Below are 115,343 nucleotides of genomic sequence, written 5' to 3'. Positions count from 1 at the left end.
TTTCACGCCAGCGAACGTCTTCAGCTTCGTTATCAATAAATGAAGATAGGCGCTGTATAAGGCATTGGCGGGCCCGGTCACCTTATATTCTTCATACAGGTCAGACAGCAGGCGGAATAAGGAAGGCTGGTCGCCGAGAGGAATATGTGAAGGCAAACCGAATAGAATATCGATATCCTCCTTCAGCAGCAGGTCTTCCCTGAACAACAGCACATATCCCTTGGGCAGCGCTGAAAAGTTCCAGCAATGGGTCTGGCCCGGCCTGATGTAAAAAGCCGCCGATGGAACGACCTCGAAGCTCATATCGTCAATATCATGAAAACCCGAACCTGCATGCAGGAAAATAAATTCATGATAATCCGCATGACGATGGGGACTTGTGGGTTTGATGACCGTCTTCATCATGCTGATCTTGAACAAGTCTTCCGTGGTAATTTTAGATTTAACCGGGATTTCCTTCATCTCCTTTATAATTGTTGTCAAGATAAACATATTGCATGACAAATGCTTTCCCGGCATCGTCAGGAAATATCACGTCATGTATTAACTTTAAAGGCAGAATCCAGCAAACATGACAAGGCTACACAGGCGGAAATTCATTACCATGACGGCCGGAGCAGGCATTGCCACAGCCCTCTGGGGACCATTGCTGAAAAAAGCACTGGCCGTACAGGCGCACAACGCCACCCGTTCCATCAAAGATGTGGAGCATATCGTTATCCTGATGCAGGAAAACCGTTCGTTTGATCATTACTTTGGTACGATGAAAGGCGTACGGGGGTTTGGCGACAGGTTCCCTGTTCCGTTAAAAAGCGGCCAGCGGGCCTTTCATCAGTCCGATGGACAGCAGATCGTTCCCCCCTACCGGGCGCATGGTAAAACCTCCAACGCAGCGCTGGTCACCGGCACGCCCCATAATTTTTCCGACATGCAGGCCGCCTGGAACCAGGGGAAATACGGCTTCTGGCCCTTGTTCAAAACCCCTTACTCCATGGCTTACTACACCCGCGAAGAAATCCCTTTTCAGTATGCCATGGCGGAATCGTTTACGATATGTGATGCCTACCACTGCTCCATCGCCACAGGCACCGACCCCAACAGGATCATGTTCTGGTCCGGCGCCAATTTTGATCCGGAAAAACGTGCCGCCGGCATTAATTGTACGGACGAGGACTCGGAGCCTGTTAACCTCCGTTGCTGGATCACCGGCGCGTTACCCGAACCGGGGTATAAGTATAAAGGCAATGCCTTCAAATGGCCCACCATTCCTGATGTGCTGGACAAAGCAGGCATCAGCTGGCGCATTTATCAGAACCCGAATGACAACTGGACGGGCGCCATGCACGGCTGCCTGGCATTCGAAAGCTTCCGGGAAGCAAAACCCGGCTCATCAATTTATGAGAACGGCATGCGTCACTGGACGCTTGAAAATCTGAAAAATGATGTGATGAAGGGCACGCTGCCGCAGGTAAGCTGGGTACTCCCCTCGCAAAAGGATTCCGAACATCCCGGTGCGCCGTCCAGCCCATACCGGGGAGCGGATTTCACGCATGCGGTGCTGGAAGCCATTACATCAAACCCGGAGGTCTGGAGCAAAACCGTTTTCTTTCTGACGTTCGATGAGAATGACGGGTTCTTTGATCACCTCCCCGCGCCCGCAGTGCCTTCTTTCAACCTGGATAACACACTGGCCGGTAAATCTACCGTGAATTTGGCGGGCATGTATTTTGACAACAGCAAGGGCGATCATAATTATATCGACAAACGCGATGTGATATCCGGTAACCTCCGTCCCTGGGGCCTGGGGCCGCGCGTGCCGATGTATATTCTCTCTCCCTGGAGCAAAGGCGGCTGGGTCAACTCGGAAGTCGCCGATCATACGTCCGTAGGACAATTTATCGAAAAACGTTTCGGCGTGGAAATACCGGCTATCAGCCCCTGGCACCGCGCCGTGTGCAGCGATCTTACATCCGCATTCGATTTTATCACACCGAACGATCCGAAATTCCCCCGGCTGCCGGATACGTCAGACCATGCCGCGCGGGATGAAGCATCAAAGCGCCTGCCGAAAGCCGTTGCGCCAACAACACCTTCATCGCTCTACCAGGAGAAAGGCACAAGATTTTCACGCGCATTGCCCTACCGCCTGCATTGCCATTTCCAGGCGTTGAAAAACGAAAACAAGGTCAGGCTGACTTTTGACAATAAAGGCACGGCCGGAGCGGTATATCATGTGTATGACCTTCATCATCTGGATGATATTCCCAAACGATACACCGTAGAATCCGGCAAATCCCTGGACGATGAATGGATGCTGGCCGCCGGAGGGGAATACGATCTGGAAGTCTACGGCCCGAATGGATATTTTCAGCGATTCGCCGGCAACATCCATCTGGATGCGCCTGTGGCTCAGATAGATTACGATCATGAAAAAGGCCGCATATCCGTATCGCTGGAAAATGCCGGCAGCAGTGCGTTACGCCTGAAAATATCCTCCAATGCATATGATCACGCAGAGGAAGCTTCCATCGAAATAGCACCCGGAAACAAAACAAAAAAGAGCTGGGACCTGGCCGGCAGCGGAAACTGGTACGACTTCACCATTACCACCACAAACGGATACCTGCACCGCTTTGCGGGCAGAGTGGAAACCGGCAGGCACAGCATCAGCGATCCCGCCATGGCTGCCGACATCTAGCCAAACAGACCAGCCATCCCAAAATCCGGAATTTTTTGCTTCAGCATACGTTTTTATATTTATCTTTGCAACTAAGATATTTATCAAATAAGATAATATAGATGAAAGACAAGGAAAGGATCAACCGCTTTCGCGCCGCCAGCCGCCAATATTCAGACACATCAATATTGATGCATGAAGCTATTGCAAGGCGGGCGGGGCTATCAGGAACAGATCACAAATTCCTGGGATTCATTATCCGGCATGGCGAAATGACCGCCGGTGAGATCAGCCAGGTGACAGGGCTCACCACAGGAGCGGTGACAGGGCTGATCGACCGGCTTGAAAAGAAAAAGCTGGTAAAACGAACATTTGCGAAAGACGACAGACGCAAGGTGATCATCGTCCCCAATCTTCAAAACAGCATGAAGCTGCTGGAACCGCTGTTTTCAGAACTGCAAAAAAGAACGGAGCAGCTGATCTCTACCTTTAGCGACAGCGAGGTAGACACCATTGAACGGTACTTCACCGCAGCCGTGGGTGTAATGAAGGAGATAACAGAACAATTAAATAACGATAATCATGAACATGGAAAATATTACAAGAGAGTACCTCGCAAAAGCCGAGATATGGCTTTTTATAACCACCCTGATATACTTCCTGATGAATGGCGCGCAAATTTTTGAAACGGCCGTATTGGTGCCCAAATGGACCGTATCGCCCCCCGAATCCTTCAGCCTGTTAGCCGACAAGAACGGCACAAGCCTGAAAACCTTCTGGATCGTACTTCATTCCATACACGAACTTACATTTATCCTTGCCATCGTTTTCTGCTGGAAACTGGCGCCCATCAGGAACGGACTGTTAATTTTATTTGCCATACATTTTGCGGTAAGGGCGTGGACGCTTGCTTACTTCGCACCCAATATCATCGACTTTCAGAAAGCAGCGGAAACGCCGGGTGCGGGGGAGAACCTGCTGAGCAGGGCATCACTGTGGCAGACGTTAAATTATGTAAGAGTGGGAATATACATTGCTATCTCAATAGGGCTGATACCGCTATGCATTAAGCTTTTCAATTTGAGATATAAATAAACATGAACAGCCGCTTTTAATGGCAACAGATTGATTTCCAGCAGCAATTCGGAAATACAATAAATAATCGGTAAATTTTGTCCAGATACATGTTTTCGATTGTTATATCGTATCTGCCACCTCAATCTGTCAAGCAACCATGAAAACAACGAAAAGCCGCACCCCCTCGCTGGAAACCGAACGCAGGATCCTCCTGGAGCTGGGCAACGAGCTTACCAAAGTGAGAGAAAAAACAGACCTCATTACCTTATTTTCATTAAAGATCAGGGAGATGTTTCCCTTTTCGCACGCCATTGTTACGCTCATCAATGACGACGCACAAAGCTACACTCCCTTCCTGCTCGACCCCGACTCCTCTCCCATTCAGGGCCACGAGCTATACCCCTCGCTGGTAACCGCACGGTTTCCGCTGCATGAACCTTTCATTCAGCAGGTGTTGACCAACGGCGAACCTACCACTTTCAATATGACGGACATCATGGACGCTCCCGGCAGCCCGGTGTTCCTGAAAGTCAACTACGAAGCGGGCATCCGCGTCATCCTGATGACGCCTTTAAAAGACAAGGACCAGATCATCGGCTTCCTGCATACCTACACGAAAGATCCCGCCGGCTTCACGGATGAATTTATGCGCATCATCACCGGCATCGCGCCGCAGGTTTCAAGCGCCGTCGCCAACATCCGGAAGAACGAAGCGATGCGCCACGGTGAATGGATCAACGCAGTGCTCCTGTCGCTAAGCAACGACATCGTAAAGGTGAGAAACCGGCAGGACCTGCTGAAGGTCATCAACTCCGGCCTGAAAGACGTGGTGCCGTTTTCAGGCAGCATGATCACGGTGATGGATGAACGGGAAGAATATTATAAAGCATACCTGATCGATGCGGAAGCACAGCTGAAAGAACTAACGGATTCGGGGGATGTGCTGCGCATGTCCACTCCGGCGGAAGACGGCATTTACGACATCGCATCACTGTATTACAAGCCGCTGGTGTTTGACATGACCACTTTCGAGCTGGAAAATACCCCGCTCTGGTTCAGGCTGCATTATGAAGCGGGCGCGCGGGAAATGATCGTGAAGATACTCGGCGGTAACGGCTCCTCGAAATACAGCCTGATGCTGTTCTCCGCCGCCAAAGGCAGTTTCGGAACAGAGGCGGTCAACATCGTCAACCGCATTTCCAGCCAGTTGTTCGCCGCTGTCAGCAATATTTCCGCGAACGAGGAGATCATCAAACGGGAAAATGAAAAGTCTTTCCTGCTCGATTTCAGCAGCGACATCGCGGCGGTAAGAAGCAAAGCCGATCTGGCGGAGGCCGTACGCAAAAGTTTAAAAAAGCTAAGCTCGCTCAACGGTTATGTGATCCGCAAGCTCAACGAAGACCAGCTTACATCCACCACCTATATTTATGACGAAAGTATTTCAACAGGCGATGAAGAACTGGTACAGGAAATGATCACGGCCAGGCTGCCGGTTGACGACGGGTTGCAGAACCGGGTGCTGAACAGCGAAATTCCCCTGTTCTTCAGCGTGAACACGGAGATCAGCCGCGGCAACAAGGCACGCTACCTGCAACTCTGGAAAAAGGCGGGATTCAAAACCGTTATAGGCACCGCTCTCCGCACCGGCGACGTAACGCTGGGCATCCTCTGGCTGAACCTCGAAGAGATCAACATGCCCCTGCTGCAAGGCATCTGCGCCCAGATCTCCATTGCCATGTACAACATCATTGCCAACGAGGAAATACTGCGCCGCGAAAGGGAACAGTCCTTCCTGCTTGACTTCAGCCGCGATATCGCCGCCCTGCGGTCAAAAGACGATCTGCAACGGGCCATCTCCAACGTTCTCCAGAACGTCCTGAACATCAAACTCGTGATGATCCGCATCATAGAGGATGACGGCGTTACGCTCAGCCCATATATGTACGACGAAAGCGTGTGGGGAAAAGAAAAAGATATGTTCCGGGCGCTGGCTGCCCGGAATATAGATACGAACGAAGAACTGACGGCAAGAGTACTGAAAAGTGATGGACTGGTGATCTTCCATATCGCGGAAGAAATAGCACGCGGCAGCGACAGCCCGGTGGTGCAGTTCTGGAAGAATGTAGGAATGAAGAATGCCTTCGGGGCTCCGCTGCGCGTGGGCAACAGCAATATCGGAACACTCTGGCTGCTGACGGACGAGGTGAACCTCACTATCCTGAAAGGCATCTGCGCGCAGATATCCATCGCCATTTCCAATATACAGGCAAATGAAAAGATACTGGCATATAAACAGAAGCTGGAGCATGAAAACGATTATCTGCGCGAGCAGATCAAAACGATCTATAATTTTTCAGAGATCGTGGGCAACGGCATGCAAATGCAGAAGGTCTACCGCCTGATGACGCAGGTAGCGGAATCCGCCTCCACCGTACTGCTGCTGGGTGAAACAGGCACCGGAAAGGAGCTGATCGCGCGCGCCATACACAATGCTTCACGCCGCAGGAACAAGCTGATGGTAAAAGTGAACTGCGCCGCTTTACCCACGCACCTGATCGAAAGCGAATTGTTCGGCCACGAAAAAGGCGCTTTCACCGGCGCAATAGACCGGCGGATCGGGAAATTCGAGCTGGCCAATCACAGCACGCTGTTCCTGGACGAGATCGGCGAAATGCCGCCGGAGCTGCAGGTGAAACTATTGCGCGTACTGCAGGAACGGGAACTGGAAAGGATCGGCGGAAAAAATACCATCAGGATAGACGTGCGCATCATTGCAGCCACCAACCGTAACCTGGAAGCGGAAGTGCAGGCAGGGCGCTTCCGGTCTGATCTCTATTACCGCCTGAACGTGTTCCCCATTCAGCTGCCGCCGCTACGGGAACGCCTGGAAGACATCGAGCCCCTCGCCAATGCGTTCATCGCCAAATTCAACAAGAACATCGGCAAAAAGGTCACCGGCATTTCCGCGAAAGTATTGAAACAGTTAAAGGGTTACGACTGGCCGGGGAATGTGCGGGAGCTGGAACACCAGATCGAAAGAGGCATCCTGCTCAGCGACGGCGATATACTGCAAGAAGTGCATCTGCCCGGACGCCGGCAGGAAGAAAACGGGCAGCCGCAGCCGCCTTCCGCCAGAGCGCTGGAACAAATCGAGCGGACTTATATCATCGACGTACTGAAGCGGTGCGGCGGCAAGATCTCCGGCACCGGAGGGGCCGCGGAAATACTCGAGATACCCGGTACTACCCTGCATTCCAAAATGAGGAAACTGAAGATCGCAAAAGCGGATTACTATATAAAATGACCGCAGGAAAGGCCGGAGTTTCCGGCCTTTTTTTATGCCCCGCCATGAACAACCCGCTATATTTCGTGAAATGCGGCGCAATGCGCTTAATACCGTGAAATAAAAAACCGCATCATCAGTATAAATAATTGACCCCCAAACCATTACCCCAATGGCACTGCGCTTGCAAAGCTATACGCGAAAACAATTTTACCATCATCATTAAATGATCAAACCATGAAAATCGTAGTCATTGGCGGCACCGGCCTTATCGGCTCCAAAACAGTAGAAAAGCTCCGCCTGCAGGGGCATGAAGTGATAGCGGCCTCTCCCGCATCCGGCGTGAACACCATTACCGGCGAAGGGCTGGCCGAAGTACTGACCGGCGCTGACGTAGTGATAGACGTGGCGAACTCCCCTTCTTTTGAGGACAAGGCCGTGCTGGAATTTTTCCAGACCTCCGGCCGCAACCTGCTGGCCGCGGAAGCCAGGGCCGGCGTTAAACATCATGTGGCCTTGTCTGTAGTAGGCACCTACCGCTTGCAGGAAAGCGGATACTTCCGCGCGAAAGCCGCACAGGAAGCCCTGATCAAGCAATCAGGCATCCCTTACACGATCGTTCACTCCACGCAGTTCTTCGAGTTCCTGGGCGGCATCGTAGCGTCAGCGGCCAAAGAAGAAACCATTCATCTGTCGCCAGCGCCGATCCAGCCGATTGCATCAGACGATGTTGCTGCTGCCGTGGCGGATGTTGCGACAGCTGCGCCGGTCAATAGCACTGTAGAGATCGCGGGACCGGAGAAAGCAAGTCTTTCCGCCCTGGCGGCGCGTTACTTAACTGAAATGAACGACCCGCGCAAAGTGGTTTCCGATGCTTCCGCCCGGTATTTCGGCGCGCAGCTCAACGACCAGTCCCTCGTTCCCGGCCCCAATGCCCGCATCGGCCAGATCGGCTTTGAAACATGGTTCGCCAGCCGGCCTGTGAAAGCATAGCATTTCAGTATTCATTTTAAAAACAGCAACATGCAGGAATTCCTTTTAGTGATCCACCGGGACCTGACCAGCGACAATCCCGCGCCCACGCCCGAACAGATGAAAGAAGCGCTGAAGCCGTACCAGGACTGGGTAGCGGGGATCGCCGCGCAAAACAGGCTGGTGGCGCCGCCCAAACGCTGGGACGTTGACGGCCGGGTCATCAGATCTGAAAAGAAGAAAGAGCAGGTGTACAACGGTCCTTATGCGGAAGGCAAAACGTCTATCGGCGGGCTTTTCCTGATCAGGGCAAAGGATTATGACGATGCGGTGGAGATAGCGAAAGGCTGCCCCATCATTCAGTACGGCGCTATTGTTGAAGTGCGTATGGCCGTACCCGTGGCATGAACGGGCGCAACAGAAAAAAGCCGCTGCAGTATATGGCAGCGGCTTTTCTTTATAAAAGACTTTTGATATAAAAAACAATCGGCATCGATGCAAACGTTAGCGGGATCAGCACCGCGAAAAACCAGACGCCGATGAATTGTATGGCAGGCGTGTACTTCCGGTGGGTCAGTCCCGCTGTCTGGAAAGCGCTTTGAAAACCGTGGTACAGGTGATAGGAAACCGCCACCATCGCAAACAGGTAAAGCAATACATACCAAAGCATGCTGAAGCTCTCCGTAACGATCGCATACAGGTCTTTTACCCGCACAACTTCAATATGCTGCTCCATCGTTACGGCGTATTCAAAGTCCGGCGAAGCCGGTACGTACACGGAAGAGGTCAGCTCCCCCGTCAGCAGGTCTTTCCGGTATTCGCGGTACGTTCCTTCGGTAAACTTGTAGCGGCCCCAGAAGTTGCTCATATGGATCACCAGGAACAGGAAAATAATGCTGCCCAGCAACCCCATATTCAGGGAAGCCCAGCGGGCGGGGCTTTGGGGCGGCGCCGCATATTTCACCGGGCGGGCGCGGCGGTTTTTCAGCGTGAGCACCAGCGCGTACACAGCATGCACCAGGATGGAAATGTAAAGCACATAACCGATGATCTCCACCGGCGGAAAGTTCGTCATGAAATGTGCGTAAATATTAAACGTGTACCCTTCATCGCCCGCGAACAGCGTGAGATTGCCGCCCAGGTGCACGATCAGGAAGAGGCAAAGGAAGAGCCCGGTGGCGGACATTATCAGCTTTCTGCCCAGGGATGAACGGAAGAATTGTTTGAAACTTTGCATGATGAAAATAATTTTTAGGCAACAGAATGACATGCCGGTCCGTTGGGATCAGCGAAAATTTTGCCTGATAATGTCAATGCTTAATGGCGCATTTTGTGCTTTATCTGTTCTATGTTCTTTTCCAGCAAGGCGATATCCGCCGGGGTGCTTGCCTGCTTCAACGCCGTTTCATAATGCTGTACGGCTTTTTGATCGTCTATATCCGTATAAAGATTACCCAGCAGGGAGTAATAGAAGTAATTATCAGTCAGCTGCAGCTTTTCGGCTTCCATGATCGCCTCCTGTTTGCTTCTTGCTTTGGCAAGCGCGAAAGTACGGTTCAGCGCGGCGATCGGTGAATATTCCAGCACCAGCAGCTGGTTATACAGGTCCAGTATATTATTCCATTTCTCGCCGGAATCTTCTTTATGCGTATGCCAGTACGCAATGGCGGCTTCGAGGTGATACCGCGTTAGCACGGGACTGGCGGCGGCCTGGTTGAGGTAATACTCGCCTCTTTCTATCAGCTCCCGGTTCCAGCGCGTTTCATCCTGCTCATGGTACAGCACCATTTCGCCGGTATCGTTCACACGCGCGTCGAAGCGGGAAGAATGGAAGCACATTAAAGCCAGCAATGCATTGACGGCCGGCTGATTGGTATGCGGTTGCTCCACCAGCAGATAGCTGAGCCGCATCGCTTCCACGCACAGTTCCTTCCGCAGCACGGTATTATGAGAGATGGAGTAATAGCCTTCGGAAAACAGGAGGTACAATGTTTTCAGCACTGTTTCGAGCCGGTCGTTTATTTCGGAAAATGTCGGCTGCCGGATCTTTATCTCCGCTTCCTTCAGCTTTTCCTTTGCCCTGCTCAGCCGTTTATAGATCACCGTTTTGTTGGTCAGGTAAGCGTCCGCGATCTCCTGCACGCCAAATCCGCAAAGCAGGTTCAGGGCAAGCGCCACCTGTGATTCAGCGGGAATGGAAGGATGGCATACCGTAAACATCATCGCCAGCTGGCTGTCCGTAATATTCCGGTCGGAAAGATCGATTGCTATCTCTTCACCTTCCGGGATATTGCGCCGGAGGTCCGTCAGCAATTTCTGTTGAAAAAAAGTATCTCTTTTCAGCCAGTTCTTTGTTTTGTTCTTTGCCACTACATATAACCATGCAACCGGGTTCTCCGGCACACCTTTCGCGCTCCACGATTCGGTAGCCGTCAGAAAAGTATCGCTCACGATATCTTCGGCCAGTTCTATATGTTCGATGCCAAAAAGCGAGCTTAGCACCGACACCATCTTCTGATATTCCGTTCTGAATAAATGCGGTAATAGTTCATTTCCCTCCATGCGGCAACAAAAATGCTTGCTGCAAAAATAAGAAAGGCATTCCTATTTGCCGCCGCAACCGTGTTATCCGAGCGCCATCCGCACTTCCACCGTTCCGCCCAGCTCAAAGACGGGCGAACCCTTCGCAATTTCCACCGCTTCGTCATAGCTCCCGGCTCTGACCACAATAAAGCCTCCGATGGACTCCTTGATCTCCGCATAGGGACCGTCTGTTACCGTCTTGTCGTTCTTCAGTACCTTTCCCGTGCTCTCCCAGGGCTGCAATGGCCTTGCCAGCACGTCCCGCGCCTTCAGATCGTCAAACCATTCCCGCCACCGGCTCAAATGCGCCTGCAGTTGCTCCGGTGACGGTTGAATCTCCTTCGTTTTGTAATCTCTCCGAAATACTAATAAGAAATCATTCATATATCATGGTTTTTCTAACATGCTTCCGGCTATGCTCAGCCAAACTGGCCGGGCTGGTAGGTGCCTACAACCGCAGGATTCGAAAACGCGATGTTGAAACGGTTCCAAGTGTTGATGTTGGAAACGGCCAGCGTCAGGTCTACCAGTTCCTCATCGGTGAAATGTTCTTTCACCCGTTTGTAGGTTTCATCCGGTACGTGACAGGCGGTCACCGCTTCGGCCCATGCCAGCGCGGCCCTTTCCCGGTCGGTATAAAACGGCGTTTCCCGCCAGGCGCTCAGACCGTACAGCCGCTGCTCGGTTTCGCCATGCAGGCGGGCGTCTTTCGAATGCATATCCAGGCAATAAGCGCAGCCGTTGATCTGCGATACCCGGAACTCTACCAGCGTACGTAGTGACTCCTCTATCGGGGATTTCCTGAGATAGGCGCCGATTTGAAAAAGCCCTTTGAGGGCGCCGGGCCCTTTTTCCTGAAAGTTAAGTCTTTGTTCCATTTTTATTCTTTTTTGATTTGTTGTATACAGTAATGACAATCGTTTTTCCCGGATTGGACAAATTCCCGGATTTTTTTTTCAGACGAGGATATCGTTCTGCGGCGCGATGGGTGGCGGCAGTTCTTTTTCGCCGATCATTTCACGGAGATCGATCTCTATCGCCCGGCAGATCTGCGAGATGGGCACATCGTTGGCGCTTCCTTCAAACGGGTTCTCCGTGCTTTCCCCCACCTGCACCAAAGACGAGTACATCCAGGATATGATCGCGCTGAAGGGAATGACCAGCCAGATCATATGCCCGCTCATCCACCCCGTTACCCCTTCATTCAGTTTGTCGAACTCCCGCAGCATGCCAAACGGCAGCAGCAGGCAGAACATGCGCATAAAAATGGTATTGATGATGGAATATTGCCGGGGATAAGGGGTGTCTTTGAGCGATTCGCACTGGCCCTGCAGGCTGAAGAAGGTATTGAGTGTCCGCTGCATATCTACAAACTGGGTGGCTACGATCGTTTCGCTGTCATAAATGGCTTTGGCCGTCCGGCTTTGCAGCGCCAGCAGCTGCCCTGCTTTGTTGCGGGCGCCTGCGATATGGTCGAGTTCCTCTTTCGGGATGTATTGGAGCATCTCGTCTTCAAAGGCGTTTTGCCGCTCGGGGATGTTGAAATACCGCCGGTATTCGGCATTATAGCGCGCATCCGCTGTTTCCCATACACGATGCTCCCGCATCTGGTAACGCAGGGCCGTCAGCCATGCCAGGTGGCGGTAGATCAGCGTGCGGGTCAGCTCCGCATCCCTGAAGTAATCGCGGCATACAATGCCCCAGGCCCTGCTGCTGTTGCTGATGCTGGTCCATACGATCTGCGCATCACGGGTGCGGTTGTACGTTTGTGTGTTCTTGAACCCCACGATAAAAGCGGTGGCCGTACCTAACAGCGACACGAACGTCCACGGCACCACCAGCCATTTGATATCGAAAAGCTGGTAGAGCACTACGGGCACGGTGCCCAGTATGATCAACGTGTAGATCTTCCTTCTCGTCCAGAAGAGAAAATCAGAAAGCCTGTATGATTTTCCTATGTGCATGCGTTATGTTTTCATTTTGCGCAGTAGGATTTGCAACCCTTATGCCACAGGAGTAGTCAATTGAAGATCAATCAATTAATCATTACCGGATGGAGGACATTTCACGATATATCGTGAGTAAGCGGATATTACGCTGTATATGGTGAGTCTTTTAGCGAAGTTGGGTACATTTGCCTATATGCATCCTGAAAATAAAAAACACTGGGAGAACGTCTACCAGCAAAAGAGTCCCGCTGAAGTAAGCTGGACGCAGGAGAAGCCGCAAACTTCCCTCGACCTGATCCATAGCTTTGGCATGGACAAATCCGCGCGCATCATCGACATCGGGGGCGGGGACAGTAAACTGGTGGATTTCCTGCTGGATGAGGGGTATGAAAACATTACCGTGCTGGATATATCGGCTGCCGCGCTCGATAAAGCCAAAACGCGGTTAGGGGAAAGAGCAACCCGCGTTACATGGATAGAAAGCGATATCACACAATTCGATGCGCCGGGGGAATACGACATCTGGCACGACAGAGCCACTTTTCACTTTCTGACCACGCCGGAACAAATAAATAAGTACATCGATATAGCGGCTTCGAAAGTCAAAGGTTATATGTCGATCGGCACCTTTTCACATAGCGGCCCGGAAAAATGCAGCGGATTGACTATCAGACGGTATTCTGAAGAAGAGCTTGCTTCCAGCCTGAGCGGCGCTTTCAGCAAACTGAAATGCATCACGGAAGATCATACAACACCTTTTGGCACTATGCAGAATTTCCTGTTTTGCAGTTTTCGCAGAAAATAGCAAGTACGTATATCCCTACACGTACTTGCCGTTTACAACATTATCATTTATTCACAACCGGAAACTGTGATATCCGCAGGTTCGTGCAACCATACGGCACGAGCGTGATCTCTTCTTCTTCCTGAGCCGATTCAAACCGGTAAGTGATGCTGAATGGCAGCGGCCCCGCCATTTCATTATACAATTGCCATGACGGGATGCGCCGGGCTTTTGTTTTGATCTCCACCGGCGCATTTTGCAGGTTCCAGGGGAATTTGTTCAGCGTGTCTTTCTTCTGCACGATGTACTGCTCCGCCAGCTTGTCCCTCTCAGTGCGGATCAAACCATAGTTCCAGGGCGTGGTGGGCCTTACTTCGTAATAGCTCTTGCCGTAATCTATCGGGTCTTTATCATTCTTCACCAGCTTTCTTTCCTCCCCGATCTTCAACGCATACGTGATCGGACCGCGTTCTACCGATGTGGAGTTTTCATGCCACCTGTTCGTATAGATGTGCATGGGCAAGGACAGTTCCACAATATCGCCGGACTTCCATGCGCGCGCGATCTTTACGATCTCACCGCCTTCCGCGTTGTTCCAGTGCTGGCCGTTGATACGGATCGAAGCGCCATTGCACCATTCGGGTATTCTCAAATGGAAAGGGAAGGTCACTTCTTTTGCGGAGGTCGTTAGCGTGAATCTGATCTGCTCTCCGAACGGATAAGTGGTTTCTTCTTTGAAAGCTACATCAACACCATCGGCCACTTTGGTTTTCACGTCGCAGGGGGAATACACCAGCGCGGCCAGTCCTTTGTCTGCCGTAGCATACCAGAGGTTTTGCGTGAACTTGGGCCAGCCCTGGTGCATGTTGGCTGTGCAGCAGGGATAACCGGAAAGCAGGCCGAAGCATAGGTCCGTGCCATCGTGGTTGACTTCAAAATTGCGCATCTTGCGGGTAGCCATCACCTGGTTGGCCTGCTGAAAATACTGCCGGGTCATGAAATCATCCGACACCTGCGCGGGCAGCGCGTTGAAGGCGATCTTCTCCAAATGGTCCGCAAAGCCCACATTGCCGGTGATCTCCAGCATGCTTTCCAGCGAGAACATCATTTCCACCGCCGAGCACAACTCCGATCCCTGTGTGGGATTGTTGCCATGCAGCGCTTCATCACCGCCGTAAAGGCCGTGCGCCATGCCGTTGAATTTGCGGATGTCCGCAAAGCCGGTCTTCACTGCGTCCAGGTATTGCTGCTCGGGATGGCGCTGGTAATAAATCAGCGGTTCCTTGATGCCCTGCGCCAGGTTCACGCAGTGAATGCTTGCCTTGGTGGACAGCATCTCCCTGTCAAGAAATGCATTGGTATAATCAAAGGTTTGCCGATGAATGAGCTCGCCCAGTTCCAGGAGGAATTTGTCGCCGGTGATGTTGTACAGCCAGTACACCACCATCAGGTTATCGCCGCCGCGGTATCTCGCCCAGAAGCTCCAGTGATCGAGCGGTTTATCGGGCAGTTCTTTCAGCTGATAGCGGAAATAGTTGGTCATCAGCTTGATCACCCGCTGATCGTTCGTCGCCGAATAGTATTGCTTCAATACTTTCAGCATCACCATCTTCGGCCACCAGTCATGGCTATGATCCCGCTGCACACCGGGTTCCGGCCCATAATCTTTCGATGGACCGAAGTAGCCGTCCGGCTGCTGGCTGTTGATCGCCCATTCTACCCAGGGTTTGGTTTTGGCGATCAGCTCCTTGTCGTCCAGGATATAAGCCAGCGGCAGCAATCCGTCGATCCAGTATGGACCGCGCTCCCACTGGTCCCCATCCCCGCCGAGCCATCCGTTCCTTTCGTTCATCACCAGCGGGTAGAGCTTGTCCAGGTTACCGGTCGCCCCACTTTTCTGTCTCAGCAACATTTCCTTTAACCATCCCTGCGGCCTGATGGCGCCGAGCGGCAGCTCCTGGTAAGGATTCTGGCGTAAGGGCGCGCGGCTGTAAACTGTTTCCTGCGCTGATGTTTGCAATGCCATTCCCAACCAGAGGACCGGCAACATGAATAATCTTCTCATAATCTGCTTTGTTCGCTATTGAAGTTTAGGATTTGAATTGACGGCTGACTGCGGGATCATGAACACCGTTCTGTCCGTGCCCTGCGGCTTGTGGGACAGCCAGCTTTTGGTGGTGAATACGCCGAAGCGGATGTTATCCCTGCGCCGCTGCGCTTCCCATGCGAATTCCCATCCCAGCTCGTCCATGAACCGGCCGTACTGCACGGCGCCGGTATGGCCGGGGTCCACGATGTTGTAGTTCTGCACGAAGCCGTACTGGTAGCCGCTGTTTTGCAGCAGCATGGCGCCCGTCACGGTAGCTTTGGCGGGGTCGGTGAAACTACGGTCACGCACCTCCGATACCAGCAGCGCGGCGCCGTCTTCATCGCCGCTGCGCAGCAGGCATTCCGCTTTCATCATCAGCACCTGCGCATACCGGAAGAAGGGGAAGTCGTTCCCCAGGTCAAAACGGGCGCCCACTCTTACATCGAATTTGTTCATGCGGTAGCCTTCCGCTTCGCCGGTAAACAGGCCGTCGGGCAGGTCTTTGGTGAATACCAGGTTCTGGCCGGCGTCGTCATAAGAGCCTTTCAGCGGCGTCACGCCGTCCAGCGCGAACTGCGGGCCCATCAGCCAGGTATCTTCCAGCCGTTTGTCCGCCGGATCATAAGTATCAATGAACTGTGAAACGCCCATCGCGGAGCCGGAGCCCCAGGGAGTGACCTGCATGTTGCGTTTGTCTTTCAGCGCGCCATGCCAGGAGAACATGTCTACGAAGAAACCGCCGCCCTGGTTCTCGTCAAAGGGAATGGCGAAAACGATCTCCGGGGAATTTTCATTCTGCGTTTTGAACACGTCGCGGAATACCGCTTCCAGGTCATATTTATCCGCAATGATGATGTCGTTGCATTCTTTCAGGCACTCCTGCCATTTTGCTTCGCCGGTGTACACCTGTGCGTTGAGGTAGATGTTGGCCAGCAGCGCTTTGGCGGCCCACTTGTTAAACCGTCCGTACATCGGCCTTCCCGCTTCTTCGTTGAGGGATGGGATGGCCGCTGTCAGCTCCGTCACAATGAAATCATATATCTGGCGGCGGCTGGCCTTTTCAGGAAGATCGGTAGCGGTAGTGGTCACCAGTGGCGCGTCACCAAAGTTATCGCAAATCAGCCAGTAAAAGAACGCTCTGGCGGTGCGCATTTCAGCGACCAGGGCTTCCTTGCTTACGCCGGAAGGTGCGGGCACCTTGTCGGTTTCCAGTTGCTCGATCACCCTGTTGGCGTTGATCACGCCGCGGTAAAAGGCGTTCCACATGTTCAGCAGCTGCGGGTTCTCCGAATTCCAGGTATGCAGGTGCATCCGTTTGTAGATGCCGCCGTCGTCCCAGCCGGAGGGGTTGGCGGGCATCACCAGTTCATCGGATGTGGTTTCCTGCACCATGTAAAAATTGGTATGACCGAAAAGGTTTCGCATGTTGGCATATACGATGCCCATGGCCTGGTAAGCGTCTTTATAATTATAGGTCTGCTCCGTTACGTCGGAGAACACGGTTTCGTCCAGGTCGTTATTGCAGGCGCTGAATACCGCGGGAGTGAGCAGCAGCGCCAGGGTATATCTGATGATGGATTTCATGGAAAAACTGTTTTAAAAGGTGAAGGAAGCGCCGAGGGTGTAAGTGGTGGTGGAAGGATAACGGTTCTTGTCGTCCAGCCCGGGCGTGAGGCCCACCACGCGCACTTCAGGGTCTATCCCTTTGTAGCCGGTGAAGGTGATCAGGTTGGAGCCGGAAGCGTACACTCTCAGGGCTTTTATCGCCATTTTCCCCAACGTGAAATTGTATCCGAGGGTAATGTTGTCGATCTTCCAGTAGTCGCCGTCCTCGATGTAGTAGCTGACGTAGTTGAGGGACTGGTCATCCGCCAGCGGCCGTTTGCCGTATACGTTATCATATGCGGTGGACAGCAGGTTCCCGCGGGTGAGCATCACCGGCGCATCGTAGAACATGCGGGCCGTGTTCAGAATCTGGAAGCCGAAAGCGCCGCGCATGGTGATGTTCAGATCGAAATTCTTATAGTTGAGGGTGTTGTTCCAGCTCAGGTAATGTTTGGGAAGCCCGTTGCCGATGATCTGCTTGTCGTCCGCCTGTTGATCGGCGATGGGTTTTGGATTCCCGTCTTTTCCTTCGATGATCCAGTGACCATCATCATCAATATCCACCGACCTGAATCCCCAGAAATTACCGATCGGCTGCCCGATCTGCACGCGGCTGATGGCCTGCTGGATGGGCTCCCCGGTAGTACCGGCGTCAAAGTAGCCACTCGCCAGCTGGAAGTTTTTGTCCGACAGCGAGAGCAGCTTGTTCTTGTTGGTGGAAAAGTTCAGCGAGGTGTTCCATTGAAAATCTTTCTGATCGATGGCCGCTACGTTCACCTGGAACTCAATGCCCTTGTTCTCCATGGAAGCCGCGTTCGCACGGATGGTGTTGTAGAGGTAGGGAGGCGTGGGCACGGTATAGTCCAGCAGCAGGTCCCTGGTCGTGCGTTTATAAAGATCAATGGAACCGGTGATGCGGTTGTCCAGGAAGCCGTAATCCAGCCCGATGTTCGTTTCTTCCTTCTTTTCCCAACGCAGGTCGGGATTCGCATTGGTAGAGGGATTAATGGTTTGTATCCATTGCCCGTCGATCAGCGTATAAGTATCGAAGTTCAGGCGGTTGAGCGACATGTAGGGATCGATCGGTTCGGTGCCGGTGATGCCGAAGCCGCCGCGCAGCTTCAGCGCGGAGACGAAGGTTGCATTTTCCATGAACGCTTCGTTCGCGATGTTCCAGCCGAGAGAGATCGCCGGGAAATTACCGTACTTGTTGTTGGCCCCGAACTTTGAAGATCCTTCCCTGCGGATGCTCGCCATCAGCAGGTACCTGTTCTTGTAGCTGTAGTTCAACCTGAAAAAGAAACCGATCAGCTTGTTCTCGCTCTGGTAGGAGTTCTGTGGCGCTTCGCCGCGTTTCAGCGCAAGGCCCGCGCCCATGTTGTTGTAGGAAAAATCATCCGTCGGGAAGTCCCAGTTCTGCATCCAGTAATCCTGGTAATTGGTCTGCCGCCAGCTGTATCCTCCGAGCACGGTGAAGTCGTGGTCACCGATCCGCTTGTCGTAATTGGCGGTCAGCTCCAGCAGGTTTTCTTCGGTGCGGGTGGTGCCGCGGGAGGCGTATCCGTTCCTGCCGTCGTGCAGCGTGGAGTAATGGCGTTTGGTTTCATAATATCCCCTGACGCTGTTGTACAGGTCACGGGAGCCGAGCAGCATGATGTCCAGATTCTTCACCGGCGTATAGGTGATGGTGCCGATGGTCCGCAGGTTGCTGTTCTGGTTCAGGCCCTGCGTTTCTTCCAGCAGCGATACCGGGTTGGCATAATCCGTTTTATCGGTATGCTCGGTCCAGTTGCCGTCCGCATCCCTGACAGGATCGGTGGGATTATAAGTGAGGCCGTTGCGGTACACATCGCCACGGTAGCTGCCGCCATCGGAACCGGAAAAGAACTGCTGCTGGTAACCGCCGAGGTTCGCGCTCAGCTTGAGCTTGCCGTCAAACATCTTATGATTGACCTCGATGCGGGGGTAGAGGATGTTGTTGTTGGATTTCCTGATCAGCCCTTCGGTTTTGCGGTAGTTGAGGTTCACGATGTAGCTCGTGTTCTGCGAACCGCCTTTCAGGCTGACGTTGTAGACCTGTGAAAATGGCCGCTGCGTTACTTCGTCCAGCCAGTTGGTGTTGGCGCCGTAGTCGTATGCGCCGGGCTTGCCCTGCGCTACCAGCTGGCGGTATTGACCGGCATCCATGAAGTCCAGCCGCCGGGTGATATGCTGCGTGGTGAAGTAAGTATTCACATCGATCGTTGGCGCGGATGCAACGCGGCCTTTTTTCGTGGTGATCAGGATCACGCCATTGGTGCCCCGCGTGCCGTAGATCGCCGCGGCGGAGCCGTCTTTCAGCACATCGATCGATTCAATATCTTCCGGCGCCACCGTGGTGAGCGTGCCGGGCACGCCATCGATCAGCACCAGCGGCGAAGTGCCGGAAAGTATCGTGGTGATGCCTCTCAGGTTGATCTGCGCCGTGCTGGTGGGGTTGGCGTCTGTAGTCACCACATTCAGCCCGGCCACCTTGCCGCGGATCAGTTGCGCCGCATCGGTAACGGCGCCTTTCACGAAGTTCTCCGACTTCACGCTGGCAATAGCAGTGGTCACCCGCTCGCGCTTTTGCGTGCCGTAACCTACCACCACAACGGCATTGAGGGATGTTTCCTGCGCGGTCATCGTTACGTTCACCGTGGTGCCGTTGCCGAGCGCCACCTCCTGCGAAGCATACCCTATGAAGCTGAAAACCAGTGTACCGGCATTTTCCGGCAGGCGGATGCTGTATTTACCGTCCGCGCCGGTGACGGTGGCGATCTGCCCGCCTTTCTGCCGCACGCCCACGCCGGGCAGCGGCGTACCGGATTCATCGGTGACAGTGCCGGAAATGGTTACGTCCCGGAAAATGATACGGCTTCCATGCCCTGAAGCGGGCGGAAAGATCCTGGTTGCGCCGGAAGTAAGCGGCATTGCCCCCGGCATTTTTGCGTAACTGTTGGAACATGGAACTGCCGCAATCAGCAATTGCAGCGCAACGCAGGTTGAGATAGGTAAGCGTTTTTTCATGATGAGGAATTTGTTTAATAATATTGGTCTGGCCGGTGACATATGTATGCAGGCATTGTAGTTAATTTCCGGGCGGATGGTTGACATATCCGCCGCATTCACATCAGCAGGTCAAAGTAAATCCAATAAAAAATCACCGGCTTAACCCTCCGTATCAAAATTCACCCAATTTGTATCACCGCTTTTTTACCGGGCCTTTTTGCGGGCGTTTTTTCTATTTTTGGAATAATCACATGGGGATGAAATATTGTTTGCAGCTGATTGCTTTGCTGGCCGCTTCCGGCATCGTATACGGCCAGCCGTTCTACTTCCGGCACTACCAGGTGGAAGACGGACTGGCCAACAACACCGTGTTCACTGTTTTCCAGGATACGCGGGGCTTCATGTGGTTCGGCACCAAAGAGGGCCTCAACCGGTTCGACGGCATCACGTTCAAAGCGTTCAATATGCCGCAGGACAACCGGCGCGAGGCCAGGGAATTTGTATACAGCATCGATGAAGGAATGAACGGCAGACTGTGGGTAGGCACGCGGAAAGGACTGTACCGGTTCGATCAGCAAAAGGAAACGCTTTCACTGCTCCGGCCAACGCGGAACACCGAGATACTGGAAGTGCTCTCCAACGGCGAGGGGAAGATATGGTTCACCTCAAACCTGCAACTGTATTGCTTTGACGAGCGAACACAGCGTACCCGGCTATACGATTTCAGGAACGGTAAACGGCGGATGATATCGGCCATCTGCATCGCACCGGATAATACGGTGTGGGCATGCTCCTCAGACGGCTGTCTGTTTAAATACAATGCCGCAAAAGACAACTTTGACACGGCATGCACACCTTCAGAAGCCGGCGATAACCTGAAGGAGATCAGCACCATATCCTGCAGCCCCGATGGAGGCATCCTGATCGGGACCATCCGCGGGCTCACGCATTTCGATCCCGTCAGTAAAACGTTCCGGCCGCTGCTCGGTCAACCGCTGGGGGACAAACCGGTCTACGTCCGCGATATTCTTTTCATCTCAGAGGATGAATACTGGATCGCTTCGGAATCGGGCATTTACAGCTGCAACCTGAAAAGCAACCACCCCATCCATCTCGTCAAAGAAGCATCCAACCCCTACTCCATTTCAGACAATGCGGTCTACAAGCTGTACAAGGATAACGAAGGCGGTATCTGGTGCGGAACGTACTTCGGCGGTATCAACTACTTCCACAACCGGCACAGCACCTTCAAAAAATATTTCCCCGGCAGCAGCGCCCGCAGCCTGAGCGGGAACGCCGTCCGCGAGCTGTGCGCAGATGGTGAAGGGCATTTGTGGATCGGCACCGAAGACGCGGGACTGAACAAGCTCGACCTGCTTTCGGGAAACATAACGCGGGTACAGATGCCCGCAACGAACATCCACGGCCTGCTGACCGACGGCGGCGAGCTTTGGGTGGGTACTTTCCAGCAGGGTCTGGACGTGCTGGATATCCGGACCGGCAAACGGCTGCGCCATTACAATGCCGATCCCGCGGGCAACGGGCTCAAGTCCAACTTCATCATCACCTTCTGTAAAACCAGGACCGGCGACATCCTGTTGGGCACCAGCTATGGCCTGTACCGCTACCTGCGGCAGACCGGGCGGTTTGCGCATGTACAGGAAGTGCCGGAACACAGCTATGTGCTGTCGGTTTTTGAGGAAGAAGACGGAACGGTATGGGTCGGCACCGTTGGCAACGGCCTGTATTATTTCAACACCACCACCGGCGAAAAAGGGAACTTCCGGAATGACCCGCGTAACAGCAGCAGCCTCAGTAGCAACAGCGTCTGCGGTATTTTCGGGGACAGCCGCCGGCAGCTCTGGATATCCACTGAAGGCGGCGGCGTATGCCTGCTTGCGAAAGGCGCCCGCAGCTTTACCCGGTTCAATACCGATTCCGGATTGCCGGGCAATATGGTGTACAAAGTGCTGGAAGATAAAAACAACAACATCTGGATCAGCACCTCGCGCGGACTGGCACAATACGATCCCGCGGCAAAGCGCTGGAAAATATTCACCAAAGCACACGGCCTGCTTACGGACCAGTTCAACTACAACTCCGGCTACCGCGATCCGGAAGGCCAGCTGTACTTCGGAAGCGTGAAGGGCCTGATCAGCTTCGATCCGCAAAGCATAGCGCCCGATGCTTCCGGCATGCCGGTGTACATCACCAGCTTCCAGGTCAACAACCAGGAGCTGCCCATCGGCAGCGCCGCGCTGCCACATTCCATCACCTGCACCGATACCATTACGCTGGCATATGACCAGTCATCCTTCACACTCGGCTTTGCCGCGTTAACCTATATCGCGCCGGAAATGACGCAATACGTTTACCGGCTGGACGGACTGGAAAAAAAGTGGACGCATCTTACCACCAACCGTAAAGTCTATTTTACAGACCTCTCGCCCGGCGAATATATTTTCAGGATCAGGCAGGCCGGCGACCGGCAACATGCGGAGAGCAGGCTGGTGATCATCATCGCCCCGCCCTTCTGGCAAAGCCCCGCCGCGTACTTCGTGTATGCGCTGCTGGTGGTATTGCTCGTGTATATGATCGTAAGAACGTATCACCGCCGGCAGAAAGAAAGGCACCGGCGAAAGCTCGCGCTGTTCGAACAGGAAAAAGAAAAAGAGATCTACCGCGCGAAGATCGAGTTCTTCACCAACGTAGCCCATGAGATCCGCACGCCGCTGACTTTGATCAAAGGGCCGCTGGAAATGGTGATGGACAACGTCGGGGAGCAACCGGGCATACAAAAGAACCTGAAAAACATCGAAAAAAATACCGAACGGCTCATCAGCCTCACCGATCAGCTGCTGGACTTCCGCAGCACGGAAAACAAAGGGTTTTCCCTCAGCTTCGTGCAGGCCAATATTCCGAAGCTCGCGAGAGAGTACTTCCTGACTTTCGCGCCCGCCGCGGAAAAGCAATCGCTGTCTTTCAGGATCGAGCTGCCGGAAAAGGGCTTTCAGGCATTCATTGACGTGGAGGCATTTTACAAGATCATGGGCAACCTGATCGGCAATGCGATCAAATATGCGTCGCGACAGGTGATGGTGCAGGTATTTCCTCCGGGGCCGGAAGACACGTTCAGCATTACGGTCAGCAACGATGGCGAGATCATTCCCTGGCAGTTCCGGGAAAAGATCTTCGAGCCGTTCTTCCGGCTTACAGCCACGGGGCAACCCGGTTCCGGCATCGGCCTGTCGCTCGCCCGCGCGCTTACCCAGCTGCATAACGGAACACTGGCGCTACAGCAGCCAAACGATATTTTCAACGTTTTTGTACTGACGCTGCCGGTACATCAGGCAATAGAATTTAAATTGTATGCAACCAACGCTCCTGATCGTAGACGATAATAAAGAGATACTGGAATTCGTGGAAGAAATTCTCGGCGAAGAATACCAGGTCATCAAAATGACCGATGCCACCGCGGCGCTGGAAACGCTGCGTACCAGCTCCGTTCAGCTGGTGATCAGCGATGTGATGATGCCGGTGATGGATGGTTTTGAATTTTGCAAAAGGATCAAGTCGGATATTGAATGCTGTCACATTCCGGTCATCCTGCTAACGGCGAAAAACACCATGATGTCCCGCATAGAGGGACTGGAGCTGGGCGCGGACGCCTACATCGAAAAACCATTCTCCCCCCGTCACCTCAAAGCGCAGATCGCCAACCTGATCGCCAACAGGAACATGATCAGGGAATACTTCGCGAAATCCCCGCTGGTGCACATGAAATCCATGGCCAGCGGCAAAGCGGACGAAGCATTCCTCGAACGGCTGAACGATGTGATCGTGCAGCATATGGACAAAACGGAACTCGACGGCGAATACCTCGCGGAATTGCTCAATCTCAGCCGCCCCACCCTCTACCGGAAAATAAAAGCGATCTCCAACCTCACGCTCAACGAGCTGATCAACCTGGCAAGACTGAAGAAAGCGGCGGAACTGCTGGCGGAAGGGCACTACCGCATCTTCGAGGTATCCAACATCACCGGCTTCAGTTCACCGAACCACTTCAACCGCATCTTCTATAAACAGTTCAGCATGTCCCCTTCCAGCTTCATCAAAAGCAAAAGAGGCGGCCCGGATCAATGATATCCCTGGTTCTGCGTCAGCTGGTCATTTACCAGCCGTTCCTGTGTGGGGATCGGGTACAGCGCTTCGAAAGATGAAAAAATATAATCGCTGTTGGAGTAAGGTATGCCTTGCCTGCCTACCGTCGGATCTGCTTTTTCCCTGGCGGCATAAGCGTTGAGGAACAGCGCCAGCTCTTCAGGTGTTTTGGTGCGTTTGAGATCGAACCAGCGATGGTTCTCGAATGCCAGCTCCACCCTTCTTTCTTTCAACACGGCAGCCCTGAAGGTTACCTGGTTCAGTCCGCTCAGCGGCAGCAAGCCCGCCCGCTCCCGTACTTCGTTCAGATAGCCGTAAGCGTTAGCCGGGCCTGATTGCTCGTTGATCGCTTCCGCGAGCATCAGCAGCACGTCCGCATATCTTAATACCGGCCAGTTATCATCGGTGCGGGTGTAAATGGTATGCGGATGATTGTACTTGTTGATATACGGCACCGGCACCCACGCTCCTGCTCCATTCGTATACCCTTCTTTCAGCGATACGTCCTTGCGTTTGTCGTTCGGCTCATAAGCGGCGATCATGTCTTTTGTAGGCGTGTTCCATCCGCCGGGCCGGCTTTGCGCGAAGCCGGTCACCGCGCCGGCGGAGAGCCTTGGCGCGAAGGTGTAGATAAAGCTGCTCCATTCGCCCAGGTCGTTGCCGCCCTGGTACTGCACCTCGAAGAGCGATTCCAGGCCGTTCTTTTTCTGCGGATCAAAAACATCCGCGTAAGACGGCAGCAGCGCGTAGCCCAGCGGTAATATCTGCTGCAGGGTGGTGACCGCCTCCGGATAATTTTTCCGGGTGAGATACACCTTGCCCAGCAGGCCCAGCGCGGCCCCTTTGGTGGCGCGGCCCGTGCCGGCGGCGTCGTACTTTTCCGGCAGCGAAGCCGCCGCGGCCTTCAGGTCGCTTTCGATCTGCGCATAGACTTTTTCCTGCGGCTCGCGCAGGTATTCCCATGCTTCTGACAGTTGTTTGATGGGCTTGGTAATGAGGATCACATCCCCGAAATATTGCGTCAGGTTAAAGTAATAGTACGCACGCAGAAATTGCAGCTGGCCCTGGTATTCCTGTTTCACGGAATCCGGGATGGAAGCCGGCTCCATTCTTTCGAGCGTGGTATTGATGTTGTAGAGCGCGTTGTAATACGCGGTATACATGTCCCGGATATTGACGCTGCCCGCTGTCACCGTATAAAATTCAAATGCTTCTATTTTATCCGCCTGCCCCCTGTCATCCGGATTAAAATCAATGGTGGTGTTGTCCGTAGGCAGTTCGTTGAACATCCACTGGTTGTTCATAATACCCTGCAACTGCCCATAGACGCCGTTCAGCGCCTGCTCCGCCTCTTTCTGGTCTTTATAAAAATTATCCGCATTCACTTTTGTAGGGTCCGTTTTATCGAGGTACTTGTTACAGGAGAGCAGCCAGCAACACGTTATCAAGCCTGTTATGATGATGATCGGTTTCATATCCATGCAGTTTTAAAAAGAAAGATTTGCGCCAATAGAAAATGTTCTGGGTACCGGGTAAGCCTCATCGTCCAGACCCGGATTGGTGCCGCCGTTATTGTCCACATCCGGGTTGTTGCCGGGATAGTTTGTGATGAGGAAAAGGTTATCCGTGCTCAGGTACAGCCGTACCTGGCTGAAACCAAGGGTTGATTTGGGAATCGTGTAGCCGAGGCTCACGTTCTTTATCCACATGTGACTGGCATCGTAGATGTAGCGCGAATTGCTTTCCCTTGACCACTTCCAGGTATTGGTAGTGCCGATCTTTCCCGCGCCGGGGTTCGATTCGGACCGCCACCGTTCCTTGCTTTCCACACCTACGTTGAATACGCCGTCCAGGTTCATGGTAGAGGATTCTATCTGCCGGAACAGGTCGTATTTCTGCGCGCCCAGCAACAGTACGCTCAGGTCAAAATTCTTATAGTCGGCGCCCAGCGTCAGTCCCCAGTTGAACTTGGGATAAGGGTTCCCTATTTCCACCATGTCCGTCTGATCATAAGACACCACGCCATCGCCATTGACATCCTCGTATTTGTATACGCCGGGAATGGCGCCGTCCTGCGTGGGCGATGCATCGATCTCCGCCTGGTTCTGGAAGATGCCGAGCACTTTGTAGCCGTAGATCATTCCAATGGGGCGGCCGGGTTTGGAAACGTTGTAATCGCCGTACATCGTGCCGTTCCATATTTCGTCGTTTGCACCCTGGATCTCCAGCACCTTGTTGCGGTTGAAGGAAATATTGAAGTTGCCGTTGAAGCCCACTTCACCGATCCGCGTGCGGTAGTCGATTCCCAGCTCCACACCGCGGTTCCGCACCTTCCCTACATTGGACCAGGTGGTGGTAAAACCGGCGATGGCGGGCAGCTGAATGGGCAGCAGCATATCGCTGGTGATCCTGTTATAATATTCGGCGGTGAAGTTCAGCTTGCCGTCAAAGGCGGATAAATCCAGCCCCACGTCCAATTGCTTCGACCGCTCCCACCGCAATTCCGGGTTGGCAAATGCGCTGATCACCTTTCCACCCACGAAGTTGTTGTTCAGAATATAATTGTTCAGCGCCATCAGCGGCAGGCTGGTGTAGTTGCCGATGTCATTGTTGCCCGTTACGCCCCAGCTGGCGCGCAGCTTGAGGTCGTTCAGCCAGGGCATCTCCGGCATGAAAGGCTCGTCTGAAAGACGCCATCCTACGGACACGGCGGGGAAGCTGCCATACCTGTTGGCGGAGCCGAAGCGGGAGCTGCCTTCCCGCCTGAAGGTGGCGGAGAACAGGTACCTGTCCCGGAAGGAATAGTTCAGCCGCCCGAAGAAAGCGATCATGCTCCAGCTGTATTCCGTGGTGCTGACGGTCTTCAGGGTGGCGTTGCTCAGGTAGGGCGTGAGGTCGTCAGGGAACTGGCTGCCGCCGCCGTCGATGCCTTTTACCGTTTCTTCCTGCGCCGTAAAGCCGGCCAGCACATCCACATGATGTTGCCCGAAATTATTGTCGTACGTCAGCAGCTGATCGGAGGCGAGATTGATCGTGCGGTAGGAATTATCCGCTTCGGAAGCATCCCTCGGCGGCGGCGCATTGATGCCCGCAATGGTGGACGGCACGAACTGTTTGTAGGAATCATATTTGAGCCTTGCGTTCAGCGCTGTTTTAAATTTGAAGTGCCGCAAAAAAGAAAATTCCACGAAACCGCTGGACAGAATATCGCCGCTTTCATCGCCGCGTTCTACTTCGTTGAGGAACTGTACCGGGTTGAAAAATCCGAAAACACCGTCGTGCCCGCCGATGTAGCTGTTATAGGAGCCGTCTTCATTATACACCGGTTCGCGCGGGTCCAGCAGCAGGGCAGCGCCTACCAGGTTGTCCCGGCCTTCGGTGATGTATGCATTTTCTTTTGAGTAGGAAATGTTCGTGTTCAGCCCCATGTTGATGAAGCTGTTAATTTTCCCGCCGATGTTGGCGCGGACGGAATAGTTTTTAAATGACGTGTTGATGAGCGCGCCCTCCTGGCTGATATACCCCAGCGACACGAGGGAGCGGATATCGCCTTTGCCGCCGGAGAAGGTAACGTTGTAATCCTGGAAGGAGGCGTTTTGCTGGAGGATCTCTTCGTACCAGTTGGTGGAATACTTTGTTTGTTCCGGGTAGCGGAAATCCAGCGGCACTTCATCCAGCGAGGGTTCGCGGTGTTCAAAATAGCGGATCTTGTCCATGAAGATGTCCTTTTTGAACTGTGCGAAATCCGGTCCGTTCAGCACTTTTGTTTTCCTGGATTCGGGAATGTTCTGAATGCCGTAGTTGGCGGATATCATCATGCTGTTCTTGCCTTCCTGGGCGTTCTTTGTAGTGATGAGCACCACGCCGTTTGATCCTCTTGCGCCGTAGATGGCGGTAGAAACAGCGTCTTTCAGGATGGTCACGGTAGCGATGTCGTTCGGGTTGAGGTTTTGCCCTACGGAGGTGCCTACCGGGAAGCCGTCGATGATATACAGCGGTCTGCTGCCCGCGCCCAGCGAGCCGAGGCCCCGCACGACCACGGAGAATTCCCGGCCGGGGGCGCCGGAGTTCTGCTTCACGGTGACGCCGGGCGCCTGTCCCTGCAGCAGGCGGCTGACATTGGCCGCGGGCACATCCCGCAGTTTCGAAACGTCGATGGTGGAGATGGCCGCGGTCACATCGCGCTTCCGCTGGGAGCCATAGCCCAGCACCACCACTTCGTTGAGGCCCTGGTTGCTGAGCGACAGCTGCACATTGATGAGGGGCGAAGTGCCCACCGTCACTTTCTCCGTTTCAAAACCGATGAACTGAAAGACGAGCGTATCGCCGGCCTTTGCCTGGATCGCATACTGGCCGTTCGCCATGGTGGTGGTGCCGGTGCGGGTGCCGCTGACCAGCACGGTAACGCCGGGCACGGGGGCTTTATCCGGACCGGTCACCGTGCCTTTTACGGAAACCTGTTGCGAGAATACATGCGTTCCCGTTAGCATCAAAATGAACAATAGGTAATAATAGCGCATAAGATGATCACTTTTAACGTTCTTTAAATTTTACCACTGCCACGGGGAAAGGTTCGAGGCGGAGGCTATTGCCGTTCGCGCAATTCCCTTCCCTGGTTGTAAGTCCAGCATACCTCCTCCACCACCTGCAAGGCAGGCGTGGTTTTGGAAACAACCGTAGTGTCATTCCAGTGGATAGTAACAGCAGGGTCCTGCGCACGAAGCGAACAGCTGAAGAAACAGGACAGCATGCAGATCAGCAGTAGAAGCCCCGGACGTGGAAACAGGATGGCGTTTTCATGTCAGTAATACTACTCACAGCAGGGATATTTTTATTCCAAAATCTGATTCATTAACTTCAATTTTTGACTTATTTTTGGATAGTATAGCCCGGGATCAGGATATTCAATAAATCGAGAAACTCTCCCGTATGAAAAACACGCTTTTCGCCAATGTAAAGTATCCTGCCTTCAGTGAAGAAGATGAAAACTGGGGATTGACCGTCGCCTCCGTGGGCTACCAGTGTATCGCGCCCTTTTCGGCGTACCCGCCTAAAGGACATCCTTCTCCTTACTGGTTCAATCCATCTACCGGCAGAACATTGCAGGAATACCAGCTGATCTACATCACCAAGGGGAAGGGATATTTCAGCTCCGCGCATCTCGGCCAGCGCATGCCGCTGGAAGCCGGGGAACTGCTCATGCTTTTTCCGAATGAATGGCATACCTATTACCCGGAAAGGAAGGACGGCTGGAGCACTTACTGGGTGGGATTTAAAGGGGGCTTTGCGGACAACCTCGTGAACCGCAATTTCTTTCAGAAAACGCATCCGATCTATCACATCGGCTTTAACGAACTGATCGTTGATCTATTTAATGATATCATCGAGATCACCAAACAGGAAAAAACCGGGTTTCAGCAGATCACTTCCGGGATGACCATGCATCTGCTGGGATTGTTGTATTACATCATCCGCAACAACCAGTTCGAGCATAACAACGTGATCCATAAAATTGAACAGGCGCGTTTGCTGATGCGCGAGCACCCCGGCGGTGATATCAGCCTGGAAGAAATTGCGTCGTCATTGAACATGAGCTATTCCTGGTTCCGCAAAATGTTCCGGCAATACACCGGCCTCTCGCCCACGCAGTACCAGTTGCAGATAAAGCTGCGGAAAGCCAAGGCATTGCTGCTCGGCTCTTCCATGACCATCAAGGAAATTGCGTTCCTGCTGAATTTTGAATCCGCCAATTACTTCACACTTTTTTTCAAGCAGAAAACGGGGATCACGCCCGGCACTTTCAGGACCACCTGCCGCGGGAAGCTGGACGGTCCGCTGGAATTTCCGCTGTCATACTAACCCGGATACGAAGTAAAAATTTGCAGCAAAACCCTGGCATATTTTATACTTTTGCCCGGCATGTTTTCAACCATCGTATCCATCATACTCATCAGCTTTCTGGCCACACTGGTCCGTTCCACTTTCGGGTTCGGGGAATCGCTGATCGCGGTCCCGCTCATGGTGCTCTTTATCCCGCTGGACGTAGCCGTTCCGTTATCCGTGCTGATGTCCATTTTTGTTGCATTGGTAGTGGTGATACAGGACCATAAGGAAATTCATTTCAGCAGCGCGCGCTGGCTGATCCTGTTCGCGCTTTTGGGCATTCCTGTCGGATTGCTGATCCTCACCTGCGGAAACGAATACTGGGTAAAAATTGTACTCGGCATATTGATTGTATTATACAGCGGCTATTCCCTGCTGGCGAAGAACGCTCCCCTGCTGGAACAGGACAGCCGCGGCTGGCTTTTCGTCTGCGGATTTTTGTCCGGCGTGCTTGGCGGGGCTTATGGCCTCAACGGGCCGCCGCTGATCGTGTATGGCAATATGCGGAGATGGAGCGCGAAACATTTCCGCGCCACGCTGCAGGCTTACTTTTTACCCGCCAGCTTTATCGGCGTGGTCGGTTATGCCGTACAGGGATTATTGGGGTGGACCGTGATAAAATACTTTCTGTTCTGCCTGCCTGCTATGATACCCGCCATCTTCCTCGGCCGGTATTTTAACCACCAGCTGCATGGGCGGCCGTTCTTCCGGTATGTTTACGGAGGGCTGATCGTCATTGGGCTGCTGCTGATCGTTTTCACCGTATCCGGTTTGAAAAGCTGATTTCTCACCACTGATCAATAATTCAGTATTTTATTCCACAGGATAAGTTATATTGACATCTGTTTTCAATATTAGTTAATCGATTTAGCACCACACGAATGATGCATGTTAGATGCCTGCCAGGTTTTGTCCTGCTACTGCTGCTCACTGTCACGGGCAAAAGCCAGTCCACTTACACAAAGTATGTGAACACCTTCATCGGCACCGCGCCGCTGACCGATCCGAAAATACTCGGCTATGAGCTGCCCGAAGGATGGCGGTCATGGGCGGGGCTTACCTTTCCCGGCAGCTCGCTGCCAAACGCCATGGTGCAGCTGAGCCCTATGACGGAGTATGGCTCCGGCGCGGGTTATGAGTATGAGGATTCCGTTATTTATGGCTTCACGCATACCAACAAGGGCCACTGGAACCTTTGCAACATTCCCATATTGCCGCTTTCCAATCCCGGTGAAACTTACGGATCAAGATTCTCGCACAAAAGAGAAAGCGCTTCACCCGGCTTCTACCAGGTATACCTCGATGATTACAAGGTGAACGTAAGCCTCACCTCTACCCTGCGCTGCGGGTTTCACCGGTACGAATACACGAACAACACCGGCAGGCAGATACTCTTCGATCTGGCAAGGGCCAATAACCGGGTGTCTGACTGGAACATTGAACAAGTGGGCAGCAACGTGCTGCAAGGCTATCAGCGCACCGGCGAACGCATCTATTTCTACGCGGTGCTGAATACGGATATCGAAAAGCTGGAAAAGAAAGAAGAGGGCAAACGCAGCGGCAACGCCATCGTTCATCTCAAGAATGGCGCGGGACCGGTTGAGCTGAAAATAGGCATATCGTTCGTCAGCATGGAAAATGCAAAGCAGAACCTTGAGCAGGAGATCGGGAAGCAATCTTTCTCCGATATCCGTAAAGCAGCAAACCGCACCTGGGAAAAACTCCTCTCCAACATACAGGTAAAAGGCGGAACGGACAAACAAAAGGAAATGCTGTATTCCTGCCTCTACCGTTCCTTCCTCTGGCCGGCCCTGCGCAGCGATGTGAACGGCGAATACAGGGATGCCAAACGCAACGTGGTAAAAGCGGACTTTAATTATTACACCGAACCTTCCCTGTGGGACACCTACCGGAACAAGGACGTACTGCTGGGCCTGATCTCGCCGAAGGTGACGCTCGATGTGATCAAATCCATGAAAGACGTGGGCGATAAAAGGGGTTTCATTCCAACTTTCTTTCATGGCGACCATGGCGCTTCGTCCATTGCCGGCGCTTACCTGAGAGGAATTGATGATTTTGATATAAAAGGCACGTATGAAATATTGCTGAAGAATGCGAACGTAGAAGGCGGCGCGCGCCCGCATATCCGCGAATACATCGAAAAAGGATACATTTCCGATCCTGATATTCCCAATCCACATGTAGAAACAAAAGCAAAAGCCGGTGTTTCAAAAACGCTGGAATATGCGTATGACGATTATTCGGTGGCGCAGATAGCAAAAAAAATCGGTGATACGGCCAACTACCGCATCATGATGGCCCGTTCAAAGAACTACAAAAATGTTTTTGATCCGTCTACACGGTTCATGAGAGGCAGGCTGGAGAATGGCGACTGGATAACACCCTTCAATCCCCAATACCCTTACTACGAATACATGTACCGGGAAGCCAATGCCTGGCAGGTATCGTTTTTCGCGCCGCATGACATGCCGGGGCTGATAGCGCTGTATGGCGGGAAAGAAGGATTTGAATCAAAGCTGGATTCTCTTTTCACGGTGCCCTGGAACCCGAAGCACATTGCCCGGAACGTGGAAACGATGATCGGCCAGTACTGCCACGGCAACCAGCCGGACCATGAAGCGCCTTTTGCTTATTATTTCATCGGCAAGCCGGAAAAATCCCAAAAAATGATCGACACGATCCTGAACAGCCTGTACGGCATCGGTGATGAAGGGCTGGCGCTCTGCGGCATGGATGATGCGGGGGAAATGTCCGCCTGGTATGTGTTCAGCGCATTGGGACTGTACACTTTCTCCGCAACAGATCCGGAATATCTCGTGACTGTTCCGTTATTTGATGAAGTAAAATGGAAAACTTCCACCGGCAAAACGCTCACACTGGTGAAAACCGGCAAAAGCAGGCACCTGCATACGATAAAAGTAAACGGTAAAAAACAGGATGGATATTTTGTGCCGCATGACCTGTTCAGGAACGGTGGCAAAATAGAGATCGGAACGAAATAAAAGCTAGTATGATTCCCTTACAACACCACGAGATCCGGGGAAACTGGGCTACGCTGCTGCTGCCGGTGAACGCGGACGAAAGCATTGGCTACGACCGCCTGGCCCACGAAATAGACCAGCTCATCGCCATGAAAGTGGACGGCATTTATTCCAATGGAACGGCGGGCGAATTTTATAACCAGACGGAAGCGGAGTTTGATGCGGTGAGCAGCCTGCTGGCGGAAAAATGCAACAGCGCCGGTATGCCCTTCCAGCTCGGCTGCAGCCACATGAGCCCGCAAATATCGCTGGAGCGGCTGAAGCGGGCGGTATTACTGCAACCATCCGCTATACAGGTGATCCTGCCGGACTGGTTCCCGCCGGGCATGGACGAAATCATCGCATTCCTGCACAAGATGCAGGATGCCGCCGGCGATATCCGGCTTATTTTATATAATCCTCCACATTCCAAAAAAAGATTGAGCCCGGCGGATTTCAAAACCATCCGCGAAGCGGGCATTGCACTGGCCGGTTGCAAGCTGCCAGGCGGAGATGCGGCTTGGTACCGGGAAATACTTGGACTGAACCCGGAGCTGTCCGTTTTCATCCCCGGCCATCACCTCGCCACCGGCGTACGCGCGGGTGCGCACGGCGCTTACTCCAATGTTGCATGCCTGCATCCACAGGTGGCGCAGCAATGGTACAACAGCATGCAAAACGATATGGAAGCGGCGCTGGAACTGGAATCCCGCATCCAGCGGTTCATGAATGAGCAGATCGTTCCTTACATCACGCAGCGCGGATATTCCAACCAGGCCGTAGATAAATTCCTGGCTGCCATCGGTGGCTGGGCGGATGTGGGTACGCGGTTGAGATGGCCTTATAAATGGATTGCGGAAGATGAGGTGAGTGGCGTGAGGAAGATATGCAGGGATATGCTGCCGGAGTTTTTTGCAGGATAGATCAGGCTGTAAACTAAAAGGGGCTGCATCGGTTTTTTATTGATGCAGCCCCTTTTATATGTTAGAATTTGAAGCTCACAGAACCTACCACTCTTCGCGGCATCTGCGGCGTACCATAGAAATTAAAGTAGCGCTCGTTACCGATGTTGTCCACGCTGATCGCCAGCCGGTATTTCGGCTTGTTGTAAAACAGGTTCGCGTTAAATACCGTAAAGCCGGGCATGATCAGATCGTTATCGTCCGTCGCGAAATATTCATCGCTGTGCACCGCTCCGGCTCCTATGCCGAGGCCCTGATGCAGCGTATAGCTTACCCAGAGATTGCCGGTATGCTCCGGTGTGGCGAAAGGACGTTTGCCTTCCTTGCCGGCAGCATCTTTTGTGAATTTGCTGTCGTTATACCCATAACCGGCCACGATCTGCAACCCGTCCACCGGGCTTGCCATGATGTCCACATCCACGCCCGCGCTCTTCTGCGTGCCGTCCTGCACGGAAATGTTGGGGTTGGCGGGACTGGGCCGCACTTTGTCCTGCACCTCTATATTATAATAGCTGATGGTGGAAGACAGCTTTCCGTTTGCCAGGTCGATCTTTACGCCGCCTTCCATCTGACTGGCCCTTTCCGGTTTGAAGGTATTGCCGGCCATGTCCGGCGCAATATACCTGATGCCCTGCATGTAGTTGGCGAAGACGGTCATCTTGTCTTTCAGCACCTGGTAGGTGATGCCCAGCTTGGGCGCGAATGCGCCGGCATCGGGACCTACAGGCTTCTCCGTGGCGTTGCGGTAGTGGTAGCCGCCATCATCATAATGATCGTAACGCAGGCTCAATAACACGTTCAGGCGGTCGGTGAAGCTGATCACATCGGAAACATATGCGGCATAGGTGCGTTGCCTGAAATCCGCTTCGTAATATGCATCGCTGTAAGCCTGCGAAGCGCGCACCGGTTTTACGGGGAATATCCTGAAATCGGTGGTGTAGTTGATGGTATCTACCGGCCCGATCCAGTAACCTGTGGCGAGGGTTTTGATGTGCTGGTAATCCACGCCCGCCAGCACCCTGTTACGTACGTTGCCGATATTGAATTCACCGGTGACGTTGGGTTGTATTTCGATGCTGTTGTAGTCCCAGTAGAAATCATAGATGTCGCGCATGAGGGAATCCGGGGCGCCGAGGGTCAGGCCGATGGTGCCGCCGTTGTAATGGAAATCAGCATAGGCGATGTTGGCGCTGAGCTTCCAGGTGCCGCCGAGCTTATGGTTCAGCTGTACGAAGAAATTATTGGTAAGGCTCGGCGGATAGTCCGCGCGGTTGGTGCCGTAAGTTTTGAAATAATCCAGCGGTACTTCGTCGTAACGCTTGTATCCCGCGGCGGCGGCGCTGTATACGGGATAAGACGTGAGGGCCGGGCGGTTCACGCTGTTCAGCTCGGCGTCCACCAGTATTTCAAAGCGTTCATTGACCTGCAGGGAGAGGCTGGGCGCCAGCATGTAGGAACGGGCATATCCGTTGTCTTGGAAGCTGCCCTGCCAGCCTGCCGCGGCGTTGACGCGCAGCAGCGCGGTATGATCCTCATTCAGCGGCGTGTTGAGGTCAGCCGTCAGGCGGCTGAAGCTGTAGGAACCGATGCTGAGCCCTACTTCGCCGGCGCGGCGCTGGAAGGGTTTCTTGGTCACTTTGTTGATCAGCCCGCCGTAAGCAACGCCCTGTGAGCCGTACAAAGTGCCTGCGGGGCCTTTGATGGCCTCGAGGCGTTCGATGTTCTGGGGATCGCCCGCCACAAGGTTTATAAAATAAATACCGTTCCGGATATAAGGAAGCGCGGAAAACCCGCGCATCATCACTTCTGAAGTGCCCTGATAGTTTTCAGTGCTCAGCGCGATGCCGGGAATGGAGCGCACCGCGGTCTGGTAGTCCTGCACATTCTTCTCCAGCAGCAGCTCCTTCGTGGCTACGCTGTAGGATTGCGGGTTGTTCAGGTTCTCCAGCTCCATGCGCGCTACCTGGTCCGATTTTTTGTCGGTAAGCCTGTTCCGTCTATCCATTACCGTTACTTCCTTCAGCTGTGTCTGCGATATCTGCAACTGTATGGCCACATCGGTGGTGCGGCCTTCTTCCACGGTCACTTCGCGGATCACGGTTTCGTAGCCTACGAGGGAAATACGCACCCTGCGGGGGCCGGACGGCACATTCTTTATCAGGAAAGCTCCTTTATCATTGGAGATCGCAATCTTGCGGAAGCCTTCCACCTCCACCGTCACGGCCGATGCCGGCTGCCCGTCTGAAGTGGTGATCCGCCCCGCGATGTTCCCCGTGCCGCCGGGATCGTCGGATGCCGATGCCGGCAAACAAATGTAACAGAGCAGGGAAACGAGTAAGATTAAATTCATTTTCATCAGCGATAAATTTTTGGTCTGGCGGGCACAAAATTTTATCGCTAAGGGAGAAGCGGTTTACGCAAGCGGGAAAAAGATTTACGCAATGCGAAATTTTTTAACGTATTGTTTCCTTCAATATCTTCAACACCGCGGGCGTCAACGTTCCAAAAACAGACACCCCCGCCGCCCCGTTCGCCAGCGCCAGCCGCACTCCTTCCCGTATCTGCGCCTCATCGCCTTTAAAATCCGGCAGGAACAACCCCGCATATAACGGAAAGCTGCCTCGCAGCGCCTTCACGCCTTCGGCCACCGCATCGCCGATCCATTGCACGCTTTCCTTGTAGAATCCGTGGTAGATCATGGGACAAATGCCGTCCAGCGGCCAGTTCACCCAATCCTGCCGCACGATGCGCTTCGCTATTTCCGGTGTGGGAAATACGGCGGCGGTAATGGGTTTGCGGTGTTTGCGCGCTACGGAGGCCATGCCGCTTACCACGCGGGTAATGCTGTCGTAGCGGAACTTCCGCCAGGACGGGCTTTGATCGGGGTGTTCCATTTCCAGCGGGTCTGTACCATAAGTAGATTGATATTTTGTTCGGCAGGTATCGCAGTAGCAGAAATCATATTCGGGCAGTTCTTTGGACTGATCGATGCCATATTGCTGCCACAGGTTCACGGGCAGTATCACGTCCACAAAACGGATATAATCAAGATGAAGGCCGTCTACATAGTCTTTCGACAATATCTGCTCCGCCTGCTGCTGCAAATGTTCCTGCACGCCAGGCTGGTTCGGGCAGAGGAAACGGTAATAATTCACATAGGGCGGGTTGGTGGCGCAGGATTCGCCTTTCCGGTTTTTGGAATAATATTCAGGATGCGCGGCCAGTAGCTCCTTATCGCCACGGTTCATCGTCCAGAACCAGCGGTGGGCGGATATGCCGGCTTCCTTCGCTGTTTTGAAATGCAGCGGGCTGTCTTCTTCAAAATAGATAACGCCGATGCCGGCCTCCCGGTATTCGCGGTAGCGCTGTTGCAGGTCAGCGGCGGTATCGCGGTGATCGGGGTTGATCCAGACGCGGTGCTGCACTTTTCCGGGAAGCTTTATCGCTTCCATGGCACGGACAGGCTGCACGAATGCCAGGCTGCCCAGCCCTACCGATTTTATGAAGTCACGCTTATTCATGGTAAGATGTGATTTTTCCTTCCTCGTTGATAATGGATACGATGCCTTCTTCCCGGATGGTGGCGGTGAATTGGGAGGAAGTGGCTTCTATCGTTGCGTTGCCGCTCCATCCCAAAGATCCGGTATCTTTTGCATATTGGCGGTGCTGGCGGCGGTATTGCTGCTGGCGGTAATAAATTTCCCACAATTGTTTTTGCGCGGCTGCGGCGGGCGGTTCGCGGAAAGCGATTTTCTCACCACCTGCCGGTTGCTTCGAAAACTGAAGGTAGCCCCATTTTTCGGGAGCGTGCATGTTGATGATGCCTTGCAGGGACCAGACCCAGTTGTATTCCGGGGTGCGCGGCCGCTTGATGTACCGGCCGCCGCGAACGTCCGCTTCCCATTGCACGCGGGAGAAGTTGATCCGCCAGGTGGCGCCGTCTTCCGGCACGATGCGGGCGTTGTAAAAGCCGAGTGAGCGGAAGGGGATGGCTATCTCCACGGTCCAGGAGCTGTCCCGGTCGCGGGGATCGTTCAGGGTGCCGTTGATGCGCACCGCGGTGCGAAGCCCTTTCGTGTCCCAGTTGATCATGGCCCGGCCGCCGTTGCGGTAGGGTTTGGACATGAACAGGTCCATCACGGTGTTGAGGGCGTTCACCTCTATTTCAAAATACTGATGGGTATCTCCATCCGGGTCGATGAATACTTCAAAATCGTTATCCTGGTAGATGATGGTGTCGTGGCGGCGAAGAGTGCCCCAGACATGCGGCTCCTCCATTTCCGCCAGGATGTACAGGTACGTTGTGTCCCAGAGCATCTTCATGCGGGTGCGGTACAGCGGCGCGGGGCGGGAAGCGCCTTCTATATCGGTGAAATCTTCGGACCAGGGCGCCTTTTGCCAGGCCGCTGCATCCGGAAAACCTTTTGTCTGATAACAGATATAATGACGGGGAGGGGCCTCCTGCGCGCAAAGCACCGCAGCATCCGCCAGCAGCCCCGGCAGGAACAGGTATATAAAGCACCGCAAACATCTTCGCATGATCTAAAAATAGTCATTTTGGGCTATTCTTACACGGCATGCTGCGGACCTGCCTGCGCTGGGGCATGGCCTGCTGTCCTTTGCGCTGAATACTTTTATCGTGGCGCTGACGATCCACCTCGTAGCGGGACTGAAAACCGTATCATTGCAGCTTTGCCCGGAACGCCAGGTGGTCTGACCCGTAGTTGTCCGCCGTCAGCACTTCTTCTTCACGTACTTCAAAATCACCTTTGTATAAAATATAGTCGATCCTTCGTCTTGGATTGATTACAGGAATGGTCGGCGCTTTCAGCCGGCTGGCGTCTGTCAGGCAGCCCAGCAGCTCCTTCATCGGCGCTTTGTCATCCGTTGAATTGAAATCGCCCCCGATGATCACCGGCGCCTGCAGCTGGCAGGCAATGGCGGCTATTTCCTTCGCCTGCAATACCCTGTTCCCCTCCAGCTTCACATCCAGGTGGGTGCTGCCGAAATATACCGTCCGGTTGTCCGGCAACGTAACTTTCACCAGCGCCAGTACCCGGTCTTCCCCTTCAAAGCCTTCCACGTTCGGCAGCTTCACCGTTCTCATGTCGCTGACGGGGTACCTGGACAGAATGCCTACCCCATACCCGCCTCCCTGGTAAGGGATGGCCTTGCCGTAGTAATAATGCATCCCCAGCTTTTCCGCCAGCACCTTGAGCTGGAACTGCTTGCCGGAGCGGACCGTCACACTGTCAAGCTCCTGCAGCGCCACCAGCTCTGCCCCCGTTTTGCGGATCGTTTGTGCGATCGTATCCAGGTCTATAAACCCTTCCTGCTGTGTTGGGGGGTTAGCGTGATGAATGTTGTAGGTCATCACGCTAACGGGCATACGTTCTTTCGTTGATGCAAGCTGCTTCGTTCCGCCGCAGGCGGTGAGCAGCAATGCTGCTGATATTAGTCTGATCATAATCAAGGATAATCAAAAATGGAAACAGGATTGTATTTCGTCCTGTTATCTTCCTCCGGCACCTTGATCTCCAAAGTAGCCGTTGCAACGCCATCCGTTACCGCGTATTCTTTCACTATCACGATGCCGAAAGCTTTGTTCTCGATCGGGTCCCACTGTCCCCATCCGATGATAAAGCCCTGGCCCGCTTTCAGATCGCTGTTGGTACGGCGGTTCGTACCATAAAAATTGTAGTTCTCACCACCTGCGGCCACCGGGGCTCTCACTTTGGTATCGAGGAACTCCATCATCTGGCCGTCCCATTCCAGGCTTTCAAAAGCTTCTGGCGTGATGCTTGGCCGGTTCGCGGTCACCAGGGAATATGGCGCTTTGGTGAAGCCCACCATATAGGGCGCCATCGCTGTGGCATAAGCGGCGCCGGCATCAAATACAGCTGCCGGCATTATGCGGTAGCTGGTACCGCTGTATTTCACCAGCGCGATGTCTACCATCAGCTGATTGGCCGCGGCATTGGTGATATCGAACACATGCGGCGCCTGGTAGGCGGCAAACCAGTTGTTCTTACCGGGGCCTATTTCCGTGGTCAGCCTGATATCCGTAAAGTGTACCAGTTTTGTATATACTTTCGCCACGGCATACTCCGCTACTTTCGTTTTGCTGCCTTCATTGCTGCCCGTGATCCGCACCGCTTCAATTCCTTTCGCGGCAGAGAATGAAATGGAGAAAGGAAACTCGTCTTTCGGATCGCCGATCGTGATGGGCGTTTCCGCGCCGTAAACGCCATTCATTTTCACCGCGTAGCTCAGGCTGGACACCCCGGAGCCGGAAGACACCGTACCCGCGAGGGTATTCTCCACACCAATGTACGCGATCGGGATATTCGTGTTACCGCCTTCCAGCGTGATCGCCACATCGTCATCCGCCACCGAACCAATTTTGAACGTATCAATAGCTGTACCGTTGTAGGTGTTCTTTGCTTTGATCACAATAGCGGTCATATTCCTGACCACCACCACGCTGGCCGCAAAAGGCATGCTTTTCGGATCGGTGATGGCGATGGTATGCTCTTCTGACGCCGTGCCGCCCACAATGGTCTGGTAAGTTACGGCGGTCAGGTCAAATTCGGAAGTGATCGTCCCCTCCACCTTCAATTGCTTGTTCTCGAAAACGGTCTCCCGGTATTTGATGTCGTCTTTAAACGCCATTACCGGAATAGCGCGGATATTTTTGGGTGCGATGTGGATCTCCGAGTTGCGGTGCATCCTGTCAAAAGAAATGATCACCAGCTCCACCATGTTCTCCTGCACCTTGAACACGATCTCCTCATTTATTTCCTGCGGGAAATCCGTTTTATCGATATACACAGGCGTGCCGGATTCGGTGCCGTTCGCTGTTCTGGTGATAAAGTAATATGCCAGCCTTTTCACGCCTGCGGCGGATTTAACATTCACATCTATCCTGACCTCTTCCCCGACGTTGAAGTTATCCACGTTCGCGAACTCGTCGCTGATCGTGATCACCGGCGCCTGTATCTCTTCTTCGGTCTTTTTACATCCTGCTATTGTTGTAAACAATGCCAGGAAGGTGATGATAAGCAGAGAATATTTCATAAGTAATGATTATCGGTTAAATTTCAGTTCTGCCAATACCGGCAAATGATCGGATGCGGCGCGCTCGTTGATCACCTGGTGTGTGCTGATCGTGAATGCCTGCGCCGGCCTGAAGGCCAGGTAATCGATGATGGACGAAGGCACTTGTGCGCTGAAGGTATTTGGACAATTAACGCCCATGCAGGTGCGCGTGAAAGCCCCGTCAAATACGGAAAAGAAATCAGCGGCGTCCGGCTTTTCGTTCATATCGCCGCCGAGCAGCAAAGGCTGCCGGATCGCGCCCAGGATCTCCGCCACTTTATTGATCTGCAGTACCCTGGCGGCGGCGCTGTTGTGCTGCAAGTGCGTTACCGCCACGGCAATGGAATCCACGCCCGGCAAATCCACCATCGCTACGCCGAGCACTCTTTGCTCATGTTCCGGCAGCTCCTTGGGCAGCAGGTATTTTTTGATCCCTTTCAAGGGGTATTTACTTAATACCGCCACGCCGTAGAATCCGCGCTGGTAAGGGATGGCAGAGAAAAACGTAAAGTTCATCTGCGTCATTGCCGCCAGCTCCGCGGCCTGATCGCCGGAATACCCGTTCCTGCCGGTATTCTTGTCTACTTCCTGCAGGAAAACGATATCGGGATTCGCCTGTTTGATCACATCGGCGATGGCATTCAGGTCCGTAGTGCCGGGCAGCGCGGGAGGCGCAGCAGCGTGGATGTTATACGTCATGTAACGGATAGCACCCAAAGGCTGCTGCTGATCATTTCCTCCGCCATAAGTAGCATCTCCATTCCCCAGTTCCACATACACGGGATCTGTGTTCGGGATATAGGGATCTTTGTTGCAGGATAACACTGCGCACAAAGACAGTATAAAACTTAGCTTGCGTATCATAATTACTTCCAGTTAGGATTCTGTTCAAGTTTCTTGTTCAGGGTGAGATCTTCGATCGGCAGCGGCCACAGGTAATCTTTCGTTTCATCGAAGACCTTCACGATGTTACGGTTGGTAACGATGTTGCCTTTCGTGCCGCCGGAGAGGTCGCTGGCGGGGATCTGGTAGGGACCGGTGGCCGGGGGCTTGCTGCCGGTATATATCTCCACGTCCATCACACCATTCCTGTCGAGATCATAAAAGCCCGGCCGCGGGAAATACATGCCCTGGAACGGCGCGGTGAGAATCTGGCCTTCTTTCCAGCGCATGATGTCTTCCCAGCGCAGATGGCTTTCCATGATCAGCTCAATGCGGCGTTCCCTTCTTATTTCAAGGATCACTCCTTTGTTGGCGCCGTTGACGTTTTTATACAATGCGGCGAGATACGGATCGGGGGATGCGTTGGCGGCGGCCATGTTGAGGTTGGGCATGCTTACCCGGTCGCGAAGCAGCCAGATGGACTTGTCGATGTCCGCCTGGTTGAGGGTGCCAAGTTCGGCCTTTGCTTCCGCGTAGTTCAACAGCACTTCACCCAGCCGGAAGAGCACGAGGTCTTGTATGGACTGCCCGTTACCATCGAAGGAAGGATTGTTCATCCATTTGATGGGCTGATAGCCGGTCATGGTGGATTCGAAATCCACGGCTACCGGCGTTGTCTGCCCGATGCGGGTGTAGCCCGGCGTGCGGATGGTCTGCGCCAGGCGCGGATCGCGGTTCTGTACTTCCTCGTAGTATTGCAGCGTGTCATAACCGGGAATGTCCGTAAAACGGGAACCGTCCGCCATCAGGTAGCTGTTGACCAGTCTTTTTTCCAGTCCGGGTTTACCCTGCGTTCTGGCCGTGATGTAAAACTGGAGGCCATGCTTTAAGGAGAGTTCGTTCGAATAGCGGCGGCCGAGGATCACCTCATCCGCAACAGGTTCCAGCGTGAGCGTGGCGAACAGGTCCTGGTAAGGCTTTCCGGTAGGGCCATCCGTTTTGGTATATACCATGTAAGGCCCTTCCTCCATCAATGTCTGCGAAGCGGCCACACATTCGTTCAGCAATTCCTCCGCACCGGGAAGATTAAATTCGGTATGATATTTCCGCCAGGTACCCTCGTACAGGCATATCCTTGATTTCAATGCGAGGGCGGTCCATTTGGTAACGCGCTCCACCTTTTTCCCGGCATCGAGGTGATCGATGGCGAAATTGATATCGGAGAGGATGGAATCCACGATGAGCACACGGGAATCGCGGGGCTTCATGAGATTGGCCTCGTCGTTCGTTGCGATCACTACGCCGTACCAGGGTACGTCGCCAAATATCCTGATCTTCTCAAAGTAAAAATATGCGCGAAAGAACTTTGCCAGTCCTACATAATGGTCGCGAACGGCGGCATCATGATAGTTCTTTACGTTCTCGCTGGTGAGCATGAAATTGATGGTCCGCAATTCGCTCCAGCCCCATTTGCTGTCTGTGGTGGGGATCAGGCGGGTACCGCTGACCTGCTGGTCTACGGATGATTTTACGATATTGTCCGCGGACTCTCCGTAGATCTCCGCATCGCCGGGAAGGTAGCCGTAGAACTGGTTCGTGTAGGTAATAAAATCACTCTCCGACTGGAAGAAAGTAGGCGGCGTAACGGAGGCCGTAGGATACCTTTCCAGGAAATCCTTGCTGCAGGCCGAAAGCAACAGGACGGACGCCAATATGAATAACTTGTTGTGAATATTCTTCTTCATACAAATAAGTTCTTAGAATGAAACATCAAAGCCGAAAGCATACGTTTTGCTGAACGGGTAAACGCGCCCGTCTATCTGCGACATCGCCTGTTCAGGATCGATGTACTTTGTCCGCAACTTGGTCCATGTTACGAGGTTCTCACCGCTGGCAAAGATCCTGAAGCGCTGTATCTTGAACCGCTGCAGCAGGTGGCGCGGCAGGGTATAACCCAGCGTGAGGTTCTTCAGGCGCAGATAAGCCAGGTCCTGCATGTACCGGTTATTGGTGGCTCTCAATTCGTTGTTGGCATTCAGCGCTACGTAAGCGAGCAGATTGGGAAAATAGGCGTCCTTGTTCGTTTCGGAATAAACGTCCTTTTCAAAGTCGGCAGGGATGAAGGAGAAATACGGCCTTGAATACGGGCCCCAGAAGCGGTCCGCGTTATTACCGGGGTACCAGTTCATTTTGCCGAGGCCCTGGAAGAAAATGGAGAGGTCAAAGTTATTCCAGTCAGCGCCCAGGTTGAAAGAATACTGGTATCTCGGAGTGGAATTACCGACTACGCGCTGGTCGCCGGGATCACCTATCGTATTGGCGCCTGCGCTGATCTTTCCGTCGCCGTTCAGGTCCAGCCAGCGGAGGTCGCCGGCGCGAAGCGGGATGTTGTTGTCCCTTCTTACCCTGTTCAGCCACACCTGGTCAACCGGGTATGTTTTCGCTTCCGCGTCTGTCAGGAAAAAACCGTCCGTAACATATCCCCATATCTCCCCTATTTCCTTTCCTACGTAAAGGGAATAGGTCAGCGCGGTTGAGTTCAGAATGCTTGTGATCTTCGAGTGGTTGTCGCCGATCATAAAACCGGCATTGTATCTGAACGGCTTGCCGGCCACCATAAAGCGGTCGCGCCAGTTCACGGTCAGCTCAAAACCTTTTGTCTGCAGGCTGGCTACGTTCCGCACTGGTTCATCCGCGCCGAAAACGTTCGGCAACTGCAATCCTCCGCTCAGCATCCGTGAGGTATTACGCACATACTGGTCGTAGCTGATGCTCAGCCTGTTCTTGAGGAAGCTGACATCCACACCACCATTGTAGGAGGTGATCTGTTCCCAGGTGAGGTCACTGGCTACCGGCAGCGGAGCGCCATAGTATTTGGCGCGTTCTCCGTCCAGCATATAGGCCATTGTACCCGGCGCCATCGCCACGATGTAGGGGTAACGGTCCTCATTCGGGTGATTCATTCCGCTCAGGTCCTGGTTGCCCAGGGAGCCAACCGATCCCCTGATCTTCAAATCGCTTACCACATCCTTCAAAGGATTGAAAAAATTTTCCTCGCTCACGCGCCAGCCGGCAGATACCGACGGAAAAAAGCCGAAGCGTCTGTCTTTCGGAAAACGGGAAGTGCCATCATAACGGCCATTCGTTTCCAGGAGGTACTTGCCTTTATAATCATATGTGAGGCGGTAGAAAAATCCCATCAGCGCATATTCGCTGGAACCACCGAACACGGTCTGATCACCGGTGCCGAGGTCAAGGTCGTTGAGTGATTCGGAAGACACATCCATCCGGGCGCCGGTGAGTTCTTTAGCAATCGCCAGCTCCTGGTTATAACCTATCAGCGCTTTGAAGTTGTGGGTATTGTTAAAGCTTTTGAAGTAATCCGCATATACGTTCACCACGTGTACCTGGTTGAACTGCTGCGATTCTGTGAGCTTGTTTACATTATATTTCGGCGTGGTTTCCACTACGCCGGGATACAGCGAGTACTTGGCGGGCACCTGGCGGTAGAAGGTTGGGTCCGTGTACATGTTAAAGCTGTAGTTCGCCGTGATGTTGAAATCCTTCAGCGGCGTGATGGTAATCTCATTAATGGTGGTCAGCTCATATTTCCTTTTGCGGCCACGTGTGTTGCCGTCTATCATCATGGCAAAGATGCCGTCGCCGATATCGTAGTTATTGAGACCGGTGATGTAGGTAGCCGTGCCGTCAGGATTCATGGGCGCGTAAGCCGGTGAAGCGTGTACGTTGATGTGCGTGAAGTTGGCGGAGCCGCCGTTTTGCCGCCCGAAATATTCATAGCTGGAATGATAGAAATTGGTGTTGTTGGAGATCTTCAGCCAGGGATATAACTGGGCGGATATTTTCGAGCGTAATGTTTTTGAGCTGTATTTATCCGTGTTGATGCGGTTGATGCCGTCTTTTGTTTTCAGGTTGCCGTTCAGCATAAAGGATATCTTGTCGTTGCCGCCGGTGAGGTTGATGTTGTGGTTCTGCATCGGCTGCCATTTGGTGAACATGATATCCCACCAGTCGTAGTTCCCATAGTACACATACTGATCACGGCCGTTCCTGTTCTGGATGGTCACCCAGGGGCGGGAAGGATCTTCGGTCTTGTCATTTCTCCTGGCCAGCAGCTCTTCGTAATCCCTTTCGGTATAGCCGGAATATCCACCTATGTGTGCGAGTGCCGCGTCGTTGAGCTTCATCCAGTCGTACGCGGTGGTCATGAAATCGGTGCTTACGGTTGGTGTGGAAAAGCCGAAAGAGTTATTATACCGTACGCTGGTGCGCCCGGAGTGGCCGCTCTTGGTGGTGATCAGCACCACGCCGAAAGCGCCGCGGGCGCCGTAGATCGCGGCGGAGGCCGCGTCTTTCAGTACGGAGATGGATTGTACTTCTTCAGGATTCAAGCGGTCGAGGGTGCCGGGGATACCGTCTATCAGCACGAGCGGCGCGCCCTGCATGGAGTTGCCGTCGTTGATGGAGGTAACGCCGCGGATGTTCAGGTTGCCCATTTCTCCCGGTGTACCGCTGGCTACGCGGATGTTCAGGTTGGGCATGACGCCCTGCAGCATGGAAGTAATGTTCGTGGCCGGCCTGTCCCGCAGCTCGTCGCCGCTGATCTGGTTCACGGCCCCGGTGAGGTTCACTTTTTTCTGTGTGCCGTAACCTACCACGATCACTTCATCCAGCTTCGCTTCGTCAATTTCCAGGCTTACATACACCGTGTTCGGTACGCCGCTTTTGATGACATACCCGGTAACGGAACGTTTCTGGTAGCCGGTTGTTGAGAAGTCAAAACTGTAAGTGCCTTCCACCGGCAGGTTCGTAAAGCTGAACCGGCCGAGGGTGTCGGAGATGGCGTGATACAATTTCTTCGAAAGGGAGTTTTTCGAGGAAATGGACACGAAGGGAAGCGGGTTGCCCGATTCATCCGATACAACGCCCTGTATCGTTGCCGTCTGCGTCTGCGCAAAACCGGCGGTGGCCGTTAGCAGCAATAAGGATAGGAAGAAATGCCGTTTGAGTAGCGGTAAAAGTTTATGCATATTCCAGCGGATTGATTTTTCTGAATAGAATTCTCAACCCTAATACGTTCCGCAAACCGGCGATCCCCTAATGCGCGTAAAATTATTTTGTGATCAGGTAGGTACGGTCATCTAACTTGTTGGCTGTCAACCCACTCGTGCGGCAAATATTTTCGAGGATCTTGCCGACCGGCTGGTCCGCGTCCACGGAAAGGAGCACGTTGGTGGACAGGGCGATGTCTGTAGGATAACGGATCTCCACGTCGTAGCGGTCCGCCAGGTAGTCGAAAATGGTGCTCAGCTTTTTATTCTGGAAGTTCAGGTAAGACCGGCTGGTGGCGGGGTCCTTCGTTTCCACCGGTGCGGCGGATGCTTCCTCCGGTGTTTTCTTTGGTGTAACGGTGTTTGTTTTTTCTTTCACCGGAGTTTTCGCGGCGGTCTGTATCACGGGTTTGAAAATATTCTCGCTCGCGAGGTATGCCACGGTTTCCCCGGGGAAAAGATAGCTGCGGACGGTGGTGTCTTTTATACCTTTCACCACTACTTTGCCTTCATAGAGATGCACCACAGGATTTTCCGGGCGGCCGTCCACACTGAAGATGGTGCCGAGCGCGGTGGTGGCAATGCTGCCGCAATAAACGGTGAACGGCGCTCTGTCGTTTTTCTCCACTACAAAAACGGCGCTGCCGGTGAGGTACAGGTCGCGGCGGCTGGTATTGAAGCCTTCGCGGTAAGATATTGCGCTGCCGGCTTGCAGCATAATGCGGGAGCCGTCCGGCAGGGTGATCTTTTCATCGAAGCCGGAAGTGTTCGTATGCTGGTAAACGATGCGTTCGGTGGCGGGGGATTGGGCGAAGTAGCTGTTCACGTCCAGCAGGAACCAGGCGCTGGCGCAGATCGCCAGGAAAACGGCCAGCTTCATACCGGTGTAGATGTTCTTCTTTATTTTGCTTTTGCGCAGGGTGGCTTTGTAAACAGGGCCGTAACTTTCTTCGGCGGCATGCTCTTCCTGCATGTTGTCCCTGCTTTCCAGGAACCTGTTCCACTCGTCTTCAGAAAGATATTCTTCGATCGTCAATGAATTTTCCTCAAGATACCTTGCCAGATCAGCTATCTCCTTTTCCTTTTGGGCGTTATCACTATTTTGATGATGTTCTTTCATTGACGCGAATACATGACAAAACTACTATTATCCGACAAGGATATAAAAAATTATCAGTAAAGAGAAAAAAGGCCGCATGAAACGCAATGCATGCGTCAGGTGATGTTCCACCGTTTTGGGTGAAATAGAAAGCATACTGGCGATCTCGTTATTGGTGTGGCAGTGTATCCTGCTCAGCTTGAAAACCTCTCTCCTTTTCGGCGGCAGCATGTTGATGAGCCGGAACAGTTTTGCTTTTGTTTCCCGGTAAGATATCAGGTGGGTGGTGGAATCGTCCGGAATGCCTTTGCCCGCGGGAGAAGCGCCGTAATTATAGTAATGCCGGTCCCTCGTCTGCAGTTTGCGGATCTCATCTATCAGGGTGGTCCGCGCGATGCGGAACAGCTGAATGGAAATGTCCAGGTCCGGGTCCAGCTGCTGACGGTACTTCCACAGCTTGATAAAGGTCAGCTGTACTACTTCTTTCGCATAAAACTCCGAATCAATCTTTTGATATAAAAATCTATATAAAGGATATTGATATTCATTGAAGATGTCCCTGAAAACAGCTTCGTTGTTCTCCTTTAACTCAGAAATTCTGTGCATTTTAAACTGTAGTTTAAAAAGTTAAAAACGCGATAAAAGTAAAGAAGCGGTCATTAAATACCCTTCACGCGGGCATAAGATAACTTTAAAATAATACGTTTTGGTCAATCGTTCTCTGGTTGATAGCGCTACCGTTGACATCCGGTACAAGTGCGGGATAAATATATAAAAAAATCTTCCACATCCTGTCACAAAAAACCCGCGTACCTTGTCTTATAATGAAAACACCCGGCGTATGAGCGACAAAACAGCAGTATTCCTCGAATACAAAGCCCTCCTTTTTTCCATCGCCTATAACATGCTCGGCGCGGTGGCGGATGCGGAGGACATTGTGCAGGATACCTATCTCAAATGGATGGAAATAGAAACCCTGGAGATCAGGCATACGAAGGCTTACCTCGTAAAGATGGTCACCGGCAAATGCATCAATCATCTGAATAGCGCGAGGCTGAAGCGGGAGGAATACATCGGCGTATGGCTGCCGGAGCCGATCGTGAACTATGATCCGGGGAATCCGCAGGCGCGCGGAGAGCTGTATCACGCGCTGTCCATCGGGCTTCTCGTGCTGTTAAGGAAGCTGAACCCGGTGGAAAGGGCCATCTTCCTGCTGAAGGAAGTATTCGCATATGATTATTACGAGCTGGCCGGCATCTTCGATAAAAGCGAAGACAACTGCCGGCAGATCTTGAAACGCGCGAAAGATAATCTTGGCAAGGATGCCCGGCGGTATGAGGTGGACGTAAAAGCGCATGAAAAATTGCTGCAGCAATTCCTGCAGGCGGTGACCGCGGGAAATATGGAGGCGCTTATCGGCATGCTGAAAGACGATATCGTGTTCCAGTCCGAAGGCGGCGCCACCACTGTGACGACCAACGGCCAGCGCCTCGGCGCCGGGCTGAAACCTGTTTTCGGAAAGGAAAATGTAAGCCGCCTGATACTCTCGGTCATGCCCAAGCTCTACCAGCTTGAAGCGGGCTTCCGGCAGGAGATCATCATCGCGAACGGCTTGCCTTCTACGATTTCCTATATCGGCGGAGTGCCTGCCGCCCTGTTCTCCTTTGAACCGGAAGACGGCCAGATCCGGAATATCTATATACAGGCCAACCCGGAAAAGCTGAAGCAGTTCCTTATTTAATAATATGCTGTCACAAAAAGATGGCCTGTCCTGTCATATGAATAAAACGTATTCATATCATGGAAAAGAAAATAAGGGCCTATTGGGCGTTAAACATTTTTATCAGCGCATTCATGCTGTTCACGGCGGTTTACTCGCTGTCGATGAAAGAGGCGTTCCGGGCGCTGGGGTTCCCTGATTATTTCAGGATACAGCTGAATGTGATGAAGATGATTGGCGCTATTGTGCTCCTGTTCCCGCAGACGCCCGAGCGGTACCGGGAATGGGTATACGCAGGTTTCATCATCGTGCTGGTATCCGCTTCCATTGCGCACCTGTGCAGCGGCGACCCGATATACAAAGCGTTCTTTCCCTTGTTCGACCTCACGGTCTATATGCTTTGCGTGAGGTATTTACGCAAACTGGGACCATCCTTCTAAACTAAAATTCACCAGCGCATGTCAAGTTATATCCTTCTGAAAATTTCATTATTACTACATATCATCGGCATCGTTATCATGGCCGGCACCACTTTCGCGGATTATTTCACTTTCCGCCAGATGCTGAAATACCTCCGGCAGGACGCGCAAAAAGCCATCGCCGTGAATACAGCCACAGCAAGGTTTTCCATGCTGATGGGGCTCGGCCTGGCTTTGCTGATCCTCAGCGGGGTTCTGATGGTAAGTGTTTACGGGCATGCTTTCACCACGCAGGTATGGTTCAGGGTGAAGATGGGAATTGTGCTGCTGATCCTGCTGAACGGCCTGCTCATCGCGCGGCCTTCGATGACGAAGCTGCGGAAATTATTGCCTTTGGGGGAGAACGGCAAGGAAGTGTCCGCCCTTCAAAAAAGGATCAGCATTTTTCACATTACGCAGTTCCTGTTGTTTGTGCTCGTATTCGTATTGAGTGTATTCAGGTTTTCCTGATATTCCTTTTTAGTTTCCCGATAGAGCCGGCCGGGTGGCAGCTTCCCTGTCATCCGGCGTCAGGCTTCATATTCCAGCAGCTCTATCCTGTTGCCGAACGGATCGCGGAAGAAAAATCGTTCGCGGCCGGTTATTTTGGAGGAATAGGTTATATCGATGCCTTTAGCGGATAAAAAAGCCTTTGCTCCTTCCAGGTCCGTTACCTCAAAAGCCGCATGGCGGGCGGACAGCCCGTGCGCTCCTTCTTCTTCCACCACATGCAGCTCTATATCGCCCAGTTCAAACCAGGTGGCCCAGTTGGGATGCTTGCCGGGGATTTCTTTTAACTGTAAAATGCCGCCATAGAATGCCCGTGCCTCCCCGGTTTTGCCTTTCGGGATCGTGATCGCTATGTGATCTGTTCTTTTAAACCGTATCATGATCAATGATGTGCTTGTTTACCCGCAAATATCGGAAAATGGTATTTTTGACGGGTGGAAAATGGTATCTTAAAACAAAAACGATGATGCGGAAACTTTGGCTACTGATCTTTTTATGCCCGCTGCTCGCTACTTCCTGCACGAACGCGCAGGAAAAAACGGCCGGGAATTACGTGCTGGTGATCCACGGCGGCGCCGGCACCATCACGCGGCAGAACATGACGCCTGAAAAGGAAGCACAGTATAAAGCAGCGCTCGAAGCCTCGCTGAAAAAGGGATATGCCGTGCTGCAATCCGGCGGCTCCAGTCTTGATGCGGTAGAAGCCTGCATCCGCATCCTGGAAGACAATCCCCTGTTCAACGCCGGCAAAGGCGCGGTGTTCACGCACGACGGCAGAAATGAGCTGGACGCTTCCATCATGGATGGCAAAACGCTGGCGGCCGGCGCTGTTGCTGGCGTGCGCACCATCCGCAATCCGATCGCATTGGCCCGCGCCGTCATGGAAAAATCAGAGCACGTGATGATGGCCGGCCGCGGCGCGGAAGAATTTGCCGCGCAGGCGGGCATCGAGATCGTGGACACGGCCTATTTCAGAACGGAAGACCGCTGGCGCAGCCTTCAGCGCGCGTTGCAGGAAGATTCCACCAAAGCGAAGCTGGACCACAGCTTTGTGCCGGGCGCCGGGCATCACGATCATAAATTCGGGACGGTGGGCTGCGTGGCGCTGGACCAGCAGGGGAACCTTGCCGCAGGCACTTCCACCGGCGGCATGACAAATAAAAAATTCGGACGCATCGGGGATTCACCGGTCATCGGCGCGGGCACCTATGCGAACAATAACACCGTGGCGGTTTCCTGCACGGGATGGGGTGAGTTTTATATCCGGAATGTAGTGGCGTATGACCTTTCCGCGCTCATGGCGTACAAAGAAATTTCCGTGGAAGAAGCAGGGAAAACGGTTATTAAAAAAGTGGGCGATCTTGGCGGTAATGGCGGCCTGATCGCGCTGGATAAAAACGGGAACATGGCGATGCCTTTTAATACTGCGGGGATGTACCGGGGCAGTGTGACGAAGGACGGGAAGATAACGATACTGATCTATAAGGATTGAAAAATGGACAAATGTCAAAGATCAGGCATGCTTTAATCTTAATAACACGATACGTTAATTACTATCTTAATTCTTAAAATCATTGTATGCGGTATTTTTGGATACTATTCAGCTGCGTGCTGTTCACCGGGTTTTCTGCCCGCGCGCAGGTGACCGATTCTCTTTTCCTGAAAGCAGCCATCGTTAAACTGAAGAACGCAAAGGAATATACCCTCAAAGTAGCGCAGCTGATGCCAGCGGAAAAATATGCTTTCAAACCGGTGCCGGAGGAAATGTCTTTCGGGGAGCAGCTGCTGCACCTAGGCGCCAATCTTGGCTGGTTAAGTTCTTCCTATCTTTCGAAAGGCAGTAATCCTGTATCCAAACAGGATGCGAAGCTGCAGGACAAAGAAGAGATATTAAAGGTTCTCGAAAGGGTCTATGATTATGCGCTGCAAACACTCGGGCATTTTGAAGCAGCGCACCTGGGGGACGAAGTGAAATTTTTCGCGGGGCCAAAAACCAAATTGCAGATCATCAATCTTGTAAATGACCATCAAACCCATCACCGCGGGCAGCTGCTGGTCTATTTACGGCTGAACGGCATCAAGCCACCGGCGTACGTTGGCTGGTGATGCTCAGGCATGTTCCAGCAAAAAGCCGGCGTCTATCTTTAATACTTTGTACAAACTTTTCAGGAACGGTACATCCGGTTTGCGCTTTCCGGAAAGCAATTCAGAGAGTTTGGATTTGGCGAGTCCCAGCTCCTCCGCGAGCCGGGACTGGGACATTTTTTTTTCGAACATCTTCAGCTCCACCGCTTCCGCGATGGACCCGGGTTCTTTCTGTGGTTTGAGGCCGAGCACTTCATCTTCGTATTTTTCTGCCGCTACTACCATCGCGGAGAGCTTTTTAAGCTCTTCGGGTTTGAGGTTTTCTTCGCCTTTGTCCATGAGTTTGTAGATGGTGATCATGGTTTCGTGGTAGGCTTTCTTTGAGCTTATTTGATGTTTCATCATAATTTAAAATTATGAACATTTTTCTATTTTATGAAAAACTATTCATAAACATAGAAATACTTGTCAGATGGCATGAGCAAGAAAGAATCAGACAGACAATAAGGGTCACGGCAATACAAACGCCACATAACTATCCCCCTTCTCCGCACCGAGCTTCGTTCCTCCGCAGGCCACCACCACATACTGCTTTCCTTTCCATTCATACGTGGCGGGCGTAGCGAACCCCGCCGCCGGGAGCTTCGTTTCCCAGCAAAGTTTACCGGTCCGTTTGTCGAACGCGCGGAACATACCGTCTTTCGTGGCCGCGATGAACAGCAGCCCGCCTGCCGTGACCACAGGGCCACCGTAGTTTTCTGTACCGGTAGGGCCGTTTCCTTTGGCGGAAAGCTCGCTGAAGTCCCCAAGCGTCTGCTGCCAGAGATGCTGGCCGGTATTCAGGTCGATGGCCGTAAGCATGCCCCAGGGCGGGCTGATAGCGGGATAACCTTTGCTGTCGAGGAACTTGTTATAGCCGGTGAATTGATAAGGGCCTCTGGCTATAGTGCTTCCCTTAGCCGGCGCTTCCGTTTTTTCTTCATCGAAAAGAAAATCAATAATAGCCTGCCTTTCTATCGCGCTGATATTTGTGAAGCCCGGCATCATGCCTTTCCCGCTCATGATCAGCTTCGCTACCTGCTCGCGGGGCATGCGTTGTTTGATATGTTCCAGGGAAGGGTATCCACTGTTGGGATTGCCTTTTCTGTCACCGCTGTGGCAGGAGGTGCAATAAGTATTATACAGTACGTTTCCTTGGCTCAGTTGCTGCTGCGCGCCTGATGCGGGCGTGTTTACAAGACCTAGCAGCCAGGCCATTTCATTTGAATTGACGTACAGGATACCTTCAGGGTCAACTGCCGCGCCACCCCATTCCGCGCCACCATCCGCGCCGGGAAACAGGATGGTCATTTTGTTCAACGCAAGCGGTCGGAATGTTCCTTTTTGCGCATCGTGATAAATTCTTAACAGTTCCTCCTTGTTTTCAGCGAAAGGGCTGATGTCTTTCTCTGTGATGTTTTGTCTTGTGAAAGGTTTGGGTAATACCGGCACCGGCTGGGTGGGCCAGGTTTCTTCTCCGGCAAGCGTGGAAGCGGGAAATGGTCTTTCTTCAACAGGATATAAAGGCGTTCCGGTTTCCCGGTCGAAAAGAAATATGTAGCCGGATTTTGTGATCTGCGCTACGGCGTCTGTCCGTTTGCCGTCTTTATGGATGGTCACGAGATTGGGCGGCGCCGGCAGGTCGCGGTCCCACACATCATGATGTACGGTCTGAAAATGCCAGAGATATTCGCCGGTAGCGGCTTTCAGTGCGAGTACGCAATTCGCGAAGAGGTTCTGTCCCTTTCGTTCTCCACCGTAAAAATCAAATGCGGGTGAGCCTGTCGGCACAAAGACGATTCCCCGTTCCCGGTCGATGGACATGCCCGGCCAGCTGTTCACGCCGCCGATGTTATCATCCCGGTATGCGTTTGCCGGCCAGGTTTCGTATCCTTTTTCTCCGGGTTGCGGAATGGTGTGAAATACCCAGGCGAGCTTGCCGGTGCGAACGTTGAATGCCTGTACATGCCCATCCGCCGCGCCCTCTCCTTCTCCTACCCGGACAGGCATAATGATAAGGTCGTTGAACAAGGTGCCTGGGGTGGTGGAGCAAACGTACTTGTCCGCGGCATCTGCGCCCAGCCCGGTTTTCAGGCTTACTTTTCCGCTGTCGCCAAACGAGGGGATCAGCGTTCCGGTACGGGCATCCACGGCTGCCAGCCAGTCGGCATACGCGAATAATATCCTTTTATCATCCCCATCTTCCCAATAAGTAACACCGCGGTTAACATTCTTCGCGCCTTCCCCGCTCGCGCGGTTCCGCCATATTTCTTTCCCCGTCCCGGCATGCAACGCAAACACATGGTTGTAGGCGGTCACGCCGTATAACACGCTATCGATGATGATGGGATTGCACTGCACCTGTCCGGAATCCCCGGCATGATATTCCCACGCGATCCTCAGCTGCCCCACATTCGTAGTGTTGATCTGATCAAGTGACGAATAATGGTTTCTGTCAGGCCCGCCAAGGTATTCGGCCCAGGAGGTTTTCTTTTCGGCCTGCCTGCAACAGGACAAAAAAATAGCGGCAAGGATAACGTATCTGGCAATCATAAGTGGATAAATGACAGATAAGATACTCCGTTCCCGCTAATAAACAAACTCCCGTCAGATCGCAGGCTGCAGATGCGCGCCGGCTGCTGATTTCCGCCTTTGATGATAAAGGATGTAAGAACCGGCGAACAATACATATCCTGCCAGCATGAACCCAACAGCGGCGGCATCCAGCATGCCGGTCATAGCCATGGAAAAAGTGGCGCCGGTGATATCAAAAAAAAGGCCGGCATAAGCCCATTCCTTCAGCCTCGGAAATCCGGGAACAACGATCGCGATCGAACCAAGTATCTTGGCGACACAGAGGAAACCGACCAGGTAAGCGGGGTATCCCAGCAGTTTGAACAGCTCTATGGATTGCTGCGGTGAGATCAGCGCGGGGATGGAGGTACCGCCCATAAATAATGCAAAAAGGATAGTGCAGATCCAGTAAAGAATGTTTTTTGTTTTCATGTTTATAAGGTTTTATTATGAAGACAAAAATGGGCAAATTGTCCGGGGTTTGAAGGTGGTAAAAATGACTTTTGCGAGGTGAATTGCGACAAATACGCCCTATCTTTATAAAAACGCCATCGTTGAAAATCTTCTCCGACATAAAAGCGCTCTATCAGCCCATACAGCCATTGATCCGGCAGGCGGCGGACGATGTGGCTTACCGCGAATTGCCGCCGGCTGCGCCGCTGGTCCCGTTTGTTCACTGCTACTGGGAACTGAAGACGACCCGCGCGCTGGACGCACCATTCAACTACCGCGTGGTGGCGGACGGCTGCATCGATATATTTTTCGAATTGCATCAGCCCCAGGAAAATTTTGTGATGGGATTCTGTAATCAATATACGGAATTCCTGCTGGAACATACTTTCCATTACATCGGCATCAGATTCCTCCCCACCATGTTCCCTCAACTCTTTTCTGTCAACGCCGCCGAGCTGAGCAACCGCTTTGAAAGCCTGCATGCCGTGGTGCCTACCGTAGCAAAGTTCATCGCCAGCGACATTCATCCCGGACTTACGATGGAACAGATCAAAGACCGGCTGGACATCCATCTTTCCAGACAGGCAGCGAAAACGGTATTCAATGCAGACGGGCGGCTGTACGATGCCATCCGCATCATCCTGCAGCATGAGGGAACGCTCAGTACGGAAAAAGCGCTGGACACGGGCATCAGCCCGCGTCAACTGCGCCGCCTGTTCGAGTTTTACATCGGTGATACGCCCAAGACCTTTTGCAAGGTGGTGCGCTTTCAGAACAGCCTGCGCGCGCAGCCCTCGGGGTATTATGACCAGTCCCATTTCATCAAGGACTTCCGGAATTTCTACGGCGCTACGCCGCGCCAGGCGCTGAACGGCTGATTTTGTCCGTTTTTTACAATCTTTTCTGCTCCGGCTGCCGCAACTTTGTGGTATGAAAAAGTTACTCACTCTCATCATCACCGTTTGCTGCGTAACAAAACTTTACGCACAAACGAATAAAAACCTGACGAAAATGAAACTGAATGCTGGCATTGTCACCCAAAAGCTCGCGGAGAGCAAAGCATTTTACACGGATGTTCTTGGCTTCGGCGTATTCTTCGAGAATGATTTTTACCTGTTGCTGAACACGCCGGACGGCAGTATGGCCATCAGCTTTCTGCTGCCGGACCATCCCTCGCAGCAGCCCTTGTTCCAGAAACCGTTTACCGGCCAGGGCATGTACCTTACCATTGAAGTGGAAGACGTAGACAAGCTCTACCAGGAATTGAAAAAGAAGGGGGTGGACATCAAGATCGATATAAGGGATGAACCCTGGGGCGAACGGCACTTCGCGATACAGGACCCTAACGGCATTGGTATCGACATCGTGAAATATTCACCGCCGGCGGAATAAGCCACCCTGCGGCGGCACACGTACAGACCGCATCACACCAGCGCTTCCCACAACACTTCCGCCGGATGCAGCGCCACTCTGCCGGTACCATCCTTGATCTGGTGCCGGCAGCTGGTGCCCGGCGCGGCAACGATCACCTCTTCACGCTCCTTCCGCACCGCGGGAAACAACACCAGCTCCCCTATCTGCATAGACGTGGCGTAATGCTCCCTGTCAAAACCAAATGAGCCCGCCATGCCGCAGCAACCCGAAGCGATCACGCTGGCCTCGTAGTTTTCGGGGAACGACAGAATTTTTTTGATGAAGTTTACAGATGAAAGCGCCTTTTGATGACAGTGCCCGTGAATGATGATCTTCTGCTGCGCTTTCCGGAAACGTTCTTTCGGAATACGGCCACTGTCCATTTCCGCGGCCATGAACTCTTCAAAGAGCATCACTTTTCCGGCGAGCGCTTTTGCTTGCTGCTTCAGCTCCGGCGGCACGAGGTCTATGTACTCATCCCTGAAAGTCAATATAGCGGAAGGTTCCAGCCCTATTAAAAAATATGGCCCTTCCGTGATAAAAGACAATTGCTCCACATTCCTCCGCGCGATGGATTTGGCGCGCTTCACCAAGCCTTTGGACAAATGGGTGCGCCCGCTTTCCCGGTGTTCCGGTATCACCACTTCATACCCCAGCGCGGTCAGCAATTCAATGCAGCGCATCCCGATGGTAACGTCGTTGTAATTGGTGAACTCATCGCAGAAGAGATACACTTTCCCGGTGAATGGAACGCCCTGCTGCGCGCGCCGGAAGCGGTGGTACCAGGCTTTGAGCGTGAAGGCGTGCAAGGCGGGTATTTCCCTTTCGGGGGCCATGTTCATCATCCGTTTCAGAATACTGCCGGTGAGTTTGTTATGGATGGCAAAATTGAAAAGTCGTGGTGTGGCGGCGGCGAGTTTCGTCAGCGCCGGGAACTCGGCGATCATGCGGGCTTTCAGGGGAATGCCGTGCTGATCGTAATATTGTTGCAGGAATTCGGCTTTCAGTTTGGACACGTCTACACTGGAAGGGCATTCCGATTTGCAGCCTTTGCAGGAAAGGCAGAGGTCCATGGCCTGGTGGATTTCGTCGTGGTCGAATGCTTTGGCGGTATTGTCCTGCGCGAGGAATTGCCGCAATACGTTCGCTCTTGCGCGGGTGGTATCTTTTTCGAAGCGGGTGGCCATGTAGCTGGGGCACATGGTGCCACCGGCAAAGTGCGTCTTGCGGCAGTCGCCGGAGCCGGAGCACTTTTCCGCGAGGGAAAGGATGCCGCCTTCTTCCGAAAAATCGAAATGTGTTTTGACCTTCGGCCCTTTGGCGGGCTCCTTGTAGCGGAATGACTGGTCCATCGGCGGCGTATCCACGATCTTGCCGGGGTTCAGCAGGTTTGCGGGATCATACAGCTGTTTCACGGCCTTACAAAGCCGGTAGCAATGTTCTCCCAGCATGAAGGGGATGAACTCGCCACGCAGGCGGCCATCGCCGTGCTCACCACTCAACGAGCCTTTGTATTTCTTGACGATCGCGGCGGTCTTTGCCAGCAGGGAACGAAAGATGATCCGGCCTTCATCGCTTTTCAGGTTGATGATCGGCTCCACATGCAGCTCTCCGGCGCCGGCATGGGCATAGTAAGATGCCTGCAGGTTCATGGCGCGCAATACTTCCTGTACGTCAGCGATATAATCCGGGAGGTACGCCGGGTCTACGGCGCAGTCCTCGATCAGGTTCACCGGCTGCGCATCTCCCTTGATGTTCCGCAGCAGGCCGAGGCCGGATTTGCGGAGGTTCCAGGCGGGATTGATGTCCGCGCCGCGCAATAACGGGTACGCATATCCGAGATCGTTTGCTTTTACTTCATCGATGAACGCATCGGTCTGTGCTTTCAGTTCTTCTTCGCTGTTGCACATGAACTCCACCATGAGTATCGCGGCGGGATCGCCGGCAACGAAAAAACGGTTCTGCTGATGTTCGGGATGATCTTTGGTAAAGCCCATGATCACATCGTCCACCAGCTCCGAAGCGGTAACGGGGTGGCGGATGGCGATGAGGTTTACCTGCAATGATTCTTTGAGGCTGCTGCAATGCACGCATACAAGTCCGTTCACCTTCGGCGGCAGGTCCATCAGTTTCAGCTTTGCTTCCGTGATAAAAGCCAGCGTGCCTTCCGACCCTGCAATAAGACGGGAAAGATTATAAGGGGCCAGGCCGCCGCCGTAGGGCGTTGTATGCACAAGCGCATCCAGCGCGTAGCCGGTGTTCCGGCGGCGGAGCGAGCGGGCGGGATATCCTTCTTCGATCGCCTGCTGATTGTCTTTGTCAGACAACATAGCATGCATCGACCGGTAGATCGATCCTTCAAAATTATCCAGCGCCAGCTTTTCCTGCAATGTATTTTCATCCACATCCGCAAACACGGCCTCTTCCCCGTTGCTCAGCACCACGTCTACGGACAGCAGGTTGTCCCGCGTAGTGCCCCAGACCATTGAATGCAGGCCGCAGGAGTTGTTGCCGATCATGCCGCCGATCATGGCGCGGTTGGAGGTGGAAGTTTCCGGCCCGAAGAAAAGCCCGTACGGCAACAGCAGCTCGTTCAGTACGTCCCGTTCCAGGCCGGGCTGTACGCGCACCCATTTTTCTTCGGTGTTTACTTCGAGCATTTTATTCATGTAACGGGAAACGTCCACTACCAGTCCGTTACCCACTACTTGCCCCGCTAGCGAAGTGCCGGCGGTGCGGGGTATCAGGGGGATGTGATGCGTTTGCGCCAGCTTCACCAGCAGGCGGATGTCTTCCCTGCTTTTCGGAAGCGCCACACCGAGGGGATGTTCCTGGTACACCGATGCATCCGTGGCATATGCCATCAACACCGTTCTGTCCGCCACATTATCTTCAAAATAAATATCTCCTTCCAGCTGCTTCCTTACATCGCGGAATATGTTCTTGTTCATACCTCAAATTTTCAGGACGGTTTGCCTTTCCCGGAAATGATCCACAAGCCGAGGAAAGTAAACAGTCCGTTCAGAAAGAGCAACTCCAGTCCTATCTGAAATTCACCGAAAATATACTGCTGATAATAGTCTACCAGGAAACAAAGAAGCGGCGCTACTACCACCACAATAGGCACCAGCTTGTCATTCACAATTCTCTTCGTGAGAATGCCGAAAGCAAACAGCCCCAGCAGCGGCCCGTAGGTGTATCCCGCGATCTTCAGGATAAGGCCGATCATGCTTGGATTGTTCATCCATTTGAAGGCCATTACGAAGAGGAGGAAAAGCGCGGCAAAAACGAGGTGTACCACCTGGCGGATGCGTTTACGCCGGTGATCGTCCAGCCCGGCGTTGCGTTGTATGCCCAGGATGTCTATGCAGAAGGAGGCGGTGAGTGCAGTGATGGCGCCGTCCGCACTGGGGAACAGGGCGGAGATCAACGCGATGATGAAGATGATGGACACCGCGCCCGGCATGTATTCCAGCGCGATGGTCGGGAACAGCGCATCGCCGCGCGCCGCAATGCCTTTGCTTTCCGCAAACAGGTGCAACAGGCCGCCCAGGAACAGGAACAGCAGCACCACCAGCATAAAGATCACAGCAAAGGTCATCATGTTCTTCTGTGAATCTTTCAGGGTGCGCACGCTGATGTTCTTTTGCATCATTTCCTGGTCCATGCCCGTCATCGTAATAGAGATAAACGCGCCGGCCACGATCTGTTTCACGAAGAAATACCGGCTGGAAGGATCGGTGACGAAGATGTTGGAATATCCTTTATCTCCCAGCGCTTTCACGCCTTCGGACAGGCCGAGGTTCAGGTCGTTGAGGATGTATACCACGCATACAACAAGACCGATCAGCATGCAGCCGGTCTGCAACGTGTCCGTCCACACGATCGTTTTTACCCCTCCTTCAAACGTGTACAGCAGGATCATCAGCAGGATCACAAATGCGCCCACCCAGAACGGCAGGCCGAAATCCTTCAGAATAGTGAGGTGCAGTACATTCACGACCAGGTACAGCCGCGCCGTAGCACCCAGTATGCGGGAAAGGATAAAGAACGATGCGCCGGTCTTGTACGATAAAAAGCCGAGCCGGCCTTGCAGGTAGTTGTAGATGGATGTAAGCTGCAGTTTGTAATAAACGGGTAATAACACGAACGCCACTACGCCGTAACCGATCAGGTTGCCGATCACGATCTGGAAGTAGCTGAAGGCTTCAATACCCACCGTACCGGGCACACTCACGAAGGTAACGCCGCTCAGGGAAGTGCCGATCATGCCGAAGGCCACCAGCATCCAGTTGGAGCCGCGGTTACCGATGAAGAACGATTCATTGTTCGCATTGCGGGAAGTAAACCAGGCTACGCCGAGCAACAGCAGAAAATAAGCAATAACCAGGGAAAATAAGATGACAGGAGACATGCTTGTATGTTGTTGATGAATTATTCCGTTATAAAATTCCGATACCCGTTTCCTGGTAGGGCTTCAGCAGGAGATCGTCCGGGTCCAGCTCGGTGACCAGCGTGCTGATGCGGGTAATATCGCAGACCTTGATCCTTTGCGCGGTGTTCAGCTTTTCCGTGATAGCGAGTGAAACCACCTGGTCGGAAGATTCTATCATGGCTTTTTTCACTTCCACTACCTCCCAGTCATTATCGGTAATGCCATGCTGCAGATCGATGGCATTCGTTCCCAAAAAGCAAAGATCGGCCTTGATCCCCTTGATCCTCGACACTACGCTGCCGCCAACGGAGATCTGCGAGCTGCGGGAAATCCGGTCGCCAAGAAAGATCACTTCAATGTTCGGATGGTGAATGTATTCATACGCAGCCGGTAAGCTGACGGTGATAAACGTGGCGGATAATTCGGGTGGCAGCGCTTTGGCGAGCTCAATGATCGTAGTGCCGCCGGTCGTAAGCACGAACATGCCGTCCTTAATAAGACGGCATGCTTTCATGGCAATATGCTTTTTGCTGTTCAGCGCATATACGTTGTCTGATGCGATGGAAAGATGGAAGGACCGGGAGAGCGCCCCTCCATGTACTTTGATCAGCTTGCCCTGCTCCGCCATTTCGTTCAGGTCGCGGCGGATGGTATCTTCCGATACGTCCATTTGCTGGCTCAGGTCTACCGATAATACTTTGTTATGCAAATTTACCTGTCGCAGGATAAATGATTGCCGCTCCTTTTTCAACATTACTGCAGATTTTGGTTCTCCAATTTACAGCAATATTTTTGAGAAAACCGCAAAAAAATGCACATTTCGGTGCTCAATCCTGCAAAAACATCAGTTATAGTGCCCCATCGCCTGGTAAACTTTTCCGTTTTCATTGAAGAAGAACAGCTCCGCCGCTTTCTTTCCGGCGATGCTGGTGTAGTAGATGATAACAGTATCCACGCAGGAAAGTACTTCTATCAATCCGAAATGCAGATCGGGGTATTTTTTCATGGCTTGCTGCCAGTAATCCCTGACCTTGTCTTTCCCTTTCAGGGTGCCGGTGGCGCTCAATCCCATCTGCATCATCACGGGACTGCTCATTTCAAAATCTTCGGTGTAATGGGCAAGTACCTTTTCAAGGTCGTGGTCATTCCATGCGCTGACCCATTCAGCTGCAAATTGCAGGGCTTGTTCTCTGGTGATCATTTTTTTTGTGGTAAAGGTAAGGGATGGGAATGGTCAAAATACGAACTTTAAGCGTTCTTACCAGCCGTCATTTTTTTCTCCCACCGCATGCATATTTTATTATTTTGGCTGGATAATCTGATAAGCACTATTCGTTATGATGGACTCAAGACGTGATTTCCTCCGGAAATCCATGCTACTTTCCGGCGCTGCCGGCTTCTCTACTATTATCCCCGCATCGATCCAGCGTGCGCTGGCCATCGACCCGCAACCCGGTACCACTTTCCTCGATGCAGAACACGTAGTGATCCTCATGCAGGAGAACCGTTCTTTCGATCATTGCTTCGGTACCCTGCAGGGCGTCCGCGGGTTCAACGATCCCAGGGCCGTGTCGCTGCCGGACCAAAAACCGGTCTGGCTGCAAACCAACGAACGCGGCGAAACTTACGCGCCTTTCCGGCTGGACATCAAAGACACCAAGGTCACCTGGATGGGCTCGCTGCCACACTCCCGCGCCAGCCAGGTAGATGCAAATAACGAAGGCAAATACGACCAGTGGCTGATCGCCAAACGGTCCGGCAACAAGCAATACGCCGCCATGCCGCTGACGCTGGGGTATTACAGCCGCGAGGACCTGCCCTTTAACTACGCAATGGCGGACGCTTTCACCGTATGCGATCAGAACTTCTGCTCGGCCATGACCAGCACCACGCCGAACCGTTCCTTTTTCTGGACGGGAAGGATCGTGAACGAAGAAGACGGCACGCCAAAGGCCAATATCCGTAATAGCGATTTCAGCTACGGCAAGCTGGACTGGGGCACCTTCCCCGAACTGCTGGAACAGAACGGCATCGCCTGGAAATTCTATCAGAACGAGATCAGCTGCGGCGGCGGTTTCAAAGGCGAAGAAAGATCATGGCTGGCCAACTTCGGCTGCAACCTGCTGGAATTTTTCGCGCCCTACAATGTGAAATTCACACCCAAGTACGTACAAAGCCTGCAAAAGCTGGTGGATACATTGCCGGACGAGATCAACAAGCTCCAGGAAGAAAGCCCTTCTTCCGACGATGCCGCCAAAAAGATAAAAGCCGCCATCACAAAAAAACAGGAGGTGCTGGACAACGCGCAGGCCGAACTAAAAAAATGGAATAAAGAACAGTTCAACCGGCTGTCAGATAAAGAAAAAAGCCTCCACCACCGCGCCTTCACCGTCAACTCCGGCGATCCTTCCTACCGCTCCGTTACACAGTTGAAGTACGAGGACGGTGGTCAGCAACGCGAGGTGACCATTCCGGAAGGAGATATATTATTCCAGTTCAGGAAAGATGTGAACGAAGGCAAGCTGCCCACCGTTTCCTGGCTGGCCGGCCCGCAAAATTTTTCCGATCACCCCAGCGCGCCCTGGTACGGCGCATGGTATGTTTCCGAGGTGCTGGACATCCTCACCAAAAATCCGGAAGTATGGAAGAAGACCATCTTCATCGTCACTTACGATGAGAACGACGGATATTACGATCACATACCACCCTTCTCTATTCCGGACAACAACAAGCCGGGAACCGGCAAATGCTCCGCGGGCATCGAAACGGAAGTGGAACATGTGCGGCTGGCACACGAACTGAAGCAGGGCGTAACGCGCAAGCAGGCGCGGGAAGCGCCGGTCGGGCTGGGATTCCGTGTGCCGATGCTCATTGCATCACCCTGGAGCCGTGGCGGTAAAGTATGCTCGCAGGTATTTGAACATACGTCCACTCTTCAGTTCCTCGAAACTTTTGTCAACCAGAAATTCGGGAAGAACATCCACCTGGAAAACATCAGCGCATGGCGCCGCACCATCAGCGGCGATCTCACATCCGCGTTCAGCCCGTTTGACGGCGCCCGCCCGAAAGCCCTTCCCTTCCTCGAAAGAGAGCAGTTCGTGAAGGATATTTATAATGCAAAGTTCAAGGAAGCGCCCTCCGGCTTCAAGAAATTATCCGCGCAAGACATCGCCCGCGCAACGGCCGAAGGCATCACCGGCCACCAGGAAAAAGGCATACGTCCTTCTCCCGCGTTGCCTTACGAGCTATACGCGGATGGCCACTGGGACGCGGCGCAAAAGAGCTTCCGCATCCGGATGGCCGCCGGCAACAAGGTGTTCGGCAAAAGGTCCGCCGGTTCACCGTTTACAGTGTACGCTCCCGGCAAGTTTGCTGAAAAGGGCAAAACGGAGATCTGCAGGAACTGGTCTTTCGCCGTGATAGCCGGCGATGAGCTGAGCTACACCTGGCCCGGCAAAGCATTTGAAAATGGCGGTTACCATCTCCGGTTACATGGCCCCAATGGCTTCTACCGCGAGTTCAAAGGGAACAGTAAAGATCCCGCGCTGGACGTACGCTGTGAATACGCGGCAGACCGCTCCGCAGCCAGTCTGCGGCTCCGGCTGGTTAACAAGGGAAACACACCGTTGTCGCTCACTATAAAAGACAACGCCTATGGTCAGCGGTCCGTTTCCCGCACCCTGGCCGCCGGGCAGCAGGAAGAAGTGGTGCTGCCGGTGGGTAAAAGCTTCGGCTGGTATGATCTGAGCCTACAGGTGAACGGCGCTGCGGGTTTTGAGCAACGGTTCGCCGGGCGCGTGGAAACTGGGAAAGAGAGCTTTACGGATCCTTATATGGGTGGAATGTCTTAAAAGTCTTCTGAAATTTACCTTTTTGGCCGGCCCTCCTTTGACAGGGGGGCCGGCCTTTTTATATAGTGGATATGGCCCTTGGATAGCGATCCAGGCTGGATAAACCTTCGTCAAATAAGAGGTAAAACATAGGTAAGCTATAGATAAGCCGTATTTTATTGGGATGTCTTATTTATGAGTTGCATAAGGGTTATATATGGCTTATATATGGGTTATCCCACAGAGACCGCTATGGGAGAGGGTTTGCAGGGATAATCCTGAAATAGCTTTACATGGAAGCCTGAATAATCTCAATACCGGCTTATTTTAGGGAGGTGGATGGCTCTTTTTTTCATGTTTGTTAATGCCCCGATAATTCTGCTGCCTTTTGATGGTTTTAATAAATTTTCGTAATTTGTATACAAATAAATTACCCGTATAAACCAAAATCTATAACAAATACCAATTTCACCAGATTTAAGTAAACGTCAATTTTTGTTGTGTTGGACCTGAAATGAAAAACAAAATCTAATCGATGAAGTGAATGCTTATGAACGCATTGCTACTAATGCCTGTATACCTGTGAGTTGTTGAGGCAGCCTCTAAACCACGGCACGTTAGCTTATGATTCAGGGTATTAGTATTAAATGTTCCGTTATCCCGCGTACCACAACACAACCCGTTACTTCAGATCCTTTTCATTAATAACATGATGTAGACATCCCATTCTTATAACCAAGATCTTTCCCGGCTCCTGTGGTACAGGAGCGGAGATTTTAAATTAAACCCAATATCGATTATGAAAAAAGCTTTACTTATCGGGCTGCTCGTTGCAATCTGCACTACGATCACCTATGCCCAAAGCCGAAGAATTACGGGTCGCGTCACCGAAGCCGGCACCGGCGAGCCACTTGCCGGAGTGACCATCCAGATCAAAGGTACTTCTACAGGTACCGTTTCCGGTGAAAACGGAGTCTATGCATTGACTGCGCCGAATGACGCAGTGCTTATCTTTTCTTTCCTCGGTTATGTTACGATAGAGGAAACCGTTGGACAGCGGAGCAGTATTGATATCAGCCTGGCTATTGATGAGGCAAAATTGTCTGAAGTGGTGGTAGTGGGTTATGGTGAGCAGACGCAGCGGTATAAAACGCAGAACGTATCCGTCGTTGGTGAGGAAAATATCAAGAACGTGCCGGCGATCTCCCCGCAACAATTGTTACAGGGGCAGGCTGCTGGTGTGCAGATGACCAATTCCTCCGGTTTGCTCGGTAGTGCTGCGCAGATCAGAGTACGCGGGGCTTCTTCGATCACTGCAGGTGGTCAGCCACTTTTTGTGATAGATGGCGTGCCTATGAATGAAGGTGCTTACTCCACCGGACAAGGGGGATCTGCCCGTTTAAACCCGCTGCTTAACATCAATCCTAATGATATTGAAAACATGACTGTGCTGAAAGATGCCGCGGCCGTGGCAATCTATGGTTCAAGGGGGGCTAATGGCGTAGTGCTGATCACTACAAAGAAAGGCGCAGCAGGACAAAAGACACGGGTTAATTTTGACTATTTTACCGGCTGGTCAAAGCCAACGGGATTAATAGACATGATGGATGCCGAGCAGTTCAAAAATTATGTTAATGAATATAATGAAGCAAAAGGATTGCAGCCGGAAACGTTCCCTGATGGCGAGTTTGATTGGGTAGAGGGTGTATCAAGGACCGGGCGCGTTAACAATTACTCGATTTCTGCGGCAGGAGGTAATGAAAAGACCAAATTCTACTTTGGTGGAAATTACGCGAAAGAAACCGGCTTTACGGTTGGTAATGATCTCAAAAAGTTATCCGGCAGGTTGAACCTCGAACATAATATCAGTTCAAGAGTAAAATTTGGTGTTAATTTCAGTACTTCATATGTGGATATGGACAGGATTGGTGCAGAGAACAGTACTTATGCACCTCTAACATCCGCCTTCCTCTTCCTCCCCTTCATCCAGCCATTTGATGATGAAGGAAAATATGTAAATACAGGTTTTCCGCAGAACGTACTGGGTTTGGAAGCGCTCAACACCAATAAGTTTTATTCGAGCCGTTCTACTGGTAACGCATATGCAGAATTCAGGCTGATCGACAATCTGAAGTTCAAAACAGATTGGGGTATTGATCGGATACAGACTGAAGAAAAATACCGGGAAGTAGATCTGTTTACGCCCGGAGGAATCGGCTCCAGATTTATCATCCAGGATTTCAAATGGATGACCACAAACTCCCTTAACTACGACAAATCGTTTAATAATACACACTCGATCGGGTTGTTTGCGGCCCATAGCTTTGAAACGTCCAGGTTTGAGGATATCACCGTTGAAGGAGCAGGCTTTGCCAGTGACAAGCTGATCAACGTGATATCAGCATCCACTCCTCTTACCACTACTTCCGAAGGCACCGAATGGGCCCTGGAATCCTATATTTTCCGTGCTAACTACCGTTTTCGCGATAAGTATCTGTTGGAAGGTACTTTCAGAAGCGACGGATCTTCCAGATTTGATGCATCGAAGCGATATGGCAGCTTCTGGGCTGTATCCGGTGGCTGGATATTGACAGAAGAAGAATTCCTTCAAAGCGCTTCATGGCTCGACTTCCTCAAGCTGACTGCCAGCTATGGTACTTCCGGTAATAACGATGTAACCAACTTCCCTTACCCGGGTCTTTATCAGGGAGGTACGGAAGCTGACTATGGTGGGTCTTCTGGTTTGAGGCCGATTCAAACTCCAAACCCTGCCCTGACATGGGAAGAGACTGCCCAATTTGATATCGGTTTATCTACCGTTGTTATTGACAACAGGATCAAACTGGACGTTAACTTTTATCAGAAAAGAACACGAGCTCCCGGCCTGCTGGTCAGCATTCCAATGCCTTATACAACAGGTTTTGATATCGTAAGAAAGAACGTGGGCAAAATGGAGAACAGGGGTATTGAAATTGGGTTGAACACCACTAATATCCGTGCAAGAGATTTTGAATGGAACACGAGCATTAATATCAGCTTTGTAAAGAATAAAATGCTTGCATTGCCGGATGACAGCAAGGACGAAGATGGTAGATCGATAATACAGGCCACCAACGCCCAAAGAGCCATTCTTGGTCACTCCCTGAACAGCTTCTACCTCTATCGCTTTCATGGCATTAATCCGGAAACAGGTGATGCTGAATGGTTAACCAAAGATGGTAAGCCAACTACTACTCCGGGTAATGCGGACCGGGTGATTGCAGGTAATGCAGATCCGAAATTTTATGGAGGTTTCAATAATACTGTTACGTATAAAGGCTTTGACCTTGGGGTTAATTTTAACTTCATGTATGGAAATAAGGTACTGATCGATGGTTTAAGATTTACCGGAAACATGAACCCCGCCAGCGGCTTGAACAAAAGCACAGATTTGCTGGACTATTGGAAAAAACCAGGCGACAAGGCCTATGCCCCTTCCTTATCCAGCCCAACCACCAGCAGGTTCTCCAACCTGTCCACCTTACAGCTGCAGGATGGTTCTTACCTCCGCCTGAAAATGCTTACACTCGGCTATAGCCTGCCCAAAGACCTGATGTCTCGCACAAAACTCTTGTCCAACGCGAGAATATATGCGCTAGCACAAAATATCTGGACAATCAAGAACAAGGATTTCAGAGGAGCAGATCCTGAAGTTTCTGCCAATGGCGGCAGCAACCAGGTGGTTGGCGAATCCTTCTTTGCATTACCGCAGCCGAAAACAATAACAGTAGGCGTCAACCTTACTTTTTAAGACCCATAAATCAGACTTTTATGAATGCAACATATAGAATACTAACAATACTTTTCCTGCTCTTTGCCATAAGTACCGGATGTAAGAGCAGGCTGGACCTTCAGCCGGAGCAATCATTAACCGAAGAAGAAACATTCTCAAGCAAGTCTACAACCCTTAGTGCATTGCTGGGAGTTTACAGCCGTTGTCAACTGGTTGAAATATTCGGATCGCTTCCTCAAATTCTGGAGGATTATATGGCCGACAACGTTGAATTCCGTGGAACGTTCCCTACTTTACAGCAATACTACCTCTATGAAGGTACCTCTGACAACTCCAGTTCAAGGGATATCTGGCGGTACAGCTATGAAGTGATCCTCGCTACCAATAAAGTAATCGCACGTGTACCTGAAGTGAATGATCCGACTTTCTCAGACCAGGAAAAAGCACAGTATATTGCCGAAGCCAAGTTTCTACGGGCATATGTCTACTTCCAGATAGTTAACCTGTTTGCACACCCCTGGCAGATCTCCCAAGGCAGCAACCCCGGTGTACCGCTTATTACTGCCGATTTCAATGGAGATATAGAATATCCCGGCAGATCAACAGTTCTGGCCGTACATGCGCAGATTCAGAAAGACCTCGAAGAAGCGCTTCCTGATTTGCTGAATGATTTCAACCCTAACGCTGCATTCACCAGGGGACGCGCGACTAAAGGCGCCGCTAACGCCTTACTTTCCCGTTTCCATCTTTACAGGGGAGAGTGGACCCAGGCCGCAGATTATGCAGATGATGTGCTTTCCAATACAGCATTGTATGACCTGGCACCGAACTACGGTTTCTATGATGGTAATACAGCAGAGGATGTTTTCACTATTCAGAACACCCCTACCGACAACGGCGCCACCAGTGCCGGTGGATGGGCCAGTTATTACAACCCGACCGAAACAAGTGGCCGGGGCGACTGTCCATTTTCCGCAAGCCTGATCGCGGCATTTGAAGAAGAACCGGATGATAAACGTTTCCTTCTTAGCACAATGGGAAGTTCAGTTGGTGGTGTCCAACGCAGGTTCACAACCAAGTACCCGGACGCTTCAACCAATGCAGACAATGCGCCCATGATCCGTGTTACAGAAATGTACCTCAACAGGGCGGAAGCGTTGGCTCAACGCGATGGTATTAATATAACATCAATTAACCTGATGAACGAGCTCAGAGGAAGAGCGGGATTAGGGAACTGGACACTTGCCACTTTCCTTACCAAGCAGGCCTTCATCGATGCTATTCTGAACGAACGCCGAAAAGAGCTTTGCTTTGAAGGTCATCGAAGAATGGACCTGTTGCGGAATGGGAAGCCGCTTCGCACGACAGGGCCAACCGCTCCCATATCTAATCCCGGAGATGATTTTACAATATTGCCCATTCCGCAAAGAGAGATAGATGTGAACGCCGGCCTTGCCGGTCAGCAAAATAGCGGATATGAGTGATTGAATAAACCGAAATGTTACTAAGAGGGGCCGGTAAACGTAAAATTATACTTTGCCGGCCCCTCCTTCTTTTACCTAACGGACAGTTCAGCTTATTTTAGTATACAAGCGGGTTAAACCCGAATATTACATTGCTCTCGGAAATCTGGCCTCCTTCAAATGTCGCTTCACTAAATGCGGTACCGCAAAAATATTCATCCTGTCCCGGCTGCATCGTTATTTCCGTGATAGTCGAATATGGCGGTATCCCCGTTCGATACCAATCCATTGAGACCTTAAAGATAATTGGTATGGTCAGGGTGGCCGGTATAGTCATCGCGGCATTCGCGTAAGCCCTGATATGTACATCATAAGAATCCCGCCAGCCATTTTGTATCGGTATCTGATATTGATAGTTCGAAGTCTCCAGACGCATAAACGGCCGGTTGTACATGTTGTTATAGGTTTGTATATCTCCGGGAGACAATCCGACTCTTTGTGCATTGAATGTGCTTCCATCCAATCTTGTGATCGTCCATAATCCCGGGGCAGTTTGAAAAAAATCAGACCCATACATCATTACAGAACCAAAGTCCAGTGTCCCTATTTCAAATCCTCCAAGCCCAAGTTCAGTATACTTATAGAAATTAGTTACGCTGCTAGGCTGTATATTGTTATAATGCACTGTGATATAGCTATCCCTATCCTTTCTCATATGTTCATGATAGAATCCGATGGCATGTCCTATTTCATGAATAACATTCCCCATGGTGCAATTTGGATGCAAATTTATCTCCTGCCTTCCTCCTGTCATACCATAGTTGGAGAAACATCCAGTACCGGTGACAAATTCGATAAAATTCGCTTGAGTTGTCCTTTGCACAAACTGGAGATTGGTCACACTCTCCCAATGAGCAATCGCATCAGTAACCCTTGACTGATTAGCCAGTCCTGGATTTATTGTAAAAAAAACCGTTCTATCCGGCCAAAGTTGAGCGATTGAGTTTACTCCAGTTCTTCCACCAGGATCAGTTTCGCCTTTCAAACGGGCCACCTGTTCTGCTGTCAAAATAATGTCTCCTCCCAGAATATACTTATCTCCTTTTTTGATCAACTCAAATGTAACATTCTTCATTTTATTGGTAAAGGATACTACTTCACCAGGTATATCTTTGTATGCTATTTCATTTTCACAACCACAACTTTGGTCCGGGGATGATGCTATCGGAGGTTCAGAACTATTACTCTTCTTACATGCTGTAAAAGTGCTTACAAGTCCTGCCATTGCAACCAGGACGAATACGGGTACTTTGGATAATGTTTTCATGGTATTAGATTTTGGGTTAAAAAAAATGAGGCAAACGGGTTCTAAAGCGGTTAACTACGACTAGTGGGTAAAAGATATAAATATTACAACGATAACAGTAATATACTGTTTTTTTTTAGAAAATGAACGCATAAAATACCATCACGGCACCCCGTCAATTCCCCGCCCGCCGCGATTCCTCCTCACTCCCCGTCCTCCTTTCCTTCGCCTCTATCTTGTTATTCCCGAACCGGTAACTGAAAGAAACGTTCACCGTTCTGTTCTGCCAGCGGTTATTCACGCTGAGGTAAATATCATTGTATTCCGCCACGCCCTGGAAGCGCGCGGACGCGAAAATATCGTTCACGTTCACCTTGATCGTGCCCTTCTTTTTTAATATTGATTTTTGCACACCGAAATTCATGCTCCACATTGCTTTGGAACGCCAGATGCCGTATACGTTCGGCGCTTCGTACCAGCCGCTCAGCTCCAGCTTATAATCGCGGGGCAGGATAAATGTGTTCGTGCTGTTGAAGTTCCAGGCCAGCTGCTCCGTAGAGAAGTCCTGCACGGTATCTTTTATCTGGTACTGGTTGTAGTAAACAGAAAAGTTTGTACTGGTGTTCCACCATTTTACCACGTCGAAAGGAAGGGTAAAATTGATGGAATAAGTGGTTTGACGGCCCAGGTTCTTGTTGGTGCTGATCGTTGCATTCGTTTTTTCATCGGCCAGCAGGTATTCGTCGTATACATCATTGGTGCGGCTGTAGCCCAGCGTGGCCATAAACTTCTGTTTGAGCATGTAGGTCAGCTCCGTGTTGTGCGTGTACTCCGGCGTCAGGTAGGAGTTGCCGCGGAAGAAGGTGTATTTGTCGAGAAAGAACAGGAAAGGATTGAGCTGCCCGTATCCCGGGCGGTTGATGCGTTTGCTGTAGGCCAGTGAAAGCTTGTGATCGTCTGTGAAGCGGTGGTCTACGGTGAGGTTGGGAAAGTAATCGAGATAGCGGCGTTCTACTTTTGTTTTCAGGGATACCGAGTTGGCGTTCGAGATGGTTTGTTCCAGGCGCAGTCCCAGTACGAAATCTGTTTTTTTGAATTGCTGTTTGTAGGTAGCATAAGCGGCGAGCACGTTTTCATCGTAGATGAATTCATCGTACTGCGACGGCACGGGCACATATACACCGTTCTTCAGCGAATCATATTGCATGTGATTTTCGGTATTCACGAAGCTGGCCTTCACGCCCGCTTCCAGGCGCATGGACTTGTTCAGTACTTTCACCAGATCGCCTTTGATGCTTTTGATGGTGATGTAGGTATATGGCAGCGTTCTGAGGGCGTTGCTTTGCTTCACCACGTTGCTGTGCACGTCCACCACGCTGTCCTGCAGCGCGGTGCTCATGCGGTTGTTGAACCGGGCGTAGTCTGCATCCATCGTGAACTCGGAGCCGCTGGTATCTATCTTGAATTTATAATTGAGGTTGACGGACACATTGGAAAAACGGTTGTTGGAGTTGATGCCGGTATGGAGGACCGAATCGGTGCTGCCGCCTTTGTTGGCGATCTCTGTGGCGCTTGGCGCTTTCCGCCAGAATGCGTTATGGTATCCGCTGACCATCACACCGACGGTTTGTTTTTCCGTCAGGTTATAGTCGATGCCGGCTTTGTATGACCTGTTGAGGAAGTCATTGGTCTGGTATACTTCCTGGCGGAACTGCAATGGCACGGCGCCGCCGGTCCGCCTGTGCAGCAGGCGGGTGTTGAAGCTCTGGCGGTCGCCGAAGTTGAGGTTGCCGAATACGTTCAGCTTCTTCGTGCGCCAGTTGAGGTTGAGGCCGGTATTGTAAAACCAGTATCGTCCTGCTCCGGTGCTGGCATTGATCGTACCGTTAAAGCCTGTCAGCTGTCCTTTTTTTGTTTTGATGTTGATCATGCCGGATGTGCCGGCGGCGTCGTACTTGGCGCTTGGGCTGGTGATGATCTCTATCTGGGAGATGGTTTCGGCAGGCATGCTTTTCAGCAGTTCTGCCAGCGCTTCATTGGAAAGATAAGTGATCTTGCCGTCCAGCATCACGGTAACGCCCTGTTTGCCTTTGATGGAGAGGTTTTCGTCCTTATCCACCGTAACGCCCGGCGCGCGGCGCAGTAGGTCCATGGCTGTATTGCCTGCGGCGGCTACGCTGCTTTCCACGTTCAGTATCGTTTTGCCTTCGCTTCTTTCGATAAATGGTTTTTGTGCTACTACGTCTACTGCTTTCAGGTCGCGCGAAACGGCTGTCAGCTTCAATGGTTCCAGGCGCACCTGCGGATGGGCGGCGGTGATCCGGAATACCGGGCTTCGTTGTTCGGCGTAGCCGAGTTGTGTGGCATGAACAAAATAAGAACCTTCGGGAATGCCTTCGAAAGCGCAATTACCACCGGCATCGCTCATCTGGCCTTTCACCACAGCGCTGTCCACCGCCTTGCGTACAGCTACGCTGGCGTAAGGGAGCGCGCTGCCTGCGGCATCCGTGATCCTTATCAATACTTTGCCTTTGGGCGCCTGCTGTGCGAATAGTGCCGTTACGGCGCACAATAGCAGGCATCCGGACAGGATGAATCTGTTCATACCAGGTTTTTGATTTTTGTTTCCCGCGTGGTGTTGCCCAGGGGTGTTCCGGCAACAGCGGCCAATTTATCAAGCAGGGTCAGTAAGCGGGGAGCATGCCATAAGCCAACAGGCGCCCCTGTATCCACACCTTACATTATAGACGGCTAAGGTGAGAAAAAGTTGCAGCATAAAAAGAGATTTTCGGTTGAATGGGAGAAATTGAGGGGTAGAAGGCGACGGCGCGTGAGCAAAAAAGGGGCCGCAAAAATCGCGGCCCCTTTCCTCCATTTATCCGTCAATGCATCAGAATGCGCTGATCTCGGCAAAGAAAGTGATATTGGTATTGCCATGCGTGGCGGTGACGGTCACCCGGAAATACCGGGCGGTAAACGCCTGTGCGAAGAACACCGGCTGCCGGGCGTTGATGGCCTCCAGCTCATAGGTGCCGGCGGACTGCCAGGTGGTGCCGTTGGTGCTCACTTCTACGTTCACCGTCTTCGGCGCACCGTTAGGCGCGTTCTGGCGGGCGGTCAGGTAGAGGCCGGAAAGGCTGTGCTCGCTTTGCATGTCTACGGCAATATGATGCGGCAGGGGCGGTTCTCCCCCATCCCACTGCGTATGCCAGAAAGTACCCAATACGCCATCGAGTGCAAAGATGGCGCGGCCATTGTTGGGGCCTTCGCCGCTCGCTTCTTCCGAATCCACATCAAAAATCGTCCAGTTGCTGCGGTCGATCTCCGCGAATACGGGCGGTGTTACCTTCACCACGAAATAGGTGTAAGCCATCGCTGCATTGAGCGTATAGCCATCCGCCGCGGTGATCTCCACCGGGATCATGTAGGCATGTCCTTCTTCAATCAGCCTTGCATTAATACCGAACGAAATATCCTCGCTCACATTGGTGCCTTTGCGGATCACGGACTGCGTAGTGCCGAAGCTGAAAATGTGTTCGGGTATCTTTTCGAAAGCCGGTTGTCCGGCATTGGTGCGGGCGTCGTTGATCGAATCCCACTTTGTATAATCTACAGCGAATGTAACGTTGATGTCGCGCGGCGCGGATACATAGCCGGAGCCGGCGAAGAAGGCGTTCACATCAAAGGTATATGTGGAATCCTCCTGCGATGGCGCCCTGCGGTTGACCGTGATGTCCTGGAAAGCGCCGTTCACGGCTTGCGACATATAGACGCGCACGTCCGCGTCATTCTTGCTGAAAGCGGTATCTTTTTTACAGGCCGCCCCGGCGGAAATGATCCCGGCGAAAAGCGTATATAGGAATATTCTCTTCATGTTTTAAATATTAAGTGTTCATTACCATCCCATGTTCTGCGGCAGCAGGGCGGGATTCAGCGTCAGTTCGTTGATCGGCACCGGGTAGAGGTACATTTTGTCGTGCCAGGTGCGGTTGGTGATGTTGGGATATACCCGGATGTAAAAATTGGCGTCTACTTGTACGTTGCTCACCTGGCCGGAGGGGTACTGCGCGCGCAGCGCGGGCGTGAGCTTCATGCCCAGGATGGTTTCCGCATTATTGATGAGCGCGCCGGCTTTCCAGCGCAGCAGGTCATCGAACCGGAAGCCTTCGCCCACCAGCTCTATCCTTCTTTCCCGGCGGATCTCGTCCAGCAGCACGGGTAAGGTGGGGAAATCGGAATCCGGGTCTTTCACCAGCGATGCGATCACCATGTCGGCCATGCCTACCCGTTCGCGGATCTTGTTGATGGTCTTGTCGATCACCGCCTGGTCCGCTTCACCGAGTTCCGCTTTGGCTTCCGCGTGGATGAGCAGTGTTTCGGCGTAACGGAAGATGAACAGGTCGAGCGTGGACTGATTGGCGTTCCATTGCGCGGGGTCGGGACTGTAGTTCTTCACGCCTGCGTAACCCGTTACCACGCCGGGGATGCGGGGAAGGGTCATTTCATCGCGGGTGCCGTTGGCGTTGTTGGTGAAGGAGAAGCCGCGGGTGGCGATGATCTGGCGGAAGCGGGGGTCGCGGTCGATCATTTCATCGTCCAGCGTTTCGTCGCCCTGGTAGAGGGGGCTGAGTGCTGTGGGTACGCCGTTCTTATCGAGGAAGGAGCGCACGAAGTTCTTGGTGAGTGCGGGCCATACGTCGGAGATCTGGCGCGTGAGGTTGTGCATGCTCACGTCCTTGATGTATCTCCGGGCGAGGATCGATTCAGTGTTGCCGCGCAGTTCTTCCTGGATGAACAGGTTGTAGTAGTCCCTGTCGGGGTTGCCGGTTTTGTAAATGCCGTAGCGCCCGCTGATGATCAGCTCGTCGGAAGCGGTGACGGCTTCCCGCAGCCAGGGTTCGTGATCGCCCAGCGCATGATACTTACGGAAGGTGCCTTCCCAAAGGCATATCCTGGCTTTCAAAGCATTGACTACATCCACCGTGATCCTGCCGGCGAATTGCGCGTTGCTGGCTTCCGCCGCATTGGATACCGCGAAATTCAGATCAACGAGCACGGAATCCATCACCTGCTTGTGCGGCAAACGCGCGCCGTAAAGAATGGCGGTGGAGGTATCCGCGAGATCAGTAGATAACCAGGGAACGGCGCCAAAGCGTTTTACTTTTTCCCAATAGAACAACGCCCGGAAGAAATGTGCTTCGGCAGCGTAATGGCTTTTCAATGTGGCGTCCATTTCCGCGCGCTGGTAGCGGTTCAGAAAATAGTTCACATTGCGGATGTTGGACCATCCGGTATAATTCCAGTTATCGTCTGTAGCGGGTACCACATATTCACCGGCCAGGAATACATCGCGGGAGCCCGGTGCGAAATTGTCAGAATTACCTTCGCTGTTGCCGCGCTGCACGGGCAATGCATCATAGAAATAATTGAGAAAGAGCTTCAGGTCGTTCTCGTTCTTAAAATAAGTGGGTTCGCTGATAGCGTCCTGCGGGAACCTGTCCAGGAAATCTTCCTTTTTACAGGCGCTTATCAGCAGGATCAGCGCAAATATATATACAACGTGTATCGTCCTCATGATAGTCGAATTTGAAATGAACAGAATTATAAACCTACCTGCAAGCCAAAAGCAAAAGAGCGGCTTAACGGATAGGTTTGCACACCCAGCAGCTCGGGATCAAACGCTTTGTGCAGATCGGTGATAACGAACAGGTTTTGTCCGGTTACATACACCCTCGCCCGGCTGACCTTCGCTTTCGACAGCAAAGACTGCGGCAGGGAATATCCGATCGTGGCCTGCTTCAGGCGTGCATAGGCGGCGTTCTGTTTGTATTTGGTCTGTGTTTGCTGGTTGTACCATGCGCCGATCTTGTTCACGGGATAATAAGCGTCCGGGTTCTCCGGCGTCCAGGTATCGAGGTGGTACTTCAGGGGCACGGACCATTCATCTACAAAACCCCAGAAATACGCGCCTCCCAGCCAGTAATCGCGCTTCGCCGTTCCCTGGAAGAAGATGGTAGCGTCAAAGCCCTTGTATTCCGCACCGAGGTTCAGGCCGAACTGGTAACGCGGCGTGGTGTTGCCGATCACGCGGCGGTCGCCGGGGTTGGACAAGGTATTATCGCCCGGAGAAATATTGCCATCACCGTTCAGATCCACATAACGGATATCTCCCGGCAGCCAGGCGCCGCCCCAGATACCGCGCTGCGAAGCGGACTTCGTCACTTCGTCGGCGGACTGGAAGTATCCGGCGGTAGTATATCCCCACACTTCGTTCAGCGTCTTGCCCAGGTAATAATCAGCCAGGATGCCGGTGGGATTGAGATCATACTTCGAGATCTTCGCCGTGTAGTCGGCCACATTCAAACCCACGTTATAGCTGAAACCGCTGGCGAGATTATCTCGCCAGGTGAGTGACAGCTCCCATCCGTCGGTTTTCAGATCGATGGAATTGCTTTGCGGCGGGTCTACACCGATAATGCCGGGCAATGCGGCGGAGCGCCAGAGCATGTCTTTCGTTTCTCTCGTGTATTTATCAAACGTCAGTCCCAGCCTGTTTTTCAGGAAAGTGGCGTCTATACCGATGTTCCGCGTGGTCACCTTTTCCCAGGTAAACTGCGGGTTCACCAGTGAAGGCGCGCTTACCGTGGGACTGGTCAGGTTGTCGTTGAACACGTAACCGCTTTGCCCTACCGGCATCGTAGCAATGTAGGGATAATTGGTGGTGGTCAGCTGGTTGCCGAGCGTACCGTAAGATCCCCTGATCTTGAGATCATTGATATAATCCGTGAGCGGCGCAAAGAATTTCTCCTGCGAAACGCGCCAGCCCGCGGATACGGAGGGCGCAAACAGGTAGCGGTTGCCCCGGCGGAAGCGCGATGTACCATCATACCGGCCATTCACTTCCAGCAGGTATTTATCCGCATAGATATAATTCAAACGGAAGAAAGAGCCGCTGACCGCCCATTCGCCCTGTGAGGCGGACAACAGCGGGTTCTTGTCGTTATTCGGAACGAGGCTCGGCATGGTGGGGTCGATGAGGTTGCGGGCCGTTACGCCGAAACTCCTGTTCTGCTTCAGCTCTTCGTTATAGCCGATCATCGCTTTCAGGTAGTGCTTGCTGGCGAACGTATTTTCGTATTCCGCGTAGGCATTCAGCGCGTAATAGCTGTCGCTGCTGTTGGTCTGATAAAGACGGCTGGGCGTTGTCCAGGGATAAGTGCCGAGCAGCACGCCATCCACACCATATTCATTGAATGCTTTATAATGCTGCGTTTTGTTGTAGAAATAACCGTTCCAGGTATAATCCGTAACGATGCGCACGTTCTTTACCGGCTTGATCACAAATCCGCCTGTCAGCCAGATATCATTGATGTCATATTTCTGGCGGCCGTTCAGCTTCATCAGCGCGATCATGTTCGTATAATTACCCTGGCCGGAAAAGTTGCCGTCCGGGTGCATTACAGGCATCAGCGGCGTAAGGTCGGTGGGGATGAATGACCATGTTTCGGAGGTTCCATCCACGAACTGCGTGCCGTTGGGCGTGTTCAACGTGGTGCGGTTCAGGCTTGCCTTGAAATTCAGGTCGAGCCAGTCCGTTGTTTTGTTCATCAGCCGCAGTGTGGCGTTGTAGCGGCGGTAATCCTGGTCGGCTTCTTTCAGCAGACCTTCCTGGTTGAAATATCCGAGGCTGGCGGCGTAGGTGGTCTTGCCTTCTCCGCCGGACAATGAAATATTATGTTGCTGCTGCGGTTGATAACCGGGATACAACACGTCGATCCAGTCCGTATTACCTACATAACGGTAGCGGCTGGGGCGGTCAGGATCAACGTACACCGGTGAATTGTTGGCAGGGTCTGCCTGGTATTTTGCCGCGAGGATGGAATCCTGATCGGTGTAGTTGTAACTGTTGCCGCCGGCCCTGCGCACGGCATCGCGGAACATGTTGATGTATTCGGAGCCGCCGAGGTATTCGGGCAGGCGTGTCGGGCGGGAGATGGTGTAGTTGCCGGAATAGCTGATGTTGATCTTGCCCGTTTTGCCGCTTTTGGTGGTGATCAGTATCACGCCGAAGGCGGCCCTGCCGCCGTATATAGCGGCGGAAGCGGCGTCTTTCAGTACGGTTACGCTTTCCACATCATCGGGGTTGATGAGGTTGGGGTCCATCACCACACCGTCTACCAGCACCAGCGGGCTGCCGGAAACGGGGCCCTCATCATTCAGGCTTGTGATACCCCGAAGGTTAAACGAAGCGCCCTGCCCTGGGGCGCCGTTCCCCATCGAAATATTCAAACCCGGCATCGTGCCCTGCAGGCCCTGCGCGAGGTTCACCAGCGGCCGGCTTTCCAGTGTTTTGGCGGAAACAGTACCCACCGCGCCGGTGAGGTTCGCGGCTTTCTGGGTGCCGTATCCCACCACCACTACTTCATTCAGCGCCGTGTTGTCCTCCTGCAGCACAATGGTGCCGGACACGGCGGAAGCTACCATTTCCCGCGTGGCAAAGCCGATATATTTAAAAACGATCACCGCCGAATCATTCTTCACATTGAGCGAGAAAACGCCTTCCTCATTGGTGGTGGTGCCGTTGGTCGTACCTTTTTCGAGCACGGTCACGCCCGGCAGCGGCTGCCCCGCGCTGCTCTGCACTTTTCCGCGCACTGCGGTCTGGTATACGGCCGATCTGGCGTAAGTGATCACTACCAGGTTGTCATCCACCTGCTTGTAACTAAGGCTGGTGTTTTTCAGCAGCTGGCTGACCGTTTCCGTCCAGGCCTTGTCCTTCACCGATACGTCTACCGGCGCTTCGCCCTGCAGCATTTCATCGTTATACACAAAATGGATGGAAGTCTGCCGCTCGATGGCCTTCAGCACTTTCTTCAGGGAAGTCTGTTTCAGGTTGAGCGAGACTGTTTCCTGCGCGTACCCGGACAGGGCAAAGGATTGTATGGAGCACATACAGATAATAATGGCAGTCAATTTCATCATGAGCAGGAGCTTGACAAGTGGAATGACAGGCGACCCGGGCCGCGGTGCCGGGGCTAGTCTCAATTTTTTCATACTTTTGGTGTTAGGTTGTGTAAAAATGGCTTCCCCTTCCCTTTACTACGGGGAAAGCCGTTACGTTTAGCATTACCGCAGGAACGGAGAATGCGTCAACATTCTCCTTCCTTTTGGCTGATTTTAGTTGATTGTTGCTTGTGTTGTTGTTCGATTCATGTGGTAACGTGAGATTAGTTTAGTTTAGCGAAATGTATATCAGTTGATCTCGTTGTCAGCGTACGTATACCGTGTCATTCTCCTGGCGGTACGTCAGTTTACCTGTTGCCTGTAATGTGCTCAATACCGTTGTGAGCGGCTTTTTCCCGAAAACGCCGGTGAAGCTGGCGCTGTAGAGGTGCTCATTTTCCACCACCACCGTTACGTTGTACCATTTCTCGATCTTGGAAGCTACTTTCCCGAAACCTTCCCCGTCAAATATCAGCTTCCCTTCTTTCCACGCCGCGTCTATCAGTGTGCTGTCAGACGGGTCTACGCGCATTTTGCTCAGCAGCAGCAACGGCGTGACGGCTGTATCCAGGCTGTCCGCCGTACGCCGTGTGGCGATGTAATCCGCATGGAGCCTGTTGTGCACGCTCAGCTTTTCGCCCGGTTTCAGCTGGATGGTGTTCCCCGGCTGGTCATCCAGCGTGATCGCTACGGAGCCGCTGACCAGGGTGGTTTCAATGTTGGATTCATCCGGGTAGGACCTGACGTTGAATACGGTGCCGAGGACTTTTACTTTCAGCCCTCCGGCCTGGATGATAAATGGCCTGTTCTCGTCTTCTGCTACCTTGAAATATGCTTCGCCGGTCAGTTTTACGCGGCGGTCCGACTGGTTGAAATTGTCGTCATACACGATCTTGCTGTTGGCGTTGAGCCACACTTCAGTACCGTCCGGCAGCGTCAGGTACGACTGTGATCCCTTGGGCGTTTTCACTTCGCGGCTGGCTGTCTCCGTTCGCTTTACGCTGCCGCCGGGCCAGAGCCACCATCCCGCCAATGCTGCTACTACCAATACGCTGGCGGCGATCAAAAGGCTGCTCCGGCGCCATCTGCTGCTTTGTGGTTCCTCCACCGGCGTTTCCTCGAAGAGCCCCGCGATCTGCATCCGGGTGTAATGCGCCGTATAGGCCAGCAAGGCGTCCGCATTATCATCCTCCTCCTCCACTGCCGGGAAGATCTCCCGGTATAATATCCGCAATTCCTCATCTTCATCGGCAAGCCGCTGCAATTCGGCCTTTTCCGGCTCGGTTGCGGTTCCCGACAAGACCTGGTGCACTAAATAATAAAAGCGTTGCTCCTGCATTTCACAAAGGGTGATTATAGGTAAGACAATATCCGGGGCATAATTCCCCAATCCATTTTCAATATTTTTTAATTTTTTTTACCGGATGTTTCTGCGGTGGGTTTTCAGCACTTCCGCCAGGCGGCGCATGGCAATGTTCAGGTGGCGGTCCACCGTATTTTCGGAGATGTCCATGATGGCGGCTACTTCTTTGTAAGTAAAGCTGTCTTCCCGCACGAGCTTGTACACCATCTGGCATTTGGGCGGCAGCTGTCGGACGGCCGTGGCAAAATCATGTTTCAGCTCGCGGCTGATGGCTTCATCTTCCGGCGTGGTGGGGGAAATAAAGGTTTCGGGCGCGATATGGTCGATGTCCCAGGTCGTATAGTTCCGGTTCTTTACGAGGTAATTGATGGCGGCGTTCTTCACCGCCGTGAAGAGGTACACTTTGAGGTTGCGGACGCCCAGGAGGGATTCCTGCATGGTCCATACTTTGAGCATCGCGTCTGACACGATCTCCTCCGCTACTTCGCTTTGCCGCACATAGGTGTCCGCAAAACGAACAAGCCCTTTATAGAAATGGAGGAACAACCGCTTGTAAGCGTCCTCATTCCGGGAAATGGCAATCTGTTCCTGTAGCAGTGTGATGTCCATTGAATACCAGGCGCTAAAGTCCTTTCATAGTTCACTGTGGATATTGCATAGGTACGAAATTAGGGCCGATATCCGGTGAGCCTATTTTGACCAATCGCTATCGTATTTTAACATTTTCCGCTTATTTCTTTTTGATCTCCTTCAGCATCAGGTAAAAGGAAGGTTTGGGCATATCCCCGTGGTTATATCCGTCCATCTCGTACAGATACGTATGCTTATGGCCGGCGAGCTTCATCATCCTGGCGAGGTAAGCGTTTTCTTCATAGCGGCCGAGCATTTCCAGCTCGCGGTTGCCGGTATAGAGGTACAGCGGCGGCGCGTCCGCCCGAACATGATACAGGGGCGCATATTCGTCTACAATGGCCTGTGTGCCGGGAATGCCTCTTTCCTGCCGCACGGTGAAATGGGTGATGGCATGCCCGCTGAAGGGGAACAGCGCCGCAATGCGGTTCGCGTCGATATGATATTTGGCGAGGTAATGTTTGTCCAGCCCGATCATGGAAGCAAGGTAACCGCCCGCGGAGTGGCCGGCCACGTAGATCTTCGTGGTGTCGCCGCCATAGCGCCGCGCGTTCTCAAAGGCCCAGGCCACTGCTGCCGCCGCGTCTTCGATGTAAGCGGGACAAGTGACTTTCGGGCTGAGGCGGTAGTTGGCGGCCATCACGATCACGCCCTGTTTCTTCAGCTCCGCCGGGATGCTTTTGCTGCCGCCGGTAATGCCGCCGCCATGGAACCACACGATCACGGGAGCACCTTTTGCATGCGCCGGGTAGTACACGTCCAACCGGCAGCGTTCTTTCATGTAATCCGTCTGTTCACCGGTGCGGTACGGAACATTGTTCTTTTGGGCATAGGTGGCGGTGTCCTGCGCAAAAACAGGGAGCGAAAAGCCAAGCAGTAATAACAGGGTCCGGAGCTTCATGATCTTGTGTTTGACAACAAAGAAAACAAATTGTTACTGCTTTGTCAACGTATAAGTTTTTCCCGCCGCCGTTAGCAGGTCGAACAGCATGGTAGGCGCCGGGGCGGACTTGTCCGCTTTCGCTTTGGGAGATACCAGCGGTTCTTTTATGTTGATAATGTGGAAGAACAGATTTGGATTTTCTCCATTGGCGGGCTGCAATGCCGGTGATTGCAGCGCATTGGCAACGCGGATGCGGCAGTTGCCGCCGAGGGTTGAGCGGATGACCAGCTTCTCCACTTTCCCGTTTTTCCATGCCAACTCCACGATCTCGAAGCCTCCGCGGGCGCGCAGCCCTTTAATGCTGCCGTTCTTCCATGCGGCGGGCAGGGCGGGCAGCAGGTGAATGGCGCCGTCGTGGCTCTGCATCAGCATTTCGGTAATCCCCGAAGTGCAGCCGAAGTTCCCGTCTATCTGGAAAGGGGCGTGCGCATCGAAGAGGTTGTTATAAGTGCCGCCACCGCCTTTGGTGCCCACGGGGCTCAGCTGGTCCGATATCAGCTTGAGGGCGCGTTCACCGTTGAACAGGCGCGCCCACCAGTTTACTTTCCATCCCATGCTCCAGCCGGTGGATACGTCGCCGCGTTGCAGCAGGGTTGTTTTTGCCGCGTTGAACAGTTCCGGATGGCGGTAGGGAGATATCTGTGAGGAAGGGAATAGTCCGTAGAGATGGGAGATATGGCGGTGCTTGTCTTCCGGATCGTCCAGGTCTTCCAGCCACTCCTGCAACTGGCCGTACTGTCCTATCTGCATGGGGGGAAGGCGGTTGCGTACGGCTTTGAGGGTGTCTGTGAACAGCGGGTCTTTCCCGAGTATTTCCGCCGCCGCGATGGTCACGCTCAGCATGTCGAACACGATCTGGTTGTCCATCGTGCAGCCAGCGTCGAAGGAAACGCCGGGCCTTGTTTTCGGCGCGTTCTCCGGCGAGGTGCCGGGGTTGATAACGAGCCATTGATGCGAAGGTTCCTCCACCAGGTCGTCTACAAAAAACATCGCCGCGCCCTTCAGCACCGGGTAAATGTCCGCGAGGTATTTTTTATCGCCGTTGTACAGGTAGCGCTCCCACAAATGCTGGCTCAGCCAGGCGCCGCCCATGCACCACACGCCCCAGAAGATCGCATCCACCGGCCCGGTGATCCGCCACAAATCTGTATTGTGATGCGCCAGCCAGCCTCTCGCCCCGTACATCACGCGGGCGGTTTCCTGCCCGGTGACGGACAGTTCCTTCACCATCTGGATGAGCGGCTCGTGCATTTCGGAAAGATTATCTTTCTCGGCGGGCCAGTAATTCATTTCGGTATTGATGTTGATGGTGTACTTGCTGTCCCACGGCGGGCGCATGCTGCCGTTCCAGATGCCCTGCAGATTGGCGGGCTGCCCGCCGGGCTGCGAGCAGGAGATCAGCAGGTAGCGGCCATACTGAAAATATAATGACACGAACTGCGGATCGTTATCCACCGAAAAATTCCGCAGCCGTTCATCTGTCGGCGCTTTGGCCGCATCCGTTGTGCCGAGGTCTATTTTCACCCGGTTAAAATAGCGCTGGTATGCCGTTATATGTTCCTGCTTCAATTGTGCGTATGACTTTTTCCATGCGCCCGCCAGATGGTCCGCCGCGCGTTGTTGCGCATCAGCGCTGATATCCCGGTAGTTCACATAGTTCGTAGCGATGGATATGCAAATGTCGGCGCTGGTGGCTTTGCTGATATGAATGGCCGTATCACCGCGGCGCATGCTGCCGCCCGTTGTTCTGATCCTCGTGATGCCGTTGAATACTACTTTGCCTTCTACCCCTTCATGCCCTTCCGTAATGCCTTTGATGAGCAACTCGTTTGCGCCGGTGGTGATGACCGCGTTCTTTTGCGGAGAGGAAAAGGCCGCGTCGAACGAAAGCCCGCCGGGCTTTGAGCTGGTAAGCCTGATGACGATCGCCTGCGCCGGTACGGAAGCGAATACTTCGCGCGTATATCTGATACCGTTAGCCGTGTAAGTAGTGGTGGCGATCGCTTTTTCTATGTCCAGTTCGCGGTAATAATCTTTGTGCTCTTTGTGCTCCGGGAAAAAGATATGCAGGCTGCCGACAGGCTGGTACATTTGCCCGTGGGATTTCGCTTCCATCTTTTTCGCCGCCAGTTCCTGCGCTTCCTTCTGCTTTCCTTCAAATACCAGCTTTCTTATCTCCGGCAGCGCAGCCAGCGCATCGGGATTATCGTTGCGGTTCGGGCTGCCGGTCCACACCGTTGCTTCATTCAGCTGAATGACCTCTTCCTTTACATTCCCGTATACCATGGCGCCAAGCCGGCCGTTGCCGACCGGCAATGCGTTCTCCCAGACATCGCCGGAAGGCCGGTTATACCATAGTTTCAGGGGTTGTTGTTGCGCGGATAACTGACCTGCCAGCATAGTGAACAGGATACAAACGATGTGTTTCTTCATTTGCTGATATTTGTTTTCATATGAACTTCATACGGGTAATCACATATATCTTACAATGATACTCATCTTCGCGGATGAAATACGTTGGCAAATAGACAAATTATTGCAGAATCTTAACATTTTACTACGGAAGCAGGGCATAAAAAAAGCTGCACCGTTTTCACGGCACAGCCTTCTTTGTTATAACAGGACCACCTTATTTCTTCAGATCATAGGCGCCTACCACTGTTCCGTCGTCAATCAGCATCCGCAGCGATAATTGCCTGCGGGTAGCATGCAGCTTGATGATGGTGCGGGTGCCGCCTCCCCTGCCGGTAAAGCCGGGGCCGCCGCCGATCACGATCGGGTAATGATGTGTCTGCGGGTCCGCGTCCCAGGTTTTGTAACGGTGCGTATGGCCGGAGATCGCTATATCGATCTTTCCCTTGTTGAACAACGGATTGAACAGCTCCCGGCAATGCAGGGTGCCATGCCGGTCTCCCGCATGCCATACGGGGATGTGAATGAACACTACACGGAAGGCCGCCTGTTTGAATTCCTTACTTTGTATTTCCTTTTCCAGCCATTCCGCCTGTTCCTTCCGGTAATCATCAAAAGAAACAAGACCGGAATATTCCACGTCCGTATCGTTCTTGTCCTCTCCCGAATCCATGACCACAAAACGTACCGGGCCTTGCGTAAAGGCATAGTAGCAGCGGTCTTCCGGGTAATCAAAATAGTCGAACATCTGCCGGGCGTAATTCCCCCGCGGTTCATGATTGCCCTGTATCATCAGGAACGGCCGTTTTGTGGAGAACGCTTTGCCGCAGGGCGTCAGCAGGTCTTTCACGATCGGCTCCTCGCCATCTACCCAATTAAAAGTATCGCCATTGAACACCACAAAATCATATTCATCTTCTTTCCCGAATTTTTCTATCAGTTCTGTGATGTTGGCGGGATGATTGTGCAAGTCGTTGAACACCACCAGGCTTACTTCATCCGGCTTTGCCGCCGGTGTAGTGAAGGTGAAAGGGCCTTGCTGAATGGTTTCGCCGTAGACTACTTTGTACGGTTCAAACACCTGTATCTCTCTTGAAAAGATGCTGTACTCGTAGGTAGTACCGGGTTTCAGGCCCGTGGCCCTGATCTTGTTGATCCGGTTGTAGGCTTCTACCAGGCCATGACGGGCGCTTTGCAGCTTTCTTTTCTCACCGCCGGGTTCGCCAAGCTCCACCCAGTTCAGGCTTTTTTGCGAGGTGATCCACATCAGGGTGACCGCTTCCGGCGTCATGTGCTGCAGATAGGGCGCTGTGAGGAAGGTATTTGTTTCGCGGGGCGCCGTGGTTTCGGCGCTGAGCTGACCAATAGGCAGGCAGCTTAGTAGTCCTGCTTTTGAAATGTTGCCGAGGAATTCCCTTCGTTTTAAAAGATCGTTTTTCATCTGTTATTATTATTTAATAACCGGGATTCTGCTTCATACCCGGATTGGTGTTCGTTTCAAATTCCAGCGGCGGTATGGGCATGGCATAATGTTCATCCCGCCAGGTGATCTTGCGGCCGGCCGCTACTGTTTTGTAATAATTCGCCTCCTGCTGGCCGAGGTTGAGCCGGCGTACATCTTCCCACCATTTCGCTTCCCCGAAGAACTCCGCCCAGCGCTCATACAACAGCGGATCGTTGGCGAGATGATCATCAGCCGCCGCTTTTGTGCGGGCTGTCAGCGATGCATAATCCACCGGCGATGCGGTATTCGGATCGTAGTTGTAAGCCCGGCGGTGCACTTTATTGATATATTCGAGCGCCAGCGAGGGATTGGAGCTTTTCAGCACTTCGGCATACATCAGGTAAATGTCTGCCAGCCGGATGAAGTAATAGTTGGCGCCCGCGATGTTCCTGGCTTCTTCCAGCTTTCCTTCGAGATACTGGTTCTTCCGCAGCGGCCAGCCGTAAAAATCGTCCGGGTCAAGTCCCGTAGCGGGATCGAGGGTATACCATTTCCCGAATTCCGCCTGCGCCACCCTGTAGTACTGTCCCGCTACTTTTACAGAATCAAAGAAGGGTTGCAGCGCGCAGACATACAGGCGCGGGTCCGGACCGTCCGCTTGCCGGCCTGCCTGCTCCCTGCGTTCCATTTGCTGCGCTACATAATCATCCTGCAGTTTCCATGTGCCGCCCACCTGCTCTGTTACGGTCAGCGGCGGCGCATCGTGATAACCAAAGCGGAACAGGTTGCGGTCGTGCATAAACTGGTTGCTGTATCCCATCGCTTTGCGTTCACCGTCGCCGGGATTGATGTAAAACGGCGTATACAGCTGCGATGCGCCGGAGCCGGTATTCTGTTGCGTAGAGCCGTTGTTGTTGGGCAGCTCGGGGTTCAGCCTGTTGCCTACTTCATAGAATGATTCGGAGTTGTATTCAAACTTTGTATCGCCGTTGAACATGTTCTTGTAATGATCGAAGGACACGAGCGTTTTTCCGCTGTTCTGAATGCAGTCTTCGAGGTACAGCTTCGCGCTGTCTGTTTTGCCGGCGAAGAGATAGGTTCTGGCCAGCGCCGCCTTGGCAGACCATCTGGTGGCGCGGTGATTATCCTCCTGGCCGTCCAGCAGCACTTCCGCTCTTTTGAAATCTTCTATCATGGCCTGGTAGGCTTCGCCGGTGGACGCGCGGGGAACGGACATGCTTTGCAGATCTTTCGGCACGGCGCGGATAATGGGCACGCCCATGCCATTCAGCTGCGGCTGGCTGTACAGCACCTGTAAATGCCAGAGGTAGAAGCCGCGCATGAAATAGGCTTCGCCCGCCTTGTTGTCCAGCGCCTTCGCCTCGCCGGGGGGCGCCGTAACGCGGTAACGCTCGATGGCTTCCAGCGTACTGTTGGCATAGTAAATACCTTTCTGGATATCCCGCCACTGAAAGCTGATCTTGTTATCGCCGAGCCTTGCCATGCCGGTGCTGATGCCGATCCACGCATCATCGTTACGCCATTGCATGTCGATCGTGTGATCAAGACAAAAGACAGAATAACCATGCCACCAGTAGCCCATAAAGCCCCTTTCGTGCTGCACGCCGTAAACAGACACCAGCATCAGGTCGATATGATTCAGCGAGCTGGGGAAATTACTTTGGGAAATGGAACCGGTATCTTCCAGATCGAGGAAGGATTCGCTGCATCCGCTGCCGGCCACCACCATCATCATCGATATAAAACCTGCGAATATTTTTTTCATCAGTCAAGATTTGTAGTTAGAAGTTAAGATCAAGCCCGGCGGAAAACAGCTTCGTCATCGGGTAGGTGTTGATGCCGTACAATCCGTGGTTCTTCACGTCGTTGGAGAACTCGGGATCAAGACCGGAAAACCTGGTGAACGTGAACAGGTTCTGGCCTGTTACGTACACCCGGAGATTTTTGATCCTGTAGCGTTCCGTGAGCTTGCGCGGAATGGTATAACCGAGCGAGATGTTCTTGATCTTCAGGTATGAGCCGTCTTCCACATAGTAGGAAGAATACCAGGAGTAGTTGTTGCTCGGGTCCTGGATAAACTTGTTCGGGTTCGCCGGATCGGTGACGCCCAGCCTTGGCTGATCTGTGAGCCCGTTGCCGAGGAAATACGATGCGTTGAAAATATCGTAGGTGGATTGATAATCCTGTTTGAAGGATTGTTCAAAGATGCGCACGCCGTTGATCACATCTCGACCGGCCACGCCAACCACCAGCGCGGTGAGGTCGAAGCCCTTGTACCCGAGGTTGACGTTGAGGCCGTATTGCAGCTTCGGCCAGGGGTTGCCGATGAAGGTGCGGTCCGCGTCGGTGATCCTGCCGTCGCCGTTCAGGTCTTTATACCGCAGGTCGCCGGGGCCGGTGAGCTGATGATTGTACCAGGCTACCTGTCCGGGATTGATGGTGCCGGCTTCCAGCGCCTTCTGCGTGGCGGTGGCGTTCAATCCATCTATTTCTTCTTTGGTTTTGATCAGCCCTTCCGCCACCAGGCCATATACCTGCCCTATCGGCTGTCCGTTCACGGTCTTGAACGGAGAGTTGCCCGTCATGAACATGGCGCTGCCGCTGTAGATGTAGGCCGAAGGCAAACCAAGGTCCACTACTTTGTTCCTGTTCTGCGAAATGTTGCCGGACACGGACCAGTTGAAATCTCCGCGGCGGTCCTGGTACGTCACGCTCAGCTCCCATCCCTTGTTGGATATCTTGCCGATGTTCACCGGCATGGTGCTGGTGTTGGAATAATAGCTGGCAATGCCGGAGGAGAACGGCGTGGGGAGGTTGTACAGCATGTCTTTCGTTTGCCGGCTGTAGTATTCGGCGGAAACGGCGACGCGGTCGCGGAACATGCTCAGGTCCAGCCCCACATTCACGGTATGTATCTCTTCCCAGCGGATGTTCTCGTTCACTACTTTGATGGAATTGAATCCGCCGATGATCGTGGATTCATCGAAACTGTGCTGCTCTACCTGCTGGTAGGAAGGCAGGTACGCAAAGTTGCTGATGGCAGCGTCGTTGCCGAGGATGCCCCAGCTCACCCTGGGTTTCAGCTGCGTGATCAGCTGCTGGTCCAGCTGTTTGAAGAATGGCTCTTCCTGCACTTTCCAGCCGAAAGCGAGGGAAGGAAATACGCCCCAGCGGTTGGCGGGCCCGAATTTGGGAGAACCGTCGCGGCGGATATTGGCAGTGAGTAGATATTTATTGTCATAGCTGTAGTTTAAACGTCCGAACTGCGACAGGAAGCGCCCGTAGCTAAGCGCGCCGTTGGCGGTTTTGTTGGGGTTGGTGGACAACGAAAAAGATTCGGCGACTTTCACGGGGAACCCGGTGGCGTTGGCGCTCAGGCCGGAAGCAAAGGATTTCCGCGCTTCGTAGCCGGCCATGATTCGGAAGTCGTGTTTCTTTGCGAAGACCTTTGAATAGGTCAGCAACGTGGTCCACGTATAACTTTCGCTGTAGCCGGATGCTTTGGAGTATGATTCGGGGTAAACAGTTCTTGCGAGGTCGTTCCTTTCGGTGAAGTTATCGGTGAAGCTGCCGCTGAAACCGCCGCCGGTGGTGGTGCGCAGCGTCAGCCCGTCGAGTATGTTCCATTCGAGGTACAGCACACCGTCCAGCAGCAGCTCGCCTTCCTTGCGGTGGCTGTAAGCGAGGGAGGCTACGTCGTTGCCGCCGGAGAACTCCACTTCCGCGGGCACGCGGGCAAAGCTGCCGTCCGCATTATAAACGGCCATGTAGGGCAATGTGCGCCAGGGAAAGTCGCGCGTAGTGGGATTGGCGCCGATCTTCGCCATATAAAGCTGATGGCCGAACGTAAAGCGCTTGCCAAGTTTATAATCACCATTCACCCGTAAAGCGAAGCGTTCCCAGAAGTTGTTCTTCTGAATGCCGTCTTCCCGTTCGTAGCTGCCGGAAATATAATAACGGCTTTTGCTGGTGCCGCCGCTCACGGAGAGCTGGTAGCTTTGCTCCAGGCCGTCCTGGAACAGTTCGTTGAACCAGTCCGTATTCGGGAGATCGGGATTGTTCCAGAGGGAGTAGTCCTGCTTGATGCCTCTTCTTGCGCGGATGTAATCGGGGGTTTCCAGCATCCGGTAAGAATCGGTGATCTTGCGCACGCCGCGGGTGGCGCTGAAATCATAATTCGTTTTCTGATCGAAGCTGCCTCTTTTGGTGGTGATGAGCACCACGCCGCCCGCCGCCTGCGCGCCGTAGATGGCCGCGGCACTGGCGTCTTTGATGATCTCGATGGATTCCACGTCTTTGGGGTTGAAGTCGGAGTTATTGCCGCGGGGCACACCGTCAATTACAAACAATGGATTGAGGCCGTTGATGGAGCCCACGCCACGGATGATGATCTGCGATCCGGAGCCGGGCCTGCCGTTATCCTTGCTGATCATCACGCCGGCGGCCCTGCCCTGCAAGGCTTCCGCCACCGATCTTACCGGCAGGTTCTTTATCTCTTTTGATTTTACGGAGGTGATGGAACCGGTGAGATCTGATTTTTTCTGATCGCCATATCCTACCACCACCACTTCATTCAAACCCGCCACATCTTCTTCAAGGATGATGGACAAAGTGGTCTGACTGCCGATGACGACCTCCTTTTTGAGGAACCCGATCGCGGAAAATACCAGCGTGGCGTTCTCCGGCGTTTCCAGGCTGAAAGTGCCGTCTTCCCCCGTGGCAACGCCCTGCGAAGTACCTTTTATCTGCACGGAAATACCGGGCAGCGGCTCTCCACGGGCATTCACCACCTTGCCGGTGATCCGCTTCGCACGTACGGCGCTGACATCCTTACGGATGACCACCAGGTTATCTTCCAGCACTTTGTATTGAATGTCCAGCCGCCGGGCGAGGGAATCGAGCAGGGTGCTGACGGTGACCTCTTTCATGGACAGGTCGATGGGAGGCAGTTTTTCCAGGTCCTCGTTATTATAGTAAAATACATAGCTGGAACGCTTTTCAAGGTAATGCAGGATCTTTTCCATGCTGGCATTCTTTACGGAGATGGAAACCTTGTGCTGCGAGTACCCGGAGGCGGCAACTTCCAGAAAAGCTATCAGGAACAGGCCGGTAAATTTAAGCATGAGTAGAAGCTTTCGAATGGCAGCAGGCATGACATAGCATGCCCGCCCAGAATTTTTTTTCATAAATTACAGTGGTTTTAATTTAAACTAAGGAGGATACACCTGTATTTTCCGGCGGGGAATACGTCACTATTCCCCGTTTTTCATAACGTTGCGGCAATAAGATGCCCTGACCAGGGCGGATGCCCCAGTATCAAATTTGCATTCATCGGTATTCCTGTTTATTGAATGATCACTTCCCTTTCTTTTATATCATAGTTGAATGGTGTTATGGCATTGAGAATGCTGAGCAGCTGTTCCAGCGATACATTGTCCGCCCGCCCGCTGAAGCGGCTGTTGCGCAGCGCGGGGTCATTAATGGTGATCTTCACACCATACCATCGCTCTAACCGCAAAGCAAGCGCGGCAAAGGTTTCATCCTGGAACACCAGTTTTTCTTCCCGCCAGGCTGTTTCCATGAGCAGGCTGTCGCTCACGCCGCGTACGGGTTCCAGGGAGATCTGTTCCGCCGGGGTTTTCCGCCGCCCGCCCGCCGGGGCGGCATTGTTCTTTTTCCTGACGATCACTTTCTCGCGCGGCTTGAGGTAAAAGTCTTTCCCCTGCACGGTCACCATCACAGCGCCGTTCACCAGCGCGGTTTCGGAAAAGTCTTCGTCCGCATACGCCCTTACATTCAAGGTGGTGCCAAGCACCTTCACATCCATGGTGGAGGTATGGATGATAAAAGGCTTGCCGGCCTGCTGTTTCACCTGGAAATACCCTTCGCCTTCCAGGAATACTTCGCGTATGTTATCCTGCCGGTTGAATACTTCCGGGTAGCGCAGCGTGCTGCCGGCGTTCAGCCAGACGGTGGTGCCGTCTCCAAGATTGATGCTTGTTTTCATGCCGGGAATGGTGGCAATTTCCTTGAGCGGTTTATCCATGGCCGGTTTCCAGAGGTACCAGGTGAAGACGACGCCGATAAGCACTGCGAGCATCAGCGCCACGCGGCGTTTTACCCGGCCGCGTTTGCTTTCCGCCGGTTCCCCCGCTTCGTCTGCCTGCGTCTTGCCAGGCGCATCAGCAGCGGGCTCCCCGGTTTCTTCCGCCTGTATCCTGGCCAGCACCTCGTCGGCCAGCGCGCCGGCCTGTGAAGCGGACAAGTGCGTGCCGGCCTTGTAGTCCAGCCGCTTTTCCAATCCTGCTTTCAGCCAGTATTCCGGATGTTCCAGCAGGTATCGTTCCAGCTCGGCCCTTTCTTCCTCCGAGATGTTGCCACTCCAGTTCCTGGCCATCAGTTCCCAAAATCTGTCGGTCATTTTAAATCGTGATAATGTGTATAAGACAACGGAAAAGGGAAATCCAATTAAGGGAGCGGGAAAAAAGAGGTTTTTTTTGGGGAACACCGCAAATTGAGCGGCAGATAACGGTGGATGTAGGCCGGGGAATGTGTTCAGGAGGTGGGAAGCTGCAACACAGGGTCCAGCGTTTTCCATATTTTTTTCAGGGCGATGGTGATCTGCACGTTCACGGTAGCCGCGGAAATATCCAGCAGGTCCGCCACTTCGGCGTAGCTAAGCCCTTCCTCCTTTACCAGCATGAAAATTTCCTGGCAGCGGGGTGGCAGGGCACGGATGGCGTCACGGATAAAAACGAGCTGCTCCTTGGAGATGAGGAAGTCTTCCGGGGTGGGCATCCCGGCGTTCCTGGCGGTCACTTCCCAGTTATAGTGGCCGGCGGACCGCCGGTTGTTCTGCTTGATGTAATTCAGGGCGGTATTCCTGACGGATTTGTAGAGGTAGTATTTGAGGGCGTTCACCGCGGGAAGGTTGGCGCGCTGCCGCCAGAGTTTCACAAAAACATCGGATACGATCTCCTCCGCTTCCTCCATATTGCCCATCATGCTGCAGGCGAAGCGGTGCAGGGACGGGCTGAAGTGTAACACGAGCTTTCTCAGCGCCTGCTGATCGCCGCGTTCCAGTTGCTGCACATATTGAAATAATATTTTTTCCGCCGTTTCAGGCTGTGGCATAACGTGGCAAATTACACTGGTGAAAGTGAATGTCTGGTTGCAGTAAATTAAGTCTTTTCTCCGGAATTTACACCATGAAAACTTCTTACTGCAACCCTACTTTCACGTATTGCCAAAAAAATATCAGGCTTCGCTATTTTAGTATTGACGGCACTTTATTTTGTGCGGTAAAGCCTGTAGCCGAACAGGAAGATGACGGTATAGCAGATGATCGGCAGGTAGTAAGCATGCGCCACATCTTTGTCCGCCAGCATACCCATGAGCGGCGGGAACACCGCACCGCCTACAACGCCCATCACAATGAAGGAAGACGCGCGCTGCGTATGGGCGCCGAGGTTCTTCAGGCCCAGGCTGAAGATGGTGGGGAACATGATGCTGAAGAAGAAGTTGATCATCAGCAGGGCGATGAAAGAAGGCCATCCCCAGCTCTGCGCCACGATCACGCACATCAGGATGCTGCATGCGGCGAAGGTTGCGAGCAGTTTGTTGGGGGCGATGAACTTCATCAGGTAGGTTCCCGCGAAGCGGCCGGCCATCATCATGACCATGCTGAGGGCAAAGTAATGCGCCGAGCGCTCATCCGTAAAGCCCATCTTCTCCACACCGTAATTAATAAAGAAAGCCCAGGTGCCGCCCTGTGCCGCTACGTTGAAGAACTGCGCGATGGCCGCCCAGATGAAATGGCGGTGCTGGATCAATTTTTTACCCGGCTCCAGGTCCACATTCACGGCTCCTTCTTCCACCGCGGCGGCCGAAGCGGCATGCGGGTCTACCAGTGGCGGTACTTTTACGAAAAAGAACGAAACTGCCACCATGGCGATCACCAGCCCGATGAAAATGTACAGCAGCTTCACCGAATCCAGCCCTACGCTTTCCGTATTCCCGAAGATGAAATGCGCACCGAGCAAAGGGCCGATCACAGCGCCCAAAGCATTGAACGACTGCGCAAAGTTGATACGCTGGTCACTCGTCCGCTGATCACCCAAAGAAGCCACGAACGGATGCGCCACCGTTTCCAGCGTAGCCAGCCCACAGGCCAACACGAACAAGGCTACCCGAAAGAACAGGAAGGATTCCGCATTGGATGCCGGCACGAACAGGAACGCTCCCGCAGCGTACAGGAACAGGCCGAGCAATACGCCGTTCTTGTACCCGAACCGCTTCATGAACAACCCCGCGGGAATACCCATCACGAAGTAAGCGCCGAAAATGGAGAACTGCACGAGGCCGGACTGCGCCTTCGATACATCCAGCACATTCTGGAAATGTTTGTTCAGCACATCGCCCATCGTAATGGCAATGCCCCATAGCATGAAAAGAGAAGTAACGAAAATAAAGGTGACGATGAATTTCCTTTCCGTGAATTTAGGTGTTGACATAGATAAAAGTGGAATTAGAAGGGGTAAGATATAAAAATTCCTTTCCCCGTACTAGCCTGGTTAAAAAAGTACTATTCACCGTTAAATCTATACGAAGGCGCTGAAACCGGTAATCGCCCTGCCTACGATCAATGAATTGATCTCCTTCGTGCCTTCATAGGAATAGATCGCTTCCGCATCGGCCACGAAACGAGCCACGTTATGGTCCAGCAGAATGCCGTTGCCGCCCATCACCTCCCGCGCCTGGCTCACGATATCGCGCGTACGGAGCGAGCAGAACACCTTGGCCAGGGAAGCATGTTCATCCTTCAGCATGCCCTGGTCCTGCAATTCCGACAAACGGAACACAAGGGATTGCATGGCGGTGAGGTTAGACAGCATTTCTACCAAATGGTTCTGTATCAGCTGGAAGGACGCAATGGGCTTGCCGAACTGCTTGCGTTTGCGGGTATAGTCCAGCGCATTTTCGTACGCGCCGCGCGCGCATCCTACCGCCATCCAGGCCACGCCCGCGCGGGTCATCTGCAGTACCCTGGCGGTATCTTTAAATGAATTGGCATCCTGCAGCCGGTCCTTCTCCTCCACCACGCAATCTTTCATGGTGATCAGTCCGTTCTGCACAATGCGCAGCGCCATTTTCCCTTTGATCTTTTCCACTTCAAAGCCCGGCGTATCCTTGCGCACAAGGAACCCTTTCACCTCCCCGTCGTCCAGGTCCTTTGCCCAGATAACCGTTACGTCCGCGAAGGGCGCGTTGCCGATCCATTTCTTCTGCCCGTTCAACACCCAACCATCGGCCGTACGTTTAGCCGTGGTAGTGAGCCCGCCCGCGGCGCCGGAGCCTACTTCCGGTTCCGTCAACCCGAATGCGCCGATGATCTTCATCTGCTGCATGCCGGGCAGCCATTCCTGTTTCTGCGCTTCCGAGCCGCACATATAAATAGAGCCCATCGAAAGCCCGCTTTGCACACCGAAGAACGTGGCAATGGAAGCATCCACCCGCGCCATTTCCATGGCAATAATGCCTTCCATGAGGAAAGATTTACCGGGACAACCGTATCCTTTATAGGTAACACCGCAGAGGTCCAGCTCCGCGAATTTCGGAATGATCTCGAAGGGAAAATCGTCATGCAGCCAGTAGTTATTAACGATCGGTTGTATCTCGCGTTCCATGAACTCGCGTACTTTCAGCTGCACGGCGCGGTCTTCTTCGCTTAAACGGAGGTGCAGCTCATAAAAATCACCGTTGATCACCGGCAGCTCCTTCTTTTTTCCGCCGCCGCTGTTCATCATCTTCATCAACCCTTTCAACTGACTGTCATCCAGTTTTGAGAAACCGTCCATGACCTGTTGCAGGTCCACTTTCTGCGAGAGCTTGCTCAGCTTGTCAAAATCAATGCTTTTAAACAGCTTGTAAGCGTTCCTGATCTTTGAGAATGTTCCGGACATAATAATGGCTTTTCGATGAATGTCAAAGCTATTAAAAAAATCAACATCCCCTTAAAAAGGGAAAGCCCGCTAACATCAGCAGGCAGTAACGGGCTCCCCTGGGCGCGACGGGAACGCGCTTTATCTTTGACCGGCATCGTATATACGGTGCCGTTAGCTGTTCATCCAGTCCCGGAAAAACGGCGCGCGGGCTTTACTGACCAGGATATGCTCCGGCGCGGGCGCTTCCATGTTGAGCAGCAGCCGTCCATTGAAATAAAAATCCACTTCCAGGATGTATTTACGCTGCACGATGAACTGCCGGTTGGCCCGGAAGAAATCAGCCGGGTCCAGCAGCTGCTGCAGCTCTTCCAGCGTATGATCTATAAAATACTGTTTGCGCTCCGCGGTGCATGCCTGCACGACTTCGGATTTGGAATAAAACCAGGCAATGCCGGCCACGGGCACCGGTATCAGCCGGTCGCGGTAATGCACCAGGAAAGACCGTTTGTAAACGGGCGCCTGCTGCAAAGCCTGTATCATGTTCTTCAGGGCGGTAACGTCCGCGGGGGCCTGCGTCCAGCGTTTGTACTTATCCAGCGCGCGCTCAATGTCTTCCCGGAGAAAAGGCTTCAGCACATAGTCGATCCCGTTGGCGCGGAAGGCTTTGAGCGCGTATTCATCAAAAGCGCTGACGAACACGACCGGCTGCATGATATTCACGCGGTTGAATATTTCGAACGAAAGCCCGTCCGCCAGCTGAATGTCCATAAAAATAAGATCGCACCTGTTATCCGTCAGCCAGCTCACAGAAGCATCCACGGAAGGAAGCGTTGCCACGATCTCCACGGCGGCGTCCACGTCCTGCAATACAAAAGCCAGGTTCCGCGCGTTCACGGGCTCGTCTTCTATGATCAGTATGCGCAATGATTTCATCATGCCGTGGGCAGTTTAACAATGAACTGATCGTTGGTCATGCTTACCGTCACGGCTCTTCCCATCAGTATCCGGAAGCGTTCATGCAGGTTGTGCAAACCGAGGCCGGACGAAGCGGTCATGCCCCGCACCGGCTGCAGGTTGTTCGCTACCACCAGGTCGGCGCCCGCCGTGTAGATGTCTATCCGCAGCGGTTGCGCGGGCGTAGCGAGGTTATGCTTGGCGGCATTCTCCACCAGCGGCTGCAGGCAAAAATGCGGGACCATCCTGGTGGCGAATTCCGGCGGAACATCCACGGATATGCAAATGCCTTCTTCAAAACGCATCTTCAGCAAAGCGGTGTAGGAAGATAATTGCCGCAGCTCCTCCCCAACGGTCACCATCGGCTGCGAAGCCTGCAACAGGTTCCGGAAAACCCTGGACAGGTGGGCGATGTAATCCTGCGCTTTGGCGGGGTCTTCGCGGGTGAGGCCGGACAAGGTGCTGAGCGCGTTGAAGAAGAAATGAGGATTGAGCTGTTGCTTCATCAGTTCCAGTTCTGTTTCCGCGCTTCTGCGCATGACCTGTTCCTTTTCCGCTTCGTGCCGCCGGGTTTCCCTGATCTGGTAGATAATCCGCACGATCAGCACTTCCAGCAGCACGCAAATGCTGAAACGGAGGAAGTAAGCGCCGCGTACAAAGTTGATGGCGATGGGAGGATGAAAGAGCCATTTGTGCAGCTGGATGGCTGTTATACAACAGACCAGCAGCAACAGCAGGTTTTGCCAGATGTACGGGCGGAATCTTTCCGTTCCGTCCCTGCGCAGGGAAGGCAGCCAGTGCAGGTTCATCCGGAAACAGGCCAACCCGAACAGGGCCGTGATGCATACCAGGTAAAGGAATTCCCACAAGTCAAAGCTCACGAACCGCCTCGCCAGGCTGCCTTCAAATATCAGCGCCAGCTTGGGAAGATTGACGAGCAGCGCAATGACCGCCACACTGTATAATACGATCCTGTTTTCCAGCTGTTTGTTCACGGCTGTAAATATGCGAAAAAACACCGGAGTATGTCCGGCCGCGGCGGCTGAAGCTGTAAAACCGGGGGGTGAAATGTCTACGGAAGATCCCCGTCACTACCGCCGGTCCTTTCATTGATGCGTTCCCGCTCTACCCGGGAGGCAGCATGTCCGGGCGTTACCGGCTCTCCCGCTTTTTCACTGGGCTCGTTCTGCTTGCGCGCATTGGCGGTGCTGGCTTTTGTGCCAAGGAGGTCGTTCATGAAAACATGCATTTTGGTCTTTGCCCCGGAGATGATCTTGTTCTCGCCTTTCATCAGCGCTTCGTAGCCGTCTTTCGCTACTTCTTCCGGCGAGGCCAGCGCGGTTTCGCGGTAAACGTAGGTATCTTCCTGGTGCGCCTTGTGGAAGAAGTCGGTATCCGTGGCGCCGGGAAGCAGTACAGTGAGGGTAATGCCGGTATCTTTCAGTTCGTTGGACAATGCCGCGCTGAATGACAGCACGAAAGCTTTGGTAGCGGCGTAGACGGACAGCAGCGGCATGGGCGTGGTGCCGGCCTCGGAGCCTACCTGCAGTATCTTTCCTTCATTCCGCTGCAGCATGTCTTCCAGGTAATATTTGGTAAGGGAAAGGAGGGAAATGATGTTGAGCTGGATGATATCGATATCTCTTTCGATGCTGGTTTCCACAAACGGCCCCCATTCTCCCTGCCCCGCATCATTGACCAGCACGTCCACCGTAATCCCCATTTCCTTGGTGGTTTCGTACAGCTCGCGGGCCGCGGCGGGACGGAAAAGATCTTTCGGAACGGGCGTTACCTCTACGGTGTAGGTCTGCTTCAGCAGATCGGTCACTTCCTGCAGGCGTTGTTTGTTGCGGGCCACGAGTATCAGGTTATAGCTGTCCGCCGCGAAACACTTCGCCAGCTCAAAACCGATGCCGCTGGTAGCGCCCGTGATCAGGCAGTATTTGTTCCGGTTATGCTTGTTGATAGTAGGCATGATATGGTTGTTTGCGTGATGAATATATGTAAAGGCATCCTCCATCAAATACAGGGCCACCGCATTTGACAGCAATATATTTTACAGTATATTGAGCGATAAAAATTCCCGGGATGAAAATCTTCCATCTGCTGGCGGCATGCCTCCTTATACATACGGCTGCGGCCGCGCAGCAACCGCCCAATATCATATTTATCCTTGCCGACGATCTTGGTTATGGTAACCTGACGAGCTACAATCCTTCGCATAAAGTTCCCACACCACATATCGATCAGCTGGCGAAAGAAGGCACCCGCTTCACGCGGTTCTATTCCGGCAGCCCGGTTTGCGCACCGAGCCGCTGTGCGTTGATGACGGGGAAACACATGGGGCATGCCTATATCCGCGGTAATGCGGGGCAGGCGCTACGCCCGCAGGACACCACGCTTGCAGAGCGCCTCCGGGCAAACGGTTATGTAACGGGCATGTTCGGCAAATGGGGGCTGGGAGAAGCCGGCACCACCGGCGCGCCGGAGCATAAAGGGTTTGATGCTTTCTTCGGTTACATCAACCAGACGCATGCGCATCATTATTATACCAATCGCCTTTTTGAAATACAAAACGGGCAGTCCGTGAAAGTGCCTGTAGATACCACCGCGTACTCAGACGAGCTGATACTGCAGAAAGCGCTGGGCTTCATCCGGGAAAATAAAAACAAACCTTTCTTCCTCTACCTCCCGCTGACCATCCCGCATGCGGAACTGCACGTGCCGGAGCCTTACATGCAGCGCTTCCGGAACGAAGACGGCAGCAGCAAGCTGGGACCGGAAATGCCCTTCGTGCAGAAAGGGAAAGTCACCTACCGCTCGCAGGAACAGCCGCATGCGGCTTTTGCAGGGATGATCACGAAGCTGGATGATGATGTGGCGCGTGTAATGGCGCTGGTAAAGGAACTTGGACTAGACAACAATACTTACGTATTTTTCACGAGCGACAACGGCCCACACCGCGAAGGCGGCGCCGATCCGGAGTTCTTCAACAGCAGCGGGCCGTTGAGGGGCATCAAGCGCGACCTGTATGAAGGCGGCATCCGCGTGCCGATGATCGTGCGGGCGCCGGGCAAAGTACCCGCGGACGTGGTGCGCGACGATATCTGGGCATTCTGGGACGTACTCCCTACGTTGTGCAGGCTCACCGGTACACGCACGCCGGAGAATATCGACGGGCTTTCATTCACCCATGCGCTGACGGGTAAAAGGCAGCCCGTCAAACATCCCTGGCTGTACTGGCAGTTTTATGAAAAGCAATACTACAAAGAAGCCATCGTACAGGGGCACTGGAAATTGGTGCGCCTGAAAAAGGCGGATCAGCCCGAAACCGTTGAACTGTACGACCTGAGCAGCGACACCGGCGAAACGCGCAACCTTGCGGCCACACAGCCCGCCAAAGTGAAGGAGTTGCTGGCCGTCGCGCGGCAGGCAAAAACACCCGCGGAGAACAAAGCCTTTCAGTGGCCGGGAACGGAATAAAATAGGGCTGACCATCACTTTCTGGTCAGCCCCCTCACATGTTTACACCCTTGCAATACTCATCAATCATGACCAAGCTGTTTCACTAGCTTATTGTAAATGCCAAATAGCAGGAACGGCGCGGCCCATTGCCCGATGAACAGGCTGGTGTGTTTCCTGCCCATGCATTGCAGTGACAACGATACGGTCATTGCGCCAATGGCCGCCCATAAAAAGAGGTCGGAAGGCATTTTCGCCGTTTGCTCCTCTATCGCTTCCGCCATCTTTCCTTCTTCATGTTGGGGATTGAATTTCTTCATAAGAATATTTTTATGGTGATCAATCGGTGTCGCTGTCACTGTAAGCATTGTTCTCTTCATCTTCCGCCCCGGTGGCTTCGCTTTCATCGTCCAGCTCACTGCCGGGAACGTCCAGGTCGTCTACCGAATCTTCTTCATTGAGCGGTTCACCATCCGCATCCCGGTTGTCCAGCGCCGCCTGCTGAAAATTCCTTTCATCGCGGTAGGCGGGGTCTGCGTTGGCGCTTTGTTCCAGCAGTTCCCTTTCCTCATCGCTTACGTCCGCGTCGTTCACTTCGTCCAGCACGCCTTTTCCTTCTTCGTCGTCAGACGAGGCGGTGGTGTCTGCCAGTTCACCGGCGGGTGGCGGATCGATGTTTTCCTGACCGGGGATGTCTTTTACTTCCGGCAATTCCATATTCACTTCTTCCGGCTGCATGCGTTTTTCATCGCGGGCATTATCACTGATATCTTTTTTCATAGCGCTTTTTTCAATAGAAGAGTAAAATTCTGTGCCACCTTTAACAGCAGCGCAAACAGGGTCAAAAGCGTGGTACCTGTGGAGGAAATTGCTCAACAGCATTGCGCAGGATGAGCATTTTCAGCGGCATTAGCGGGGCTTTCAGGAAAGAGGCGGACTTCCGGCCCTGACGCTGCTCCTGCGGCCGATCAGGAGGATAAGAAGCGCCAGTACGGCGGCGGCGGCCATGGTGCCCGCCATCGGCACAGCGCTCATTTCTTCGAACAAGCTCACTACCACGGAGGCCAGCGCGCCCATGCCCATTTGCAGGGCGCCCAGCAGGGAGGAGGCGCTGCCCGCGTTCCGCTCAAAAGGTCTTAGCGCCAATGCGGACATATTAGGAAGAATAAGCCCCAGGCAGCTTAACAGTACAAATAACACGATGATCGTTCCATATAACCCGAACCATCCGTTCATCGATCCAATTACGAACAATAAACCCGCTACCACCTGCCCCGCCAGCGCCACCGGCACGATCTGCGTGCTTTCAAACCACCTCAGCAACAGGCTGTTCAGCTGGTTCGATCCGATGAAGCCAACGGACAACAAGGCAAAGACCCATCCGTAGGCCTTATCGCTCAGGCCAAACACGTTCATGAACACTTTCGGCGAGCCGGATACATAGGCGAACAAAGCGCTGAACGCCACCGCGCCGGAAAATGCATACGTGTAGAACAGCGGCTCCTTTACAACGGCTACAAAATTCAGGATGATGGGCTTCGGTTTCAGGGAAAGGCTGGTATCCGGCTTATAGCTGTCCGGCAGCCAGAAGATGGTGGACAGCAGGATGGCTACGCCCATCCCGCAAAGGATGATGAACACCACATGCCAGTGCATCGCGCTGGTAACGTATCCTCCGATCGTGGGCGCCACCATGGGCGAAGCGCCGACCACCAGCATCAGCAGGGCAAACACTTTCGCCGTCTGGTTCACCGGGAAAAGGTCACGCACCATGGCCATCGCCGCCACGGTGGCGGCGCAGCTGCCAACGGCCTGCAGAAAGCGAAGGGCGATCAATCCGTCTATGGTATTGACGAACACGCAGCCAATGGAAGTAGCGATGTATAAAGCAAGACCGGCGTACAGGGGCGGCTTCCGGCCGAAGCGGTCCAGCAGCGGGCCGTATAGCAGTTGTCCCGCTGAAATGCCGATGAAGTAACTGGATAACGTAAGCGCCACGGTGGAAACATCCGTGTGCAGGTCTTTTGCAATGGCCGGGAACCCCGGGAGATACATGTCTATGGTAAATGGTCCCAATGCGGTGAGGGAGCCAAGGATCAGAATAAGTGAAAAATATTTTGATCCGCTCATTGATTCAGATGCCAACCTATTAGTATTTGTGCAAAGATGCGGATATTTATTCCATTCTCAATCTTCGCCGGTCAGCTGTTGCAGCTTTTCTTCCTGCCTGATGGTGATATGCTTGCCGGACACCGCGATGATATGGTCATTGATCAGTTCGTTCAGCATCCGGAAGGTGGTTTCGTAAGTGGCGCCAACGTAGGAAGAAAGGTCCTGCTTGCTGAGCGGGAACGCAATGAAGCCATCCTTGTCGAGCCCGAATTTGTTTTTTAATGCGAGCAGGGCGTTGGCCAGTCGGCCTTTTACAGACATATGCGCCAGGTTGCGCATGCTTTTTTCCGATTCCATCAGCTCCTTTGCGTAGAACTGCATCAGTTCATAAAGCAGCTCATGATTTACTTTCAGGCTGGCGTTAAAAAAATCAATTTCAAAAAAGCAGACGGAAGAGGGTTCCAGCGCCGTGGCGGTAACGGGATAGACCAGCTCTGTACCAATGCCGCGGTGCCCCACAATATCTCCTTCCCTTGCAAAACGCACGATCAGCTCTTTGCCGTCCGCCCAGTGTTTATGCACTTTTACCCTTCCTGACGAAAGGAAGAAGATCCCCGTCACCGCATCCCCTTCTTTAAAAATGGTATCGCCCTTCTTCAGTATAAAATTTTTCTTGTGCGCGTGAATGGCCGGCAGCCACTCTTTCATGCCTCTTCTGCATAAAAGGCAGGTTTGCAGATCACATCCTTGCTTGTCTTTCTTCATTTCCTGTAATTACATTCCGATATTCATGCCGCTCCTGCAACATTTCCAGGAGCTGCGCGCGCACGTTCACCACTTCTCCCACTACGATGATAGCGGGATTGGTGATGCCTTCCGCTTCCGCCACCAGCGCAATGTCCCGCACAGTGCCGGTTATAAAACGTTCTTCCGCGGTCGTGCCGTTCTGGATGATCGCAACTGGCGTGTATTCCTTACCGTTAGCAGCGAAAATATCCATGATCTCCGCGAGGCGGCTCATGGCCATCAGGATGACCACGGTGGCGGTAGACTGCGCCGCCAGCCGGATGTCGCCGGAGATATCGCCGGTGCGCGTGGTGCCGGTGGTGATCCAGAGGCTTTCCGCGGTACCTCTGCAGGTAAGCGGCAGCATTTGCATGGCCGGAACGGCCAGCGCGCTGGAAATGCCGGGCACCACCGTCACCGGGATACCCGCTTTGCGCGCAGCTTCGATCTCTTCCACGGCCCTGCCGAAGATGAACGGATCTCCGCCTTTCAGCCGCACTACATGCCCGTGCGCATAAGCCATCTCCACGATCAGGTCATTGATCTCCCGCTGTGATAAGGCATGACAGCCGTAACGTTTACCCACGAACTGCGTGAGCGCGCCGGGAGCCGCATATTGTAAAAGATCCTGGTTGACCAGCGCATCATATAATATTACATTTGCCTGCCGGATGGTGTTGATCGCTTTCAGGGTGATCAGCTCCGGGTCCCCCGGCCCCGCACCGACCAAAGATAATTGAGGATTTGGCATAATTAATGCATTACATAAATTTTTATACAATTCTTATCAGTTGACTTAATTATAAAATTATAAAAATTTCTTTGTTTTTATGATATAAGTCATATATTTAACGAACGATACAGATCATTTTCCATAAATTATATTACATATAAATATTATTAATTTGATTGTCTTATAAGTTCCAGGTTACTTTTTATACATCCCTGCGGCAGGTACATCTCCTTGTACCTGCTTTTTTATGCTAACAGGTATGGTAGTTGTTGTTACCCGGCTATGAAACGCTACGACGCCATCATCATCGGGTCCGGGCAGGCCGGCAATCCCCTTGCAAAGCAACTCGCCAAAGCCGGAAAGAAAACCGCCATCATCGAAAAAAGCTTCGTGGGCGGCACCTGCATCAACAGTGGATGTACGCCAACCAAAACCATGATCGGAGCCGCCAGGATGGCCTATATGGCGAAGCGCGCGCAGGAGTTCGGCGTTCCTTCAGACCCCGCGCAGATAGACTTCAAAAAGGTCTTGGACCGGAAAAACGAAGTGGTGAGCAGCTTCCGGGAAAGCGCACTCAAAGCGTTAACGGAAACACCGGGGCTGGACCTGCTAACCGGCGCGGCTTCCTTTACCGGCCACAAAACCCTGCAGGTACAGTACACAGACGGCAGCACCGAAACGCTCGCAGCAGAACTGATATGCATTAACACAGGCGCCCGGCCCGTCATACCACCGGTAAAAGGATTGACGGACGTTCCATACCTCACCTCCACTACCCTGCTGGACGTGGGCGAAAAACCGGCGCACCTGCTGATACTCGGCAGCGGCTACATTGCCATGGAATTCGGACAGATGTTCCGGCGCTTCGGCTCGGAAGTGACCATCCTCGAACGCGCTCCCCGCATTCTCACCAAAGAAGACGAAGACGTGGCCGAAGCGGTGGCGGAAATTTTAAAGGAGGACGGCATTACCATCATCACCTCCGCGCAGGTGAAAGAAGCGGCCCGGCAACAGGAAAAGATCAGCCTGACGTTTGAAGTGGACGGAACAAAACAGACGGTCAGCGGCTCACATTTGCTCATCGGCGCCGGCCGCGCGCCGGATACAGGCACGCTGCAACTGGCCCAAACCGGCGTAGCAACCGATGAGAAAGGTTACATCATCGTAAACGACCAGCTGGAAACAAACGTGGAAGGCATCTACGCCCTCGGCGATGTAAAAGGCGGCCCCGCTTTCACGCACATTTCCTACAACGATCATCTCATCGTTGCGCAGCACATCCTTGAAAAAAAACATTCCTCCATCAAAAACCGCCCTGTGCCTTACTGCATGTTCACCGACCCCGAGCTTGGCAGAATAGGGCTCACTGAAAAAGAAGCCGGTGAGAAAGGATTTAACATAAAAGTTGCTAAATTACCCCTTACAAAAGTGGCCCGCGGCATTGAATCCGGCGAAACACGCGGGCTCATGAAAGCGGTGGTGAATGCGGATACCGGGCAGATACTGGGCGCATCCATCCTGTCCGTCAGCGGCGGCGAGATCATGTCCGTTCTCCAAATAGCGATGATGGGGCATATGACTTATGATGAAATACGCAATAATATTTTTGCACACCCTACTTTTACGGAATCATTGAATAATCTGTTTATGACACTGGATAATGATTGAAGTAGAGCACCTCCATAAATCCTTTAACGGCACCATTGCGGTAAGGGATATATCATTTGAAGTGAACAAGGGCGAAAACCTTATACTCCTGGGCACCAGCGGTTGTGGAAAAACCACCACATTGCGGATGCTCAACCGCCTCATTCTGCCTACATCCGGCAACATCCGTATCAACGGGCAGGACGTGCGCTCCGCGCAACCCGAAAAGCTGCGCCGCGGCATCGGTTACGTCATGCAGCAGACCGGCCTGTTCCCGCATTATACCGTGGCGGAGAATATCGCCATTGTGCCGAAGCTGGAGAAATGGCCGAAGGAAAAGATCGCGGAGCGTACGCGAACCTTGATGCAAAAGCTGGGGTTGTCGTACGAAGAGCAGGCGCACATGTTTCCTCATGAGCTGAGCGGCGGGCAGCAGCAGCGCGTGGGTATTGCAAGGGCGCTGGCGGCTGATCCGCCGATATTATTGATGGATGAGCCTTTCGGCGCGCTGGACCCTATCACCCGGCAAAAGATCCGGAATGATTTTAAGGAAGTGGACGAACTGAAAAGAAAAACTATCGTGATGGTCACGCATGACGTGCAGGACGCATTTGCCCTCGCCAGCCGCATCTGCCTGATGGACAAAGGTTCCATCGTGCAGCTGGGCACGCCGGAGGAGCTGCGGGAGCAGCCGGTGAACGATTTTGTCAGCCGCTTTCTGAAAGGAGAATATAACTAGCTGGATTATGAACGCATTTTTTGAATTTCTGCAATCACAGTCGGACAAGCTGATACAGCAAACGCTGACGCATATCAGTCTGACGATGGTATCAGTGATGATCGCCATCGTGATCGGCGTGCCGCTCGGTATATTGGTGGCGCGCAGGCCGAAGCTGGCCGGCGCTGTGCTCGGTTCCGCGGGCGTGATGCAGACCATTCCCAGCATTGCGCTGCTCGGGTTCATGATACCATTGCTCGGCATCGGTCCGCAACCCGCCATCGTTGCGCTGTTCCTCTATGCCCTGCTGCCCATCATCCGGAATACCTATACCGGCATCACCGGCGTGGACGCTACCGTGATAGAAGCGGCCAGGGGCCTTGGCATGAGCAGCAGCCAGATACTTTTCAAAGTGGAACTGCCACTGTCCATGCCCGTGCTGATCGCGGGCATCCGGACGGCCACCGTGATCAACGTGGGCGTGGCTACACTGGCGGCTTACATCGCGGCGGGCGGACTGGGAGAATTTATCTTCGGCGGCATTGCCCTGAACAATACCAACATGATCCTCGCCGGCGCCATCCCCGCGGCTTTGCTGGCGCTGCTTTTCGATTTCCTGCTTTCCCGCCTGCAAAAGTTCAACTGGCGGAAATACAAGCTGAAAGCTGGCATCATCGGCATTGCGGCAATTTCACTGCTTTTCTTCTCCATGCTGCCATCGGCCACGAAAGGCAAGCTGCTAGCCGGCTTCACGCCGGAATTCATGGGGCGCACGGATGGGTATCTAGGCCTGAAGGAACATTATCATCTGAATATCCGCACCGTGGTGATCAATGATGCGGTGATGTACCAGGCCATGTATGAAGGCAAGCTGGATGTGGTCAGCGGATATAGTACCGACGGACGCATCCGCTCGTACAACCTCGTTACGCTGGAAGACGACCGACACATCTTCCCACCCTACTTTGCAGCGCCGGTGATACGCACCTCCGCGCTGGAAAAATACCCGGAGCTGGAAGCAACGCTGAACCTGCTCGCGGGCAGGATCAACGATTCCATTATGACGATGCTGAACTACCGCGTGGACTTCCTGAAAAAAGCGCCTGCCACAGTGGCGCGTGAATTCCTCGAAACACAGGGCCTTTACCAGCCGCCGCGCAGCGGAAGCAAAGGCATGGTGCGCATCGGCTCCAAAATATTCACCGAACAATACATCCTGGTAGAAATGTACAAAATGCTGATCAAAGGGTATACGGACCTGGATGTTTCCTCCAAAACCGGTCTCGGCGGCACGAAGATATGTTTCGATGCGCTCGTCAACGACCAGATCGATCTGTACCCGGAATATACCGGCACCGGCCTCCTCGTGATCCTGCAACCGCCTGCCATACTTGTCAGTGAACTGACAAAAAGCAAGGATAGTGTGTATAATTACGTTCGGGAACAATTCTTGCGGCAATATGATCTTCGCTGGCTGCAACCCATCGGCTTCAACAACGCCTATGCGCTGATGATGCGGAAAGGGACCGCGGAGGAATTGCAGATCAATAGTATTTCGGACCTCACCGCTTACCTGGAAAAAAATAACAAAAGATGAACCTGCTTACACAATACAAAACCGTGCGGCAATTGACAGAAAGCATCTGCAAGCCTTTACAGAAAGAAGATTACGTGGTGCAACCGGTGGTGGACGTGAGCCCGCCGAAATGGCACCTTGGGCATACGACCTGGTTCTTCGAAACACTGATACTGAAAGCCCACGCCAAGGGCTATACGGAATACGACACGAATTTCAATTTCGTTTTCAACAGCTACTACGAAAGCCTCGGCGCGCGGGTGATCCGCACGCAGCGCGGCAACCTCAGCCGCCCGACGGTAGACGAGATATACCTGTACCGCGCGCATGTGGACAAAGCCATGGAACAATTGCTGGCCGGTCCGGTCAGCAGGGAGCTGGAAACGCTGATCGTACTGGGCTGCAACCACGAGCAGCAGCACCAGGAGCTGCTGTGGACGGACATCAAATACATCCTCGGCCACAATCCCCTGTTCCCCGCTTACAGCGATCAGCCGCCAAAGGCACACCGGAAAACGTCGCGTTCCCCCCTCGCGCAGATACAGGAAGGGCTGTACGATATCGGGTACGACGGTGATGACTTCTGTTATGATAACGAGCAGAACCGGCACCCCGTTTACATCCAGGATTTCATGATGGCCACGGAGCTGGTGACGAATGAGGAATACCTCGCTTTCATCAACGAAGGCGGCTACAAGAATTTTGTGCACTGGCATGCGGAAGGATGGGACTGGGTCAGGAATAACAACATAGAAGCGCCGTTATACTGGCATTTTATAGAAGGGCAATGGTTCAATTATACGTTACAGGGATTGCAGCCTGTGCGGATGGACGACCCGGTGATACACGTGAGCTATTACGAAGCGGCGGCTTACGCGGCCTGGCAGGGAAAGCGCCTGCCTACGGAATTTGAATGGGAAGCGGCAGCGGACCGCTTTACCTGGGGCGCCTGCTGGGAGTGGACGGAAAGCGCTTACCTCCCCTATCCCGGCTTTACCCGGGCGGAAGGCGCCGTGGGAGAATATAACGGCAAGTTCATGGTCAACCAGAAAGTGCTGCGTGGCGCATCCGCCTTCACTTCGCCGGGCCATGCGCGGGTCACTTACCGGAATTTTTTCCATCCGCATTTACGCTGGCAGCTAACCGGCATCCGGCTTGCACAGTAAAAACAAAAACGTTATGAGTACAGCAGCTACGGCAAGGAAACAGGCGTCTTCTTTTCTGAAGGATGTGATCACGGGGCTCAACGCAAGCCCAAAATACCTCTCGTCGAAATATTTTTACGACGCGAAAGGCGACGCGCTTTTCCAGCAGATCATGCAATGCAGGGAATACTATCTGACGCGCTGTGAAATGGAAATACTTTCCCGGCAGTCCGGGGACATGGCGGCGGTGCTTGCCGCTTCCGGCGGCGAACCTTTCGATCTCATTGAACTCGGCGCCGGCGATGCTTCCAAATCATTTCACCTGCTGAAGGAACTGCTGCACCGCGGCACGCTGCACCGTTATTACCCTATCGATATATCCGCCAATATCATCGCGCACCTGGAACATACGCTGCCGGCCAAATTACCGGGACTGCAGATGGAAGGGCTGAACGGCGATTACCTGGAAATGCTGCAGCAAACGCGGAACTATGCGCGGCGGAAAAGAGTGATCATGTTCATGGGCGCCAGCATCGGCAATTTCACGCCACCGGAGGCATTGCAGTTCTGCTGCAAGCTGCGCCAGCAAATGCTTCCCGGCGACATGCTCATCATCGGTTTCGATCTTAAAAAACATCCGCGGATCATCCTGCCGGCCTACAATGACGCGCAAGGCATTACCAGGGCGTTCAACCTCAACCTCCTCCACCGCATCAACCGCGAGCTGGAAGCCAATTTCAACGCCGATAATTTCGATCATTACCCCGTATACGATCCGCAATCCGGCAGCTGCAAAAGCTATCTCATCAGCCTGACGGAACAGGTGGTGGAAATCGGCGGAGGGATGGCAACGGTAAGATTCAAAAAAGACGAGCCCCTGTACATGGAGATCTCGCAGAAATACACGGTGGAAGAGATCCACCAGATGATGGAAAGCGCCGGCTTTTCACCTGTGCGGCAGTTCTACGATAGCAAAAGGTGGTTTACAGACACCGTCTGGCAGTGCCTGTAAACCTTTGTTCACTGTTTTATTCCGACATCCAATTAAAATATCGTACGGCGTTGTGATAACAAACCTGTTCCACCATGCTGCCCACCCATTTGATATCGTTGGGCAACTCTCCTTTCTCGATCTCCTCTCCGAACAGGTTACAAAGAATACGGCGGAAATACTCGTGGCGGGGGTAGGACAAAAAGCTCCTTGAATCCGTCAGCATCCCCACAAAGCGGCTCAGGAGGCCCATGTTGCTGAGGGCGTTGAGCTGTTTGATCATCCCGTCCTTCTGGTCCAGAAACCACCAGGCGGAGCCGAACTGCACTTTGCCGGGGAAGCTGCCGTCGTTGAAATTGCCTGCCATGGTAGCCATCAGCTCATTGTCAGACGGGTTCAGGTTATAGATGATGGTCTTTGCCAGCTGGTCGTTTGCATCCAGGCGGTTGAGGAATTTCGCGAGGGCTACGGCCTGCGGGAAATCCCCGATCGAATCCCAGCCGGTATCCGGTCCCAGTTGCCGCAGCATACGGCTGTTGTTGTTACGCAAGGCGCCGAGGTGGTATTGCTGCACCCATCCCTTTTCATGGTCCCACTGCGCAAAGACGGTCAGCATAGCGGATTTGAATTTCGACTGCTCTTCCACTGACAGTGCCTTGCCGCTGCGTATCTTCGAGAATGCGGCGGCGATCTCCTGCTCCGTGTAGTCGTCCGCGTAAATTCGTTCAAGGCCGTGGTCTGAAACAGAACATTCCATCGACGCAAAGTAATCGTGCCGCTGCTTCAGCGCGTCCAGGTATTGCTGGTATGTGACGATCGCTATGCCGGAAGCGGCTTCCAGCCGTCCGAGATATTGATTGAACGTTGCGGCATCTTCCACGGCCATCGCTTTGTCCGGCCGGAAAGCGGGCAGCACACGGATGCCGATCCCTTCTTTTTTGATCTGCCGGTGATATTCCAGCGAATCCACGGGGTCATCGGTTGTGCAGACAACTTTCACCTGCATTTTATGCAGCAGGTTCCTGACGGAATATTCTTTCGATTGCAGTTTTTCCGTGCAGGCAGCGTAAATGCCGGCGGCGGATTGTGCGTTTAAAATATTATGCACGTCAAAGTAACGCTGCAGTTCAAGGTGCGTCCAGTGATAGAGTGGGTTGCGCATGGTGTACGGTACGGTTTCCGCCCATTTCGCGAACTTCTCTTCGTCCTTTGCATCGCCGGTGCAGAAGCGCTCGTTGATGCCGTTGGTACGCATGGCGCGCCATTTATAATGATCTCCGTATAGCCATGCCTGAGTGAGATTGCCGAAGTTGATGTCCCCCGCGATCTGGTCCGGCGGGAGATGGCAATGATAATCGATCACGGGCATGTGCTTCGCGAAATCGTGATACAACTGTTGTGCGGTTGGTGTTTCCAGTAAAAAGTGCTCGTCCAGGAACTGTTTCATCAGATAATTTTTATCATGCCGGTTTCATATAGTTTGTACGGTATGTTTACGCAATGCCGCTTTTGCGCCTTCCTGCATGATCGTTTGCAGATCGGCGGCTACGGCGGAATAAAATCCGGGTAACAGGGTCAGGTCTGTTTCCCAGAAAGCCTTGTCTGTCATTGTATGCAGCACCACTTCTTCGGGGCGCAGCGTTTGCCAGCGCCTGCTGAAGACGCCGGCTTGCCCGTCCGTTACCTCATGCCCTTCGCCTTTCATGAACCACAGGTATGCCGCGAAGCCGAACGCGAACAGCGGCGGTGGCGTATTGGATGTTTTATAGTGCTGCAACAGCAGCGGAATGCAGCGCATCTTCATCTTTGAACTGTATTGCGCGGTGATGCTTTTCCAGAGATGATGGATATGCGGATTGCGGAAGCGGTCCAGCACGCTGGCGCTGAATGCCGCTGCAAGTGATCTCTCCACAGGGAATGGAATTGACACTGCCAGCTCCTGCATCATAAGGTCCTGTATATATACGGACATCGCGGGATCGTCCATTGCCTGCTTCACTGTATCGATACCCGCCAGGAAAGCCGGGCCGCAGCTGAGCGTATGTGTGCCGTTCAGCAGGCGCAGCTTCAGTTCGCGGTGCAGGTTGATGTCCGGCACAATAGCGATCTCCTCATTGGCCTCCGCAAAACTTAACACCTTGCGGATATGCGCATCGCCTTCTATCGCCCAGAGGCTGTACGCCTCCGCCATGCAAAGCAGCTTGTCGCGGTACCCGAACTCCGCTTCCAGCGCGGCCTGTTGCGCCGCATCCGGCTTACCCGGTACAATGCGGTCTACCAGCGAATTACAAAAGTGGTTATGCTTTTCCAGCCATTCAATGAACTCCTCCGGAAGGCTGTTCAGGTGCGCCAGCTCCAGCACGATGGATTCCAGCTTCTTTCCATTGTCCGGCACCAGCTCCGTAGGCACGATCACCATGCCGCTGTGAGGGCTTCCGCCGAAAGCCTGAAAGCGTTCATACAGGAATGCCAGCAGCTTGCCGGGAAAGGACAGGGGCGGATGACGGCGGATATCATCGTTAACAAGCTGTATGCCCACTTCCGTTGTATTGGAAATGATCACCTGCATGCCGCCATCATGTGCGCATTCCAGTATCTCTTCCCAATCTTCCTGCGCGCTCAATACCCGGCTGACAGCCGCGTTGATGCGGTTCTCCTCTACTTTCTTTCCCTGGCGGATGCCCCGCACACAAAGTGTATACAGGTTGTCCTGCTGCTCAAAGGCGGAAGTATCACCCTGGCTGGTGGATTTCACCACCACCACCCTGCCATTGAAAATTCCTTTCCGGTTAGCCTTGTCGATATAATCATCCGGCAATCCCCGCAACAATACGCCTGTACCGAACTGCAGCACTTTCTCGGGCAGGCTGAATATCGATTCATCCGGCACGTCTACCGTACCCGGCACAATATTCTTCAACGTAAATCTTGACAAGATCATATTTATTCCATTTCATTGGCAGCCTGCAGAAATGATCCAACTCCCTTGGGATCGTCTACCACTACCTTTTCACGCATATAATATTCAAAACTGCCGTCCCGGTAAGGCTTCCCGCCGAGACCCGATACGCTCACCGTACCATGCAGGTGTATATATCCCTGTTCATCTTTTTTGATAAATGTTTTGATGATACCCTTGTATCCCTTCGAAGCC

At 53.0% G+C, this 115,343-nt stretch carries 86 protein-coding genes (2 of these 86 running past the window's edge); 29 read left to right on the top strand and 57 right to left on the bottom strand.

All coding sequences use genetic code 11. The features are described 5' to 3' along the window. Positions 1–483 carry the 5' portion of an AraC family transcriptional regulator gene (locus tag CCY01nite_RS15100; RefSeq protein WP_186831072.1) on the bottom strand. The gene continues 348 nt to the left of window position 1, outside the view, so the window shows 483 of its 831 coding nt (coding positions 1–483); it begins with the start codon at positions 481–483; its stop codon lies off the left edge, out of view. A gap of 88 nt (positions 484–571) precedes the next feature. Between CCY01nite_RS15100 and CCY01nite_RS15095 the strand changes: the two genes are divergently transcribed. The 6 genes from CCY01nite_RS15095 to CCY01nite_RS15070 all read left to right on the top strand — a co-directional run bounded on the left by CCY01nite_RS15095 (position 572) and on the right by CCY01nite_RS15070 (position 8,417). Then, positions 572–2,698: a phosphocholine-specific phospholipase C gene (locus CCY01nite_RS15095; protein WP_146863259.1), complete on the top strand. Its 2,127-nt coding sequence runs from the start codon at positions 572–574 to the stop codon at positions 2,696–2,698. A 101-nt stretch (positions 2,699–2,799) separates the two neighbouring features. Further along, on the top strand, positions 2,800–3,363 hold the full coding sequence (locus CCY01nite_RS15090) for a MarR family winged helix-turn-helix transcriptional regulator (RefSeq protein ID WP_146863256.1): 564 nt from the start codon (positions 2,800–2,802) through the stop codon (positions 3,361–3,363). After that, entirely contained in the window at positions 3,341–3,772 is a 432-nt protein-coding gene (locus CCY01nite_RS15085; protein WP_246129944.1) for a transposase, read from the top strand. The genes CCY01nite_RS15090 and CCY01nite_RS15085 overlap by 23 nt, the downstream gene beginning before the upstream one ends. A 139-nt stretch (positions 3,773–3,911) precedes the next feature. Then, positions 3,912–7,058, top strand: coding sequence for a sigma 54-interacting transcriptional regulator (locus tag CCY01nite_RS15080; RefSeq protein WP_146863250.1), 3,147 nt, complete (start codon positions 3,912–3,914; stop codon positions 7,056–7,058). 216 nt (positions 7,059–7,274) lie between these two features. Then, positions 7,275–8,030, top strand: coding sequence for an SDR family oxidoreductase (locus CCY01nite_RS15075; protein WP_146863247.1), 756 nt, complete (start codon positions 7,275–7,277; stop codon positions 8,028–8,030). Between the two features lie 30 nt (positions 8,031–8,060). Beyond that, the gene (locus CCY01nite_RS15070; RefSeq protein WP_146863244.1) at positions 8,061–8,417 is read left to right on the top strand and encodes a YciI family protein; all 357 of its coding nucleotides are present in this window, start codon (positions 8,061–8,063) and stop codon (positions 8,415–8,417) included. Positions 8,418–8,466: 49 nt separating this feature from the next. On the opposite strand, the gene CCY01nite_RS15065 is transcribed toward CCY01nite_RS15070, so the two are convergent. The 5 genes from CCY01nite_RS15065 to CCY01nite_RS15045 form a co-directional block, all read right to left on the bottom strand. Next, positions 8,467–9,246, bottom strand: a complete 780-nt coding sequence (locus CCY01nite_RS15065) for a succinate dehydrogenase cytochrome b subunit (protein WP_146863242.1) — start codon at positions 9,244–9,246, stop codon at positions 8,467–8,469. Positions 9,247–9,326: 80 nt separating this feature from the next. Next, positions 9,327–10,571 (bottom strand): RNA polymerase sigma factor, encoded by a 1,245-nt coding sequence (locus CCY01nite_RS15060; protein ID WP_146863239.1) that lies wholly within the window; start codon positions 10,569–10,571, stop codon positions 9,327–9,329. Between the two features lie 63 nt (positions 10,572–10,634). After that, positions 10,635–10,976, bottom strand: a complete 342-nt coding sequence (locus CCY01nite_RS15055; protein ID WP_146863236.1) for a YciI family protein — start codon at positions 10,974–10,976, stop codon at positions 10,635–10,637. 35 nt (positions 10,977–11,011) lie between these two features. Then, positions 11,012–11,470, bottom strand: coding sequence for a carboxymuconolactone decarboxylase family protein (locus CCY01nite_RS15050; RefSeq protein WP_146863233.1), 459 nt, complete (start codon positions 11,468–11,470; stop codon positions 11,012–11,014). 78 nt (positions 11,471–11,548) lie between these two features. After that, complete coding sequence (locus CCY01nite_RS15045) at positions 11,549–12,556, bottom strand: bestrophin family protein (RefSeq protein WP_146863230.1); 1,008 nt, start codon at positions 12,554–12,556, stop codon at positions 11,549–11,551. A 178-nt stretch (positions 12,557–12,734) separates the two neighbouring features. Here CCY01nite_RS15045 and CCY01nite_RS15040 point away from each other — a divergent pair, with 178 nt between their 5' ends. Next, positions 12,735–13,346 carry a class I SAM-dependent methyltransferase gene (locus tag CCY01nite_RS15040; protein ID WP_146863227.1) on the top strand — a complete coding sequence of 204 codons (612 nt, stop codon included), beginning with the start codon at positions 12,735–12,737 and terminating at the stop codon, positions 13,344–13,346. 43 nt (positions 13,347–13,389) lie between these two features. Here the strand turns inward: CCY01nite_RS15040 and CCY01nite_RS15035 are convergent, their stop codons facing one another. The 3 genes from CCY01nite_RS15035 to CCY01nite_RS15025 are packed head-to-tail and all read right to left on the bottom strand — an operon-like array spanning position 13,390 to position 19,971. Continuing rightward, positions 13,390–15,390 carry a beta-L-arabinofuranosidase domain-containing protein gene (locus CCY01nite_RS15035; protein ID WP_146863224.1) on the bottom strand — a complete coding sequence of 667 codons (2,001 nt, stop codon included), beginning with the start codon at positions 15,388–15,390 and terminating at the stop codon, positions 13,390–13,392. A 15-nt stretch (positions 15,391–15,405) separates the two neighbouring features. Further along, the gene (locus CCY01nite_RS15030; protein WP_146863221.1) at positions 15,406–16,998 is read right to left on the bottom strand and encodes a RagB/SusD family nutrient uptake outer membrane protein; all 1,593 of its coding nucleotides are present in this window, start codon (positions 16,996–16,998) and stop codon (positions 15,406–15,408) included. Positions 16,999–17,010: 12 nt separating this feature from the next. Beyond that, a complete protein-coding gene (locus CCY01nite_RS15025) occupies positions 17,011–19,971 on the bottom strand; it encodes a SusC/RagA family TonB-linked outer membrane protein (RefSeq protein WP_222614389.1) in 2,961 nt (986 codons plus the stop codon). 335 nt (positions 19,972–20,306) lie between these two features. Between CCY01nite_RS15025 and CCY01nite_RS15020 the strand changes: the two genes are divergently transcribed. Further along, complete coding sequence (locus tag CCY01nite_RS15020) at positions 20,307–23,450, top strand: ligand-binding sensor domain-containing protein (protein WP_186831071.1); 3,144 nt, start codon at positions 20,307–20,309, stop codon at positions 23,448–23,450. Then, entirely contained in the window at positions 23,419–24,192 is a 774-nt protein-coding gene (locus tag CCY01nite_RS15015) for a response regulator transcription factor (RefSeq protein ID WP_146863212.1), read from the top strand. The genes CCY01nite_RS15020 and CCY01nite_RS15015 overlap by 32 nt, the downstream gene beginning before the upstream one ends. Here CCY01nite_RS15015 and CCY01nite_RS15010 read toward each other — a convergent pair. The 3 genes from CCY01nite_RS15010 to CCY01nite_RS26640 all read right to left on the bottom strand — a co-directional run bounded on the left by CCY01nite_RS15010 (position 24,186) and on the right by CCY01nite_RS26640 (position 28,960). After that, a complete protein-coding gene (locus tag CCY01nite_RS15010; protein WP_146863209.1) occupies positions 24,186–25,685 on the bottom strand; it encodes a RagB/SusD family nutrient uptake outer membrane protein in 1,500 nt (499 codons plus the stop codon). The two genes, CCY01nite_RS15015 and CCY01nite_RS15010, sit on opposite strands and share 7 nt — an antisense overlap. A 12-nt stretch (positions 25,686–25,697) precedes the next feature. Next, entirely contained in the window at positions 25,698–28,730 is a 3,033-nt protein-coding gene (locus tag CCY01nite_RS15005; protein ID WP_146863206.1) for a SusC/RagA family TonB-linked outer membrane protein, read from the bottom strand. 65 nt (positions 28,731–28,795) lie between these two features. Continuing rightward, positions 28,796–28,960, bottom strand: a complete 165-nt coding sequence (locus tag CCY01nite_RS26640; RefSeq protein ID WP_186831070.1) for a hypothetical protein — start codon at positions 28,958–28,960, stop codon at positions 28,796–28,798. 179 nt (positions 28,961–29,139) lie between these two features. Here CCY01nite_RS26640 and CCY01nite_RS15000 point away from each other — a divergent pair, with 179 nt between their 5' ends. The 4 genes from CCY01nite_RS15000 to CCY01nite_RS14985 all read left to right on the top strand — a co-directional run bounded on the left by CCY01nite_RS15000 (position 29,140) and on the right by CCY01nite_RS14985 (position 34,057). After that, positions 29,140–30,069, top strand: a complete 930-nt coding sequence (locus CCY01nite_RS15000) for an AraC family transcriptional regulator (protein WP_146863203.1) — start codon at positions 29,140–29,142, stop codon at positions 30,067–30,069. A gap of 60 nt (positions 30,070–30,129) precedes the next feature. After that, on the top strand, positions 30,130–30,876 hold the full coding sequence (locus tag CCY01nite_RS14995) for a sulfite exporter TauE/SafE family protein (RefSeq protein WP_146863200.1): 747 nt from the start codon (positions 30,130–30,132) through the stop codon (positions 30,874–30,876). A gap of 98 nt (positions 30,877–30,974) precedes the next feature. Next, entirely contained in the window at positions 30,975–33,116 is a 2,142-nt protein-coding gene (locus CCY01nite_RS14990; protein ID WP_146863197.1) for a GH92 family glycosyl hydrolase, read from the top strand. An 8-nt stretch (positions 33,117–33,124) separates the two neighbouring features. Then, positions 33,125–34,057 carry a dihydrodipicolinate synthase family protein gene (locus CCY01nite_RS14985; protein WP_146863194.1) on the top strand — a complete coding sequence of 311 codons (933 nt, stop codon included), beginning with the start codon at positions 33,125–33,127 and terminating at the stop codon, positions 34,055–34,057. A 61-nt stretch (positions 34,058–34,118) separates the two neighbouring features. On the opposite strand, the gene CCY01nite_RS14980 is transcribed toward CCY01nite_RS14985, so the two are convergent. From CCY01nite_RS14980 to CCY01nite_RS14930, 10 genes are all read right to left on the bottom strand, one after another. Continuing rightward, entirely contained in the window at positions 34,119–36,446 is a 2,328-nt protein-coding gene (locus CCY01nite_RS14980) for a TonB-dependent receptor (RefSeq protein ID WP_186831069.1), read from the bottom strand. 103 nt (positions 36,447–36,549) lie between these two features. Beyond that, entirely contained in the window at positions 36,550–37,617 is a 1,068-nt protein-coding gene (locus tag CCY01nite_RS14975) for a family 10 glycosylhydrolase (protein WP_146863188.1), read from the bottom strand. Next, on the bottom strand, positions 37,610–38,635 hold the full coding sequence (locus CCY01nite_RS14970; protein WP_146863185.1) for a carbohydrate-binding family 9-like protein: 1,026 nt from the start codon (positions 38,633–38,635) through the stop codon (positions 37,610–37,612). The genes CCY01nite_RS14975 and CCY01nite_RS14970 overlap by 8 nt, the downstream gene beginning before the upstream one ends. Before the next feature lie 142 nt (positions 38,636–38,777). Beyond that, on the bottom strand, positions 38,778–39,563 hold the full coding sequence (locus CCY01nite_RS14960; RefSeq protein ID WP_146863182.1) for an endonuclease/exonuclease/phosphatase family protein: 786 nt from the start codon (positions 39,561–39,563) through the stop codon (positions 38,778–38,780). Between the two features lie 2 nt (positions 39,564–39,565). Beyond that, positions 39,566–41,173: a hypothetical protein gene (locus tag CCY01nite_RS14955; RefSeq protein ID WP_146863179.1), complete on the bottom strand. Its 1,608-nt coding sequence runs from the start codon at positions 41,171–41,173 to the stop codon at positions 39,566–39,568. A gap of 9 nt (positions 41,174–41,182) precedes the next feature. Continuing rightward, complete coding sequence (locus CCY01nite_RS14950; RefSeq protein WP_146863176.1) at positions 41,183–42,058, bottom strand: endonuclease/exonuclease/phosphatase family protein; 876 nt, start codon at positions 42,056–42,058, stop codon at positions 41,183–41,185. Between the two features lie 2 nt (positions 42,059–42,060). Continuing rightward, positions 42,061–43,821 carry a RagB/SusD family nutrient uptake outer membrane protein gene (locus CCY01nite_RS14945; protein WP_146863173.1) on the bottom strand — a complete coding sequence of 587 codons (1,761 nt, stop codon included), beginning with the start codon at positions 43,819–43,821 and terminating at the stop codon, positions 42,061–42,063. Positions 43,822–43,833: 12 nt separating this feature from the next. Then, positions 43,834–47,127: a SusC/RagA family TonB-linked outer membrane protein gene (locus CCY01nite_RS14940; protein WP_146863171.1), complete on the bottom strand. Its 3,294-nt coding sequence runs from the start codon at positions 47,125–47,127 to the stop codon at positions 43,834–43,836. Between the two features lie 82 nt (positions 47,128–47,209). Then, complete coding sequence (locus CCY01nite_RS14935) at positions 47,210–48,268, bottom strand: FecR family protein (RefSeq protein WP_146863168.1); 1,059 nt, start codon at positions 48,266–48,268, stop codon at positions 47,210–47,212. Positions 48,269–48,295: 27 nt separating this feature from the next. After that, complete coding sequence (locus CCY01nite_RS14930; RefSeq protein WP_146863165.1) at positions 48,296–48,853, bottom strand: sigma-70 family RNA polymerase sigma factor; 558 nt, start codon at positions 48,851–48,853, stop codon at positions 48,296–48,298. 235 nt (positions 48,854–49,088) lie between these two features. Between CCY01nite_RS14930 and CCY01nite_RS14925 the strand changes: the two genes are divergently transcribed. Genes CCY01nite_RS14925 through CCY01nite_RS14915 form a run of 3 tightly spaced genes read left to right on the top strand, consistent with a single transcriptional unit; the run spans position 49,089 to position 50,896 of the window. Continuing rightward, entirely contained in the window at positions 49,089–49,988 is a 900-nt protein-coding gene (locus tag CCY01nite_RS14925; protein ID WP_146863162.1) for a sigma-70 family RNA polymerase sigma factor, read from the top strand. Between the two features lie 59 nt (positions 49,989–50,047). Then, positions 50,048–50,407 (top strand): DoxX family protein, encoded by a 360-nt coding sequence (locus CCY01nite_RS14920; protein WP_146863159.1) that lies wholly within the window; start codon positions 50,048–50,050, stop codon positions 50,405–50,407. Positions 50,408–50,425: 18 nt separating this feature from the next. Then, on the top strand, positions 50,426–50,896 hold the full coding sequence (locus CCY01nite_RS14915; protein WP_146863156.1) for a DUF2269 family protein: 471 nt from the start codon (positions 50,426–50,428) through the stop codon (positions 50,894–50,896). A gap of 59 nt (positions 50,897–50,955) precedes the next feature. On the opposite strand, the gene CCY01nite_RS14910 is transcribed toward CCY01nite_RS14915, so the two are convergent. Beyond that, entirely contained in the window at positions 50,956–51,315 is a 360-nt protein-coding gene (locus tag CCY01nite_RS14910) for a VOC family protein (RefSeq protein ID WP_146863153.1), read from the bottom strand. 83 nt (positions 51,316–51,398) lie between these two features. On the opposite strand from CCY01nite_RS14910, the gene CCY01nite_RS14905 reads away from it, so the two are divergent. Together CCY01nite_RS14905 and CCY01nite_RS14900 are read left to right on the top strand one after the other, a co-directional pair. Beyond that, positions 51,399–52,427 carry an isoaspartyl peptidase/L-asparaginase family protein gene (locus tag CCY01nite_RS14905; protein WP_146863150.1) on the top strand — a complete coding sequence of 343 codons (1,029 nt, stop codon included), beginning with the start codon at positions 51,399–51,401 and terminating at the stop codon, positions 52,425–52,427. 86 nt (positions 52,428–52,513) lie between these two features. Next, a complete protein-coding gene (locus CCY01nite_RS14900; RefSeq protein WP_146863147.1) occupies positions 52,514–53,041 on the top strand; it encodes a DinB family protein in 528 nt (175 codons plus the stop codon). A 3-nt stretch (positions 53,042–53,044) separates the two neighbouring features. Here CCY01nite_RS14900 and CCY01nite_RS14895 read toward each other — a convergent pair whose 3' ends face one another. The 3 genes from CCY01nite_RS14895 to CCY01nite_RS14885 form a co-directional block, all read right to left on the bottom strand. Then, on the bottom strand, positions 53,045–53,422 hold the full coding sequence (locus tag CCY01nite_RS14895; RefSeq protein ID WP_146863144.1) for a helix-turn-helix domain-containing protein: 378 nt from the start codon (positions 53,420–53,422) through the stop codon (positions 53,045–53,047). Positions 53,423–53,530: 108 nt separating this feature from the next. Then, positions 53,531–55,612 carry an outer membrane protein assembly factor BamB family protein gene (locus tag CCY01nite_RS14890; RefSeq protein WP_146863141.1) on the bottom strand — a complete coding sequence of 694 codons (2,082 nt, stop codon included), beginning with the start codon at positions 55,610–55,612 and terminating at the stop codon, positions 53,531–53,533. A gap of 54 nt (positions 55,613–55,666) precedes the next feature. Continuing rightward, the gene (locus tag CCY01nite_RS14885) at positions 55,667–56,065 is read right to left on the bottom strand and encodes a DoxX family protein (protein WP_146863138.1); all 399 of its coding nucleotides are present in this window, start codon (positions 56,063–56,065) and stop codon (positions 55,667–55,669) included. 122 nt (positions 56,066–56,187) lie between these two features. Between CCY01nite_RS14885 and CCY01nite_RS14880 the strand changes: the two genes are divergently transcribed. Continuing rightward, positions 56,188–56,964, top strand: a complete 777-nt coding sequence (locus CCY01nite_RS14880) for an AraC family transcriptional regulator (protein ID WP_146863135.1) — start codon at positions 56,188–56,190, stop codon at positions 56,962–56,964. Positions 56,965–57,016: 52 nt separating this feature from the next. Further along, positions 57,017–57,478 carry a VOC family protein gene (locus tag CCY01nite_RS14875; protein WP_186831068.1) on the top strand — a complete coding sequence of 154 codons (462 nt, stop codon included), beginning with the start codon at positions 57,017–57,019 and terminating at the stop codon, positions 57,476–57,478. Between the two features lie 32 nt (positions 57,479–57,510). Here CCY01nite_RS14875 and CCY01nite_RS14870 read toward each other — a convergent pair whose 3' ends face one another. The 4 genes from CCY01nite_RS14870 to CCY01nite_RS14855 form a co-directional block, all read right to left on the bottom strand. Then, positions 57,511–60,450: an FAD-binding and (Fe-S)-binding domain-containing protein gene (locus CCY01nite_RS14870; RefSeq protein WP_146863132.1), complete on the bottom strand. Its 2,940-nt coding sequence runs from the start codon at positions 60,448–60,450 to the stop codon at positions 57,511–57,513. Positions 60,451–60,461: 11 nt separating this feature from the next. Next, positions 60,462–61,913 (bottom strand): sodium:solute symporter, encoded by a 1,452-nt coding sequence (locus CCY01nite_RS14865; protein WP_146863129.1) that lies wholly within the window; start codon positions 61,911–61,913, stop codon positions 60,462–60,464. Between the two features lie 28 nt (positions 61,914–61,941). Further along, positions 61,942–62,688: a DeoR/GlpR family DNA-binding transcription regulator gene (locus tag CCY01nite_RS14860; RefSeq protein WP_146863126.1), complete on the bottom strand. Its 747-nt coding sequence runs from the start codon at positions 62,686–62,688 to the stop codon at positions 61,942–61,944. Between the two features lie 90 nt (positions 62,689–62,778). After that, the gene (locus CCY01nite_RS14855) at positions 62,779–63,135 is read right to left on the bottom strand and encodes a nuclear transport factor 2 family protein (protein ID WP_146863123.1); all 357 of its coding nucleotides are present in this window, start codon (positions 63,133–63,135) and stop codon (positions 62,779–62,781) included. Between the two features lie 136 nt (positions 63,136–63,271). On the opposite strand from CCY01nite_RS14855, the gene CCY01nite_RS14850 reads away from it, so the two are divergent. The 3 genes from CCY01nite_RS14850 (at position 63,272) to CCY01nite_RS14840 (ending at position 71,020) form a co-directional block, all read left to right on the top strand. Further along, on the top strand, positions 63,272–65,785 hold the full coding sequence (locus CCY01nite_RS14850; RefSeq protein WP_307726082.1) for a phosphocholine-specific phospholipase C: 2,514 nt from the start codon (positions 63,272–63,274) through the stop codon (positions 65,783–65,785). Between the two features lie 778 nt (positions 65,786–66,563). After that, positions 66,564–69,554 carry a SusC/RagA family TonB-linked outer membrane protein gene (locus tag CCY01nite_RS14845; protein WP_146863120.1) on the top strand — a complete coding sequence of 997 codons (2,991 nt, stop codon included), beginning with the start codon at positions 66,564–66,566 and terminating at the stop codon, positions 69,552–69,554. 20 nt (positions 69,555–69,574) lie between these two features. Then, a complete protein-coding gene (locus CCY01nite_RS14840) occupies positions 69,575–71,020 on the top strand; it encodes a RagB/SusD family nutrient uptake outer membrane protein (protein WP_146863117.1) in 1,446 nt (481 codons plus the stop codon). 97 nt (positions 71,021–71,117) lie between these two features. Here the strand turns inward: CCY01nite_RS14840 and CCY01nite_RS14835 are convergent, their stop codons facing one another. The 19 genes from CCY01nite_RS14835 to CCY01nite_RS14745 form a co-directional block, all read right to left on the bottom strand. Continuing rightward, a complete protein-coding gene (locus CCY01nite_RS14835) occupies positions 71,118–72,326 on the bottom strand; it encodes a M12 family metallopeptidase (protein WP_146863114.1) in 1,209 nt (402 codons plus the stop codon). Between the two features lie 154 nt (positions 72,327–72,480). Next, on the bottom strand, positions 72,481–74,910 hold the full coding sequence (locus CCY01nite_RS14830; protein WP_146863111.1) for an outer membrane beta-barrel protein: 2,430 nt from the start codon (positions 74,908–74,910) through the stop codon (positions 72,481–72,483). Between the two features lie 285 nt (positions 74,911–75,195). Continuing rightward, complete coding sequence (locus CCY01nite_RS14825) at positions 75,196–76,179, bottom strand: discoidin domain-containing protein (RefSeq protein ID WP_146863108.1); 984 nt, start codon at positions 76,177–76,179, stop codon at positions 75,196–75,198. A 21-nt stretch (positions 76,180–76,200) separates the two neighbouring features. Then, the gene (locus tag CCY01nite_RS14820) at positions 76,201–77,880 is read right to left on the bottom strand and encodes a RagB/SusD family nutrient uptake outer membrane protein (protein WP_146863105.1); all 1,680 of its coding nucleotides are present in this window, start codon (positions 77,878–77,880) and stop codon (positions 76,201–76,203) included. Positions 77,881–77,906: 26 nt separating this feature from the next. Further along, positions 77,907–81,287, bottom strand: a complete 3,381-nt coding sequence (locus CCY01nite_RS14815) for a TonB-dependent receptor (protein ID WP_186831067.1) — start codon at positions 81,285–81,287, stop codon at positions 77,907–77,909. Positions 81,288–81,573: 286 nt separating this feature from the next. Next, positions 81,574–82,608 (bottom strand): FecR domain-containing protein, encoded by a 1,035-nt coding sequence (locus CCY01nite_RS14810; protein ID WP_186831066.1) that lies wholly within the window; start codon positions 82,606–82,608, stop codon positions 81,574–81,576. Positions 82,609–82,725: 117 nt separating this feature from the next. Continuing rightward, entirely contained in the window at positions 82,726–83,280 is a 555-nt protein-coding gene (locus CCY01nite_RS14805) for an RNA polymerase sigma-70 factor (RefSeq protein ID WP_146863096.1), read from the bottom strand. A 121-nt stretch (positions 83,281–83,401) separates the two neighbouring features. Further along, positions 83,402–84,202: an alpha/beta hydrolase gene (locus CCY01nite_RS14800; protein WP_146863093.1), complete on the bottom strand. Its 801-nt coding sequence runs from the start codon at positions 84,200–84,202 to the stop codon at positions 83,402–83,404. A 33-nt stretch (positions 84,203–84,235) separates the two neighbouring features. After that, positions 84,236–86,677 (bottom strand): glycoside hydrolase family 95 protein, encoded by a 2,442-nt coding sequence (locus CCY01nite_RS14795; RefSeq protein WP_146863091.1) that lies wholly within the window; start codon positions 86,675–86,677, stop codon positions 84,236–84,238. 196 nt (positions 86,678–86,873) lie between these two features. After that, the gene (locus CCY01nite_RS14790; protein ID WP_146863088.1) at positions 86,874–88,097 is read right to left on the bottom strand and encodes a purple acid phosphatase family protein; all 1,224 of its coding nucleotides are present in this window, start codon (positions 88,095–88,097) and stop codon (positions 86,874–86,876) included. Between the two features lie 13 nt (positions 88,098–88,110). Further along, positions 88,111–89,886 (bottom strand): RagB/SusD family nutrient uptake outer membrane protein, encoded by a 1,776-nt coding sequence (locus tag CCY01nite_RS14785; protein WP_146863085.1) that lies wholly within the window; start codon positions 89,884–89,886, stop codon positions 88,111–88,113. A gap of 16 nt (positions 89,887–89,902) precedes the next feature. Further along, positions 89,903–93,244 carry a SusC/RagA family TonB-linked outer membrane protein gene (locus CCY01nite_RS14780; protein ID WP_186831065.1) on the bottom strand — a complete coding sequence of 1,114 codons (3,342 nt, stop codon included), beginning with the start codon at positions 93,242–93,244 and terminating at the stop codon, positions 89,903–89,905. Between the two features lie 221 nt (positions 93,245–93,465). Further along, entirely contained in the window at positions 93,466–94,542 is a 1,077-nt protein-coding gene (locus tag CCY01nite_RS14775; RefSeq protein WP_186831064.1) for a FecR family protein, read from the bottom strand. A gap of 134 nt (positions 94,543–94,676) precedes the next feature. Continuing rightward, the gene (locus CCY01nite_RS14770; RefSeq protein ID WP_146863076.1) at positions 94,677–95,255 is read right to left on the bottom strand and encodes an RNA polymerase sigma factor; all 579 of its coding nucleotides are present in this window, start codon (positions 95,253–95,255) and stop codon (positions 94,677–94,679) included. Positions 95,256–95,410: 155 nt separating this feature from the next. Beyond that, positions 95,411–96,634, bottom strand: coding sequence for a sugar MFS transporter (locus CCY01nite_RS14765; protein WP_146863073.1), 1,224 nt, complete (start codon positions 96,632–96,634; stop codon positions 95,411–95,413). Positions 96,635–96,721: 87 nt separating this feature from the next. Then, entirely contained in the window at positions 96,722–98,083 is a 1,362-nt protein-coding gene (locus CCY01nite_RS14760; RefSeq protein ID WP_146863071.1) for an acyl-CoA dehydrogenase family protein, read from the bottom strand. Between the two features lie 153 nt (positions 98,084–98,236). Then, entirely contained in the window at positions 98,237–99,001 is a 765-nt protein-coding gene (locus CCY01nite_RS14755) for a LytR/AlgR family response regulator transcription factor (RefSeq protein ID WP_246129943.1), read from the bottom strand. Next, a complete protein-coding gene (locus CCY01nite_RS14750) occupies positions 98,998–100,014 on the bottom strand; it encodes a sensor histidine kinase (protein WP_146863069.1) in 1,017 nt (338 codons plus the stop codon). The genes CCY01nite_RS14755 and CCY01nite_RS14750 overlap by 4 nt, the downstream gene beginning before the upstream one ends. A 77-nt stretch (positions 100,015–100,091) precedes the next feature. Further along, on the bottom strand, positions 100,092–100,994 hold the full coding sequence (locus tag CCY01nite_RS14745; protein WP_146863066.1) for an SDR family NAD(P)-dependent oxidoreductase: 903 nt from the start codon (positions 100,992–100,994) through the stop codon (positions 100,092–100,094). A gap of 113 nt (positions 100,995–101,107) precedes the next feature. On the opposite strand from CCY01nite_RS14745, the gene CCY01nite_RS14740 reads away from it, so the two are divergent. After that, the gene (locus CCY01nite_RS14740; protein WP_146863063.1) at positions 101,108–102,502 is read left to right on the top strand and encodes an arylsulfatase; all 1,395 of its coding nucleotides are present in this window, start codon (positions 101,108–101,110) and stop codon (positions 102,500–102,502) included. Between the two features lie 62 nt (positions 102,503–102,564). On the opposite strand, the gene CCY01nite_RS14735 is transcribed toward CCY01nite_RS14740, so the two are convergent. The 5 genes from CCY01nite_RS14735 to cobA form a co-directional block, all read right to left on the bottom strand. Then, positions 102,565–102,801, bottom strand: a complete 237-nt coding sequence (locus tag CCY01nite_RS14735; RefSeq protein ID WP_146863060.1) for a hypothetical protein — start codon at positions 102,799–102,801, stop codon at positions 102,565–102,567. A 19-nt stretch (positions 102,802–102,820) separates the two neighbouring features. After that, positions 102,821–103,261 carry a hypothetical protein gene (locus CCY01nite_RS14730; RefSeq protein ID WP_146863057.1) on the bottom strand — a complete coding sequence of 147 codons (441 nt, stop codon included), beginning with the start codon at positions 103,259–103,261 and terminating at the stop codon, positions 102,821–102,823. 141 nt (positions 103,262–103,402) lie between these two features. Beyond that, positions 103,403–104,626, bottom strand: coding sequence for a multidrug effflux MFS transporter (locus CCY01nite_RS14725; RefSeq protein ID WP_246129942.1), 1,224 nt, complete (start codon positions 104,624–104,626; stop codon positions 103,403–103,405). Positions 104,627–104,668: 42 nt separating this feature from the next. Continuing rightward, positions 104,669–105,358, bottom strand: a complete 690-nt coding sequence (locus CCY01nite_RS14720) for a Crp/Fnr family transcriptional regulator (protein ID WP_146863054.1) — start codon at positions 105,356–105,358, stop codon at positions 104,669–104,671. After that, entirely contained in the window at positions 105,333–106,130 is a 798-nt protein-coding gene (cobA, locus tag CCY01nite_RS14715) for a uroporphyrinogen-III C-methyltransferase (protein ID WP_146863051.1), read from the bottom strand. Before cobA ends, CCY01nite_RS14720 begins: the two co-directional genes overlap by 26 nt. A 264-nt stretch (positions 106,131–106,394) precedes the next feature. Here cobA and CCY01nite_RS14710 point away from each other — a divergent pair, with 264 nt between their 5' ends. From CCY01nite_RS14710 to egtD, 5 genes are read left to right on the top strand one after another with little or no spacing between them, the layout of a single operon-like run. After that, positions 106,395–107,780, top strand: coding sequence for a mercuric reductase (locus CCY01nite_RS14710; RefSeq protein ID WP_146863048.1), 1,386 nt, complete (start codon positions 106,395–106,397; stop codon positions 107,778–107,780). Continuing rightward, positions 107,773–108,498 (top strand): ABC transporter ATP-binding protein, encoded by a 726-nt coding sequence (locus tag CCY01nite_RS14705; RefSeq protein WP_146863045.1) that lies wholly within the window; start codon positions 107,773–107,775, stop codon positions 108,496–108,498. The genes CCY01nite_RS14710 and CCY01nite_RS14705 overlap by 8 nt, the downstream gene beginning before the upstream one ends. 7 nt (positions 108,499–108,505) lie before the next feature. Next, positions 108,506–110,074 carry an ABC transporter permease/substrate-binding protein gene (locus CCY01nite_RS14700; RefSeq protein WP_146863043.1) on the top strand — a complete coding sequence of 523 codons (1,569 nt, stop codon included), beginning with the start codon at positions 108,506–108,508 and terminating at the stop codon, positions 110,072–110,074. Continuing rightward, the gene (egtB, locus tag CCY01nite_RS14695) at positions 110,071–111,219 is read left to right on the top strand and encodes an ergothioneine biosynthesis protein EgtB (protein WP_146863040.1); all 1,149 of its coding nucleotides are present in this window, start codon (positions 110,071–110,073) and stop codon (positions 111,217–111,219) included. Before CCY01nite_RS14700 ends, egtB begins: the two co-directional genes overlap by 4 nt. Before the next feature lie 13 nt (positions 111,220–111,232). Next, the gene (gene egtD, locus CCY01nite_RS14690; protein ID WP_146863037.1) at positions 111,233–112,210 is read left to right on the top strand and encodes an L-histidine N(alpha)-methyltransferase; all 978 of its coding nucleotides are present in this window, start codon (positions 111,233–111,235) and stop codon (positions 112,208–112,210) included. A 16-nt stretch (positions 112,211–112,226) separates the two neighbouring features. On the opposite strand, the gene uxaC is transcribed toward egtD, so the two are convergent. The 3 genes in view from uxaC to CCY01nite_RS14675 are tightly spaced (at most 24 nt apart) and all read right to left on the bottom strand, a layout consistent with a single transcriptional unit that may run on beyond the window. Next, entirely contained in the window at positions 112,227–113,636 is a 1,410-nt protein-coding gene (gene uxaC, locus CCY01nite_RS14685) for a glucuronate isomerase (protein ID WP_146863034.1), read from the bottom strand. Between the two features lie 24 nt (positions 113,637–113,660). Next, on the bottom strand, positions 113,661–115,130 hold the full coding sequence (locus CCY01nite_RS14680; RefSeq protein WP_146863031.1) for a tagaturonate reductase: 1,470 nt from the start codon (positions 115,128–115,130) through the stop codon (positions 113,661–113,663). A gap of 2 nt (positions 115,131–115,132) precedes the next feature. Continuing rightward, on the bottom strand, positions 115,133–115,343 hold the final stretch of the coding sequence (locus CCY01nite_RS14675) for a glycoside hydrolase family 88/105 protein (RefSeq protein ID WP_146863028.1). 959 nt of this gene lie beyond the right edge of the window; only the last 211 of its 1,170 coding nucleotides appear in the window; its start codon lies beyond the right edge, outside the window — the gene reads right to left on this strand; its stop codon occupies positions 115,133–115,135.

This window comes from Chitinophaga cymbidii (assembly GCF_007992715.1).
Classification (GTDB): Bacteria; Bacteroidota; Bacteroidia; order Chitinophagales; family Chitinophagaceae; genus Chitinophaga; species Chitinophaga cymbidii.
This window is presented reverse-complemented; position numbering and strand designations above follow the sequence as displayed.

Excerpts from the sequence above, each read along its gene's own strand:
- CCY01nite_RS15095 (WP_146863259.1), top strand. The coding sequence starts at position 572 with ATGACAAGGCTACACAGGCGGAAATTCATTACCATGACGGCCGGAGCA.
- CCY01nite_RS15090 (WP_146863256.1), top strand. The coding sequence starts at position 2,800 with ATGAAAGACAAGGAAAGGATCAACCGCTTTCGCGCCGCCAGCCGCCAA.
- CCY01nite_RS15085 (WP_246129944.1), top strand. The coding sequence starts at position 3,341 with ATGAATGGCGCGCAAATTTTTGAAACGGCCGTATTGGTGCCCAAATGG.
- CCY01nite_RS15080 (WP_146863250.1), top strand. The coding sequence starts at position 3,912 with ATGAAAACAACGAAAAGCCGCACCCCCTCGCTGGAAACCGAACGCAGG.
- CCY01nite_RS15075 (WP_146863247.1), top strand. The coding sequence starts at position 7,275 with ATGAAAATCGTAGTCATTGGCGGCACCGGCCTTATCGGCTCCAAAACA.
- CCY01nite_RS15070 (WP_146863244.1), top strand. The coding sequence starts at position 8,061 with ATGCAGGAATTCCTTTTAGTGATCCACCGGGACCTGACCAGCGACAAT.
- CCY01nite_RS15065 (WP_146863242.1), bottom strand. The coding sequence starts at position 9,246 with ATGCAAAGTTTCAAACAATTCTTCCGTTCATCCCTGGGCAGAAAGCTG.
- CCY01nite_RS15060 (WP_146863239.1), bottom strand. The coding sequence starts at position 10,571 with ATGGAGGGAAATGAACTATTACCGCATTTATTCAGAACGGAATATCAG.
- CCY01nite_RS15055 (WP_146863236.1), bottom strand. The coding sequence starts at position 10,976 with ATGAATGATTTCTTATTAGTATTTCGGAGAGATTACAAAACGAAGGAG.
- CCY01nite_RS15050 (WP_146863233.1), bottom strand. The coding sequence starts at position 11,470 with ATGGAACAAAGACTTAACTTTCAGGAAAAAGGGCCCGGCGCCCTCAAA.
- CCY01nite_RS15045 (WP_146863230.1), bottom strand. The coding sequence starts at position 12,556 with ATGCACATAGGAAAATCATACAGGCTTTCTGATTTTCTCTTCTGGACG.
- CCY01nite_RS15040 (WP_146863227.1), top strand. The coding sequence starts at position 12,735 with ATGCATCCTGAAAATAAAAAACACTGGGAGAACGTCTACCAGCAAAAG.
- CCY01nite_RS15035 (WP_146863224.1), bottom strand. The coding sequence starts at position 15,390 with ATGAGAAGATTATTCATGTTGCCGGTCCTCTGGTTGGGAATGGCATTG.
- CCY01nite_RS15030 (WP_146863221.1), bottom strand. The coding sequence starts at position 16,998 with ATGAAATCCATCATCAGATATACCCTGGCGCTGCTGCTCACTCCCGCG.
- CCY01nite_RS15025 (WP_222614389.1), bottom strand. The coding sequence starts at position 19,971 with ATGCCGCTTACTTCCGGCGCAACCAGGATCTTTCCGCCCGCTTCAGGG.
- CCY01nite_RS15020 (WP_186831071.1), top strand. The coding sequence starts at position 20,307 with ATGAAATATTGTTTGCAGCTGATTGCTTTGCTGGCCGCTTCCGGCATC.
- CCY01nite_RS15015 (WP_146863212.1), top strand. The coding sequence starts at position 23,419 with ATGCAACCAACGCTCCTGATCGTAGACGATAATAAAGAGATACTGGAA.
- CCY01nite_RS15010 (WP_146863209.1), bottom strand. The coding sequence starts at position 25,685 with ATGAAACCGATCATCATCATAACAGGCTTGATAACGTGTTGCTGGCTG.
- CCY01nite_RS15005 (WP_146863206.1), bottom strand. The coding sequence starts at position 28,730 with ATGCGCTATTATTACCTATTGTTCATTTTGATGCTAACGGGAACGCAT.
- CCY01nite_RS26640 (WP_186831070.1), bottom strand. The coding sequence starts at position 28,960 with ATGCTGTCCTGTTTCTTCAGCTGTTCGCTTCGTGCGCAGGACCCTGCT.
- CCY01nite_RS15000 (WP_146863203.1), top strand. The coding sequence starts at position 29,140 with ATGAAAAACACGCTTTTCGCCAATGTAAAGTATCCTGCCTTCAGTGAA.
- CCY01nite_RS14995 (WP_146863200.1), top strand. The coding sequence starts at position 30,130 with ATGTTTTCAACCATCGTATCCATCATACTCATCAGCTTTCTGGCCACA.
- CCY01nite_RS14990 (WP_146863197.1), top strand. The coding sequence starts at position 30,975 with ATGATGCATGTTAGATGCCTGCCAGGTTTTGTCCTGCTACTGCTGCTC.
- CCY01nite_RS14985 (WP_146863194.1), top strand. The coding sequence starts at position 33,125 with ATGATTCCCTTACAACACCACGAGATCCGGGGAAACTGGGCTACGCTG.
- CCY01nite_RS14980 (WP_186831069.1), bottom strand. The coding sequence starts at position 36,446 with ATGAATTTAATCTTACTCGTTTCCCTGCTCTGTTACATTTGTTTGCCG.
- CCY01nite_RS14975 (WP_146863188.1), bottom strand. The coding sequence starts at position 37,617 with ATGAATAAGCGTGACTTCATAAAATCGGTAGGGCTGGGCAGCCTGGCA.
- CCY01nite_RS14970 (WP_146863185.1), bottom strand. The coding sequence starts at position 38,635 with ATGCGAAGATGTTTGCGGTGCTTTATATACCTGTTCCTGCCGGGGCTG.
- CCY01nite_RS14960 (WP_146863182.1), bottom strand. The coding sequence starts at position 39,563 with ATGATCAGACTAATATCAGCAGCATTGCTGCTCACCGCCTGCGGCGGA.
- CCY01nite_RS14955 (WP_146863179.1), bottom strand. The coding sequence starts at position 41,173 with ATGAAATATTCTCTGCTTATCATCACCTTCCTGGCATTGTTTACAACA.
- CCY01nite_RS14950 (WP_146863176.1), bottom strand. The coding sequence starts at position 42,058 with ATGATACGCAAGCTAAGTTTTATACTGTCTTTGTGCGCAGTGTTATCC.
- CCY01nite_RS14945 (WP_146863173.1), bottom strand. The coding sequence starts at position 43,821 with ATGAAGAAGAATATTCACAACAAGTTATTCATATTGGCGTCCGTCCTG.
- CCY01nite_RS14940 (WP_146863171.1), bottom strand. The coding sequence starts at position 47,127 with ATGCATAAACTTTTACCGCTACTCAAACGGCATTTCTTCCTATCCTTA.
- CCY01nite_RS14935 (WP_146863168.1), bottom strand. The coding sequence starts at position 48,268 with ATGAAAGAACATCATCAAAATAGTGATAACGCCCAAAAGGAAAAGGAG.
- CCY01nite_RS14930 (WP_146863165.1), bottom strand. The coding sequence starts at position 48,853 with ATGCACAGAATTTCTGAGTTAAAGGAGAACAACGAAGCTGTTTTCAGG.
- CCY01nite_RS14925 (WP_146863162.1), top strand. The coding sequence starts at position 49,089 with ATGAGCGACAAAACAGCAGTATTCCTCGAATACAAAGCCCTCCTTTTT.
- CCY01nite_RS14920 (WP_146863159.1), top strand. The coding sequence starts at position 50,048 with ATGGAAAAGAAAATAAGGGCCTATTGGGCGTTAAACATTTTTATCAGC.
- CCY01nite_RS14915 (WP_146863156.1), top strand. The coding sequence starts at position 50,426 with ATGTCAAGTTATATCCTTCTGAAAATTTCATTATTACTACATATCATC.
- CCY01nite_RS14910 (WP_146863153.1), bottom strand. The coding sequence starts at position 51,315 with ATGATACGGTTTAAAAGAACAGATCACATAGCGATCACGATCCCGAAA.
- CCY01nite_RS14905 (WP_146863150.1), top strand. The coding sequence starts at position 51,399 with ATGATGCGGAAACTTTGGCTACTGATCTTTTTATGCCCGCTGCTCGCT.
- CCY01nite_RS14900 (WP_146863147.1), top strand. The coding sequence starts at position 52,514 with ATGCGGTATTTTTGGATACTATTCAGCTGCGTGCTGTTCACCGGGTTT.
- CCY01nite_RS14895 (WP_146863144.1), bottom strand. The coding sequence starts at position 53,422 with ATGAAACATCAAATAAGCTCAAAGAAAGCCTACCACGAAACCATGATC.
- CCY01nite_RS14890 (WP_146863141.1), bottom strand. The coding sequence starts at position 55,612 with ATGATTGCCAGATACGTTATCCTTGCCGCTATTTTTTTGTCCTGTTGC.
- CCY01nite_RS14885 (WP_146863138.1), bottom strand. The coding sequence starts at position 56,065 with ATGAAAACAAAAAACATTCTTTACTGGATCTGCACTATCCTTTTTGCA.
- CCY01nite_RS14875 (WP_186831068.1), top strand. The coding sequence starts at position 57,017 with ATGAAAAAGTTACTCACTCTCATCATCACCGTTTGCTGCGTAACAAAA.
- CCY01nite_RS14870 (WP_146863132.1), bottom strand. The coding sequence starts at position 60,450 with ATGAACAAGAACATATTCCGCGATGTAAGGAAGCAGCTGGAAGGAGAT.
- CCY01nite_RS14865 (WP_146863129.1), bottom strand. The coding sequence starts at position 61,913 with ATGTCTCCTGTCATCTTATTTTCCCTGGTTATTGCTTATTTTCTGCTG.
- CCY01nite_RS14860 (WP_146863126.1), bottom strand. The coding sequence starts at position 62,688 with ATGTTGAAAAAGGAGCGGCAATCATTTATCCTGCGACAGGTAAATTTG.
- CCY01nite_RS14855 (WP_146863123.1), bottom strand. The coding sequence starts at position 63,135 with ATGATCACCAGAGAACAAGCCCTGCAATTTGCAGCTGAATGGGTCAGC.
- CCY01nite_RS14850 (WP_307726082.1), top strand. The coding sequence starts at position 63,272 with ATGATGGACTCAAGACGTGATTTCCTCCGGAAATCCATGCTACTTTCC.
- CCY01nite_RS14845 (WP_146863120.1), top strand. The coding sequence starts at position 66,564 with ATGAAAAAAGCTTTACTTATCGGGCTGCTCGTTGCAATCTGCACTACG.
- CCY01nite_RS14840 (WP_146863117.1), top strand. The coding sequence starts at position 69,575 with ATGAATGCAACATATAGAATACTAACAATACTTTTCCTGCTCTTTGCC.
- CCY01nite_RS14835 (WP_146863114.1), bottom strand. The coding sequence starts at position 72,326 with ATGAAAACATTATCCAAAGTACCCGTATTCGTCCTGGTTGCAATGGCA.
- CCY01nite_RS14830 (WP_146863111.1), bottom strand. The coding sequence starts at position 74,910 with ATGAACAGATTCATCCTGTCCGGATGCCTGCTATTGTGCGCCGTAACG.
- CCY01nite_RS14825 (WP_146863108.1), bottom strand. The coding sequence starts at position 76,179 with ATGAAGAGAATATTCCTATATACGCTTTTCGCCGGGATCATTTCCGCC.
- CCY01nite_RS14820 (WP_146863105.1), bottom strand. The coding sequence starts at position 77,880 with ATGAGGACGATACACGTTGTATATATATTTGCGCTGATCCTGCTGATA.
- CCY01nite_RS14815 (WP_186831067.1), bottom strand. The coding sequence starts at position 81,287 with ATGATGAAATTGACTGCCATTATTATCTGTATGTGCTCCATACAATCC.
- CCY01nite_RS14805 (WP_146863096.1), bottom strand. The coding sequence starts at position 83,280 with ATGGACATCACACTGCTACAGGAACAGATTGCCATTTCCCGGAATGAG.
- CCY01nite_RS14800 (WP_146863093.1), bottom strand. The coding sequence starts at position 84,202 with ATGAAGCTCCGGACCCTGTTATTACTGCTTGGCTTTTCGCTCCCTGTT.
- CCY01nite_RS14795 (WP_146863091.1), bottom strand. The coding sequence starts at position 86,677 with ATGAAGAAACACATCGTTTGTATCCTGTTCACTATGCTGGCAGGTCAG.
- CCY01nite_RS14790 (WP_146863088.1), bottom strand. The coding sequence starts at position 88,097 with ATGAAAAACGATCTTTTAAAACGAAGGGAATTCCTCGGCAACATTTCA.
- CCY01nite_RS14785 (WP_146863085.1), bottom strand. The coding sequence starts at position 89,886 with ATGAAAAAAATATTCGCAGGTTTTATATCGATGATGATGGTGGTGGCC.
- CCY01nite_RS14780 (WP_186831065.1), bottom strand. The coding sequence starts at position 93,244 with ATGCTTAAATTTACCGGCCTGTTCCTGATAGCTTTTCTGGAAGTTGCC.
- CCY01nite_RS14775 (WP_186831064.1), bottom strand. The coding sequence starts at position 94,542 with ATGACCGACAGATTTTGGGAACTGATGGCCAGGAACTGGAGTGGCAAC.
- CCY01nite_RS14770 (WP_146863076.1), bottom strand. The coding sequence starts at position 95,255 with ATGCCACAGCCTGAAACGGCGGAAAAAATATTATTTCAATATGTGCAG.
- CCY01nite_RS14765 (WP_146863073.1), bottom strand. The coding sequence starts at position 96,634 with ATGTCAACACCTAAATTCACGGAAAGGAAATTCATCGTCACCTTTATT.
- CCY01nite_RS14760 (WP_146863071.1), bottom strand. The coding sequence starts at position 98,083 with ATGTCCGGAACATTCTCAAAGATCAGGAACGCTTACAAGCTGTTTAAA.
- CCY01nite_RS14755 (WP_246129943.1), bottom strand. The coding sequence starts at position 99,001 with ATGATGAAATCATTGCGCATACTGATCATAGAAGACGAGCCCGTGAAC.
- CCY01nite_RS14745 (WP_146863066.1), bottom strand. The coding sequence starts at position 100,994 with ATGCCTACTATCAACAAGCATAACCGGAACAAATACTGCCTGATCACG.
- CCY01nite_RS14740 (WP_146863063.1), top strand. The coding sequence starts at position 101,108 with ATGAAAATCTTCCATCTGCTGGCGGCATGCCTCCTTATACATACGGCT.
- CCY01nite_RS14735 (WP_146863060.1), bottom strand. The coding sequence starts at position 102,801 with ATGAAGAAATTCAATCCCCAACATGAAGAAGGAAAGATGGCGGAAGCG.
- CCY01nite_RS14730 (WP_146863057.1), bottom strand. The coding sequence starts at position 103,261 with ATGAAAAAAGATATCAGTGATAATGCCCGCGATGAAAAACGCATGCAG.
- CCY01nite_RS14720 (WP_146863054.1), bottom strand. The coding sequence starts at position 105,358 with ATGAAGAAAGACAAGCAAGGATGTGATCTGCAAACCTGCCTTTTATGC.
- cobA (WP_146863051.1), bottom strand. The coding sequence starts at position 106,130 with ATGCCAAATCCTCAATTATCTTTGGTCGGTGCGGGGCCGGGGGACCCG.
- CCY01nite_RS14710 (WP_146863048.1), top strand. The coding sequence starts at position 106,395 with ATGAAACGCTACGACGCCATCATCATCGGGTCCGGGCAGGCCGGCAAT.
- CCY01nite_RS14705 (WP_146863045.1), top strand. The coding sequence starts at position 107,773 with ATGATTGAAGTAGAGCACCTCCATAAATCCTTTAACGGCACCATTGCG.
- CCY01nite_RS14700 (WP_146863043.1), top strand. The coding sequence starts at position 108,506 with ATGAACGCATTTTTTGAATTTCTGCAATCACAGTCGGACAAGCTGATA.
- egtB (WP_146863040.1), top strand. The coding sequence starts at position 110,071 with ATGAACCTGCTTACACAATACAAAACCGTGCGGCAATTGACAGAAAGC.
- egtD (WP_146863037.1), top strand. The coding sequence starts at position 111,233 with ATGAGTACAGCAGCTACGGCAAGGAAACAGGCGTCTTCTTTTCTGAAG.
- uxaC (WP_146863034.1), bottom strand. The coding sequence starts at position 113,636 with ATGAAACAGTTCCTGGACGAGCACTTTTTACTGGAAACACCAACCGCA.
- CCY01nite_RS14680 (WP_146863031.1), bottom strand. The coding sequence starts at position 115,130 with ATGATCTTGTCAAGATTTACGTTGAAGAATATTGTGCCGGGTACGGTA.